Source organism: Nonomuraea sp. NPDC050202, from assembly GCF_040656115.1.
Lineage (GTDB): Bacteria > Actinomycetota > Actinomycetes > Streptosporangiales > Streptosporangiaceae > Nonomuraea.
Window position 1 is genome coordinate 1 of sequence record NZ_JBFALF010000035.1, and the last position, 107,940, is coordinate 107,940.

At 72.3% G+C, this 107,940-nt stretch carries 121 protein-coding genes, 7 tRNA genes and 2 pseudogenes; 74 read left to right on the forward strand and 56 right to left on the reverse strand.

Translation table 11 applies throughout. The features are described 5' to 3' along the window. Positions 1 to 88: 88 nt before the first annotated feature. The gene (locus AB0I79_RS49430) at positions 89 to 463 is read right to left on the reverse strand and encodes an STAS domain-containing protein (RefSeq protein ID WP_357889460.1); all 375 of its coding nucleotides are present in this window, start codon (positions 461 to 463) and stop codon (positions 89 to 91) included. Between the two features lie 207 nt (positions 464 to 670). Here AB0I79_RS49430 and AB0I79_RS49435 point away from each other — a divergent pair, with 207 nt between their 5' ends. After that, entirely contained in the window at positions 671 to 1,012 is a 342-nt protein-coding gene (locus AB0I79_RS49435) for a helix-turn-helix domain-containing protein (RefSeq protein ID WP_357889463.1), read from the forward strand. 205 nt (positions 1,013 to 1,217) lie between these two features. Here the strand turns inward: AB0I79_RS49435 and AB0I79_RS49440 are convergent, their stop codons facing one another. Beyond that, positions 1,218 to 1,520 carry a hypothetical protein gene (locus AB0I79_RS49440; RefSeq protein WP_357889466.1) on the reverse strand — a complete coding sequence of 101 codons (303 nt, stop codon included), beginning with the start codon at positions 1,518 to 1,520 and terminating at the stop codon, positions 1,218 to 1,220. Between the two features lie 111 nt (positions 1,521 to 1,631). Continuing rightward, on the reverse strand, positions 1,632 to 2,261 hold the full coding sequence (locus AB0I79_RS49445; RefSeq protein ID WP_357889469.1) for a helix-turn-helix domain-containing protein: 630 nt from the start codon (positions 2,259 to 2,261) through the stop codon (positions 1,632 to 1,634). A 182-nt stretch (positions 2,262 to 2,443) separates the two neighbouring features. Between AB0I79_RS49445 and AB0I79_RS49450 the strand changes: the two genes are divergently transcribed. From AB0I79_RS49450 to AB0I79_RS49495, 10 genes are all read left to right on the forward strand, one after another. After that, positions 2,444 to 2,641, forward strand: a complete 198-nt coding sequence (locus AB0I79_RS49450) for a ferredoxin (RefSeq protein WP_357889472.1) — start codon at positions 2,444 to 2,446, stop codon at positions 2,639 to 2,641. Then, positions 2,638 to 3,837: an FAD-dependent oxidoreductase gene (locus AB0I79_RS49455; protein ID WP_357889475.1), complete on the forward strand. Its 1,200-nt coding sequence runs from the start codon at positions 2,638 to 2,640 to the stop codon at positions 3,835 to 3,837. Before AB0I79_RS49450 ends, AB0I79_RS49455 begins: the two co-directional genes overlap by 4 nt. Positions 3,838 to 3,924: 87 nt before the next feature. Further along, positions 3,925 to 5,148 (forward strand): cytochrome P450, encoded by a 1,224-nt coding sequence (locus tag AB0I79_RS49460; RefSeq protein WP_357889478.1) that lies wholly within the window; start codon positions 3,925 to 3,927, stop codon positions 5,146 to 5,148. Positions 5,149 to 5,161: 13 nt separating this feature from the next. After that, positions 5,162 to 5,929 carry an SDR family NAD(P)-dependent oxidoreductase gene (locus tag AB0I79_RS49465; RefSeq protein WP_357889481.1) on the forward strand — a complete coding sequence of 256 codons (768 nt, stop codon included), beginning with the start codon at positions 5,162 to 5,164 and terminating at the stop codon, positions 5,927 to 5,929. Positions 5,930 to 6,107: 178 nt separating this feature from the next. Continuing rightward, positions 6,108 to 6,626, forward strand: coding sequence for a hypothetical protein (locus AB0I79_RS49470; RefSeq protein ID WP_357889484.1), 519 nt, complete (start codon positions 6,108 to 6,110; stop codon positions 6,624 to 6,626). A gap of 78 nt (positions 6,627 to 6,704) precedes the next feature. Further along, positions 6,705 to 7,043: a hypothetical protein gene (locus tag AB0I79_RS49475; protein WP_357889486.1), complete on the forward strand. Its 339-nt coding sequence runs from the start codon at positions 6,705 to 6,707 to the stop codon at positions 7,041 to 7,043. A gap of 223 nt (positions 7,044 to 7,266) precedes the next feature. Continuing rightward, on the forward strand, positions 7,267 to 8,199 hold the full coding sequence (locus AB0I79_RS49480) for an alpha/beta hydrolase fold domain-containing protein (protein WP_357889489.1): 933 nt from the start codon (positions 7,267 to 7,269) through the stop codon (positions 8,197 to 8,199). Between the two features lie 179 nt (positions 8,200 to 8,378). Next, positions 8,379 to 9,188 (forward strand): SDR family NAD(P)-dependent oxidoreductase, encoded by an 810-nt coding sequence (locus tag AB0I79_RS49485; protein ID WP_357889492.1) that lies wholly within the window; start codon positions 8,379 to 8,381, stop codon positions 9,186 to 9,188. Positions 9,189 to 9,271: 83 nt separating this feature from the next. Then, entirely contained in the window at positions 9,272 to 9,658 is a 387-nt protein-coding gene (locus tag AB0I79_RS49490) for a hypothetical protein (protein WP_357889495.1), read from the forward strand. A gap of 8 nt (positions 9,659 to 9,666) precedes the next feature. Further along, positions 9,667 to 9,996 carry an alpha/beta hydrolase fold domain-containing protein gene (locus tag AB0I79_RS49495; RefSeq protein WP_357889498.1) on the forward strand — a complete coding sequence of 110 codons (330 nt, stop codon included), beginning with the start codon at positions 9,667 to 9,669 and terminating at the stop codon, positions 9,994 to 9,996. 302 nt (positions 9,997 to 10,298) lie between these two features. Here the strand turns inward: AB0I79_RS49495 and AB0I79_RS49500 are convergent, their stop codons facing one another. The 5 genes from AB0I79_RS49500 to AB0I79_RS49520 form a co-directional block, all read right to left on the reverse strand. Next, on the reverse strand, positions 10,299 to 11,546 hold the full coding sequence (locus AB0I79_RS49500; RefSeq protein ID WP_357889501.1) for a multidrug effflux MFS transporter: 1,248 nt from the start codon (positions 11,544 to 11,546) through the stop codon (positions 10,299 to 10,301). An 800-nt stretch (positions 11,547 to 12,346) separates the two neighbouring features. Continuing rightward, positions 12,347 to 13,189, reverse strand: a complete 843-nt coding sequence (locus AB0I79_RS49505) for an SDR family oxidoreductase (RefSeq protein WP_357889504.1) — start codon at positions 13,187 to 13,189, stop codon at positions 12,347 to 12,349. A 103-nt stretch (positions 13,190 to 13,292) separates the two neighbouring features. Next, positions 13,293 to 14,054 (reverse strand): SDR family NAD(P)-dependent oxidoreductase, encoded by a 762-nt coding sequence (locus AB0I79_RS49510; protein WP_357889507.1) that lies wholly within the window; start codon positions 14,052 to 14,054, stop codon positions 13,293 to 13,295. 79 nt (positions 14,055 to 14,133) lie between these two features. Further along, complete coding sequence (locus AB0I79_RS49515) at positions 14,134 to 14,265, reverse strand: hypothetical protein (protein ID WP_357889510.1); 132 nt, start codon at positions 14,263 to 14,265, stop codon at positions 14,134 to 14,136. Between the two features lie 109 nt (positions 14,266 to 14,374). Then, entirely contained in the window at positions 14,375 to 15,334 is a 960-nt protein-coding gene (locus AB0I79_RS49520; protein ID WP_357889514.1) for an alpha/beta hydrolase, read from the reverse strand. Positions 15,335 to 15,804: 470 nt separating this feature from the next. Here AB0I79_RS49520 and AB0I79_RS49525 point away from each other — a divergent pair, with 470 nt between their 5' ends. Beyond that, entirely contained in the window at positions 15,805 to 16,692 is an 888-nt protein-coding gene (locus AB0I79_RS49525) for a helix-turn-helix transcriptional regulator (RefSeq protein WP_357889517.1), read from the forward strand. Positions 16,693 to 17,202: 510 nt separating this feature from the next. Here the strand turns inward: AB0I79_RS49525 and AB0I79_RS49530 are convergent. The 3 genes and pseudogenes from AB0I79_RS49530 to AB0I79_RS49540 all read right to left on the reverse strand — a co-directional run bounded on the left by AB0I79_RS49530 (position 17,203) and on the right by AB0I79_RS49540 (position 19,095). Beyond that, positions 17,203 to 17,673 carry a DUF6245 family protein gene (locus tag AB0I79_RS49530; protein WP_357889520.1) on the reverse strand — a complete coding sequence of 157 codons (471 nt, stop codon included), beginning with the start codon at positions 17,671 to 17,673 and terminating at the stop codon, positions 17,203 to 17,205. Beyond that, positions 17,582 to 17,776, reverse strand: a pseudogene (locus AB0I79_RS49535) (DUF6245 family protein); the annotation flags it as partial. The pseudogene AB0I79_RS49535 and the gene AB0I79_RS49530, both read right to left, overlap by 92 nt. Before the next feature lie 75 nt (positions 17,777 to 17,851). Beyond that, positions 17,852 to 19,095 (reverse strand): annotated as a pseudogene (locus AB0I79_RS49540) (transposase). A gap of 305 nt (positions 19,096 to 19,400) precedes the next feature. Here AB0I79_RS49540 and AB0I79_RS49545 point away from each other — a divergent pair. Further along, on the forward strand, positions 19,401 to 19,526 hold the full coding sequence (locus AB0I79_RS49545) for a hypothetical protein (protein WP_357889522.1): 126 nt from the start codon (positions 19,401 to 19,403) through the stop codon (positions 19,524 to 19,526). 100 nt (positions 19,527 to 19,626) lie between these two features. On the opposite strand, the gene AB0I79_RS49550 is transcribed toward AB0I79_RS49545, so the two are convergent. After that, the gene (locus AB0I79_RS49550) at positions 19,627 to 20,661 is read right to left on the reverse strand and encodes a DUF4158 domain-containing protein (protein ID WP_357889525.1); all 1,035 of its coding nucleotides are present in this window, start codon (positions 20,659 to 20,661) and stop codon (positions 19,627 to 19,629) included. A 193-nt stretch (positions 20,662 to 20,854) separates the two neighbouring features. Then, entirely contained in the window at positions 20,855 to 21,439 is a 585-nt protein-coding gene (locus AB0I79_RS49555; protein ID WP_357889528.1) for a hypothetical protein, read from the reverse strand. A gap of 139 nt (positions 21,440 to 21,578) precedes the next feature. Here AB0I79_RS49555 and AB0I79_RS49560 point away from each other — a divergent pair, with 139 nt between their 5' ends. From AB0I79_RS49560 to AB0I79_RS49575, 4 genes are all read left to right on the forward strand, one after another. Next, positions 21,579 to 22,778 carry a hypothetical protein gene (locus AB0I79_RS49560; RefSeq protein WP_357889531.1) on the forward strand — a complete coding sequence of 400 codons (1,200 nt, stop codon included), beginning with the start codon at positions 21,579 to 21,581 and terminating at the stop codon, positions 22,776 to 22,778. An 18-nt stretch (positions 22,779 to 22,796) separates the two neighbouring features. Continuing rightward, the gene (locus AB0I79_RS49565) at positions 22,797 to 23,039 is read left to right on the forward strand and encodes an ATP-binding protein (RefSeq protein ID WP_357889534.1); all 243 of its coding nucleotides are present in this window, start codon (positions 22,797 to 22,799) and stop codon (positions 23,037 to 23,039) included. 81 nt (positions 23,040 to 23,120) lie between these two features. Further along, entirely contained in the window at positions 23,121 to 23,990 is an 870-nt protein-coding gene (locus AB0I79_RS49570; RefSeq protein WP_357889537.1) for an alpha/beta hydrolase, read from the forward strand. Positions 23,991 to 24,165: 175 nt separating this feature from the next. After that, a complete protein-coding gene (locus AB0I79_RS49575) occupies positions 24,166 to 24,912 on the forward strand; it encodes a class I SAM-dependent methyltransferase (RefSeq protein ID WP_357889540.1) in 747 nt (248 codons plus the stop codon). Positions 24,913 to 24,958: 46 nt separating this feature from the next. Here the strand turns inward: AB0I79_RS49575 and AB0I79_RS49580 are convergent, their stop codons facing one another. From AB0I79_RS49580 to trpB, 4 genes are all read right to left on the reverse strand, one after another. After that, positions 24,959 to 25,762 carry a GNAT family N-acetyltransferase gene (locus AB0I79_RS49580; protein WP_357889543.1) on the reverse strand — a complete coding sequence of 268 codons (804 nt, stop codon included), beginning with the start codon at positions 25,760 to 25,762 and terminating at the stop codon, positions 24,959 to 24,961. 121 nt (positions 25,763 to 25,883) lie between these two features. After that, the gene (locus AB0I79_RS49585) at positions 25,884 to 26,639 is read right to left on the reverse strand and encodes a GntR family transcriptional regulator (RefSeq protein WP_357889545.1); all 756 of its coding nucleotides are present in this window, start codon (positions 26,637 to 26,639) and stop codon (positions 25,884 to 25,886) included. Next, on the reverse strand, positions 26,636 to 27,451 hold the full coding sequence (gene trpA / locus AB0I79_RS49590; RefSeq protein WP_357889548.1) for a tryptophan synthase subunit alpha: 816 nt from the start codon (positions 27,449 to 27,451) through the stop codon (positions 26,636 to 26,638). Before trpA ends, AB0I79_RS49585 begins: the two co-directional genes overlap by 4 nt. Then, the gene (gene trpB, locus AB0I79_RS49595; RefSeq protein WP_357889551.1) at positions 27,448 to 28,653 is read right to left on the reverse strand and encodes a tryptophan synthase subunit beta; all 1,206 of its coding nucleotides are present in this window, start codon (positions 28,651 to 28,653) and stop codon (positions 27,448 to 27,450) included. The genes trpA and trpB overlap by 4 nt, the downstream gene beginning before the upstream one ends. Before the next feature lie 51 nt (positions 28,654 to 28,704). Here trpB and AB0I79_RS49600 point away from each other — a divergent pair, with 51 nt between their 5' ends. Beyond that, positions 28,705 to 28,878 (forward strand): hypothetical protein, encoded by a 174-nt coding sequence (locus AB0I79_RS49600; RefSeq protein WP_357889554.1) that lies wholly within the window; start codon positions 28,705 to 28,707, stop codon positions 28,876 to 28,878. Positions 28,879 to 28,956: 78 nt separating this feature from the next. On the opposite strand, the gene AB0I79_RS49605 is transcribed toward AB0I79_RS49600, so the two are convergent. Beyond that, positions 28,957 to 29,679, reverse strand: a complete 723-nt coding sequence (locus AB0I79_RS49605) for a helix-turn-helix domain-containing protein (RefSeq protein WP_357889557.1) — start codon at positions 29,677 to 29,679, stop codon at positions 28,957 to 28,959. 159 nt (positions 29,680 to 29,838) lie between these two features. Between AB0I79_RS49605 and AB0I79_RS49610 the strand changes: the two genes are divergently transcribed. Then, positions 29,839 to 30,660: an oxidoreductase gene (locus AB0I79_RS49610; protein ID WP_357889560.1), complete on the forward strand. Its 822-nt coding sequence runs from the start codon at positions 29,839 to 29,841 to the stop codon at positions 30,658 to 30,660. Positions 30,661 to 30,723: 63 nt separating this feature from the next. On the opposite strand, the gene AB0I79_RS49615 is transcribed toward AB0I79_RS49610, so the two are convergent. The 4 genes from AB0I79_RS49615 to AB0I79_RS49630 form a co-directional block, all read right to left on the reverse strand. Then, positions 30,724 to 31,599 (reverse strand): alpha/beta fold hydrolase, encoded by an 876-nt coding sequence (locus tag AB0I79_RS49615; protein WP_357889563.1) that lies wholly within the window; start codon positions 31,597 to 31,599, stop codon positions 30,724 to 30,726. Next, positions 31,596 to 32,090, reverse strand: a complete 495-nt coding sequence (locus AB0I79_RS49620) for a nuclear transport factor 2 family protein (RefSeq protein ID WP_357889566.1) — start codon at positions 32,088 to 32,090, stop codon at positions 31,596 to 31,598. The genes AB0I79_RS49615 and AB0I79_RS49620 overlap by 4 nt, the downstream gene beginning before the upstream one ends. Further along, a complete protein-coding gene (locus AB0I79_RS49625) occupies positions 32,087 to 32,491 on the reverse strand; it encodes a nuclear transport factor 2 family protein (protein WP_357889569.1) in 405 nt (134 codons plus the stop codon). Before AB0I79_RS49625 ends, AB0I79_RS49620 begins: the two co-directional genes overlap by 4 nt. Positions 32,492 to 32,572: 81 nt before the next feature. After that, positions 32,573 to 33,478: a hypothetical protein gene (locus AB0I79_RS49630; RefSeq protein WP_357889572.1), complete on the reverse strand. Its 906-nt coding sequence runs from the start codon at positions 33,476 to 33,478 to the stop codon at positions 32,573 to 32,575. 68 nt (positions 33,479 to 33,546) lie between these two features. On the opposite strand from AB0I79_RS49630, the gene AB0I79_RS49635 reads away from it, so the two are divergent. Beyond that, positions 33,547 to 34,299, forward strand: a complete 753-nt coding sequence (locus AB0I79_RS49635) for a TetR/AcrR family transcriptional regulator (RefSeq protein WP_357889575.1) — start codon at positions 33,547 to 33,549, stop codon at positions 34,297 to 34,299. A 108-nt stretch (positions 34,300 to 34,407) separates the two neighbouring features. Here AB0I79_RS49635 and AB0I79_RS49640 read toward each other — a convergent pair whose 3' ends face one another. Both AB0I79_RS49640 and AB0I79_RS49645 read right to left on the reverse strand, forming a co-directional pair. After that, a complete protein-coding gene (locus AB0I79_RS49640; protein ID WP_357889578.1) occupies positions 34,408 to 35,379 on the reverse strand; it encodes an EamA family transporter in 972 nt (323 codons plus the stop codon). Between the two features lie 153 nt (positions 35,380 to 35,532). Then, the gene (locus tag AB0I79_RS49645) at positions 35,533 to 36,501 is read right to left on the reverse strand and encodes a WYL domain-containing protein (protein ID WP_357889581.1); all 969 of its coding nucleotides are present in this window, start codon (positions 36,499 to 36,501) and stop codon (positions 35,533 to 35,535) included. Positions 36,502 to 36,599: 98 nt separating this feature from the next. Between AB0I79_RS49645 and AB0I79_RS49650 the strand changes: the two genes are divergently transcribed. From AB0I79_RS49650 to AB0I79_RS49675, 6 genes are all read left to right on the forward strand, one after another. Further along, positions 36,600 to 37,022, forward strand: a complete 423-nt coding sequence (locus tag AB0I79_RS49650) for a VOC family protein (RefSeq protein ID WP_357889584.1) — start codon at positions 36,600 to 36,602, stop codon at positions 37,020 to 37,022. Positions 37,023 to 37,088: 66 nt separating this feature from the next. Next, positions 37,089 to 37,391 (forward strand): aldo/keto reductase, encoded by a 303-nt coding sequence (locus AB0I79_RS49655; RefSeq protein ID WP_357889587.1) that lies wholly within the window; start codon positions 37,089 to 37,091, stop codon positions 37,389 to 37,391. A gap of 4 nt (positions 37,392 to 37,395) precedes the next feature. Beyond that, on the forward strand, positions 37,396 to 38,517 hold the full coding sequence (locus tag AB0I79_RS49660; RefSeq protein ID WP_357889590.1) for a winged helix DNA-binding domain-containing protein: 1,122 nt from the start codon (positions 37,396 to 37,398) through the stop codon (positions 38,515 to 38,517). 140 nt (positions 38,518 to 38,657) lie between these two features. Then, positions 38,658 to 39,710, forward strand: a complete 1,053-nt coding sequence (locus tag AB0I79_RS49665) for an NAD(P)-dependent alcohol dehydrogenase (RefSeq protein WP_357889593.1) — start codon at positions 38,658 to 38,660, stop codon at positions 39,708 to 39,710. Positions 39,711 to 39,731: 21 nt separating this feature from the next. Beyond that, positions 39,732 to 41,561, forward strand: a complete 1,830-nt coding sequence (locus tag AB0I79_RS49670; protein ID WP_357889596.1) for a glycoside hydrolase family 15 protein — start codon at positions 39,732 to 39,734, stop codon at positions 41,559 to 41,561. 216 nt (positions 41,562 to 41,777) lie between these two features. Continuing rightward, the gene (locus AB0I79_RS49675) at positions 41,778 to 42,266 is read left to right on the forward strand and encodes a DUF6463 family protein (protein WP_357889599.1); all 489 of its coding nucleotides are present in this window, start codon (positions 41,778 to 41,780) and stop codon (positions 42,264 to 42,266) included. A 63-nt stretch (positions 42,267 to 42,329) separates the two neighbouring features. Here the strand turns inward: AB0I79_RS49675 and AB0I79_RS49680 are convergent, their stop codons facing one another. Then, entirely contained in the window at positions 42,330 to 43,241 is a 912-nt protein-coding gene (locus AB0I79_RS49680; RefSeq protein WP_357889602.1) for a nitrilase family protein, read from the reverse strand. A 195-nt stretch (positions 43,242 to 43,436) separates the two neighbouring features. Between AB0I79_RS49680 and AB0I79_RS49685 the strand changes: the two genes are divergently transcribed. Beyond that, the gene (locus tag AB0I79_RS49685) at positions 43,437 to 43,823 is read left to right on the forward strand and encodes a helix-turn-helix domain-containing protein (RefSeq protein WP_357889605.1); all 387 of its coding nucleotides are present in this window, start codon (positions 43,437 to 43,439) and stop codon (positions 43,821 to 43,823) included. 65 nt (positions 43,824 to 43,888) lie between these two features. Here AB0I79_RS49685 and AB0I79_RS49690 read toward each other — a convergent pair whose 3' ends face one another. The 5 genes from AB0I79_RS49690 to AB0I79_RS49710 all read right to left on the reverse strand — a co-directional run bounded on the left by AB0I79_RS49690 (position 43,889) and on the right by AB0I79_RS49710 (position 48,694). After that, positions 43,889 to 45,577 (reverse strand): alpha/beta fold hydrolase, encoded by a 1,689-nt coding sequence (locus tag AB0I79_RS49690; protein ID WP_357889608.1) that lies wholly within the window; start codon positions 45,575 to 45,577, stop codon positions 43,889 to 43,891. Positions 45,578 to 45,641: 64 nt separating this feature from the next. After that, positions 45,642 to 46,208 carry a TetR/AcrR family transcriptional regulator gene (locus tag AB0I79_RS49695; protein ID WP_357889611.1) on the reverse strand — a complete coding sequence of 189 codons (567 nt, stop codon included), beginning with the start codon at positions 46,206 to 46,208 and terminating at the stop codon, positions 45,642 to 45,644. A 20-nt stretch (positions 46,209 to 46,228) separates the two neighbouring features. Beyond that, complete coding sequence (locus tag AB0I79_RS49700; protein ID WP_357889613.1) at positions 46,229 to 46,699, reverse strand: hypothetical protein; 471 nt, start codon at positions 46,697 to 46,699, stop codon at positions 46,229 to 46,231. Positions 46,700 to 46,843: 144 nt separating this feature from the next. Next, positions 46,844 to 47,434, reverse strand: a complete 591-nt coding sequence (locus tag AB0I79_RS49705; RefSeq protein WP_357889616.1) for a TetR/AcrR family transcriptional regulator — start codon at positions 47,432 to 47,434, stop codon at positions 46,844 to 46,846. 9 nt (positions 47,435 to 47,443) lie between these two features. Continuing rightward, positions 47,444 to 48,694, reverse strand: a complete 1,251-nt coding sequence (locus AB0I79_RS49710; protein WP_357889619.1) for a cytochrome P450 — start codon at positions 48,692 to 48,694, stop codon at positions 47,444 to 47,446. A gap of 223 nt (positions 48,695 to 48,917) precedes the next feature. Between AB0I79_RS49710 and AB0I79_RS49715 the strand changes: the two genes are divergently transcribed. Then, positions 48,918 to 49,817: an aldo/keto reductase gene (locus AB0I79_RS49715; protein ID WP_357889622.1), complete on the forward strand. Its 900-nt coding sequence runs from the start codon at positions 48,918 to 48,920 to the stop codon at positions 49,815 to 49,817. Positions 49,818 to 50,111: 294 nt separating this feature from the next. Here the strand turns inward: AB0I79_RS49715 and AB0I79_RS49720 are convergent, their stop codons facing one another. Continuing rightward, on the reverse strand, positions 50,112 to 50,603 hold the full coding sequence (locus AB0I79_RS49720) for a MarR family transcriptional regulator (RefSeq protein WP_357889826.1): 492 nt from the start codon (positions 50,601 to 50,603) through the stop codon (positions 50,112 to 50,114). Between the two features lie 285 nt (positions 50,604 to 50,888). Between AB0I79_RS49720 and AB0I79_RS49725 the strand changes: the two genes are divergently transcribed. The 4 genes from AB0I79_RS49725 to AB0I79_RS49740 all read left to right on the forward strand — a co-directional run bounded on the left by AB0I79_RS49725 (position 50,889) and on the right by AB0I79_RS49740 (position 54,309). After that, on the forward strand, positions 50,889 to 52,031 hold the full coding sequence (locus AB0I79_RS49725; protein ID WP_357889625.1) for an MFS transporter: 1,143 nt from the start codon (positions 50,889 to 50,891) through the stop codon (positions 52,029 to 52,031). 41 nt (positions 52,032 to 52,072) lie between these two features. Further along, positions 52,073 to 52,432, forward strand: a complete 360-nt coding sequence (locus AB0I79_RS49730) for a hypothetical protein (protein WP_357889628.1) — start codon at positions 52,073 to 52,075, stop codon at positions 52,430 to 52,432. Between the two features lie 374 nt (positions 52,433 to 52,806). After that, positions 52,807 to 53,196: a cupin gene (locus AB0I79_RS49735; RefSeq protein WP_357889631.1), complete on the forward strand. Its 390-nt coding sequence runs from the start codon at positions 52,807 to 52,809 to the stop codon at positions 53,194 to 53,196. Between the two features lie 264 nt (positions 53,197 to 53,460). Beyond that, on the forward strand, positions 53,461 to 54,309 hold the full coding sequence (locus AB0I79_RS49740) for a hypothetical protein (protein ID WP_357889633.1): 849 nt from the start codon (positions 53,461 to 53,463) through the stop codon (positions 54,307 to 54,309). A gap of 245 nt (positions 54,310 to 54,554) precedes the next feature. Here AB0I79_RS49740 and AB0I79_RS49745 read toward each other — a convergent pair whose 3' ends face one another. Further along, the gene (locus AB0I79_RS49745; RefSeq protein WP_357889636.1) at positions 54,555 to 55,100 is read right to left on the reverse strand and encodes a GNAT family N-acetyltransferase; all 546 of its coding nucleotides are present in this window, start codon (positions 55,098 to 55,100) and stop codon (positions 54,555 to 54,557) included. A gap of 60 nt (positions 55,101 to 55,160) precedes the next feature. Here AB0I79_RS49745 and AB0I79_RS49750 point away from each other — a divergent pair, with 60 nt between their 5' ends. Together AB0I79_RS49750 and AB0I79_RS49755 are read left to right on the forward strand one after the other, a co-directional pair. Next, entirely contained in the window at positions 55,161 to 55,631 is a 471-nt protein-coding gene (locus AB0I79_RS49750) for a MarR family transcriptional regulator (protein ID WP_357889639.1), read from the forward strand. A 349-nt stretch (positions 55,632 to 55,980) separates the two neighbouring features. Beyond that, positions 55,981 to 56,151: a hypothetical protein gene (locus tag AB0I79_RS49755; protein ID WP_357889642.1), complete on the forward strand. Its 171-nt coding sequence runs from the start codon at positions 55,981 to 55,983 to the stop codon at positions 56,149 to 56,151. A 399-nt stretch (positions 56,152 to 56,550) separates the two neighbouring features. On the opposite strand, the gene AB0I79_RS49760 is transcribed toward AB0I79_RS49755, so the two are convergent. Further along, positions 56,551 to 56,946 carry a RidA family protein gene (locus AB0I79_RS49760; RefSeq protein ID WP_357889829.1) on the reverse strand — a complete coding sequence of 132 codons (396 nt, stop codon included), beginning with the start codon at positions 56,944 to 56,946 and terminating at the stop codon, positions 56,551 to 56,553. A 135-nt stretch (positions 56,947 to 57,081) separates the two neighbouring features. Here AB0I79_RS49760 and AB0I79_RS49765 point away from each other — a divergent pair, with 135 nt between their 5' ends. Beyond that, positions 57,082 to 58,056 carry a WYL domain-containing protein gene (locus tag AB0I79_RS49765; protein WP_357889645.1) on the forward strand — a complete coding sequence of 325 codons (975 nt, stop codon included), beginning with the start codon at positions 57,082 to 57,084 and terminating at the stop codon, positions 58,054 to 58,056. Positions 58,057 to 58,284: 228 nt separating this feature from the next. Here the strand turns inward: AB0I79_RS49765 and AB0I79_RS49770 are convergent, their stop codons facing one another. The 9 genes from AB0I79_RS49770 to AB0I79_RS49810 all read right to left on the reverse strand — a co-directional run bounded on the left by AB0I79_RS49770 (position 58,285) and on the right by AB0I79_RS49810 (position 61,112). After that, positions 58,285 to 59,103: a nitroreductase/quinone reductase family protein gene (locus AB0I79_RS49770; protein ID WP_357889648.1), complete on the reverse strand. Its 819-nt coding sequence runs from the start codon at positions 59,101 to 59,103 to the stop codon at positions 58,285 to 58,287. Positions 59,104 to 59,392: 289 nt separating this feature from the next. Further along, a tRNA-Cys gene (locus AB0I79_RS49775) sits at positions 59,393 to 59,465 on the reverse strand. A gap of 21 nt (positions 59,466 to 59,486) precedes the next feature. After that, positions 59,487 to 59,567 (reverse strand) — tRNA-Tyr (locus AB0I79_RS49780). 15 nt (positions 59,568 to 59,582) lie between these two features. Then, a tRNA-Arg gene (locus AB0I79_RS49785) sits at positions 59,583 to 59,658 on the reverse strand. Position 59,659: 1 nt separating this feature from the next. Next, positions 59,660 to 59,732 (reverse strand) — tRNA-Glu (locus AB0I79_RS49790). 1 nt (position 59,733) lies between these two features. Beyond that, a tRNA-Leu gene (locus AB0I79_RS49795) sits at positions 59,734 to 59,809 on the reverse strand. Between the two features lie 6 nt (positions 59,810 to 59,815). After that, positions 59,816 to 59,887: transfer RNA gene (locus AB0I79_RS49800), tRNA-Gly, on the reverse strand. 1 nt (position 59,888) lies between these two features. Next, positions 59,889 to 59,962, reverse strand: a tRNA-Ala gene (locus AB0I79_RS49805). Between the two features lie 343 nt (positions 59,963 to 60,305). Beyond that, a complete protein-coding gene (locus AB0I79_RS49810; protein WP_357889832.1) occupies positions 60,306 to 61,112 on the reverse strand; it encodes an SDR family NAD(P)-dependent oxidoreductase in 807 nt (268 codons plus the stop codon). 137 nt (positions 61,113 to 61,249) lie between these two features. On the opposite strand from AB0I79_RS49810, the gene AB0I79_RS49815 reads away from it, so the two are divergent. From AB0I79_RS49815 to AB0I79_RS49860, 10 genes are all read left to right on the forward strand, one after another. Further along, a complete protein-coding gene (locus tag AB0I79_RS49815) occupies positions 61,250 to 61,843 on the forward strand; it encodes a TetR/AcrR family transcriptional regulator (RefSeq protein WP_357889651.1) in 594 nt (197 codons plus the stop codon). Between the two features lie 33 nt (positions 61,844 to 61,876). Further along, positions 61,877 to 62,659: a MerR family transcriptional regulator gene (locus tag AB0I79_RS49820; RefSeq protein WP_357889654.1), complete on the forward strand. Its 783-nt coding sequence runs from the start codon at positions 61,877 to 61,879 to the stop codon at positions 62,657 to 62,659. A 23-nt stretch (positions 62,660 to 62,682) separates the two neighbouring features. Beyond that, positions 62,683 to 63,321, forward strand: coding sequence for a TetR/AcrR family transcriptional regulator (locus tag AB0I79_RS49825; protein ID WP_357889657.1), 639 nt, complete (start codon positions 62,683 to 62,685; stop codon positions 63,319 to 63,321). A gap of 2 nt (positions 63,322 to 63,323) precedes the next feature. Continuing rightward, positions 63,324 to 63,617 (forward strand): DUF6204 family protein, encoded by a 294-nt coding sequence (locus AB0I79_RS49830; RefSeq protein ID WP_357889660.1) that lies wholly within the window; start codon positions 63,324 to 63,326, stop codon positions 63,615 to 63,617. A 61-nt stretch (positions 63,618 to 63,678) separates the two neighbouring features. Then, positions 63,679 to 64,233 carry an RNA polymerase sigma factor gene (locus tag AB0I79_RS49835; RefSeq protein WP_357889663.1) on the forward strand — a complete coding sequence of 185 codons (555 nt, stop codon included), beginning with the start codon at positions 63,679 to 63,681 and terminating at the stop codon, positions 64,231 to 64,233. Then, positions 64,233 to 65,054, forward strand: coding sequence for a hypothetical protein (locus AB0I79_RS49840; protein ID WP_357889666.1), 822 nt, complete (start codon positions 64,233 to 64,235; stop codon positions 65,052 to 65,054). The genes AB0I79_RS49835 and AB0I79_RS49840 overlap by 1 nt, the downstream gene beginning before the upstream one ends. Positions 65,055 to 65,166: 112 nt before the next feature. Continuing rightward, entirely contained in the window at positions 65,167 to 66,543 is a 1,377-nt protein-coding gene (locus tag AB0I79_RS49845; protein ID WP_357889669.1) for a hypothetical protein, read from the forward strand. Further along, the gene (locus tag AB0I79_RS49850; RefSeq protein ID WP_357889672.1) at positions 66,540 to 67,106 is read left to right on the forward strand and encodes an XRE family transcriptional regulator; all 567 of its coding nucleotides are present in this window, start codon (positions 66,540 to 66,542) and stop codon (positions 67,104 to 67,106) included. The genes AB0I79_RS49845 and AB0I79_RS49850 overlap by 4 nt, the downstream gene beginning before the upstream one ends. A gap of 16 nt (positions 67,107 to 67,122) precedes the next feature. Beyond that, complete coding sequence (locus AB0I79_RS49855; protein ID WP_357889675.1) at positions 67,123 to 67,650, forward strand: GNAT family N-acetyltransferase; 528 nt, start codon at positions 67,123 to 67,125, stop codon at positions 67,648 to 67,650. 85 nt (positions 67,651 to 67,735) lie between these two features. Further along, entirely contained in the window at positions 67,736 to 69,292 is a 1,557-nt protein-coding gene (locus AB0I79_RS49860; RefSeq protein WP_357889678.1) for a carboxylesterase family protein, read from the forward strand. On the opposite strand, the gene AB0I79_RS49865 is transcribed toward AB0I79_RS49860, so the two are convergent. After that, a complete protein-coding gene (locus tag AB0I79_RS49865) occupies positions 69,273 to 70,088 on the reverse strand; it encodes a MurR/RpiR family transcriptional regulator (protein WP_357889680.1) in 816 nt (271 codons plus the stop codon). The two genes, AB0I79_RS49860 and AB0I79_RS49865, sit on opposite strands and share 20 nt — an antisense overlap. Before the next feature lie 64 nt (positions 70,089 to 70,152). On the opposite strand from AB0I79_RS49865, the gene thrC reads away from it, so the two are divergent. The 10 genes from thrC to AB0I79_RS49915 all read left to right on the forward strand — a co-directional run bounded on the left by thrC (position 70,153) and on the right by AB0I79_RS49915 (position 77,855). Then, positions 70,153 to 71,217: a threonine synthase gene (gene thrC, locus AB0I79_RS49870; protein WP_357889683.1), complete on the forward strand. Its 1,065-nt coding sequence runs from the start codon at positions 70,153 to 70,155 to the stop codon at positions 71,215 to 71,217. Positions 71,218 to 71,377: 160 nt separating this feature from the next. Next, positions 71,378 to 72,040: a DNA/RNA non-specific endonuclease gene (locus AB0I79_RS49875; protein WP_357889686.1), complete on the forward strand. Its 663-nt coding sequence runs from the start codon at positions 71,378 to 71,380 to the stop codon at positions 72,038 to 72,040. A gap of 24 nt (positions 72,041 to 72,064) precedes the next feature. Next, complete coding sequence (locus tag AB0I79_RS49880) at positions 72,065 to 72,664, forward strand: biotin transporter BioY (protein WP_357889689.1); 600 nt, start codon at positions 72,065 to 72,067, stop codon at positions 72,662 to 72,664. 7 nt (positions 72,665 to 72,671) lie between these two features. Next, the gene (locus AB0I79_RS49885) at positions 72,672 to 74,036 is read left to right on the forward strand and encodes a class I adenylate-forming enzyme family protein (protein WP_357889692.1); all 1,365 of its coding nucleotides are present in this window, start codon (positions 72,672 to 72,674) and stop codon (positions 74,034 to 74,036) included. 1 nt (position 74,037) lies between these two features. Further along, complete coding sequence (locus AB0I79_RS49890; protein WP_357889695.1) at positions 74,038 to 75,168, forward strand: thiolase family protein; 1,131 nt, start codon at positions 74,038 to 74,040, stop codon at positions 75,166 to 75,168. Further along, positions 75,168 to 75,845, forward strand: coding sequence for an ABC transporter ATP-binding protein (locus AB0I79_RS49895; protein WP_357889698.1), 678 nt, complete (start codon positions 75,168 to 75,170; stop codon positions 75,843 to 75,845). The genes AB0I79_RS49890 and AB0I79_RS49895 overlap by 1 nt, the downstream gene beginning before the upstream one ends. Further along, positions 75,842 to 76,447: an energy-coupling factor transporter transmembrane protein EcfT gene (locus tag AB0I79_RS49900; RefSeq protein ID WP_357889701.1), complete on the forward strand. Its 606-nt coding sequence runs from the start codon at positions 75,842 to 75,844 to the stop codon at positions 76,445 to 76,447. Before AB0I79_RS49895 ends, AB0I79_RS49900 begins: the two co-directional genes overlap by 4 nt. A gap of 51 nt (positions 76,448 to 76,498) precedes the next feature. Beyond that, positions 76,499 to 76,852 (forward strand): metalloregulator ArsR/SmtB family transcription factor, encoded by a 354-nt coding sequence (locus AB0I79_RS49905; protein WP_357889704.1) that lies wholly within the window; start codon positions 76,499 to 76,501, stop codon positions 76,850 to 76,852. Beyond that, on the forward strand, positions 76,849 to 77,463 hold the full coding sequence (locus tag AB0I79_RS49910) for an SRPBCC family protein (protein WP_357889707.1): 615 nt from the start codon (positions 76,849 to 76,851) through the stop codon (positions 77,461 to 77,463). The genes AB0I79_RS49905 and AB0I79_RS49910 overlap by 4 nt, the downstream gene beginning before the upstream one ends. Next, positions 77,463 to 77,855, forward strand: a complete 393-nt coding sequence (locus AB0I79_RS49915; protein WP_357889710.1) for a VOC family protein — start codon at positions 77,463 to 77,465, stop codon at positions 77,853 to 77,855. The genes AB0I79_RS49910 and AB0I79_RS49915 overlap by 1 nt, the downstream gene beginning before the upstream one ends. A 155-nt stretch (positions 77,856 to 78,010) precedes the next feature. Here AB0I79_RS49915 and AB0I79_RS49920 read toward each other — a convergent pair whose 3' ends face one another. Further along, positions 78,011 to 78,790: an SDR family oxidoreductase gene (locus AB0I79_RS49920; protein WP_357889712.1), complete on the reverse strand. Its 780-nt coding sequence runs from the start codon at positions 78,788 to 78,790 to the stop codon at positions 78,011 to 78,013. A 106-nt stretch (positions 78,791 to 78,896) separates the two neighbouring features. Here AB0I79_RS49920 and AB0I79_RS49925 point away from each other — a divergent pair, with 106 nt between their 5' ends. Together AB0I79_RS49925 and AB0I79_RS49930 are read left to right on the forward strand one after the other, a co-directional pair. Next, entirely contained in the window at positions 78,897 to 79,538 is a 642-nt protein-coding gene (locus AB0I79_RS49925) for a TetR family transcriptional regulator (RefSeq protein WP_357889715.1), read from the forward strand. 176 nt (positions 79,539 to 79,714) lie between these two features. Further along, positions 79,715 to 80,671 (forward strand): cyclase family protein, encoded by a 957-nt coding sequence (locus AB0I79_RS49930; protein ID WP_357889718.1) that lies wholly within the window; start codon positions 79,715 to 79,717, stop codon positions 80,669 to 80,671. Between the two features lie 88 nt (positions 80,672 to 80,759). Here the strand turns inward: AB0I79_RS49930 and AB0I79_RS49935 are convergent, their stop codons facing one another. Together AB0I79_RS49935 and AB0I79_RS49940 are read right to left on the reverse strand one after the other, a co-directional pair. Beyond that, positions 80,760 to 81,851: a hypothetical protein gene (locus tag AB0I79_RS49935; RefSeq protein WP_357889721.1), complete on the reverse strand. Its 1,092-nt coding sequence runs from the start codon at positions 81,849 to 81,851 to the stop codon at positions 80,760 to 80,762. 2 nt (positions 81,852 to 81,853) lie between these two features. Beyond that, on the reverse strand, positions 81,854 to 82,090 hold the full coding sequence (locus AB0I79_RS49940) for a hypothetical protein (RefSeq protein WP_357889724.1): 237 nt from the start codon (positions 82,088 to 82,090) through the stop codon (positions 81,854 to 81,856). A gap of 87 nt (positions 82,091 to 82,177) precedes the next feature. Here AB0I79_RS49940 and AB0I79_RS49945 point away from each other — a divergent pair, with 87 nt between their 5' ends. From AB0I79_RS49945 to AB0I79_RS49955, 3 genes are all read left to right on the forward strand, one after another. Continuing rightward, a complete protein-coding gene (locus AB0I79_RS49945; RefSeq protein ID WP_357889727.1) occupies positions 82,178 to 83,260 on the forward strand; it encodes a histidine kinase in 1,083 nt (360 codons plus the stop codon). Further along, complete coding sequence (locus tag AB0I79_RS49950; RefSeq protein WP_357889730.1) at positions 83,257 to 83,901, forward strand: response regulator transcription factor; 645 nt, start codon at positions 83,257 to 83,259, stop codon at positions 83,899 to 83,901. The genes AB0I79_RS49945 and AB0I79_RS49950 overlap by 4 nt, the downstream gene beginning before the upstream one ends. A 161-nt stretch (positions 83,902 to 84,062) precedes the next feature. Next, positions 84,063 to 84,701 carry an SDR family oxidoreductase gene (locus AB0I79_RS49955; RefSeq protein ID WP_357889733.1) on the forward strand — a complete coding sequence of 213 codons (639 nt, stop codon included), beginning with the start codon at positions 84,063 to 84,065 and terminating at the stop codon, positions 84,699 to 84,701. 35 nt (positions 84,702 to 84,736) lie between these two features. Here the strand turns inward: AB0I79_RS49955 and AB0I79_RS49960 are convergent, their stop codons facing one another. Then, positions 84,737 to 85,678: a LysR family transcriptional regulator gene (locus tag AB0I79_RS49960; protein ID WP_357889736.1), complete on the reverse strand. Its 942-nt coding sequence runs from the start codon at positions 85,676 to 85,678 to the stop codon at positions 84,737 to 84,739. Between the two features lie 88 nt (positions 85,679 to 85,766). Here AB0I79_RS49960 and AB0I79_RS49965 point away from each other — a divergent pair, with 88 nt between their 5' ends. Together AB0I79_RS49965 and AB0I79_RS49970 are read left to right on the forward strand one after the other, a co-directional pair. Beyond that, a complete protein-coding gene (locus AB0I79_RS49965) occupies positions 85,767 to 86,690 on the forward strand; it encodes a zinc-binding dehydrogenase (protein WP_357889739.1) in 924 nt (307 codons plus the stop codon). Then, positions 86,687 to 87,820: an alpha/beta fold hydrolase gene (locus AB0I79_RS49970; RefSeq protein WP_357889742.1), complete on the forward strand. Its 1,134-nt coding sequence runs from the start codon at positions 86,687 to 86,689 to the stop codon at positions 87,818 to 87,820. The genes AB0I79_RS49965 and AB0I79_RS49970 overlap by 4 nt, the downstream gene beginning before the upstream one ends. On the opposite strand, the gene AB0I79_RS49975 is transcribed toward AB0I79_RS49970, so the two are convergent. Both AB0I79_RS49975 and AB0I79_RS49980 read right to left on the reverse strand, forming a co-directional pair. Next, entirely contained in the window at positions 87,750 to 88,856 is a 1,107-nt protein-coding gene (locus tag AB0I79_RS49975) for an SWIM zinc finger family protein (protein WP_357889746.1), read from the reverse strand. The two genes, AB0I79_RS49970 and AB0I79_RS49975, sit on opposite strands and share 71 nt — an antisense overlap. After that, positions 88,853 to 91,585 carry a DEAD/DEAH box helicase gene (locus AB0I79_RS49980; protein ID WP_357889749.1) on the reverse strand — a complete coding sequence of 911 codons (2,733 nt, stop codon included), beginning with the start codon at positions 91,583 to 91,585 and terminating at the stop codon, positions 88,853 to 88,855. The genes AB0I79_RS49975 and AB0I79_RS49980 overlap by 4 nt, the downstream gene beginning before the upstream one ends. A gap of 102 nt (positions 91,586 to 91,687) precedes the next feature. Here AB0I79_RS49980 and AB0I79_RS49985 point away from each other — a divergent pair, with 102 nt between their 5' ends. From AB0I79_RS49985 to AB0I79_RS49995, 3 genes are read left to right on the forward strand one after another with little or no spacing between them, the layout of a single operon-like run. Continuing rightward, positions 91,688 to 92,305, forward strand: a complete 618-nt coding sequence (locus AB0I79_RS49985; RefSeq protein ID WP_357889752.1) for a DedA family protein — start codon at positions 91,688 to 91,690, stop codon at positions 92,303 to 92,305. After that, on the forward strand, positions 92,289 to 93,392 hold the full coding sequence (locus AB0I79_RS49990; protein WP_357889755.1) for a histidine kinase: 1,104 nt from the start codon (positions 92,289 to 92,291) through the stop codon (positions 93,390 to 93,392). The genes AB0I79_RS49985 and AB0I79_RS49990 overlap by 17 nt, the downstream gene beginning before the upstream one ends. Next, on the forward strand, positions 93,383 to 94,027 hold the full coding sequence (locus AB0I79_RS49995) for a response regulator transcription factor (RefSeq protein ID WP_357889758.1): 645 nt from the start codon (positions 93,383 to 93,385) through the stop codon (positions 94,025 to 94,027). Before AB0I79_RS49990 ends, AB0I79_RS49995 begins: the two co-directional genes overlap by 10 nt. An 8-nt stretch (positions 94,028 to 94,035) precedes the next feature. On the opposite strand, the gene AB0I79_RS50000 is transcribed toward AB0I79_RS49995, so the two are convergent. After that, entirely contained in the window at positions 94,036 to 95,019 is a 984-nt protein-coding gene (locus AB0I79_RS50000; RefSeq protein WP_357889761.1) for a S66 peptidase family protein, read from the reverse strand. 131 nt (positions 95,020 to 95,150) lie between these two features. Here AB0I79_RS50000 and AB0I79_RS50005 point away from each other — a divergent pair, with 131 nt between their 5' ends. The 4 genes from AB0I79_RS50005 to AB0I79_RS50020 all read left to right on the forward strand — a co-directional run bounded on the left by AB0I79_RS50005 (position 95,151) and on the right by AB0I79_RS50020 (position 98,147). Then, a complete protein-coding gene (locus AB0I79_RS50005) occupies positions 95,151 to 95,696 on the forward strand; it encodes a dihydrofolate reductase family protein (protein WP_357889764.1) in 546 nt (181 codons plus the stop codon). A gap of 2 nt (positions 95,697 to 95,698) precedes the next feature. Further along, positions 95,699 to 96,100, forward strand: coding sequence for a hypothetical protein (locus AB0I79_RS50010; protein ID WP_357889767.1), 402 nt, complete (start codon positions 95,699 to 95,701; stop codon positions 96,098 to 96,100). 94 nt (positions 96,101 to 96,194) lie between these two features. Continuing rightward, positions 96,195 to 97,013: a methyltransferase domain-containing protein gene (locus AB0I79_RS50015; RefSeq protein WP_357889770.1), complete on the forward strand. Its 819-nt coding sequence runs from the start codon at positions 96,195 to 96,197 to the stop codon at positions 97,011 to 97,013. Positions 97,014 to 97,163: 150 nt separating this feature from the next. Next, a complete protein-coding gene (locus tag AB0I79_RS50020; RefSeq protein ID WP_357889773.1) occupies positions 97,164 to 98,147 on the forward strand; it encodes a BtrH N-terminal domain-containing protein in 984 nt (327 codons plus the stop codon). 77 nt (positions 98,148 to 98,224) lie between these two features. Here the strand turns inward: AB0I79_RS50020 and AB0I79_RS50025 are convergent, their stop codons facing one another. Further along, the gene (locus tag AB0I79_RS50025) at positions 98,225 to 98,950 is read right to left on the reverse strand and encodes an SDR family NAD(P)-dependent oxidoreductase (protein ID WP_357889776.1); all 726 of its coding nucleotides are present in this window, start codon (positions 98,948 to 98,950) and stop codon (positions 98,225 to 98,227) included. Positions 98,951 to 99,336: 386 nt separating this feature from the next. Here AB0I79_RS50025 and AB0I79_RS50030 point away from each other — a divergent pair, with 386 nt between their 5' ends. From AB0I79_RS50030 to AB0I79_RS50040, 3 genes are all read left to right on the forward strand, one after another. Beyond that, entirely contained in the window at positions 99,337 to 99,762 is a 426-nt protein-coding gene (locus AB0I79_RS50030; protein ID WP_357889779.1) for an SRPBCC family protein, read from the forward strand. Positions 99,763 to 99,854: 92 nt separating this feature from the next. Continuing rightward, positions 99,855 to 100,376, forward strand: coding sequence for a sigma-70 family RNA polymerase sigma factor (locus AB0I79_RS50035; RefSeq protein WP_357889782.1), 522 nt, complete (start codon positions 99,855 to 99,857; stop codon positions 100,374 to 100,376). After that, positions 100,373 to 100,864, forward strand: a complete 492-nt coding sequence (locus AB0I79_RS50040; RefSeq protein ID WP_357889785.1) for a hypothetical protein — start codon at positions 100,373 to 100,375, stop codon at positions 100,862 to 100,864. Before AB0I79_RS50035 ends, AB0I79_RS50040 begins: the two co-directional genes overlap by 4 nt. 25 nt (positions 100,865 to 100,889) lie before the next feature. On the opposite strand, the gene AB0I79_RS50045 is transcribed toward AB0I79_RS50040, so the two are convergent. Beyond that, positions 100,890 to 101,597, reverse strand: coding sequence for a hypothetical protein (locus AB0I79_RS50045; RefSeq protein WP_357889788.1), 708 nt, complete (start codon positions 101,595 to 101,597; stop codon positions 100,890 to 100,892). Between the two features lie 69 nt (positions 101,598 to 101,666). On the opposite strand from AB0I79_RS50045, the gene AB0I79_RS50050 reads away from it, so the two are divergent. Both AB0I79_RS50050 and AB0I79_RS50055 read left to right on the forward strand, forming a co-directional pair. After that, complete coding sequence (locus AB0I79_RS50050) at positions 101,667 to 102,539, forward strand: LysR family transcriptional regulator (protein WP_357889791.1); 873 nt, start codon at positions 101,667 to 101,669, stop codon at positions 102,537 to 102,539. Positions 102,540 to 102,663: 124 nt separating this feature from the next. Beyond that, positions 102,664 to 103,626, forward strand: a complete 963-nt coding sequence (locus AB0I79_RS50055; RefSeq protein ID WP_357889794.1) for a peptidoglycan DD-metalloendopeptidase family protein — start codon at positions 102,664 to 102,666, stop codon at positions 103,624 to 103,626. A gap of 28 nt (positions 103,627 to 103,654) precedes the next feature. Here the strand turns inward: AB0I79_RS50055 and AB0I79_RS50060 are convergent, their stop codons facing one another. The 4 genes from AB0I79_RS50060 to AB0I79_RS50075 all read right to left on the reverse strand — a co-directional run bounded on the left by AB0I79_RS50060 (position 103,655) and on the right by AB0I79_RS50075 (position 107,919). Then, a complete protein-coding gene (locus AB0I79_RS50060; protein ID WP_357889798.1) occupies positions 103,655 to 104,986 on the reverse strand; it encodes a serine hydrolase domain-containing protein in 1,332 nt (443 codons plus the stop codon). Positions 104,987 to 105,004: 18 nt separating this feature from the next. After that, positions 105,005 to 106,558, reverse strand: coding sequence for a hypothetical protein (locus AB0I79_RS50065; RefSeq protein ID WP_357889800.1), 1,554 nt, complete (start codon positions 106,556 to 106,558; stop codon positions 105,005 to 105,007). A gap of 20 nt (positions 106,559 to 106,578) precedes the next feature. Further along, positions 106,579 to 107,574, reverse strand: a complete 996-nt coding sequence (locus AB0I79_RS50070) for a hypothetical protein (RefSeq protein WP_357889802.1) — start codon at positions 107,572 to 107,574, stop codon at positions 106,579 to 106,581. A gap of 159 nt (positions 107,575 to 107,733) precedes the next feature. Continuing rightward, complete coding sequence (locus AB0I79_RS50075) at positions 107,734 to 107,919, reverse strand: DUF4236 domain-containing protein (protein WP_357889804.1); 186 nt, start codon at positions 107,917 to 107,919, stop codon at positions 107,734 to 107,736. Between the last annotated feature and the right edge of the window lie 21 nt (positions 107,920 to 107,940).

Genomic DNA, 107,940 nt, shown 5'->3' on the forward strand with positions numbered 1-107,940 from the left:
CAGGTCTCCAGGTGGGCGGAGGTGTTGATGTCAACCTCGCCATCCAGGGTGAACAGCATGGCGCGCGGCAGCTGGCGGACGGTCAGGTTCACGACGGCTCCCGCTGGCGATGCGCCTGCTCATCTTCGGCGGCCTGTATGGCTTCCTCGACGCCGGGGTGGATGTCCAGGGCGTCCCAGATGCCGGTGATCTGCAGTAGCCGGGCGGGCCAGTCGTGCACCGCGGCCAGGCTCAGCCTCGCCTGCTGCGTGCGCACGGCGCCGTGCAGGCGCAGCAGCACGTGCAGGCCGCGGCTGTCCATGAAGGTCAGCCCGCTCAGGTCCAGGATCACGTTCTGGCCGGGGGCGCGGGCCTCGGTCAGGTACGCCTCCAGCCGGTCGGCGTTGGTGGCGTCGACCTCGCCGGTCACGGTGACCAGCACGCCGCCGGCCACGTTCTGGTGGGTCAGGCTCAGGGGCGTCATGGCAGGCCTGGCCGGGCGGCTCAGGCGGTCGGTGGTGATGGGGCGGCGAACATGATGCTCCTCGCAGACGGCCCGGTGACGGTGGGCATACCGTCGCTGTCGAGCGTAAACCGGAAGCCTGTTGCAGGAAAGAGGTTTCGTTATAGGATCTTCTGGAAGGCACCTGTGCCCGCCCCTGCCGACCCTGGGGGCGGAGGAGATCCAGCCATGACCGCGAACCATCCCACCGATGACCGCCCGTCTGACCGCCCGTCCACCTGGACCTTCCTCACCCACCACGCCCGCGTCCTGGTCGAGGTCGCCCGCAACCCCCAGGCGCGGCTGCGCGACATCGCCGCCCGCATCGGCATTACCGAACGAGGCGTGCAGAACATCGTCACCGACCTGCACCAGGCCGGCTATCTCGCCCGCGAGCGCGTCGGCCGCCGCAACCACTACCACCTCAACCTCGACAAGCGCTTCCGCTACCCGACCGAGGCCGGCCTGCCGATCCGGCTGCTGGTCGACATCTTCATCGACCGGGACACGCGCGGCCCTTCACAGAGGTGACCTGCCGCCGCACCCCCGGACACCCCTTCCCGTACTGCGAAGCGGGCGAGCGGGCGGCCAGCCCAGGTGAACTCCTCTTCCAGCCAGGTGTCCAGCAGGTCGCCGGCATGCCGCTGCCAGCCGGCGACGTCGAAGACGTCGGGATGGCGCCGCGGGCCGGTGTCGGGAGGGAGTGGCGTCATGCGTCGCTCTGTGCCGTCGGCGGTCATGATCGGGTCTGCCCGGGCTCGCTGGGCGGGATACCAGGATTGTCCGCACGCGGCGTGCTGACCGTGGCCTTGGGCTGCGCGAGTGCGGCCAGCTTGCGGTTGAGCTCGGCGATCGCCCGGACGGCCTCGAGGCTCGGCGCATCAAGGTCGGCCAGATCGAGGTAGCGCTCGGTCCAGGCGGTGAGGCTGTCGTCGGCCGGATCGAGGCCTTCTGTGAGGCCCACTACCTTTCGTGAAGTGGTTTCGGCGCGATCCTGCGCCACCGGGCCAGAGGCCGAGCTGGGGCTGGGGGACGACATGCGGCCAGATTACTTCACGGAAGGGCCGTTTCCTGAAGAGAATCGGGAGGACGGCCGTGGAGGGATTCGTGCCTCCTGATCAGCGGAGACTGGTGAGCGTGGGCGGGCACATCAGAGGGGCCAGTCCCCCTCCTGCTGTGCCTCAAGCAAAGGAACCGGTGGTGGAAGGAGGCTGGCTCCCTCAGGTGACAGGGCATCCAGGACGAGCACCACGTAGCGTCGCCAGCCGTCGCTGCGGGCGTCCATGGTCCACAGCACGCTGACGAGCATGGCCATCCATCGGATGAGGTCGTCGGGGACGATGTCGGCGCGGATGAGGCCGGCCTGCTGACCGCGGCGGGTGAGCAGGGCCAGCGATTCGTGGAAGGGGGCGGTGACCTCCGCGCTGATGGCGCCGGTTCTCCTCGCAGCGGCCAGGGTGTTGCGTTCGCGCGCCGCCAGGCAGAGCGCGGCTTCGAGCAGGATGGCCAGGCCATGCTTGGGGTCGTCATCGTTCAGTGCCTGCTCGATGGCAGGAGATATCTCCTCGGCGATGGCTTGGTCGAGGGCTGCCCGGACGAGTTCGCCCTTGTTGGGGAAGCGGCGATACAGCGTCGCGATGCCCACGCCGGCGTGGCGGGCGATGTCTTCGAGCATCGCATCCGGGCCCTGTTCGGCGTAGATCTCCCGCGCGGCTCGCAGGATCTTCTCAGAGTTGCGCGCCGCGTCGGCGCGAAGTCGTCGCGAGGCATCGGTGGTCATGACATCACCATAGCAACCGATATTTGACTATCGGTTCTTGATGTGGGTAGCTTTCGACTCAAGCGATAGCCAGATATCGCTTGTAGTTGTCACGTCGTCTGACCATGGACGGAACCTTCCTGATGCGTTGCCCGTCCAGGGACGCCGGGGGTGGTGTGGACGCCGTTCGAAGGAGAAGCAAGGTGAAAGTTGACGTTGACGCTGACAAGTGCGTCGCCGCCGGACAGTGCGTGCTGATCGCGCCGGAAGTGTTCGACCAGCGCGAGGAGGACGGCATCGTGGTCCTGCTGGAGGAGAGGCCCGTGCCGGGCCTGCACGACGCCGTCCGGGAATCGGCCATGGTCTGCCCGGCCGCCGCCATCCACCTGGCGGGGTCATGAACCGGGTGATGATCGTCGGGGCGTCGGCGGGCGGGCTGGCCACCGCGGAGGCTCTGCGCAGGATGGGGTACGAGGGCGCGATCACGCTCGTCGGTGACGAACCGTGTCTGCCCTACGATCGTCCGCCGTTGTCGAAGCAGATTCTGACCGGCCAGTGGGAGCCGGACCGGCTTGCCCTGCGGGAGCAGGTGGAGATCGACGCTTTGGGCCTGGACCTGCGTCTGGGTGTCGCCGCGACCGGCCTGGATGCGGCCGGACGGACGGTGGAGCTGGCCGATGGCAGCCACGTTGAGTATGAGGGCTTGGTCGTCGCGACCGGGGTCCGTCCCCGCCACCTGCCGAATTGCGAGGGCATCGCCGGGGTGCACACCCTGCGCACCCTGGCCGATGCGCTGGCGCTGAAGGCACGGCTACTGCCCGGGCGGCGGCTGGTGATCGTCGGTGCTGGGTTCGTCGGCGCGGAGGTGGCCGCCGTCGCCCGAGGGCTCGGGGTCAAGGTGACGATGCTGGAAGCGGCCTCGGTCCCGCTGGCCGCGGCCATCGGTGAGCAGGCCGGGCTCTTCCTGGCCCAGGCCCACCACGAGCGCGGTGTCCAGTTGCGCACGGGAGTCTCGGTCGCCGCCATCGTCAGTGCGGCCGGTGTCGTCAAGGGCGTGAAACTGGCTGACGGCACGATGATCGCGGCGGACGCCGTGCTGGTGGCCATCGGCTCGCTGCCGAACACCGAATGGCTGGACAGCAGCGGCTTGACCGTGACCAACGGGGTGGTCTGCGACGAGTACAGCGCCGCCGCCCCCGGCGTGTACGGGGTCGGAGACGTGGCCCGCTGGCACAACCCTCTGTTCGACACCGCGATGCGCATCGAACACCGCACCAACGCCGCAGAGCACGGCATGGCCGTGGCCCGCAACCTGCTCAACCCCGACCAGCGACGACCCTTCGCCCCGGTGCCGTACTTCTGGTCCGACCAGTACGAGATGAAGATCCAGGCCTACGGGCACCTGCGCGACCACGACGAAGCGACCCTCGCGGACGGGGATCCGGCGCAGGGCCGGTTCGTCATCGCCTACCGCACGGGCACCCGGCTGGCCGGAGCGCTGGCCGTCGGTATGCCACCGAAGACTCTGCGCACCTGGCGGGCCCTCATCGCGGCCGGCAGCACCTGGGACGCGGCCATGACCGGCGCAGCCGCCTGACCGTCACAACCTCCCCACCTCTCCGCACCAGCTCTTGGCAGGCACCGCTGCCTCGGGTGCGGTGCTGACACGACCACAGGAGTATCCATGAGCACGACGAACATCCCGAACGACCCGGCCGATCTTCCTCCCTTCCCCGGCGCGCGGGATGCGCGCTGCCCCTTCGATCCGCCTCCGGAGCACGCCGACTGGCGCCAGGGTGACGGTCTGGCGCGGGCCGTGTGGAACGGCTCGCCGGTGTGGGCGGTGACCCGGTATGAGGACATCCGGGCGGTGCTGAGCGATCAGCGGATCAGCGCCGACTTCCGCCGTCCGGAGTTTCCGGGCTGGAGCCCGGCCGCCGAGAACGAGCCGCCTATTTTCGTGCGGATGGACGACCCCGAGCACGCCCGGCTGCGCCGCATGCTCACCAAGGATTTCACGGTCAAGCGGGTGGAGCAGAAGCGCCCGGAGATCCAGAAGTTGGTGGACGACCACCTCGACCAGATGGTCGGCAAGGGGGCTCCGGCGGATCTGGTGCACGATTTCGCGCTGCCCATCCCGTCGCTGGTGATCTCGCTGATGCTGGGCGTGCCGTACTCCGACCACGCGTTCTTCCAGCAGCACAGCCACACCGTGAACAACTCGGCCGCCACGGCCGAGGACAAGAGAGCCGCCCAGGGCGCGCTGTTCGGCTACCTGCTCGATCTGGTGGGGCGCAAAGAGCAGGAGCCGGGAGACGATCTGATCAGCCGCCTGCTCACCGAGCAGGTCGCCACCGGGGAGCTCACCCGCGAGGCGGTGGCGATGACCGGCATGATCCTGCTGATCGCCGGGCACGAGACCACCGCCAACATGATCGGCCTGGGCACCCTGGCCCTGCTGGAGAATCCCGAGCAGGCGGCCCGGATCCGCGACACCGACGACCCGAAGGTGATCGCGAACGCGGTGGAGGAACTGCTGCGCTACCTGACGATCGTCCAGGACATGGTGGCGCGGGTGGCCCTGGAGAACGTCACCATCGGCGGGCAGCTCGTCCGCGCCGGCGAAGGGCTGATCGTCAGCCTGCCCGCCGGCAACCGTGACGCGGCCTCCTTCGCCCAGGCCGACGCCTTCGACATCGACCGCGCCAACGCCCGCATGCACGTCGCCTTCGGCTACGGCATCCACCAGTGCCTGGGGCAGGCGCTGGCCCGGGTGGAGCTGCAGGTGGCGCTGCCCGCACTGCTGCGCCGCCTGCCGAATCTGCGGCTGGCGGTGCCGATCGAGCAGATCAGGTTCCGGCACGGCCTTACCACCTACGGCGTCCACGAACTGCCCGTCGCCTGGTAGAGCAGCACCCGACATGAGCACCACTGTGAGCAGCAGCAAGAGCCGGGTGGCCGTCGTCACCGGCGCCGCATCAGGCATGGGCCTGGCCATCGCCCGGCGCTTGGCCGAGCGGGAAGACCGCGTCGCCCTGTTCGACGTACAAGGCGAGGCGGCGCGCAAGGCCGCCCACCAGCTGAGCACCGACCTGGCCGCCGGCGCGATGGGGTGCGAGGTCGATGTCACCGATCGCGACGCGATCGACGCGGCGGTGCGCGCCGTCCACGAGAAGTTCGGCCCCGTCGAGATCCTGGTCGCCTCCGCCGGCATCGAGGGCTACACGCCGGTCACCGACATCACCCTGTCCGAGTGGGAGCGCATCCTCGCCGTCAACCTCACCGGCACCTTCCAGTGCATCCAGGCGGTCGTTCCCGACATGCAGGCCGCGGGCTGGGGCAGGATCGTCACGATCTCCTCGGCCAGCGCGCAGTCCGGCGCGCCCAACCGGGCGCACTACGCGGCGGCCAAGGGCGGCGTCATCTCGCTGACCAAGGCGCTGGCATTCGAACTCGGCCCGGCAGGGATCACCGTCAACACCATCCCGCCCGGGATCATCGACACCCCAATGGCCCGGGATTCGGAGAAAGCCGGCAACCTCAACGTGCAAGCCGCCGGAGCCCGGATGCCGCTGCGCCGGGCCGGCACCGTCGAGGAGATCGCGGGCACCTGCGCGTTCCTGTGCTCCGACGACGCCGGCTACATCACCGGCCAGACCATCGGCGTCAACGGCGGCTACTACATGTAAGGGACGTAACCAGGGCACCGGAGGCGGGCACAGCCCGATACGGGCTCAACCCGGCGTTCGCACCGATTGGCCTGCGCGGGGGCCACGACCAGGCCCTGCGCAGGCCGTCAGGTATCAGGTGAGATACGCCCGATCGGCGGGCGTGGCGGCAAGCGGAATCCCCTCAAGGCAGCACATGGTGACCAAGCCAGTTGACCACAGCACCCACCCTCCCGACCTTACGCGGATCGCCGAGCGCCTCAAGGAACGGATCTACGCCGAGCTGACGATCATCGCGGTGACGCTCGGGCTGGCCTTGTCCGGCTCGGCCACCCACCTGGCGGTCACGCTATCGGTGATCGGGACCTGTCTCGGGCTGTGGCTGGCGACGCTCGCCGCGGAAGTGCAGGCGCACCGGATCGCCCACGGTCGCATGATGAACGGCGCTGAGCTGCGCCACCTGCTGTTCGTCACCAGCCCGCTGATGACAGCAGGCGTGGGCCCGCTGATCCTCGTGAGCCTGTCCGCACTGCAGGTGCTCGCTCTCACGCCTGCGCTCTACCTCTCCGTCGCCGTGGACAGCGCGGCGATGTTCATCTGGGGTTGCGTGTCCGGCAGACGCATGGGAGGCGGCGCGTGGGCGGCGGTGGCCAGCGGCCTGGTCAACCTGCTCATCGGCGGGATCGTCATCGCCGTCAAACTCACCGCCGGGCATTGACCCCGGGGCAGTTCCCAGCGTCGACGACGAGCGCGCCGCCGACGAACAAGGAAGGGAAGCGTTCACATGACGCGGAATGTGGTAATGATCACCGGCGTCGGTGGGACGGGGCAGGCCATCGCCCGCCGCCAGGGGACGGGCACCCATATGCTGGCCGCCGACTTCAACCCCCACTGGCTGGAGGCCGTAACCGGCCGGCTCGGCGGCGAGGGCTATGGCGTAACCCCCGCAGTGGTCGACGCCCCCTCACGCGAGTCGGTCGCGGCGCTCGCCGAGCACGCCGCCTCACTGGGCGAGGTGCGAGCGAGCTGGATATCTTCCGCGACGAGAGCATCGCCTACGCCCGTCGTGGCAGCCGCCGGCATCTCCGCCGAGTTGCACGTCCACCGGGTTGCCCGCACGGATTCGACCGCCTAGCGTCCCAAGCCGACGTCGTCCGGCGTTCTCGGGCCGACCGGCTGCGGGCTCTGACCAGCTTCTGACGTAGCGACCACCAACCGAAGTCATCGCCACCCCTGGGTGACGCCCCAGTCCACGTTGAGCGAAGGAATCCCGTGGTCGTCGAAGATGATGCGGCGCGCTGGCGCGACTGTGTCATCGGCGGGCGGCCGCTCGGTACCAGACAGAGCCAGAGGAACCTATGAGTGCCTTCCATCCCGATCTCGCGCCAGGACGATTCATCCCCAAGATGTCCTACGGCCCCGTGTCGGCGCGCATCATGCGCAGCGTGAAGCCGCGACCGGCCGATCCCGGGACAGATGTCACGGTTGGCGAGATGGTCGTGCCCGGGCCGCAGGGCGCACCGCCGGTCTCGCTGCGTGTCTTTCAACCGACTGGTTTGCGGGCGGCAGCTCCGGCGCTGCTGTGGATACACGGCGGCGGGCTCATCTTCGGAGCCCCCGAGCAGGACGACCGGACGAACATCGCCTTCGTCCGCCAACTCGGCATCACCGTCGCCGCGGTCCGCTATCGCCTGGCGCCGGACAGTCCTGCGCCCGCCGCGGTCGAGGACGCCTACGCCGCCCTGCAGGGCTTGATCGCCCGTGCCGGCGAGCTCCGCATCGACATCGGCCGCATCGCGATCGGCGGTGCCAGCGCAGGTGGCGGAATCGCCGCGGCCCTCGCGCTGCTCGCCCATGACCGCGCCGAGATCCGGCCCGCGTTCCAACTGCTGGTCTACCCGATGCTGGACGACCGCACGACGACGCGAACGGACCTGGACACCCGCAACGTTCGCCTGTGGACGGCCAAGAGCAACCGCTACGCCTGGTCGTCCTACCTCGGCGACGCCGTCGCCGGCCCGGATGTTTCCCCGTACGCGGCTGCGGCCCGCCGCGAGGATCTGTCCGGCCTTCCGCCGGCCTGGATCGGCGTCGGCACCCTCGATCTGTTCCACGACGAAGACATCGACTACGCGCGCCGGCTCAACGACAGCCACGTTCCTTGCCAACTCCACCTCGTCCCCGGCGCCTTCCACGGCTTCGACGCGGTATTCCCCAAGGCCGAGGTCTCGCGGCAGTTCTGGCGCCGGCAGGCGCAGGCGCTGGCAGGCGCGCTGTCCGGCGCGCCGTGAGGCCGGCGGTGAGGCAGACACGTAGCGGCCCGGGCGAGCAGGCGCTACGAGCACGCCAAAGCCCGCAGCCGGCGTTGTCCCCGAACTGTCCCCGAATTGTCCCCAGCCTGGCTGCACCCCGGCGGGTCGTGACCGGGGTCACGGCGCCATGCCACCACCGACAGAGAAGGTAAGTCCACATGCAGATCGCGAACAAGGTTTTCGTCGTCACAGGCGGCGGCAACGGCATTGGACGGGACGTGGTGCTCGGGCTCATCGCCCGCGGCGCGCGCGTGGCCGCCGTCGACCTCAGCGACAGCGCCTTGGCCGAGACTGCCCGGCTCGCAGCCGCAGCGCCGGGTCGCCTCACCACCCATGTGGTGAACGTGACCGATCGTGCGGCGGTGGAGAAGCTGCCCGACCAGGTCGCCGCGGCTCACGGCCACGTCGACGGCGTGCTCAACGTCGCCGGCATCATTCACCGCTTCGCCCACGTCCAGGACTTGACTTTCGAGGAGATCGAGCGGGTGATGGCGGTCAACTTCTGGGGCGTCGTGGCCATGACCAAGGCGTTCCTGCCCGTACTCCTCGGGCGCCCCCAAGCCGGCCTGGTCAACGTCGCCAGCATGGGCGCTCTGGTACCGGTGCCGGGGCAGAGCGTGTACGGCGCGAGCAAGGCCGCGGTCAAGCTCCTCACCGAGGGGCTGTACGCGGAACTGCGCGACACCCCGGTCGCCGTGACCATCGTGTTCCCCGGCGGCATCGCCACCGACATGGTGAGCAACTCGGGGGTCAGCCTGCCAGCTCGCGCTGCGGAGTTGCGCAGTAAGGGATCGGGGCACACCAGCCCCGCGGCCGCCGCCAAGCAGATCATCGAAGCGGTCGAGAAGGGCAGCTACCGGGTGCGCATTGGCCGCGACGCCCGCCTGCTGGATCGGCTCTCCCGGCTGATGCCCCAGCGGGCCACCGCCCTGATCGCCAACCGCATGAAGGCGCTGCTCAGCCCCTGATCGGCCACGCCGTCGGCATCGGCCGGGCAGACGAAGGCGATGAGCGCCGTGCCGACACCCACGACATCCCCGACACTCGCTGTGTGATCCACATCGAGGCCTCGACCGAACGGAGCGGCATGTCCCTTCTCGCCGAACCGCCGGTGACCGCCCTGGCCGCCAAGGCGATCCAACGCCTGATCACCATCATGGACGCAACCGGCGGACCGGGGAGCGCCGCCTCCTTGCAACCGCTTTGCCGATCTTCCGCGACACACGCGCGAGCTGACGGTGCCGACAACGGTCGCCCCGGCGCGGGTGGCGGTGTACCGCCCACGACGGCCACACACTCAACGGACAGCGCGGCTCCGCCCGTCCACGTCAACTTCCACGGCGGTGGCTCGATCGCGCTCCAGGTGCTTCACTACCCGCCGCTCGACCTCACGACCAACGCCCGGGACAACGCTCCCTCATCGCCAAGCCGATGCTGAAGCCGTGGATGGCCGACATCTTCGACAACGCCTACGTGCCGGACCCGCACGACCGCCGCGACCGCCTGGTCTCACCCGCCAGCCCGGCCGACACCACCGACCTCACCGGGATCGCTCCCGCACTCGTCCTCACCGCGGAGTTCGATCTGCTGCGCGCGGAGGGAAAACGCTACGCCGAGCGACTCCGCAAAGCGGGCGCACTGGTCGAACACCACGACATACCCGGAGCCGATCACGGTTACGACAACCAGGACGCCGACAAGGCCCGGCAGAGCTACGCCCGGATCGCACGCCACGTACGGCAAGCAACAGATCCCAAGACGGCCGAGGCCGGCTGAGCCGAGCAGAGCGACGATCCCCAGATATCACCCTGAACAGGGCAGGCCCTGCGGCAAGATTCTGATCTGCGAGATCACCTCCGGTCACACAGGTGCGGGTGCGGTGGCCGAGGAGCCGGTGGGCGGCGGACCCCACTGGGTTGAGCGGCGCCGCGGACCCGGAGGTCGTCGGCCCTTGCCGCGGTGGTCGGCCACGTCCGGCGGCCGTCATGCCCGCAGAGATCGTCGCGTGCCCAGGTGGGGTGGGGGCGCCGTTGATCTGGGGATGCCTCATAGGCGCTTGTGGCCGATGTAAAGCGAAGTCACTTGACAAGACCGCAGGCCGATGGTGTTTCCTCCACGGCGATGGTGTCGGACGCCTGCGAGCCATTCGTGAGATGGTGCGAGGGAGTGCCGATACGGCGTCGGATCGACACGAGGTAGACGATCGCGGCGAGCGCGGCGGAGGTGAGGGTGACGAGCCCGAGCGGGACGGGGTTGTCGGCGCCGCCGAGGCCGACGAGGGGTGCGGCGAGGCCGCCGAACGCGAATTGGGCCAGTCCGAGGAGCGAGGACGCTGTGCCGGCGATGTCGGGGTAGCCGGCCAGGGCAAGGGAGGTGGTCGGCGGGGTCGTGGCGGCCACGCCGCTGACCATGGTGAACAGTGAGAGGATCACGGCGATCAGGGGCAGGTGGAGGGTAGCGGTGGCGAGCAGGGCGCCGGCGCCGAGCAGGCACATCACGAGCCCGATCACCAGGGCCCCCTTCTCCGACCACCGCTCCGACAGGCGGGCCGAGGCGAAGCCGAACACCATGAACCCCAGAGAGTTCAGACCGAACGCGAAGGAGTATCCCTGTGGGGAGAGCCCGTAGATTTCCTGCAGGACGTACGTGGCGCCGCTGAGATAGGCGAACAGGGCGGCAAAGGAGAAGCCCATGATGAGCACGGCGCCGAGGAAGACGCGGTCGCGGATCAACCGGCGGAAGTCGCGCCCGGTCTGCGTGAGCCGACCGGCGATGTGGTGCTGCTGAGGCAGCGTCTCGCGGAAGAAAGCAAAGCAGGCGAGAAGGATCGCCGCGCCGATTACGGACAGGAAGCCGAAGATGCCTCGCCAGTCGGTGACGGAGGCGAGTTGCCCGCCGATCACCGGGCCGATGATGGCGGCGAGTCCGCCGAGCACGGTGAGGCGACCGTAGTACCGGACGAGTTTGCCGCCGGAGTACAGGTCACGCCCCGCGGCCTGAGCGATCACGATGCCCACCCCGCCGGCGAGGCCTTGGACGAAGCGTGCGGCGATGAGGGTCTCGATGGCCGGGCTGAGGGCGCACAGTGTGGAGGTGAGGATGTAGGCGACGACGCCGGTCAGGAGGGGACGGCGGCGGCCGAACCGGTCGGACACCGGTCCGGCGACGACCTGGCCGACGGCCAGGCCGAGAAGGCACGCTGTGACGGTCAGTTGCGCGGCCGAGGTCGCGGACCGCAGCTCGGCGGTGAGCGCGGGCAGCACGGGCAGGTAGAGGTCCATGGAGATCGGACCGAAGACCGTCAGCAGGCCCAGGACGATTGCCAAAGGGCGGCCAATGGCCTGTTCGCGTGTGGGTATCGCGGCTTGAGGGGCGTTCACGCTGCCTCCTGTCGAGGGTTGATCCGGGGCGGTCGCGGTGAGGCGGCGGCGAGCATCCAGTGAGGTAGGGGCTGCAGTCGTTCTTTCGCGCAGGAGGCCGCGTCCAGTGGTCGGCGGCGGAAAAGGTCCACCTCGACGGCGCGGGCGCCGGGAGGACTGCGGCCTATCTCCGTAGGTCATGGCCGTCCGATACCGGCGTGAGGTGGTCTCGTCGCATGCGGGCGAGGAGTCGTGCTTTGCCTGCTCCAGCGGGTCACGCTGAGTCCTTCCGAGTCATCGGAGGTCCCGCTCACCTCCGACGGGCACTGAGCGAGTCGGGGCGAGCGACTGCAGGCTGGTCCGCTGGCTGGACTACGGGCGCAGGAGCACCTTGGGCAGCCGGCCAGCGCTGCGGTCAGGGGCGGCGATGCACCCGTTCACGTACGCGTTTCCCCGGCGATTTCATGGCCCGGTGCCGGGGCAGCGGCTCACGGCTGGCACCCTGCTGGCGGCGGTCTGCCACTGCCGTGATCAGAGCAGTGGCGCAAGCCCCTCTCCTTCAGGCAACCACCCGCCGACCTGTCTCGGGCCCCCGTATGGGGCACGGCTCTTCCGGGGGACCGCCAGTACCCCCCTCCCGGGGAGTAGGCGGTTGATGGCGGGGCATGAGAGCCCGCCTGCCTTCGGGGTGCTCGTGTGGATGCTGACGGCCGGGCGGGCGGAGTGGAGACCGCCCGCGGGAGGGGGCCAGAGCCGGTAGCTGGCCGTTAGGCGGTGGGGTCGTAGGCCAGGTTCCCGCCGAGCTCGCGGGAGGCTTCGGCCTGCGCGAGCAGTTCCCTTGCCTTGGCCGAGACGCCCTCGATGGCGTCCGCGCCGGCGACGAAACGCAGCGGCGGCTGCTCCTGGCCGGCGATGGCCAGCAGGGCCCCGGCGAGCTTGGCAGGGTCGCCGGGCTGCCGGCCGTTGACGCTCTTCCAGGCTTTGATCGTGGAGGCGGTGCGCTCGGCGTAGTCGTCGATGGTCGGCTCGGGCCAGGTGGTGGAGGCGTCGACGAGCAGTTCGGTGCGGAAGTAGCCGGGCTCCACCACGGTGGTGCGGATGTGGTACGGCTTGACGTCGAAGTGGAGGGATTCCATCCAGCCCTCGAGGCCGAACTTGGAGGCGGCGTAGGCGGCGGTGAACTCGCCGCCGACCACCCCGGCCAGCGAGGAGATCGTGATGACGTGACCGTCGCGCTGCCGGCGCATCACCGGCAGCACGGCGCGGGTGACGTTCATCGGGCCGAACAGGTTCGTCTCGATCTGCCGGCGCATGTTCTCCGGGGTGATCTCCTCGAAGAAACCGGCGACGAAGTTCCCGGCGTTGTTGATCAGGACGTCGATGCGGCCGAACCGGTCGACGGCGGCCTGCGCGGCGGCCTGCGCGTCGTCCAGGCTGGTGACGTCCAGTTTGACGGCCAGCAGGCTGTCCTGCGGCCCACCCAGCGCCTGCTCGACCTGCTCGGGGCGGCGGCCGGTGGCGACGACCCGGTGACCGGCCGCGAGAGCCTGGCGAGCGATGTCGGTGCCCAGACCGCGTCCAGCGCCGGTAACCAGAATGACCTTGCTCATGTATGACTCCGTTTTCGAAAAACTGCCCGCGACGTCCAGCATGTGGTGTCGCTGAACGGCGTTAGCCGATGATCAGGCTGTGGTGATCAGGTGGTGGATGAGGTCAGGCCTGGTCGGTGGGCATGATCCACAGCTCGCTGATCGAGGCACGACGGCACCGGGTGACCATGTAGCCGACGCCGTCAGCGATGTCCTCAGGCGTGAGCATCTCCTTGTCGGAGGGGAAGGCAGCAAGACCGCTTTGGATCTCTTCGGTGTTGTGCGACTGGAGTTCGGTGTCCACGGCGCCGGGCTCGATGACGCCCACGCGCACGTGGCTCTGCGTGACCTCCTGGCGCAGGGCCTCGGTGAACCCGTTCACGCCGAACTTGGTCATGTTGTAGGCACCGAAACCTGCCCAGGAGACGCGGCCGGCGATGGAGGAGATGTTGACGATGTCGGCGACATCGCGGGGTCCCTGCTCGGCGGCCTGGTGCAGGTGCGGGAGGGCGGCCTTGGTCATGTAGAGCAGGCCCTGCTGGTTGATCGCGATCATGCGGTCGAAGTCGTCGACGTCGGCATCCGCGAAGTTCCCCAGGATCATGAGCCCGGCGTTGTTGACAAGGATGTCCAGGCGTCCGAAGTGCTCGACGGTCGTGGTGACGGCGGTTTCGGCCTGGGCCCGGTCGGTGATGTCGGCCGGGACGGCCAGGGCGGCGCCACCAGCCTTTTCGATCTCGGCGACCAGCGCCTCCAGGCGGTCCTGGCGGCGGGCGAGCAGGGCGACGGACGCGCCCTGTGCCGCGAGTTCCAGAGCGGTGGCGTACCCGATGCCGCTGCTGGCGCCGGTCACGATCGCGACGGTACCGGTGAGCTTGGAAGTCATGGAGCTTTCCTTCTTGTCAGTCGAGTGATGCAGGTCGGTGGTCCCGCAGCCAAGGTGAGACCACGGGAGGCAGGCCGGTTCAGGCTTCTTCGGTGGGCATGATCCACAGCTCGCCGACGGCGGCGTGACGCGGGCGGGTGACCATGTAGCCGACGCCGCCGGCGATGTCCTCGGGGCGCGAGGAACTCGATCCGCCCGAGGACGGGGTCACCAGCTCGCCGCGGACGAAAGGGGATCACCGAACAGGTCACGGAACACCTCGACGAAACACCAGGCGATCACGATCGGAATCGTCTCGCCGTGGTGTTTCGTGGCTGAGGTTAGTTTGCGGAGCGCTTGAGCTGCTTGCCGAAGAACTCAACCAGCTTGGGCATCGCCTTGTTCACGTCCTTGTCGTACATGCTCATGTGCGTACCGCCCGGGACGACGAAGAGTTCCTTGGCGCTCTTCGCCTCCTTGTACGCCCGATCGCTGTGCCACTTTGAGCCGGCCTCGCTACCAGCGATCAAGAGAAGCGGCTGAGTCAGCAGGGTATCGATACCGTCGAAGGCGTCGAACGCGTAGATCTTGTCCGTGCTGCTCTTCAGGAAACGGTTCGGCGAGTTTTCATGCCGCCACCTGTCCGCTTGCCTGTAGTACTCGCTGGCTTCCACCATGTCGGGCTCGGTGACACCCTCAACGGAGTCGGGGACGTACGGAAGCATCGTGGGCTTGGCGCCGTTGGCCACCGCTGTGCGCTCCTCAGCGAGATCCTCAAGAGCGGCGCGCTGTTCCTCGGCAGTTCCCGTTCCCCTCCAGCCCTGACGGATACCGTCACCGTAATTGAACGTGGCCACGCCGGCGACAGCCTTGATGCGGTGGTCGGTCATCGTGGCGTTGATGGCGTATCCGCCGCCGGCGCAAATGCCGAGAGCAGCAATCTTCTCACGATCAACGGTGGGAAGCGTAGTGAGGTAGTCGACCGCGCTGCGTACGTCTTCCACCCGGTTGGCGGGGTCTTCGAGCAGACGTGGCTGCCCCTCGCTCTGCCCCTGATGGGAGGCATCGTAGGCCAGCGCGATGTAGCCCTGCTGCGCAAGTCGATAAGCGTAAAGACTTGCGGTTTGTTCCTTGATCCCGCCGGCTGGATGCACGACGACGATCGCCGGGTACTTCTTGCCTGACTTCATCTTGGCCGGCGCAAACTGCACGCCGGCCATGTCGAGTTCCCCGTTCTTGAACGTGACCTTCTTGCGGGTGATGGTGCGGTCTTCGCTGACCGCCCTTTCGAAGTCCGCCAAGCTGGTGATCGTAGCCTGGTTTGTGGTAGCGCGCGCATTGGCATTTGTGGTAGCGCCCATATTGGCAACCGTTACGCCCGCTTTGGAGCTCTCGCTGCTGGCGAATGCCGTGGGGGTTGCGAGGCTCGTTAGGGCGGCGCCAAGGACCAAGACCCTCCTGGCCGCCGATGTCCGTGTGCTGCGGGTCAGCCTGTTTGCCATCGTGTAACTCCTCAATCACTGGTTTGGTCGTCTTGGCCACGTCCAAGAAAGACCGCAGGCAGATGTGCGACGGTCCGTGATGGCGGGATTGCGTTTCCGGGACGGGACTTGCTTTTGTCCTCGTAAGCCGTCCCCGCAACCTGCTCGCTTTCGAGTCAAGCAGCCGCAGACCCGGTGTGGGCCGCTGGAGGGGGCACCCTTCGTCCGGGGGTCTGTCAGTACCCCTTAGCGGCACGCTGACGTGCGCGGACACGTCGTACGGTGGAGGTATGGACCGTAGCAAGGAGATCCGCGAGTTTCTGCGCACTCGCCGGGCTCGCATCACCCCCGAGCAGGCCGGCCTCGCCCCGGACCGGAGCGCTCGCCGGGTTCCGGGGTTGCGCCGCGAGGAAGTCGCCCAGCTCGCCGGGGTCAGCGTCGACTACTACGTCCGCCTCGAACGTGGCCGGGCCCAGGGCGTCTCCGAAGCCGTCCTGGATGCGGTCGCCCGCGCCCTGCAGCTCGACGAGGTCGAACGTGCCCACCTGTTCGACCTCGCCCAACCCACCGCTGCCCGATCTCGTCCCAAACGGCCGCTGGCCGTCCAGCGGGTCCGCCCGGTTCTGTACCGGGTCCTGGACTCACTCAGCGTCCCGGCGTTCGTCGAAGGCCGCCGCCTGGACGTCCTGGCCGCCAACCGACTCCACCATGCCCTGTTCACCGACTTCGAGGCCCGGCCCCGCCGTGAGCGCAACTTCGCCCGCTACGTCTTCCTCGACGAGGCCGCCCACACCCTGTACACCGATTGGGAGCAAGTTGCCGGCAACGTTGTGTCCGCGCTACGCCTGTATGCCGGCCGCCATCCCGACGACCCGCAACTGAGCGAGTTGATCGGGGACCTGTCCGTGCACAGCGAGGTCTTCCGCCGCATGTGGGCCGACCGCAACGTCGTCGCTCACACCACCGGCACCAAACGCTTCCACCACCCGCTGGTCGGCGATCTGACCCTCGACTACGCAGTCCTGGCCGTCGAAGGCGACGCCGAACAGACCCTCGTCATCTATACCCCCGAACCCGCCTCTCCCTCCGCCGAAGCCCTCAACATCCTCGCCAGCTGGAGCGGTACTTCCACCGCCGGCCGGCGCGCTGCCACAGAGACACACAACCCAGCCGGCTGACACCACCACACCGGTGCCGCACAGGTCCACCTCCCGAAATTTCGTTGGCTGGCCGAGGTGTATTCGCCCCGACTCGAGGCGGGCATATCGGCGCCGCTGTCGACCACACCGTCAGCATCGACGCTTTGAATCGGACTAACGGGCTAATTTCGCTGTTCCCGCGGCGGCGCGCGTGCCGACGCTGGGCGGCACGGCGGTCGCCGACCCGCAGCACCTGCGCGAGTTCCTCCCAGGTAATCCTGGCCCGGCGGGCGGCGTCGATGAGATCCGGCTCGACGTCGGTCAGCCAGTCCCGTAGATCGGCGAGCAGGGTCAGGACGGCCAGGACCTCATCGCCGGAGAGCTGGTAGGCACCTGAGAACGATACGGGCGGGTCAGATCAAGGACGTTGGTGACCGCGCGCGTCCTGCACCGCGCACCCCGTCGGCACGAATTGAGTGTTCGAGCTTTCGCCCCTGAGAAAGCGGCGGGCGTCATCAGGGTTGGTGAAGTCGTAGGCAGGCCGCCGGATCAGTCGTCGCCCAGCAGGGTGTGCAGACCGCCGAGCATGTCGAGCAAGATATCGATGTTGCCGATCGCGTGGACGAGACATTCGCCGGCGGCCTCGATCTGGGCCACGTGCTCCTTGACCTGCTCCACGCTGGGCACCTGACCGGCGGCCACGACACCGAGCAGCCGCTGCAGGCCGTCGGCGGCGTGCGCGGCCGGCAGCGGGATGGGACCGGTGCTGGCGTCCTGAGCGACCAGGCGCAGCGGTCCAGCCACGCGCAGGAACTGCCACTGCAAGAATCCGGTCAGCTTGACCGGGTCGTCGCTGACGCCCGCGGTGACCAGCTGCTGGTCGTGCGCCTCGCCCCAGGTCCACGTCCCCCTCAGCGAGAGTCTCGGCGAGCATCGCCTCGATCTGGGCGGCGCCCAACAGCGCGTTGGCCAAGCGGATCTGGTAGCGCCGCTCACCCAGGCGTTCGGCTTCGGCGTCATGCTCGGCCTGGCTGCCCTCGCCCGTGTAGACGCCCAGCGCCATCAGGGCGGACACCAACTGCTGCACCGAAGCCGGCTGCTCCGAGCGAGGCACCCTGGTCATGGCGTTCACCGTGGCCGGTGCGCGCCTGCGGTACGGGCATAACCGGCGAAGGCAGGGCCGTGAGCAGCGATCGGATCAGGCCGGGCCGGCAGGGAACAGCACCCGCGGCTCCAGATCCAAGCGGGTGGTCGGCGCCTGGTCCGGCGGCGTCAGGTTGATCACCCAGTTGCCGAACCGGCGCACCGTATGGGTGATGTAAGGAGAGATCGTGGCCAGGTCGTCGACGTCGACCGGCCGGCCTTCGGCGGCCAGTTGGTTGGCCGCGTCCGTGATATCGCAGGCGGTCGAGTAAATCACGCAGTTCGCGATCAGCTCGTTAAATTTGATCACCTTCTCCTGGTAGCCCGGGTCGTTGTGGCCGATCAGCATGCCGCCGAACATCAGCCAGTCAGCGAAGCCGTGGAAGGCCTCAGTCTTGTTGGTGATCGCGGTGATCTGCTCGCGCAGCTCCGGCTGCGACAGGTACCGCAATGGTGTGATCGTGCGGATCGCCCGTCCCAGCTCGCGGAAGGCCCGATACAGCCGGTTCTTGCGCGAGTGGTTGCCCAGCTGGCGTAGCAGCGTCACCGACGACAGCCGGCTCTCCCGGATGGAGATCGCCGTACGCAGCAGGTCCGTCCAGTGGGTCTCGATCAGCTTCCAGTCGATCACCTCCTCCCCGAACAACGGCTCGATGTGGGTGTAGCGGGTGCGCTCGTCCGCCCGGTGGAAGATCAGATCCTGCCAATTGCGGATGCGCGGCAGCAGGTCAAAGCCCAGCAGCGCGGCCAGCCCGAACACCGGCAACGACTGGCCTTGCGTATCGGCGTGCACGGTATCGGGCTGGATGTCGGAGGTGTTGCGCAGCAGCCCCTCAATGATGTACACCGCCTCCCACACCCCACACGGGATGAAATGACTGAACAAGGCGATATAGGTATTCGAGATATGTCTGTACGCAATTCCCCCATATCCCCCATACCGGACTGAAGTCTCCGCTAGGAGATTGTTCTCCCGCGTCTCCACCTGCGAGCCGTCGGCGGCCGCGGTCTTGCCGTCGCCCCACATGCCCGCCACGTCCAGCTTGTTGAAGGCGTTGATGACCACCGCGGACGCCTTGTCGATCTTGCCTGCGGTGGCGTGCTGTTGCCCGCCAGCGACAACTCGTGCACGCTGACCTGGCCACGCATGTGCGCGGCCACCTGGCGGGCGCCCAGCAGGGTGCCATGCGCGAACGCGGTCAGCACATACCGAGCCATCGCGTCGCGGATCTTCGGATCCGACCCGGACGCGGGCCCAAAGTGGTGGTGCCAGCCCAGCAGGTAGGCGGTCCGGGTCAAGATGTCCAGCGCAAAAGGCCGCTACGTGCGGCTCGCACTCCTCCCAGGACATCAGCTGGACGTGCAGGTTGGCGTAGGAGTCCGAGCCGATCACCGCGATGTCACCGCTTCGCAGTTCGGCCGCCAGGTAGGAGAACACGCACACCTCCAGGTGGCGGCGCACCAGCAGCCCGGGACGCTCGGTATCACGGAGAATCTTGCGCCAGGCCCGCGAGGCGAACGCCTCCACCTCGATGGACAGGGTGCGTTCGCGGACCTGGCCGTCCGGGCCGGTCTCCTCGACGGTGACCGTCTCTGCCAGGTAGGTGGCGCGGGAGTTGCGGTGGGCGCGCAGGAACTCCACCGCGTCCAGCACGCTGCGCTCGGCGCTGATCGCCTCCAGCTCGATCGAGTCCACCAGTGTGAACAGCGCCGGCCGGTGCGAGCGGTAGTGCCGCTCCAGCAGCGGCAGGTAGTTGTTGCCGTGATGCGCCGAGACCGCCTCGTGCGCGCTGGCCAGCGCCTCCAGCCCGCCGGCCTGCTCCAGTTTCTTCAGCACCAGCCGCCCGGCCCGTTCGGCCACCACCGACCCCGGCTCGACGTCACCGCCGCCGCCGGTGCCACCAGCGTCGCCAGCGTCCTGCGCCGTCGTGTCGCCCTGGCGGTACTCGGCCGCCGCCTGTGGCCCGTGCCCGGCGGTGCCGGGCGGGGACGTGCTGGGCGGGGACATCGCCTCGCGTACCGCCGACAGCACCTCGCCGAACACTCCCAGCAGTCGTTCGGACTCGGCCCGGTGTGCCTCGCGTAACGCCTCCAGCTGGTGCGGCCCTTCTTGTGGGTGGCGGCCATGCGCTTGCAGAACATGGTCACCACCTCGTCGCGGGTGCTGGTCTTCACGGTGTGCAGCAGACTGATGATCAGCGTCAGCCGCTTGTCCTCGGCCAGCACCTTGCGCAGGTCGGCCACATCGGTGACCTTCGCCTCCCCAGCAAAGTGCGCGACCTTGCCCGACGGCACATCTTCCAGCCACTGCTCGGTCGGGCCCAGCGCATCCAGCTCGCGCAGGAACTCCAGCCGCGTCTTGAACTTGGTCAGCGAGGCGGCCTGGGCCACGTCCTTCAGCTTGTCCAACTCGCTGCGCCGGCTGACCGGATCCACCAGCAGCAGCCGGGCCAGCCGCGCCCGCGCCACCACGTCCAGCTGGCCCGCGACCATGGCGAACAGGCCGGTGTTGATCTGAGTGCGGATCGTCGCGGTCATCGCGTCCAAGGTGGTGTAGCCCGGTAACTCACACCGGGCCCGCACCAGCTCCTCCAGCGCCACATTGATCAGGTCCGCCGGGTTGTCTTTCGTCTGGGCTGCCTTGCGGATCGCCTTCTCCGCGATCTCCCGCACCCGGGCAGGCTCGTAGACCACGCCCAGCCGCTCGCGTACGAACTGCCGGTGCCGCTTGGCCGACCGCTCCGCGGCCTGCTCCAACTCGACCGATCCGGGTAACCCCAGCACGCCGCACACGTGCGCGGCCGCGGCGGGCGGCACTTGATCCAGCTTCGGGAAGTGGCCAGCCGCTGGTAGGACTTCAACCACACCAGCAGAGCGAGCAGATGCTGCTCATCCTGCGTACGACCCCGGGCCCAGTCCACCTCGTCATCGGTGGGGGTGAACGTCTCGGCCAACTCACGGGCCGACATCATGCGCGCGAATCGTGGATACGCCGTCCGATCGATCGACGTCATCCATAAACCCCCGGAGAGATCATCGAGCAGACGGCGCTCCTACCTTAGCGATCAACCTGTCTGCCCACCGCGTGGCCGACACTCCCCGCTGCCCCGTCCAGACCCACAGCGGGAGGTGATGTGTCAGGTTGGTCCTGGCCGTTGAGGTAAATCCGCAGATCAGACCTCGCAGTGAAGTCTCCGCGGCCCATTTCCGGCGTATTCCGGCCGCACCCCTGGGAGACGGTCCTGCCGACGGCCACCATCTGCCTGTCACGGCAGGCGATGATGGCCGCGTCGCGCAGCCCGGCGCCGGTGATGTCCCCGGCGGGGGAGCGGTCGGCGTCGCAGGCGGCGATGAGGGCGCCGATGACGGTGTCGGGGACGTGCTGGCCGGCCGGTTCGCGGTGGCCGCCGAACGGGGCCAGCGCGACGGCCCGCTGGTGGTCGTCGGTGCTGAGCAGGCCGAGTTTCCAGGCCTCCTTGAGCACGCCGCGCAGCGCGGCCAGGTGCTTGTTGCGGTAGGCGGGCGACCAGTCCATCTGGTCGATCTGCTCGCGGATCCAGGCGGTGTGCTCGTAGCGCAGGTGGTGCCAGGGCTGGCCGCGTCCGGTGACGGTGGCGTCGTCGAGCCGGTCGCCGGTGAGCATCCGGGCGATGTGGTCCTCCCTTACCAGTTACTTGCGGGAATCTCTCCTTCTCGCAAGCTACGTGCCATCTAGCGACACGCAACGGATCGGATTTTCTGGTTTCTAATTTCTAGAAAATCGAAAATGATACACTGCCGTCGTGACAGCAGAGACCACCCTGGTGACGCCTTGTAAGCACTGCGGTGCGCCGATCGAGCAGCGGCGGGGGAGAGGACGGCCGAAGGCGTACTGTCCCGAAAAGGATTGCCAGGCTGCGGCCAAACGGGAGCGGGAGTTGCGGCGCGCCACCCCCGGGCTGGAAGGGGCGTTGGCCAGGGCCGAGCAACTGTACGACCGGATGGAGAGCGGGCTGGCCGCGGCGATCGAGCCGCTGGCGCGGGCGCTCGCCGAGGAGCTGAGTCCCGCCGGTGTCGAGGCCAAGCTGAGCGCTGTGCAGGCTGAGGCGCACACGCGGGTGGCGATCGCGCGTACCGAGCGGGAGCAGGCCTTCGAGCAGGTACGGATCGCGCGCGAGGCCACCGAGCACGCCCGCAGGCAGACGGCCGAGATGCGGGTGCGGCTCGAAGAGGCCGAGCAGGAACGCGAGACCGCGCTGGGTGACGCCGAGCGGGCACGGGAGCAGGCGCTGGCCGCGTTGCGCGAGGCCGCGAGCACCGAGCGGCAGGCGTTGCAGGCGGCCGAGGAGGCCAAGCGGCGCGCCGAGCTGGCCGAGCGCCGGGCCGAGGAGGCGGCCCGGCGGGCGGAGCTGGCCGAGCAGGCCAGGGATCAGGCCGTGCAGGAGCTGACCGAACGGGTCCAGCTGGCCGGCCGGCAGGTGGAGGAGGCGCGGGCCGCGGCCGTACAGGCGCAGGAGGATGCTGCGCTGGCCCGCGAGGAACGGGAGCGCGCCCGGGAAGAGACGGCGGCGGCCGTGCGGGCGCGGGAGCAGGCCGAACGTGACGTGATCGCGGCCCGGGCACGCGAGGAGGCGGCGGCGCAGGAACGGGAGCGGGCCGTGGAGCGGGCCGTCAAGGCCGACCGGGCCGTGGCTGAGGCCGAGCGGGACCGCGCGGTGGCGCTCAAGGACGCCGCGCAGGCGGCGGAGGAGGCGGAACGGCTGGCCGGGAGGGTGGCGGCGCTGGAAGAGGAGGGGGCCGCGGCCGTGGCTCGGGAGCGCAAGGCGGTCGCGCGGGAGAAGTCGCGGGCCGATGCCGCGGTCAAGGAACGTGATCGGGTCCAGGGGGAGTTGCGGCTGGAGCGGATCCGACTGGAGGATCTGCGGGCGGAGCTGGAGTCCGCACGGGCGGAGGCGGCGCAACTGCGGGAACGCGCGGTGGCGGCGGAGCTGCGTTCGTCGTGATGCCCGACTCCCGCGCTGGTGGTGGACCGGCTGCCACGGATCAAGCGGATCAAGCGGGCCGAACCCCACCAGGTCGGCGATGGAGATCTGGTGGGGCTGCCGACCTGGTGCCGGCGGCTGCATACGACCCCTGGGCAGGGTGCCGGGCTCGGGTTGTCGATCGTCGCGGCGATCGCGAAGGCGCACGGGGCCGACGTGCGGGCGAGCCCCCATCCGGGTGGCGGGCTGGAGCTCGTCGTGGTTTTCGCGCGATCCGGGTGAAGTGCCCGCGCGGGGGTGATACAGGTGATTCGGCGTGCGGATCGCGGCGCTTCCGGAAGAAGGCGGGCAAGAAGGCATCGCATGACACTCACGACCGTGATCGAGATGGACGACGGCGCACGGCTGCGGACGTGGACGGCGGGCTCGGCTGTCCCGGAGAGATGCCCCGTGGTCATGGTGCACGGCGGTCCAGGAGTCCCCGACTATCTCGCGCCGGTCGCCGGCATCATCGACGACCTGTGCCTGGTCCACCGCTACGACCAGCGCGGCACCGGCGGATCGGCCTGGGAGGGGGAGCACACGATCGCCCGCCACGTTCGCGACCTGGCGTCGCTGCTCGACGCGTGGGGACACGACCGGGCCGTTCTGCTGGGACATTCGTTCGGGACCAATCTGACCGGCTACTTCCTGCTGGCCCATCCCGCGCGGGTGGCCGGCCTGGTGCAGGTCGCCGGGCCGTTCCTGGAGCCCTGGCGGGAGGCCGACCGAGCAGCACAGCGGGCGCGGCGCACTGACGAGCAGCAGGCCAGGCTCGATGAGCTCGACGCGATCGGGGCGCGCACGGACGCCGAGGAGATCGAGTACCTCACGCTGTCGTGGTTCACCGACCACGCCGACCGAACGCGGGCATGGGAGTGGGCGCTGGCCTCGGCCCGTACGCTGCGGCCGGTCAACTACACGATGAACGCCCAGCTCAACGCGGCCGCGAAGGCCGACCCGCTCGCATCACACGTGGACGAGCTGCGCGAGTGCCTGCCGCCCGGCGCGGTGATCATCGGCGGGGCGGGTGACAGCCGCCCCGCCGATGCCCTGCGACGTCTCGGAACGCGCCTCGGCCGCGAGGTCGTCATCGTCCCGGACGCGGGGCACTTTCCGTGGCTGGAAGCGCGGGACCAGTTCGGTACGGTGCTCCGCGCCGCGGTGGAGAGGCAGACCCGAAGGGCCGGCTGACACGGGCGGGGCACGCGGGCGTCCTGGCATCGCCGCGGGCGTGGCAGGGGACGAACGATCTTGACCGGGGGACGGGCAGCGGCGATCATCACAAGGCCGGAGGCAGAACACCGGGCACCCGTGACACCGGCCCGCCGGTGTGGCGCGGGATGGCCCCGGCCGGAGAGGCGGCGACATGTCCAGCGCGCAGTTGTACGACACCATCGGAGCCACCTACACCGTGACGCGGCGCACCGAGCCGCGGATCGCCGCGAGGATCTGGGCCGCGCTCGGCGATGCGCGGACGGTGCTGAACGTCGGGGCCGGCACCGGCTCCTACGAGCCTCCCGACCGCGACGTCATCGCGGTGGAGCCGTCGGCGCTCATGCGGGCGCAGCGTCCCGCCGGCGCGGCGCCGTGCGTGGCCGCCACCGCGGAGAGCCTCCCGTTCGAGGATCGGTCGTTCGACGCCGCGATGGCTGTCAGCACCGTTCATCACTGGCGGGACCCGATCGCCGGGCTGCGCGAGATGCGGCGCGTGGCTCGCCGGGTGGTGGTGTTCACCTTCGACGGCAACGACCCCGAATGGCTGCACCGGTTCTGGCTCACCCGCGACTACCTGCCCGAGGTCGCCCGCCTGCTGGCCGGCTGGCCCCCGCTGGCCGGCCTGACCGGCGCGATCGGAGCCCGCGCGGAGCCGGTGCCCGTCCCGTGGGACTGCGCTGACGGCTTCTTCGAGGCCCACTGGCGCCGGCCCGAGGCGTACCTGGATGAGCGGGTACGTCGCGGGATGTCGGCGTGGGCCGGAGTCGGGCCGGAGGCCGAGCGGCGGGCAGTGCGCGGCCTCCGTGACGACCTCGGCTCAGGCCGGTGGGCCGAACGCAACCGCGACCTCCTCACGCTCGACGCGGCGGAGCTAGGTCTGCGCCTGCTCGTCGCCTGACCGCGCCGCGGAGGTGTACGCACTGCCCGTCGGGTGGGTGCGCTGTTCAGGCTGGCCGAGCGCGTACCCGATCGTGATGCTCGCGTACGACGGTGAACCCGGCCGATCGATAGAGCGCCACAGCGGCCTCGTTCGTGGCCGGTGTCACGACGGCGACCGCGCTCGCACCCCGGCGGGCGAGGGCCGCGCACGCGCCCAGCACGGCATCGCGCCCATGGCCGTGCCCGCGATGGTCGGGATGGGTGCCGACGGGTTCGAGCAGCCCGCACCTGCCCACGCCCGCGAACCAGCCGGTCGCGGCGGCCGCCGGCTCCCCGGAGGGTGTGCGGACGAGCGTCTCCACGGCCAGCCCGCCCGCCGGTGACCGCTTCATCGTGCGCCAGCGCTCGACGGTGAACGTGGATCCCGCGAAGGCGGACCGCTGCACCAGCACCCGGTCGGCCGCATCGCCGGCACCGACGGGCTCGGCGCGGCTCGACACCGGCCGCGGGGTCCACGACATGACGAGCCAGGGCTGCTCCCGATCGAGCTCCCAGCCGGGCACGGGCAGGCCGTCGCACCGGTCGTTGCCGGGTTCGAGCAGTTCCTCGGCATCGGCCGCGATCGCCCCGAGATCGGCGCCGGGCGCGGCGGTCACGCGCAGCACGGGGCCGTCGAGGAAGCCGGCCGCCACCGGTGTCTCCTCGTGCGTCCAGACAAGGATGTCCGCGTCGTCGAACCGCAGCTGCCAGCCCACGTCTCCGGGATGGAGGCCGCCGCCGGGGGCATCGGCCGGTGTCCACTCGCACAGTGCGCGCAGGGCCGGGCCGGTCTCCGCAGGGGTCAGGCGGTGCCGCGCGAGGGAGATCATGGACGGCAGACTAGCCAGCGCGCCACGGATGTCTCAAAGGGTTTTCATCCGGCGCACGCCAGCCGCGCCAGCCCTCTGAGCTGCGGGAACGCCGCCGCTGGGGGATCTCGCGGGCACGTTCTCAGCTCGTGGCGCCCCAGGTGAGGGAGAGGCCGGTGGCGGCGCGTTCGGTGCGGATCTCCATCATGCTGCCGAGGATGGTGGCGTGGTCGGCCACCACGGGCGTGGCGTCGAGCGTGTAGGTGATCCGGGTGCTGACGAGCACCGGGCTGCCCTGCGGCTCACGGAGGTGGCGGGCGGCGGCGGCGTCCAGCAGACCGGGCCGGACCACCTCGGACGCCCGGGCGACCGTCACTCCCGCGTCGGCGAGGGCCGTGTAGAGGGAGACGGCGGTGAAGTCACGGTCGCGGATCTGATCGGCCACCGGCCGCCGGACCCAGGACACCTGGTGCACGGCGGGACGCCCGGCGAACTCACGGACCCGCTCCAGCCGCAGGGCGGTGTCGCCGGGACGCAGCCGCAGCTGCGCGGCGATCCCGGCGGGGGCCCGGCGCACCGCCCGCCCGGCCACCGCGGTGCGCACGTCGTGGCCCTGCTTACGCAGGTCGTCGACCAGGCTGCGGAGCGAGTCGAGCTGGTACGCCAGGTGGGGCGGGGCGACGAACGTGCCCCTGCCGGGCTGCTGCACGATCAGCCTCTCGTCGCTGAGCTCCCGCAACGCCTGGCGCAGCGTCATGAGAGTCACCCCGTAGGAGGCGCTCAGCTCCCGTTGCGGCGGCAGGGCCTCACCGGGGGCGTAGTGTCCCGACCGGATCTTCGCGGCGAGGTCGGCGGCGATGGCGCGGTATCTCGCCTCGTGCCCGGCGTCGGTGGTCATCGTGGTCGGTCACACTCCTGGTCGAGGGCTTGCCGCAGGGTTGCGAGGAAGACCCGCAGGTCGTCCGGCCCGGCCCCGTCGAGCACCCGCCGCATGACCGCGGCGCCTACCACCACGCCGTCGGCGTGCCGGCGGGCTTCGCGTGCCTGGTCCGGGGTGGAAATGCCAAATCCTAGCAAGATCGGCCGGTCGGTGACGCGCCTGATCCGCTCGGTGAGCTCCGCCGCCGAGGCGGCGAGGGCGGTCCGCTCGCCGGTGGTGCCCATCACCGACACCGCGTAGACGAATCCGCGGCTGCGTTCCGCGATCTCCGCCAGCCTCGGCTGCGGCGTCGCCGGCGAGGCCAGCAGGGCGGGCTCGATCCCGGCGGCGGCGGCCACGTCTGTCAGCTCGTCCGCCTCGTGCACCGGCAGGTCGGGCACGATCAGGCCGTCGACGCCGGCCCGGCGCAGCGCGGTGCAGAACGCCTCGGGGCCGTCGTGCAGCACCAGGTTGTAGTAGGTGCTGGCGACCAGCGGGATGCCCAGGTCCGGCAGGCCGGACAGGTCGGCGAGGATCCGGCGGGTGCTCGCGCCCCTGGCCAGTGCCGCCTGGCTGGCCTGCTGGATGGTGAGGCCGTCCAGCGTGGGGTCGGAGAAGGGCAGGCCGATCTCGATCGCGTCCGCCCCGGCGGCGGCGAACGCCCGCAGGTAGTCCGTCCAGCCGGGCGTGATCCCCCCGGTGACGTACGGCATGAGCAGGCCGCGGCCGGTGTCCCGGCGGGCACGAAGGTGGCGTTCGACCGCGCCCGCGGCCAGGGTCGGGTTCGTCACAGCAGCTCCTTGTAGGTCGAGACGTCCTTGTCGCCCCGTCCGGACAACGTCATCAGCACCGTCGTTCCCGCGGGCAGGTCGCCGTCGCCCGCCGCGCGGATCACCCAGGCGAGGGCGTGCGCCGATTCGAGTGCCGGGACGATGCCTTCGGTGCGGGCCAGCCGTACGGCCGCGGCGACCGCCTCGTCGTCGGTCACCGTGACGTAGCGGGCCCGGCCCAGGTCGCGCAGGTGGGCGTGCTCCGGGCCGACTCCGGGGTAGTCGAGCCCGGCGGCGATGGAGTGCGCCTCGGTGATCTGCCCGTCGTCGTCCTGCAGGAACAGCGAGCGGCAGCCGTGCAGGACGCCGAGCCGGCCGCGGGCCGCCCCGGCGCCGCCCTCCGCCTCGACCCCGACCAGGCGCGCGGGGGTGTCGGCGAACCCGGCGAAGGTGCCGGCCGCGTTGGAGCCGCCGCCGACGCACGCGACCACGTGGTCCGGCACGCCGGTCCGCAGCTCGGCGGCGCACTGCGCGCGGGCCTCGTCGCCGATGACCCGCTGGAACTCCCTGACCATCCACGGGTACGGATCCGGCCCGACGACCGAGCCGATGCAGTAGTGGGAGTCACCGGTCGCGCCCACCCAGTGCCGCATGGCCTCGCTGGTCGCGTCCTTGAGGGTACGGCTGCCCGAGGTCACCGGGACCACCTCGGCGCCCAGCATGCGCATCCGGAAGACGTTCAGCGCCTGCCGCTCGATGTCGCGCTCGCCCATGAACACCGTGGCCTCCAGCCCGAGCAGCGCGGCGGCCGTCGCGGTGGCCACCCCGTGCTGGCCCGCTCCGGTCTCGGCGATCAGCCTGCGCCGTCCCATCCGGGTGGCCAGCAGGGCCTGGCCCAGCACGTTGTTGATCTTGTGGGAGCCGGTGTGGGTGAGATCCTCGCGCTTGAGGTACAGCTGCACGCCCAGGGACTCCGACAGCCGCCGGGCCGGGGTGAGCGGGGTCGGCCGGCCGGCGTGCACGGCGAGCAGGCGTGCCAGGGCGCCGCGGAATCCCGGATCCGCCCAGGCGTCGCGGAACGCCTCGTCCACCTCGCGGCACGCCTCCACCAGGGACTCCGGTGCGTACCGTCCGCCGTACTCGCCGAACCGGCCCCGCGCGCGGGGCTCGCCCATGGTCCCGTCCAGCGGGACCGGCTCACGCCACGGCAACACGTTTCGCATGCCATGCTCCAATCGTTCTATAACTCCGCGAAGAGTTCTATAACAGTGAGTGTGGCACGGGCGGCGCCGAAGCGCCACCGCGTCAAGATCGAGAAGACCTCCGAGCGCCGTCCCCGGACCGTCGTCAGTCTCACCGGGCCCGGCCGCACCACCGTCGCCGAACACTGGGACCGGCTGATCCGCCTGCACGAGGCCGCTCGCAGCTGGGTTCCCTCCGAGCCCTGACGGCCTGGCGCCGGGCCCCGGTCAGGTGACTCGGCTCACGGGCCGTGACCGGCACCTCGTGCGCCGCGATGCCGCGACTCACCCCCCGCGGCGCAGGGAGAGGGCCTGGCGCCAGTGTGCGGCCGCCTGACCCATGTCGTGGCCGAGGAGTTCGAAGAACTGGCTGGTGGTGCGGAGCCGGTCGCCGGTGGGCGTGTCGGCGCCGAAGAGCTCGGCGCCGCGCCGGGTGGTGTCGGCCCAGGCGGCCATCGCCCTCGCGCTGGCCGCCCAGGTGCGGTACCAGACATCGACGTCGACGAAGTACCGCATCCGGCGCGCCTCGCGTTCCCTGGCGACCATCTGCCTGCCCTCCAGCCACCTGATCGCGTTGGAGATCGTCGCCGGGCTGACCTGGAGACGCTGGACCAGCTCCGCGGCGGTCAGGCTGCCGCTCTCGCTGATGATCAGCGCGGCGAACACCCTGGCCGTCATGGGCGACATCCCGGTCTCGATCATCATGGCGGCGAACTGCTCCTCGAACTCCCCGGCCGTATGGGTGTCCCGGCTCTCCGCGGTGCCCGGGGCGCCGGTGTGGGGGACGCCGGCGTGCGGGACGCGCTTACGGCGGCGGGCGCGCCAGCTCGTCGCATGCTGCGCACGGGCCGCCCGGTAGCCGTGCGGGCCGCCGTTCCTGGCGATCTCGCGGGTGACGGTGGACCGGGAGCGCCCCAGCCGGCGGGCGATCTCCGCGTACGTCAGGCCGGCGGTCAGGCCCTCGGCGATCCGGCGGCGATCCTCGGCGGTCAACCGGCTTCCCGGCATGGGTTCCCTCCTCGCACGAGCCAGCGAGCGGTGCTGTTGCACTCAGCTACAAGCTCATTGCACCAATCCAGTGGCCGCCACCTGCGCACACGAGTTCTGCGAGTTGTCTTGCCACGGAACACGACCCTAGCGTCTACCTCGAAAGAAGAGGAGATCATCATGGAGAAGGTCGTTCTCGTCACAGGTGCCTCCGCCGGCATCGGCAAGGCCACCGCACTCGAGCTCATCCGCGCGGGCCACATCGTCTACGGTGCCGCCCGGCGCGTGCCCAAGATGGCCGACATCCGCGAGGCGGGCGGCCACGTCCTGGAGCTGGACGCGCGCCGCCCGGAAGACCTGGAACGGGTCGTCGCCACCGTGGTCGAGGAGCAGGGCCGCATCGACGTCCTGATCAACAACGCCGGCACCGTCCTGCACGGCGCGGCCGAGGACATCCCCCTCGACCTGGCACGCGACCAGTTCGAGGTCAACGTCTTCGCGCCGGCCCGGCTGATCCAGCTCGCCCTGCCGCACATGCGCGAGCAGGGATCCGGCACGATCGTCAACGTCTCCTCCATCGGAGGCGAGATCGCGCTGCCGCTCGGCTGCTGGTACTACGCGACCAAGCACGCCCTGGAGGCCTACTCCGACTCGCTGCGCATGGAGGTCGAGCCGTTCGGCATCGACGTCGTGATCATCCAGCCGGGCATCATCAAGACCGAGTTCGAGGACCGTACGGCGCAGGAGCTGCGGGAGATCTCCGGCACGACCGCGTACGGGGCGATGGCCGAGGCCATGGCCAGGCGCGCCGAGACGCAGCTCGGCGACGACTCCCAGGGCAGCGACCCGGGCGTCGTCGCCGCCGCCATCCGCCAGGCCGTCGAGGCCGGCAAGCCCGAGACGCGCTACGCGGTCGGCTGGCTGGCCGACCGGCTGCTGGAGCTCAACAGGACGCTGCCGGACCGCGAGTTCGACAAGCTCGCCACGAACACCTCGAAGTAGGCCCCGATGGCAGGCTCCGGTCTGCCGCGCGGACGAGCGGGTGCGCGGCCGCGGTGACGTGGATCACCGCAGCGTCCTGCCGAAGTGCGCGGCCACGGTGTCGACTGCCAGGGTCACGTGTGGTTCCTGGTCGTAGAAGTCGAACTGGGTGCCCTGGGTCCAGAAGATGTCCTTGGGCCCGGCCAGTCCGGCGTGGAAGCGGCGCGCGCCGTCGGGGATGGCGGCGTCCTCGCTGTGCACGAGCAGCGTGGGCTGCGTGATTTGCGGGGCCAGGGCGATGGAGTCGTAGGTGAGCCAGTCGGGCCAGGCCATCACGGCGAAGCGGTTGGGCCAGGCGGGGATGCCGCCGCGGGCCGGGTTGAGGTAGAAGTCGATCTCGTACGGCATGGCCGCCGCCGGATCGGTGGCGCTCACCACCGGGACGTAGTCGACCTCGCCCGTCTCGTCATACCGCGACCTCGCCTCCCGCCCCATCTTGATCTTCTCGGCCACCGCCTCCGCACCCCCGTAGGCGGCCTCGCAGATGGCGGCGTCGTGCAGCCACGGCGCCACCAGCGCCAGCGACTTGACCCGGGGGTCGCGGGCGGCGTTCCCGGACATGTACATCGCCGCCGCGCAGATGCCGAGGGCTCCCAGCCGGTCACCGTCCACCGCCGGGTGGGCGGCCAGGAAGCCGAGAGCGTGGTGGATGTCGCGGACCTTGCGCTCCGGGTTCTCCACGTCCCGCGGCTCGCCGCCCGACTCGCCGAAGCCGGCGAAGTCGAAGGACAGGGCGGCGTAGCCGCGTTCGGCCAGGCGCTGGGCGTAACGGTCGGCCATCAGCTCCTTGACGCTGGTCCAGGTGCCCGCGACCACCACGCCGGGCGCCCGTTCCACGCCGTCCGGCAGGTAGAGGTTGCCGGCGAGGGTGGCGCCGTCGCTGTCGAAACTCACGTTCACGCGTACTCCAAGGTGGCCATGGTGATCAATCCGTCGGAGATGTCGAAGTGGTAGGCGGCGCGGAAGCCGCCCGTGCCGCCGGGCTGGAAGCGCACCAGCAGGGTGACGCCGCCCGTGCGCGGCGTGTGCTCGAGCAGGGTGTAGACGCCGCCGATGACCTCGGCCGCGGCCCAGCGGCGGATGGCGTCCCGGCCGCGGATCTCCCGCCCGACGTCGATGACCAGGCCGTCGGGGGCGAAGGCGGCGGCGAGCGCGTCGGCGTCCTTCGCCGCCACCGCGTCGAGGTAACGCTGGGCGGCGGGGTCAAGGGGACCCCGCGAGGCGGCCCGCGAGGGCGGTGGCGAGAACGGGGCCGGCGAGGGCGGGAGCGCGGACGGGGGCGGCGCGGTGCCGGTGGCGGCCGTGCTCGGGAAGCCGCTGGTGGTCACCGCGACCACCCCGCCCACGACCAGAACGGCCGTCGCCACCCCGGCGACGATCGGCCATCTCATGGCCGGCCGTCGCTCCAGACCGCGGTCATCACCACGCCGCCGATCCGCCACCCGGCGGCGGTTCTGACCAGGTCGAAGCGGTAGGTGCCGCCCAGCGTCCACAAGGTGTCGTCGGTCTTGCGGTGGGTGGCCTGGAAGGAGGCGGTGCACACCGCGCTGTCGCCGTCGAGGGTGACCAGGTGGTTGCCGAGCAGGTGCTGGGTGGCCTGGAAGGCACCGAGCGCGTCCTTCCACGCCGCCACGATCTGGCCGGGGGCGAGGGTGGCGGGCTCGCCTCCGTTGAGGCTGGTGTAGTCCAGGGTCACCTCATCGGCGAACACCTCGGCCAGCCTGCTCCACTCCCGCTGGTCGGCGTGCCAGGCCATGCGGGTGCAGGTGTCGATGACATCGAGTCGGTCCATGCGGCCCAGCATGTCCGTGCCGCCGCCGGCGCGGGAGACGGAGAGGTTGCACGACCGGGTGCAGGAACCTGCACCCGGGGCTCACAGCCAGCCGCGCTCCTTGGCCAGGAGCGCGGCCTGGAAGCGGGTGGCGGCGCCGAGGCGGGCCATCAGGTCGGCGACGTGGGCGCGGAGCTTGCGTACCGAGACGTGCAGCGCGCGGGCCGCGGCCTCGTCGGTGTCGTGGCAGGTCAGGGCGTGCAGGACCTGCTGCTCGATCGGGGTCAGGGGCATCTCGTCCAGGTCGCGGGCGCGGTCCCACATGCCGTCGAAGACGTCGGCGAGCATGGCGACCATGCCGGGCTGGCGGATCTGCAGCGCGCCGGCCATCGGGTCGGCGGGATCGGCCTGGACGAAGGCGACGGCGCGGTTGACGACGGCCAGGTGCCGGATCGGCTCGGTGGTGACCCGGTGCAGGTCACCCAGGGCGTGCTGGACGCGGGCGTGGGGCCCCTGCTCGGGGTCCCGCAGGGCGCGGGCGGAGAAGAGAGTACGGCTGCGCAGGCCGCGCGCCAGCAAGCGGTTGAAGGGGGCGAGGGCGTAGCCGGTTTCCTGGTAGTAGGCCCGTTCCTTCAAGTGGGCGAACTCGCCGGGATCGTCGTTCATCAGCATGCGCATGCGCAGGGTGACGGCCCGCCCGTCCGGCAGGTGCTCGACCATCTGCACCGTCCGCCCGCTGCGGTGCTCCTCGGTCAGTTCGGTGAGCACGTCCCACGCCAGGCTGAGCTCGGCCAGGCGGCGCTGGGTGTGCTCGATGCGCCGCCGTACCAGCAGATCGACCGCGACGGCGGGGGCGGCCGCGTTCAGCGCCTCGTCCACCAGGCCCAGCGCCCGTAACTCGGTGAGAGCGGGAAGGCTGGGGTCGAGGTCCGTGCCGGGGTTCCGCAGCAGACGGCGGTAGAGGTTTTCCTGCTCGGCGGTCAGCCCCAGGCTGGCGAGACCCGTCATCGTTCCCCCAAGACGCAGCACTCCGTACGAGATACAGTGTATAGCGTACGGAGTTTCGAGGGGGAGTCATGGGATCAGGGGACGAGCTGCCCACGGTGGTGGCACGCATGTGGGGCCTGGAGTCGGCGTCGCGCCGGGGCCCCCGCCCCGGGCTGACCCTGGAGCGGATCACCGACGCCGCGATCGAGCTCGCGGACGCCGAGGGGCTGGCCGGAGTGCGGATGAGCAGCGTGGCCGCCCGGCTGGGAGTGTCCACGATGTCGCTGTACGGCTACGTGCCCAGCAAGGACGACCTGCTCACCGCGATGGTGGACGCGGCGGCTCCCGACCCGCCGGAGCCGGGCCGGCTCACCTGGCGCGAGTACCTGGCCCGCTGGACCCGCGCCAACCGCGACTTCCTGGCCGGCCACCCGTGGCTGCTGGCGGTCTCGCCCCTCACCCCGCCCATCGGGCCGCGCACCCTGCGCTGGCTGGACCGGGCGCTGACCTCGCTGGCCGGTGCGGGCCTGGCCGGGGTGGAGGCCGTCAACATCGCCTCCACACTGTCCGCCTACGCCGTCAGCTCCGCCACCCTCCAGACCGCCATGACGGGAACGGTCGACGAGGCGGGGCCGGAAGGGCCGGCCGGGTACACCGCGCTGCTCACCCGGCTGGTCGACGGCCGTGGCTATCCGGGGCTGGCGGCGGCGCTCGAGTCCGGGGCGTTCGGCGCCGCGCCCGACTGGGTCGAGGACGACGACTTCGCCTTCGGCCTCACCCTGCTCCTCGACGGCATCGAGGCGCTCATCGCCCGGCGAAGGGAAGGCCGAACCGAACCCTGATCGAAGTCGGGCGCGGCCACCGAGCCGGGAAGCGGTTCATGGCGTCGTTCTCGCGGCGGCCGGCGATCTCACGGCGCGGACGTCGTCGCGCGGGACCGGGCGGGCAGATCACGGCCGACCGGCGGCACGCCCTCCCGGGGAGACCGGTGTGAGAGCCGGCTCGCGGCCGGCCTTCCCGCCGGACCCGGTGGCGGTCTGGGCGAGGAGCGCGCCGGACAGCACGATCAGCCCGCCCACGATCTGGAACCCGCCGAGCGTCTCCCCGACCAGCCCCCACGCCACCACCCCCCCGCCGATGACCTCCAGCGACGCCACGGTGACGCCGACGGCGGCCGACAGCCGCCGTACGGCGCTCACCCCCAGGATGTACGCCACTACGGTCGCGACCACCACCATCCACAGGTACGCCACCACCACAGGCAGCGTCAGGCCGTCCGCGGAAGGCGTGACGGACACCGTGAACGCCTCCCACGGCAGGTCCCAGGGCCGCGCGAACGGGGTCAGCACCACGACCGCCCCCGCCATCCCCCAGGCGATGAGCCCGAGGGGGTCCAGGTCGTCGCCGAAGCTATCGTTCATCAGGAAATATCCGGCGGAGCACGCCGCGGCCAGCATCCCCAGCGCCAGGCCCAGCACGTCCAGCCGGATCTCCTGCCACGCCTCGACGACCAGCACGAGCCCGGCGACCGCGACGACGGCCCCGACGTACGCGGCCCGGGCGAGCCGGACCTTCCGTACGAGCCGCACCCAGGCCACCACCATCACCGGCGCCAGGTAGACCAGCAGCAACGCGATCCCGACCGGCAGCCGCGTGATCGCGGCGAAGTACAGCGACTGCACCCCGGCCACCGCCACGACCGCGTACAGCCCGACGAACGGCACCCTGGAGCGGGGGATCCGCAACGCCCGCGGCCTGACCGCGGCCAGCACCGCCACCAGCAGCAGCCCGGCGCCCGCCATCCGCGTCCACACGGCCTCGATCGGCGTCAGCCCGGCGGCGTCGAGGTATTTCGCCATCGGCCCCGAGAACGCGAAGCACCACGAGGCCCCGAACGCGAGCGCGAGCCCCGCGTACCTCATCCCACCCTCTCCCGCCTGCGCTGTCATGACCGGTCAGCAGGACAGTCACATGTCCGGCATCCCGCGCGCAACGGAATAAACCCCCTCACCGGGCGGCCGGCGGCGCCGGCAGCAGCGTCTGGACCAGGCCGGGCCGGGTGCCCGTCACGGAGGTCAGCGGGCCGGGCGCGCGGCCTCGGCGTAGCGGCCGGCCAGCTGGGCGAAGGCGGCCCTGAGCTCGGGCGGGCCGACGACCTCGATGTCGGCGTCGAACCTGCCGACGGTGGCGGCCAGGCCGGTCCACGACCACGAGCCCAGCACGAGCCGGCAACGGCCGGGTCCGAGCTCCTCGACCACCCCGTCGCGGACGAAGGGGGACACGGCGGCGGCGGGCAGGGCGAGGATCACCTCGCCGCGGCAGGGCCACTCGCCGGAGCCGTCGGAGCCGAGGAACCTGCCGGCCACGAAGGCGGCCACCGTGCCTCCTGGCAGCTCGCGCGGGGTGAAGCGGGGCCCGGTCGGGGTGCGCGGGGCGATGCGGTCGGCGCGGAAGGTGCGCCAGTCCTCGCGGTCGAGGTCCCAGGCGACGAGGTACCAGCGCCCGCCCCAGGTGACGAGGTGGTGGGGCTCCACCCGGCGCGGCGGGGCCTCCTGCGAGCCGTCGTAGTCGAGGCGCAGCACCTCGCGGGCGTGGACGGCGGCGCTGAGCGCCACGAGCACGCCGCTGCCCACCTGCGGCCCGGGCCGGAGCGCGGGCCGCTCGACGGTGGTGACCCGCAGGGTGTCGATGCGGTGGCGCAGCCGGGCGGGCATCACCTGGCGGACGGTGCTCAGCGCGCGGGCCGCGGCCTCCTCGATGCCGGCGCCGCTGGTGGTGGCGACCTGCAGCGCGATGGCCAGGGCGACGGCCTGCTCGTCGTCGAACAGCAACGGCGGCAGCTCCGAGCCGGCGTCCAGCCGGTACCCGCCCTCCGGCCCCTTGAAGGCGACGATGGGGTAGCCGAGCTCGCGCAGCCGGTCGACGTCGCGGCGCACGGTGCGCGGGCTGACGTCCAGCCGGTCGGCGAGCAGCGCCCCCGGCCAGTCGCGGCGCGTCTGGAGCAACGAGAGCAGCGCCAGCAGCCGGGCTGAAGTCTTCGGCATGTTCCCCATTCTGCCCGGAGTAGAGGCCACACCCTGTCCGCTACCCCTGCGACCGTGGTTCTCGCAACGACCTCCTTCGCCATGAACAGGAGCCACATATGTCTGTCACGACCACCACTCATCTGAACTTCAGGGGCGACGCCCGCGCGGCGCTCGAGTTCTACCAGTCCGTGTTCGGCGGGCACGTCGCCGTCGTCACCTACAAGGACGTCGGGAACGTGCAGGACCCCGCCGACGCGGACCGGGTGACGTGGGGCCAGGTGCTCGCCGGGAACGGCTTCCACGTGATGGCCTACGACGTTCCCTCGGGGATGCCGTGGGACCGGGGTGAGAACGCGTTCTTCGTCTCCGTCCGCGGCGAGGATCCGGAGGAGATCACCGCGTACTGGGAGAAGCTCTCCGACGGAGCGACCGTCGCCCAGCCGCTGGGGCCCGCGCAGTGGGCCCCGCTCTACGGGATGCTCACCGACCGCTTCGGGGTCGTCTGGGTCCTGGACGTCGTGAGCGAGTACAACGCCTGAGCCTCCAGCGTGGTGCGGGACCTGCCCGCACCACGCCCCTCCTCCTGCCGAAGGGAACGACCACAGATGAGAACGCGCCCCCTCGGGCGGACCGGGATCCAGGTGAGCCCCTACTGCCTGGGCACGATGATGTTCGGCCGGGTCGGCAACCCCGGCCACGACAACTGCGTCCGCATCGTCCACCGGGCCCTCGACGCCGGGATCAACGTCATCGACACCGCCGACGTCTACTCCTGCGGCGAGGCCGAGGAGATCGTCGGCAAGGCGCTAGGAGCCGACATCGGGCCGCTCGACGTCTCCTACGACCCGCCGGCCATCACCCAGGCGGCGCTGCGCAGGCGGCCGTCCGGCGAGCGTGCCGCGGCGTGAGGCGATGACCGTGCTCAGCACCCGGGCGCTGAACCGCGCGACGCTCGCCCGGCAACTGCTGCTCGACCGCGCGGACCTGCCGGTGTCCGGCGCGGTGGCGCACCTGTGCGGCCTGCAGGCGCAGGAGCCGCAGGAGCCGTTCGTCGGGCTCTGGTCGCGGCTGCGCGCCTTCGACCCGGCGGCGCTCTCGGAGCTGCTGGCCGGGCGCGGTGTGGTGCGTACGCACCTCATGCGGCGCACCGTGCACCTGCTCACCGCCGCCGACGCCCTGGCTTGGCGGGCCCGCCACGACGCCATGCTGCGCCAGCGCGTCCTCGGCACCTACCGGCGCGAGCTGGCCGGGGTGGACCTCGACGAGCTCGCGGCGGCGGGCCGGGCGGTGGTGGCCGACGGCGAGCCGCGCTCGATGAGCGAGCTCGCGCGGGCGGTGGCCGCGCGCTGGCCGGAGCCGGGGCCGCGGGCGCTGGGCGAGATGCTGGTCGCCGCGCTCATCCCGATGGCTCAGCTGCCGCCGCGCGGGATGTGGCGGAGGAAGGCGGGGGTGCGCAACGTCCCGCTCTCCTCCTGGCTGGGGCGGGAGATCGACCCGCCGTCCGCGGACGGCTCCGATCCGGTGGGGCAGGCGCTGGTGCGGCGGTATCTCGCCGCGTTCGGCCCGGCCGCCGCGGCCGACCTGCGGGCCTGGTGCGGTCTCGCCGGGCTGCCCGCCGCGGTGGCCGCGGTCCGCGAGGAGCTGGTCGACTTCCGGGACGAGCGGGGCCGGATGCTGCTCGACCTGCCCGACGCGCCGCGCCCCGACCCCGGCGTCCCGGCCCCGGTACGGTTCCTGCCGGCGTTCGACAACGCGATACTCGGCTACCACGACCGCAGCAGGATCATCGACGACGCCCACCGCGGCCTGTCGGTCGCCGGTGCCCGCGTGGTCCTGGTGGACGGCCGGGTCGGCGCGACCTGGACCGTCGAGGACGGTGCCGTGACCGTCGTCCCGCTGCGTCCCCTCTCCCGGGCCGACCGCGAGGCCGTGGCCGAGGAGGGGCGGGCGCTGGCGTCGTTCCTGTCCGACGGCGACAGCGATCGCGTACGGCTCGACCCTCACGTGGGGTCAGGTGACGCAGTGAAGGCATGACCAGGCGAGAGCGCCGTCCGCGACGCCGTCATGGCCGGCTCCGATCGCCGCGACCGGGCGGAGGTTAAACGCCGAGGTCAGCCGGGTAGGCCTGGGCATGTTCGCGGCGTTTACGGGGGGCGCCGAAAGTGGGGGGCACGATGCGAGCGTTCGTGATGAGGGAGATCGGCCAGGTCGGGTTCATGGACAAGCCCGTCCCTCGGCCAGGCCCGCTCGACGCCGTCGTCAAGACCACCGCCGCCCTCATCTGCACCTCCGACTCCCACACCGTCAAGGGCGGCATCGGACCGCGGGAGAACCTCACGCTCGGCCACGAGGGCGTCGGCGTGGTGCACGAGGTGGGCGACGAGGTGAAAACCTTCCGGCCGGGCGACCGGGTCCTGGTGGGCGCCATCACGCCCGACTGGGGCGACCTCGCCTCGCAGAACGGCCACCCGTCGCAGTCCGGCGGGCCGCTCGGCGGGTTCAAGTTCGCCAACTCCAAGGACGGGGTCTTCGCCGAGTACTTCCACGTGAACGAGGCCGACGCCAACCTGGCGAAGATCCCCGACGGCGTCCCCGACGAGATGGCCGTCTACTGCGCCGACATGCTCTCGACCGGCTTCATGGGCGCGGAGAACGGCAACATCCCCATCGGCGGGACGGTGGCCGTGCTCGCCCAGGGACCGGTGGGGCTCATGGCCACCGCCGGCGCCAAGCTGCGCGGCGCCGGCCTGGTCATCGGGGTCGAATCGGTGTCCAGCCGGCAGCGGCTCGCCCGCGAGTACGGCGCCGACGAGATCGTCGACTTCACCAAGGAGGACGTCGTGGAGCGCGTCCTCGACCTGACCCAGGGGCAGGGCGTGGACACCGCCATCGAAGCCCTCGGCGCGGACGCCACCTTCCAGACCGCTATCAAGATCACAAAGCCGGGCGGGACGGTGTCCAACACCGGTTACTACGGGGAAGGCGAGTTCGTGCGCATCCCCCGCATCGAGTGGGGCGTCGGGATGGCCGACAAGACGATCACGACCGGCCTGTGCCCCGGCGGCCGGCTGCGCATGGAGCGGCTGCTGCGCGTCCTGCAGGGAAAGCGGCTCGATCCCACGCCCCTGACCACCCACACGTTCCGCTTCGAGGAGATGGAGCGGGCCTTTGAGGTCTCGGACAAGAAGCTCGAGGACATGGTGAAGGTGCTGATCACCTTCCCGTGACAGTGACGGAGAACGCCGGCCATGCTCGATCCCGATCCGCCCTTCCGTCCGGTCCGCCGGCACGCGGGCTACCTGCCGCTGGAGGACCTGGGCCTCATCGGCGACGGCACGACGGCGGCGCTCGTCGGCCTCGACGGCTCGATCCCGTGGCTGTGCCTGCCCCGCTTCGACAGCGACCCCCTCCTGTGCGGCCTGCTGGACCACGAGCGCGGCGGCCACTTCACGCTGACCGTGGATGACCTGCGCGAGGCCAGGCAGTTCTACGAGCCGGACACCGCGGTGCTGGTCACCGAGCTGCGCGGCCCGGCCGGCCTGGTCCGCATCACCGACGCGCTGGCGCTGCGCCCCGGCGCCGACCTCAGCGACGACGCGGGCGGCGGCCGGTCCGAGCTGGTCCGGTCCGCGACCGTCCTTTCCGGGACCGCGCGCCTGCGGGCCGAGCTGGAGCCGCGCGGCGGCGCGCAGGCCCGGCTCCTCTACAGCGGCCTGGAGGTGGGCGCCTCCCGGCGGCCCGACCTGCGGCTGCATCTGCGTGCCAACCGCCCGCTGGCCGGCCTGCGCAGCGCGTACGACCTTCAGGAGGGCGACCGGCTCGACCTGGTGCTGTCCTGGGGACGCGTGCACCGCCACCACCGGTTCGACCCCGAGGCGATGTTGCGGCAGACCGCCGAGGCCTGGCGGCGCTGGATGCGCAAGTGCAGCTACAGCGGCCCCGAGGAAGCGCTGGTCCGGCGCTCGGTGATCACGCTGAAGCTGTGCGACGACTGGGGCAACGGCTCGCTGGTCGCGGCGCCCACGTCCTCGTTGCCGGCGCCGATCGGCGGGGTGCGCAACTGGGACTACCGCTACACCTGGATCCGCGACGCCGCCTACGCCGTGTTCGCGCTGCGCCGCGTCGGCTTCGAGGAGGAGGCCGACGCCTTCCTCGGCTGGGTTCTCGACGCCTTCGAGCAGAGCCGCCATCCGCGCATCATGTACACCCTGGGCGGTGGCCCCGTACCGGAGGAGATCCACGACGCCGATCTGGAGGGCTATCGGCGCTCGGCCCCGGTGCGATGGGGCAACGGCGCCGCCGACCAGCGCCAGCACGACGTCTACGGCGAGGTGCTGGACTGTGCCGACCAGTGGCTGCTCCCCGGCCGCGAGCTCCAGCCGGCCCTGTGGTCCGGCCTGGCGGAGCTGGCCGAGTCCGCCGCGTACGCCTGGCAGCAGCCCGACCAGGGCATCTGGGAGGTACGCAGCGAAGGCCGGGTCTTCACCTACTCGGCCGGGATGTGCCAGGTGGCCCTGGACCGGGCGGCGGCGATCGGTGAGCGGCTCGGCATGTCCGGGCCGATCGCGACGTGGCGGGCCGCCGCGGAGAAGCTGCGCCGGCTCATCCTGGACCAGGCGTGGGACGAGGGCGCGCGGTGCCTGAGCGAGCACCTCGACGGCGGCGGCTCCCTGGACGCCAGCCTGCTGGCGCTGCCGCTGCGCAAGGTCGTCCCGGCCCGCCATCCGCGCATGGCGGCCACCACCGCCGCCATCGCCGAGCGCCTGTCGGCCGGCGACGGCCTGCTCTACCGCTACCTGCACGATCACTCACCCGACGGCCTGTCAGGCGACGAGGGCGCCTTCGTGCTGTGCAGCTTCTGGCTGGTCGACAACCTGATCCTGCTGGGGCACCTGGATCGGGCCGAGGACCTGTACGCGTCGCTGTGCGCCCGGGCCAGCCCGGTCGGGCTGCTGCCCGAACAGATCGACCCCGCCACGGGCGCCTTCATGGGCAACTTCCCGCAGGCTTTCAGCCACATCGGGATCATCGCCAGCGGCGTCAACCTGGCACGGGCGAGAGCAGGGATCACCGCATGATCGAGGCGGTCAGGACGGGCGTCCGGATCGGGGCCCGGCGATCACCCCGGCCCACCCCCTACGGCTGGTGGTACTCCGACCGTGCTGGACGTTCTCGGCGGTGCTGGCCACCCAGGCCGGAGCGACCGGCGGGCCGCGGGCGATCCCTGGAGCGGGGGATCGGCATCCCTCCGGCGGGGGAGTTCATGAGGCCGTGCCCCCGAGAAGCTGACACTCATGAGCACTCGACCCGCGGCCCACCTGCCGGCCACGTCCGGATCCCCAAGCCGGCTCACCATCTGGGCCGGACGCAGCATGGTCCTGATCGCCGTTCTGCACACGGCCGTTTTCGCCCGCCTCGCCCCTTGGGCGAGCTGGTTCAGCGGAGATCTTCGCAACGATGCCGCGGACGGCCACTCGCTGGCGACGTTCTGGGCGCTGCCCGGTGGATTCGTCGTCACACTGATCCTGCTGGGGCTGCTCGTGGCACGAGCAGGACGGCGGGGACAACCCGTTCCCGCGTATGTCGGCTGGGTGATCCTCGGCTGGGCGGCGCTGGCCGTCAGCCTGATCGGAGCGAGCGGTTTCCTCTTCGCCGCGATTCCGGCTGGACTGCTCATCACGGCGAGCCTCACCGCCGGACGACGCCACCGCGGCCGGGACCGGGTCACGGGCCGGTCAGGCGGCGGCCGGCCGGAGCGCGAAGCAGGTGCCGCCGAGGGGTGAACCTTCGGCGTGGAGGGTCCCTGATGCGCCCGCGACATGTCGCGGGCGATCGTCAGGCCGACGTCACCGGGGCAGCGGAGCGCCGCCACGGTAGCCGAGCATCTGGTCGTACAGGTCGGTCCGCCGATCGCGGTGCAGGTCGTTGAGCTGGTTCCAGATCGGGGCCGTCCGCGCCGCGGTGAGGTCGACGTCGGCGTAGATGATGGTGTCCTCGTCCGGGCCGGCGATGCGATCGATGGGCCAGCCGTTCGTGCCCGCGATGAGGGAGTTGCCCATGAATCCGGCGCCGCGCTCCTGGCCGATCCGGTCCGCGGTGGCGATGAACACGTTGTTCGCGTGCGCCGCCGTGATCGTCAGGTAGGCGGCCATGCAGACGCCGCTCTGGTCGTACAGCGGCGGCGGGGTCCAGACCCAGCCGGTGGGGACGCAGATGATGTCCGCGCCGAGCTGCGCCACGATGCGGGCCGTCTCGGGGAACCAGATGTCCCAGCACACCAGCAGCCCGATCCGCCCGATGCGGGTGTCGAACACCGAGTATCCCTCGTCACCGGGCGTGAACCACAGCTTCTCGGTGTTCCACAGGTGTGTCTTGCGGTAGCGACCGATGTACCCCTCGGGGCCGACGAGGACCGCGGTGTCGAACAACCTGTCGCGGTCCTGCTCGGCGACGCAGGCCACGATGTACACGTTGCGCTCGGCCGCGAACCGCGCGAACCGCTGCACTGTGGGGCCGTCCGGTACCGCCTCGGCGTGCGCGAAGGCTTCCTCGCGGGTCTCGAAGACGTAGCCCGTGGTGGCCAGTTCGGGCAGGACGATGAGGCCGGCGCCGGCCTCCGCCGCGGCCGTCAGCCGCTGCTCCACCGCCACCGCGTTGGCCTTCAGGTTCTCGACGCCCACGCGGGGCTCGAACTGCACCACCGCAACCCGGACCGGGCTGACCCTGGTGTCCTTGCCGGTGTCCTGTCGTTCCGTCATGACCTCTCCTCGGGCCGCACTTTTCGTCCAGCGGTTTCATTTTGAAACCATTCATGGCGACCCTAGAGGAAGCTGGTTTAAACTTGCAACCACTCGCGTGAGCTGTCTCCAGGCAGCCGGACGGACAGGGGTGGCATGCAGGGACGGGGTGTCAGTCATCGGCAGGCGGAATGTCCTGTCGCCAGGACGGTGGACGTGATCGGGGATCGATGGTCCCTGCTCATCGTCCGGGACGTCTTCGACGGGATCCGCCGATTCAGCGAGCTGCAGCGGAACCTGGGGCTGGCCAAGAACATCCTGGCGTCCCGCCTCCGTGAGCTCGTGGCCCAGGGCATCCTGGAGATGGTCCCGGCGACCGACGGGTCCGCCTACCAGGAGTATGCGCTCACCGCGAAGGGCCGCGAGCTGTTCGCCGTGATCGTGGCCCTCAGGAAATGGGGAGAGGCGCACCTCTTCGAGGAGGACGAGCCCCGCTCGGCGCTGGTCGACATCGAGAACGAGCTTCCCGTCCGGCTCCAGGTCACGGACGCCACGGGCCGTCCGATCAGTTCCGGCGAGGCGTTCGTGCGCAAGGTGTCCTGAACGCCACCGGCGGGCGACACGGCCTCGGCGCGACGGAACGCCTGACCCCCGGCCGCTGGGCGGGTTCACCGGATGGCGGCGGCGACCTCAGCGGGATGGGTGAGCTGCGGATAGTGCCCCGCCCCCTTGATCGTGGTCACGGGCCGGTCCACCGCCGCGGTCAGCGGATCGGCCGACCCCGTGACGATCTCCACGGGCACGCTCACCCGGGCCAGGAGCTGCCGCAGCTCGTCACGGGCGGCATGCGCGGCCCGCAGCGCCGCCACCACCCGGCGGGCCTGGCCGGGGCGAGCCAGGCCGGCCGCGGCGGCGGTGACGGCCGGCCCTTCGGGCACGCCCAGGGTGGCGGCCAGGCGGGAGGCGGACATCCGCCGCAGCAGGAGCGCCGCGGGCGGCGTACGCGTCAGCCAGGGCGACGGCGCCTGCAGGAAGGCCGGAGCGACCAGCACCAGCCGCGAGACCCGCTCCGGGTGCGCCGCCGCGTAGCGCAGGGCCGGGACGCAGGCCAGCGAGTGCGCCACGATCTCCGGCCTGGTCCCCGCCAGGAGCTCGGCGAGCCATTCCGCGACGGGCCCGCGGGCCCGACCCGACCTGCCCAGCCCGGGCAGATCGGCCGCCAGCACGGGCCCGTCGAGCCGGTCGGCGACCTCCTGCCACGAGCCGGAGTCCAGCGGCAGCCCGTGCAGCAGCACGTGAGCCGGCCGTTCGCGCTCGCCGCTGATCCAGGTGGCGGTGCCCGCCACCTGCTGGTAGCCGTACGGGCCGCGCGGCGTCCCCGCGGCGCCGAAGCGGGCCGCCACCAGATCGTCGGCCCATGCCCTGAGTGCCGCCTCGACCGGCGGCATGCGCAGCCCCGCCCGTTCGGCGAAGGCCCGGGCGGACGCGGTGTCGTACCGGTCGGTGGACAGGAACGACAACGTCTCGGGATCGGCCCTGGTCAGGGCGCGGGGGAGGATCCGCAGCAACCCGACCGGGATCGCACGCCGGGGCGCCCGCACCCCCATGTGCGCGGCGAGCAGCCCGATGAGTTCCGGCAGGACGGGCGTGCGGTCGTCCAGGATCCAGTACGCCTCATCCCGGCCCCGGTCGTGCTCCGGCAGGCCGGCCAGGAAGGCCGCGAGATAGGCGGCGTCCACCACCGGCACGAACACCTCGCGGCCACCGGGCAGGACGGGCAGCCGCCCGTGCCAAAGGTCGGACACCAGGGACGCCAGGCCGACGAACTGGCCGGGGCCGATCACGCTGGCGGGGTTGGCGATGCTCAGCGGGACACCCCGCTCCCGGGCACGCGCCCGCACGGCCGCGTCCGCCTCCACCTTGGACGCCTCGTACGCCCCCAACCGGCCGTAGTCGGGCGGCCCCTCCACCCCGCCCACCCGGTAACCGCTGACGTGCACCACGCGGCGGAGCCCGGCCCGGGTCGCGGCCCAGTCGAGCACGTGCACCGCTCCGGTGACGTTCGTGGCGCGCGCCTGCTCGGCCGTGAGCCCGAACGCGTACCGGCCGGCGCAGTTGTAGACGTCGCGGACCGCCGTCAGATCGCCCGGCGGCAGGCCGAGATCGGGCCGGGTGATGTCGGCCCGGACGACGGCCAGCCCGTCCAGCGGAACGCCGCGGTCCGTCAGCCAGGCGGTGAGGCCGTCACCGCTGCCCCGGGCCGCCGCGGCGACGGTGTGACCGCGGCGCAGGAGCTCCGCGACCAGGAAGCGCCCGATGAGGCCGGACGCGCCGAAGACGAGTGAATCGGGTTGCATGAGTCTCCCTATAGACCGATCTACATATTTTTAGGGCATGCGGAGACGGGGCCCCGCCCGGCCCTCAGCCGCCGAGCAGGGCCGCGACGCTCCTGGCCGCCCGGTCGAGCGGATCCCGGCTCCGCCGCGCCCGCGCCAGCAGCAGCGCCCCCTCGACCAGGGCCAGCACGCTCGTGGCGACGTCGTCGGCATCGGGGTGCCCGTCGGCGATCAGCCGCTCCCGCAGCGCGCCCTCCCACGCGTCGTACACCTCGGCGCAGACCTGCTGCAGCGCGTCGTTGCCCGCCGCCATCTCCAGCGCGACGGTCGCCACCGGGCAGCCCTTGCGCCACGCCGAGCCCTCCAGCCGGTCACCGAGCAGCTTGATCACCCCGGTCACCAGGGCGGTCGCGTCCGGCGCCGCGTCGGCGAGGTCGCGCATCGCCTGGCCGAGCTCCAGGCCCGCCCGCCGCAGCGCCTCGGCGACCAGTTGATCCTTGCCGCCGGGGAAGTGAAAGTAGAGGGAGCCCCGGGGCATCCCGCTGGCCGCGATCACCTGGTTGAGCCCGGCGCCGAAGTATCCGCCGGCCTCGATCAGGTCCTGTGTGGCGTCGAGCAGCCGCCCGCGCGTCTCGTCCCCCTTGCGCCCCATGCTGGCAAAAATAGACCGATCTACCTATTACCGCAACCGGGCGGGGCGTTCACGCCGCCGGGCGGCGGGCAGGAGATCGGCCGGTCGAAGGAGAGGATCACCATGCCGGAAGGAATCCCCCCGATCAGCTTCACCACCCCCTCGCCCCGCGGATATCTGTACGCCTGCGCGAGCGTCGATCCGCCCGGCCGTGCCCCCTTCGTCCGCAGGAGCGCGCGCCGCGAGCAGGTGCTCGCCCAGTGGCGGGCACTGGCGCAGAACCTGACCGAGCTGGACGAGGTGGCCTGCGCCACCGTCTTCGAGGCCGTGCTCATCCCGCCGATCGAGGGCGGCCCGCGCCACGACGTGCTCATGCTCGTCCAGACCACCTCCCCGGCGGAGCTCGCGGCCGTGCCGGTCGAGAAGCTGCGGGCCGACCTGGTCATGCCGGCCCGCAACACCAGGCGCATCGGCGACACCGACGCGACGGCGCAGGGCACGTTCCTGTTCAACCACTTCACCGCACCGGACCCGGAGGCGGGCGTGGCGGCCTGGGAAGGGCTGGCGGCCTGGTCGCCATGCCGATCCTCTGCCGCCCCGCCTGACGCCTCACCTGAGGGCCCGTTTGACGCCTCACCTGAGGCCTCGTTGCCGCCTCACTGCTGGTTCGCCGGCGCGAGCCACTGGCGGGCGAGGTCGCGTACGGCCTCCAACCAGCTCTGCCGCTCCTCGCCGACGGCGATCGCATCCGCGGCGCCGTGCAGCACCGTGAACAGGATCGTGGCCGCGATGTGCGGATCGACCGGGCGGAACGCGCCGTCGGCCATGCCCCGTCGCAACGCCGCGGCGATCGCGTCGACGACGTCGAGCCGCCCCCCGTCCGTGAGCTCGGGCGCGGAGTGGAAGACGGCGGCGTGCAGCCCGCCCGGCCGGGAGATGTCCTCGATGGCCGCGGCGCACTCGGTGTCGAGGGTGGCCCACCAGTCGATCGGCTCGGTGGACTCGGCGAGCCGGTGGAAGCGGGTCACGTAGTCGCGCAGCACGTGGTCACGCACCGCGGCGAGCATGTCCTCCCAGGAGGAGAAGTAGACGTAGAAGGTGCCCTTGGCGGCGTCGGCCTCGGCGGTGACGGCCTGGACCCAGTTGGTCACCTCCTGGCCGGAGCGCAGGAGCCGGATGGCGGCGTCGATGAGTTCGCCGCGCCTGGCCTCGGGAGAGAGGCGACGGCGGCTCCTGGAGGTGACCACCGGACCAGGCTAGCGACCGCGCGTGCCGTGCCCAACCAGGAGCTCGCTGACGCCGCGGAGGTTGATGTGCTCCCGGTACGGCGGCGGGTCGGCGACGAGCCGAGGTTCCTGGACGCGCCGGGCGAACGCGGCCAGCGCCACCCGCCCTTCGAGCCTGGCCAGCGGCGCGCCGAGGCAGAAGTGCGCGCCCGCGCTGAAGCCCAGATGCCGCACCTGCCCGCGTCCCGGGTCGAACCGGTCCGGGTCCGGGTTCGCCTCCGGGTCCCGGTGGGCCGCGGCCAGCAGGAGGATGATCAGGCCGCCCGCGGGCACCTTCGCGGTCCCGACCCGCAGGTCCTCGCGCGCGACCCGGGCGGTGAGCTGGACGGGAGGGTCGTAGCGCAGGACCTCCTCGACGACCGCGGGCGCCCTGCCGGGGTCGGCCCGCAGGGCGGCGAGGTGGCCGGGGTGGCGCAGCAGGGCGAGCACGCCGTTGGCGATCAGGTTGACCGTCGTCTCGTGCCCCGCCACCAGCAGCAGCACGATCGTGGAGACCAGCTCGTCATGGCTGAGCACGTCGCCGCCGTCCTCGGCGGCGAGTAACTCGGAGATCAGGTCGTCGCGGCGCGGGCTCCCGCGCCGGTCGGCGACGAGCTCGTTGATGTACCGGTGCATTCCCAGCGTGCCGCCGGCCCACTGTTCCTCGTCGTCGTCCGGGCCGGAGAAGCCGTCGAGCTGCCGGGTGAGCTGGGCTGACCAGTCACGGAACAGCCGCTCGTCCGCCGCGGGGACGCCGAGCAGGTGGCAGATGACCGTCACGGGCAGCGAGTAGGCGAGCCCGGACACCACGTCGAACGGGTCCCGCTCGCACGCCCGGTCGAGCAGGTCGTCGACCAGCCGCGCCACGTAGGGCTCCATGCGGGCGATCGTGCGGGCGGTGAACGCGCTGCTGACCAGGCGCCGCAGCCGGGTGTGGTCCGGCGGGTCCATGGACAGGAACCACGGCTGCCGCACGGAGGACGGCGCGTCAGCGGGATACGGGTCGGCTTCCCGGCCGGCGTCGAAGTGACGCCAGCGCTCGGCGCTGAGCCGCGGGTCGCGCAGCAGCGTCTCGCAGTCGCGGTAACCCGTCACCACCAGCGCGGAGATCTCGTCGATCCAGACCGGGCCGAGGGCTCGGAAGCCGGCGTAGACCGGGTACGGGTCGGCTCTCGACGCGGGATCGAGCAGCTTGCCGACCAGGTCGAGGCCGGACGTCTCGCTGTCCGTCGCCAGGGACATGTGCACTCCTTGGGAGAGTTATTGACCTGAGGTCAGTATTGATGACCTCAGGTCAATACGTCAACGGGCCAGGACTGGTAGAATCGGGGGCATCGCCTAGCCTTCTCGGCCGGATCCTCATCCGCCCCGGGGAGGCTTTTTTCATGCCCGGATCCGGTCTCGCCCGGATGGCCGTGGCACTTTCCCACCCCACCCACACCGGCCACTGCCGTGAGGATCGATCATGACTGCACGTACGAACACCGCGGCCTCCGCGGGCACCTGGAAGCTGGGCGACCTGACCGTCAACCGGATCGGGTTCGGCGCCATGAGGCTGACCGGACGCGCCGCCTTCACCGCCGGCGCCGGCGCCGACCGCGAACGCTCGATCAGCGTCCTGCGTCGCGCGGTGGAGCTCGGGGTCAACCACATCGACACAGCCGCGTACTACTTCTCGCCACGCCTGTCGGCCAACGAGCTGATCAACCGGGCCCTGGCGCCGTACCCCGACGACCTCGTCATCGCCACCAAGGTCTGGCCGGCCAGGAACCCGTCGGGGGAGTGGTGGTGGGCCGAACCCGAGCAGCTCCGCGGCCAGGTGGAGGAGAACCTGCGCCAGCTCGGCCGCGACCATCTCGACGTCGTGAACCTGCGCGTCCCGCCCAGCGGGAAGGCAGGCTCGATCGCCGACCACTTCGGCGCGCTGGCCGACCTGCGCGACGCCGGGCTCCTCCGCCACCTGGGGGTCTCCAACGTCACGCCGGCCCAGCTCGCCGAGGCCCGGGCCATCGCGCCGGTGGTGTGCGTGCAGAACCCCTTCGGCGTCGGCTCGACGGCCGGCCAGCGAGAGCTGCTGCGGAGCTGCGGCGAGCAGGGCATCGCCTTCGTGCCGTTCTTCGCGATTGCCGGCGCGGGGCGCGAGGCCGGTCTCGCGGGTGACGGCGAGCACGAGAGCGTCCTCGCCGTCGCCCGCGCCCACGGGGCCACGCCCGCCCAGGTCCGGCTGGCCTGGACGTTGCGGCAGGGGCCGCACGTGCTGGCCATCCCGGGCACCGGCGACCCCGGCCACCTCGCGGAGAACGTGGCCGCGGGCACGCTGACGCTGTCCGACGACGAGCTGTACCGCCTCCAGTCCCTCGGCTGACCGCCCCCGCACGTCCACACCACTCGAAGGCGCGCCCCGTCGTGCGGCCCCAGCACTCTGCCACGCGGCGTGTCCCCCGGCGGCCGGCCGCGCCGCCACCGGCCACCAGGGGACGACGGCGCACGAACGCTGGCCGGGCGCCGTGCGCCCATGCCACCACGCCACACGAGAGCACGGGCCGCCGTACGGCGGGAGCGGCGGCGCGGACACCTGCCGTGGGGCCTATGGCCCCACGGACGCTGTGCGCGAAGGTGCCGGGTGGCGGCGGGTGCTGCCGTGCCGCAGGCCGCGCGCCTACCCCTGGGGAGTGTCGCCGAGCGACTCGAGCAGGCCGCGCAGCAGGCCCGCGAGCTGGTCGCGTTCCCGCGGGCCCAGCTCCGCCAGCAGGCGGGCCTCGTTCTCCACGTGCGGGCCGACGAGCTCGTCGATCTTGGCCAGCCCCTGCGCCGTCAGCCGGACGCGGATCGAGCGCCGGTCCTCCTCGTCCGGCAACCGTTCGACCAGACCCTTGGCCGCGAGCCTGTCGATCCGGTTGGTGATCGCCCCGGAGGTCACCATGGCGGCCCGGTTGAGGGTCCCGGCCGTCAGCTCGTACGGGGAGCCGGACCGGCGCAGGGTGGCCAGCACGTCGAACTCCCACCGCTCCAGCCCGTGTGCGGCGAAGAACTCCCTCAGCTCGCGATCCAGCACCCGCGACAGCCTGCTCACCCGCCCGATGATCCCCATGGGCCAGACGTCCACGTCGGGCCGCTCGCGCTGCCACTGGCTCAGGATCAGGTCCACCACATCAGCCAACGGGGCCTCCCTCCGCCTGCTCGGCGACCTGCCATGCCGCCCACCAGGCCTCTCTCAACGCTAACTATCTCAACGTTCATTTATTTGACGTTGAGCTTCCATTCATGGTGTTATCTCAACGTTGAGATTATCAACGCGGAGGGACTGGGATCGCCGTCCCGCGCGTCCCCGGCCGTCCTCCGCCTGAACGATCAGAGGAAATCAGTGGCCACACACCATGGACACCCGCACTCGGCCCTGAGGGCATGGCTGGGTGTCGCCGCCATCACAGCCAGTTTGTTCGTCTTTCTCACGACCGAGCTCATGCCGGTCGGCCTGCTCACTCCCGTCAGCGCCAGCCTGCACATCTCGGTGGGCGTCGCCGGGCTGATGGTCACCCTGTACGGCGTTTCAGCCGGGCTGGGGGTGCCCTTCATCGTGGCCTGGACCAGGCGCGTCAACCGCCGTGTGCTCCTGTCGACGCTCCTGGCCATCCTGACCGTGGGAAACTGTGTCACCGCCGTCGCGCCCAGCTATCCATGGGTCCTGACGACCCGGCTGGTCATGGGATTCGCCAGCGGCGTGTTCTGGGCCATCGGCGTGAGCATGGCGATGCGCCTGGTCCCCGAGCGTCAGGCCAGCAGGGCGGCCGCGGTCGTGATGTCGGGCATCTCGATCGCTGCCGTCGTCGGCATCCCGCTGGGAACCGTGCTGGAAAGCCTCACCGACTGGCGGACCACGTTCCTCATCTGGAGCGGCCTCAGCGCACTGGTGTTCCTCGCCGTGGCGATCGTCGTCCCGTCGCTGCCGTCGGCGAACGCGGTCCCGGTCAGGGAAGTCTTCGCGCTCCCGTTCAGGAACGTGCCGCTGCGCCTGGTGCTCGGCACGGTCGTGCTCTTCGTGCTCGGCCACTTCGGGGCGTACACCTTCGTACGGCCCTTCCTGGAGGGCAGCACCTCCGCCGCACCCGCCTTCATCACCGTCGTGCTGATGATCTACGGCGTGGGCGGCGCCATCGGGAACTTCGTCGCCGGCTACACGGTGAACAGAAGCCTGCGGGGCAGCTTCATCGTCGGCTGCGCGGGACTCGTGGTGTCGATGCTGTTGCTGCTCACGATCGGCCACGGGCAGGCCGGGTCGATCGTCGCGCTCGTGCTCTGGGGGGTTTCCTTCGGCGTCGTGCAGTTGTGCCAGGTCAACATGACGCAGGCGGCCGCGCCCGACACCTTCGAAGCCGCCATGTCGCTCAACACCATGGCCTACAACACCTCCATCGCGCTCGGAGCGCTCTTCGGCGGGCTGTTCGCCGATCACCTGGGGGTCACGAGTGTGGTCTGGTTCGGCGTGGTGCTGACGGCGGCCTCGCTGCTCCTCACGCTCGGCACCGGCCGGCGGACCTCGCGCGCCGCCTCCGACGAGGAGCTGGTCGCCAGCCGGTGAGCCCATCCTGGTGGGACGCACATCCCGCCAGGGTCATGGCCATGCGACCATCCGGCTGGGGCGTGCAGCTCGCCATGACCACGGTCACGCGACCATCCGGCTGGGGCGTGCAGCTCGCCATGACCACGGTCACGCGACCATCCGGCTGGGGCGTGCGTCCCGCCACGACCACGGTCACGCGACGGCCCTGCCCGGGCGCACATCCCGCCACGACCACGGTCACGCGACGATCGGCGCGCGACCGTGGCGGGATCTCCGACGCCTGGCGGATGATCCAGGCAGCGGCGGCCGGGAGGATGGCCGACATGGATCCCCAGCTTGAGGCCCGCATCCCGGGCGCCCGAGCCGCGTTCCCCACCCCGGACGCCCGAGTCTCGTCCCCCGCCCCGAGGGCGCGATGATCGCCACCGACCTCGCCCAGACCAGGGAGCGGACCGTTTCCCCCCGGAGCCGGACCACCCAGGGCGGAGCTCCTGCGCCCGTGTGGCTGGAGTGTCGTCGCCGTCGTCATCCTGCGGTCGATCGGCGGCATCGCGGGTCCGGCTCCGCTGCTGGCGGCGGTCGGGCTGCCGCGCACGCTGCTGGCGGCGGGTCGGGCTGGGGCGCACGCTGCTGGAGCCCGGGCCGAACGATCAGCGTCATGTCTGGATGGTCGTGATGAGCGGGTACGGCCGGCCTGCTCGTCCGGCTGCTGTTCACGGGTGCGTCACCCGGGCCGGGCGGCTGCTCGACGATCACGCGCAGACGATAACCGCCGCAGGAAGGACGTCCCGGCATGACTGTCACCCCGATCGACCTCTTCGCATTCCCCCTCCACCTCAGCCGAGGCGGCAGCATCCACGCCGAGAAACGCACGGCGGACTGCGACCAGGACGGCTGGCAGCTGACGGCCCTCCACGCGAAGACCGGCGCCGACGTCCACGCCGACCACTGGGAGGTCCACCCCGAGGCCGAGGAGATCATCTCCTGCCTCATCGGGAAGATCCGCCTCTACCTCCGCCCCGAGCAGCCGGGGCAGCAGGAGGAGGAGATCAGGCTGACGGCCGGAACCGCCGCCATCGTGCCGCGCGGGCGGTGGCACCGCATCGAGCTGGACATCCCCAGCACCATCATGGCCGTCACCCTGCCCCGTGGCAGCCGCCGGGAAAGGCGCACCGAACCTTAGTGGTGCGGCCCGGAAGTCTCTCGGGGGGTTGACGTTTCGGTCGCAGGTGAAGCTGTCGGTGCTCGTGTCGGCGTTCAGGTTGAGTTGTCGGATTCCACCTTCGGCTCCGATCTTGGTGGGGCAGAATGCCTGCCATGACGGCTTGCGCGCGTCGGCCGGCGGGACGAATGATCCGCCCCGTTGGCGGGGTCTCGGGGTGAGGGCGTGAGGTGCCGGCTGGCAGCCTCAACCGCTTGCGCGCTGGTCGCTGCAGCTCTGGCCGCCGTGCAGGTCCTCGCCGCGGATCGCTTCGGCATCAATCAGTGGACGACCGAAGCGGGCCCGTACGGCGAGTACATCGACTGGGACCACGCGGTGACCCGTTCCACGTGGTATCCGGCCGCCTCCACACTGGTCGCCTCCGCGATCACTTACCGCGGGTTCCAGCGTGCGCCGGGGTCGTGGATGTGGCTGCCGCCGGCGGCCTGGCTCGGCTCCTGTCTGATCGCCGCCCCGCTTCTGTACGGCCTGGCATCCGCGGCACCGCAAGACGCCATCAACTCCAGCCCATCCGAGGTGGCCTGGGCGACGATCATCGGCGGAGCCATCGGTGTCGCCGCGGCGATGGCGGCACTCCGGCATCGAGAGGTCGGGGTTGGCCTGGTGGCCTACACACTGTGGATCTCCTTTCTGGAATTCACCAGACCCTGGTGGTGGGATAGCCCGCCGACCTTCGATCCCATGCTCACGGAACGCGTGTTGAGCGGCGGCGCCGGCGAGTACGTGGTGAAGGCGATATTCGTCGAGGCCGGCGGGGTCACCGCCGGGCTGATCGGACCGGTCGTGATCAGCGGCATCGTCGCGGCATGGGCAGCTGCGCAGCAGGGCCGGTGGAAGAGCGGCGCCCTCGCAGGCACGGCTGGTCCTCTCCTGCTCTGCTCCGTCTATTTCACGATCGACCCAGGCCTGAGCGATCAGGAGAGCATTCAGGACACTCTGTGGGGGTATGCCGTCTTTGCGGTGCCGGTCGGGCTGTGCGTCAGCACCATCACCGCCACCGTCGCCGCCCAGATCGTCGCGAAACGGAAGCAGCCGGGTGCTGACCAGCTCCGGCAACCCAGATTCGAGTCGTGAAGAAACATCTGCGTCGTCCCAGTTTCGAGTATCTCGATCCTGGCCTGGCTCTCCGCGGCCGATCACCGGCCTCGCCGGAACGGGTTCATGACGTTGTGCCGTCACCGGCCGGCCTCGCCGGTACGGGCTCACGTTGCTGTGCCGTCCGCCACGATGCGTGGCCGGTGCCTCCTGGTGAGCCTTCGGCTTCCGACCGATCCGCCCGACACCGCGGCCCCGGGGCAGCGCGCCCCCGCAGCCGCGCCTCAGCTGGGTAAGAGGTGGCGGGCCCGCACGGTGTTGAGCGTGGTGGTCGGGCCGGCCTTGCCGCCCTCGCATTCGCCGGCCTTGACGAAACCGTGCTTGTCGTAGATCTGGTCCAGCTCGGCGCTTCCGGCCCAGTGGTCCAGGCCCAGGGCCGGTGCTCCGTGCGCCCTGGCCTGGCGGGCGGCCTCCGCCAGGAGGGCGCGGCCCACGCCCCGCCCGGTCGGGCCCCGGGCGGACATGATGGTGTGGATGAACAGGGCGCCTTCGGGGATCAGCCCCGGCGGGATGCGCGGCGGGGGTGCGGGAGCCAGGGCCAGGAGGCCCACGCAGGGGCCGCCTCGTTCGGCCGTGGTGATGGCGCCCTGCGACGTCCAGCCCGTGAAAAGCTCGGGGAAGCCGGGGAGGCGCGAGAACGGCACGGTGCCCCACTGCTCCGTGCGGCCTCGTGCGACGAGCCAGGTCAGGACCGAGTCCATGAGTGCGAGCAGGGCAGGGATGTCCTGCGTCGTGGCTGGGCGCAGAGTGAGGTGCTGGTCGTCCGACATGCTCGTCTCCCTGGGGAGTAGGATGCTGGCGAGAGAAACTTTAGTTTTCTAAGGATTAGATTGTCAAAGCAGAGCGTGATCGATGCCGTCACCAAGGCCGTGCAGGATCTGCAGGACGCCACCGACGTGCTGGATGAGCGGGCCGCGCGCCGCCTCGCCATCAACCGCACGGACCTGCGCTGTCTGAGCCGGTTGAGCACGCGCGGGCCGCTGACGGCCAGCGAGCTGGCGACCGCAGCCGGGCTCACCGGCGGCGCCATGACCACCGTGATCGACCGGCTCGAGCGGGCGGGGCTGGCCGAGCGGCGCCGCGATGCCGCCGACCGCCGCCGCGTCCTCGTCCACCTGACGGAGCACGCGGAGCGGATGAGCGCCGAGATCTGGGGGCCCGTGCTGACAGATGCACAGGTCGAGCTGGGGAAGTTCAGCCTGGCCGAGCTCGCCGTGATCGAGAGGTTCCTGTCGCTGGCGTTGAAGAACCAGCAGGATCACGCCGAGCGCCTGCGGGGGCCTGTTCCGGAAGCCGGGTGAGGAGTCTCGATCGAGGGGCCGCGTGTGCTCGCGGAGAGGCGTTCCTCGCCGTTGGCGGGCTTCGCCCGAGTGGAGGGCGGGGGCGTGGGCTTCCAGCGGTTCGTGCGGAACGAGGGTGGGCGAGGGCTTCCAGGAAGTCTCGCAGATCGCGGGCTTCCAGAGGCCTGTGCAGATCGCGGTGCACCGGGGACCTGCGCCACGCGGCAGGGCGCGACAGCCATGTCTGTCAGATGTTCCGCTCCGGCGACCTGGCCGCCCTCATCCGGGCTGCCGGCGGGGAGGTCGTGGCGCTCGGCGCCAGCAACTGGGCCTCCCTCGGCGATGCGGACACGCTGGCCGGACTCGAAGGATGCGGACACGCTGGCCGGACTCGAAGGATGCGGACACGCTGGCCGGACTCGAAGCCGATCCGGGCCGTTGGGCCCGCTTCCTGGAGCACGAGATCAACGCATGCCGGGAGCCCGGCGCCGTGGACGGTGGCACCCACATCCTGTTCGCCGCCCGCCACCAGAGCGCCTGAGGTCAGGCGGGCCGGCCAGTGACGGCGAGCGGCCACACGGCGGGGTCGGACGGGCGAGTGCTCGCGGGCACCCACACGGCCGAGCGGGCGGGTGAGTGATGGCGAGCGGCCACACCGCCGGGCAGGCCGACCGGCGGTGGCGGGCGACACACGGCCGAGCGGGCGGGTCAGCGATCGCGGGCGGCCACACGTACCCGGCGAGGCGTTCACGCGGCCTGGCAGAGGCGTTCTTACGGCCTGACGGAGGCGTCCCTTGCGTTCTGGCGGAGGCGTTCCCTTGCGCCCTGGCAGCGGCGCGAGCGCCTGCCGCCCCCTTCGGCGGTCTTCCCCAGCGTGCTCGACGAGCGGCCCGCGCCTGTGCCGCCTCCCGCGGCCCTGCGGGAGACGGCACAGGCCGCATCACGCGACGGCGGTCCCCTCCAGCTCGACCATCAGGTCAGGGATCGCCAGCCGTGTCACCCCGAGCATCGTGGTGGACGGCGCCACCCCGGCCGCGCCCAACCGCGACGCCAGCACGCCGTAGTGCTCGAAGAGCCGATCGACGTCGGTGGTGTACACGTTGAGCCGGACCAGGTTCGCCAGGGACATTCCGGCCTCGCCGAGCACGGCCTCCAGGTTGTCGAGGCTCAGCGCCAGCTGCGCCGCCATGTCATCGGCATGCTGGGGCTTGCCGTCGCCGCTCATCGCGGTCTGCCCGGACAAGTACAGGGTCCGGGTGTGCCCGGAGACGATCTCACCCTGGTTGTACCCGAGCTCCACCGACCACGCCCACGGGTTGACCGCCGTTCGCTCCATCGCCACATCAGCTCCATTCGATTTCGTCGACTTCACGCAGGGCCGCCGGCCCGGTGGCCGCCGCCTTTCGTGACGTCGAAGAGCCTCCCAGCGAATCACGACATCCTTTGTCGTGTATTTCGGTAATGTCCTCGCATGCGCGCTGACCGGCTGGTTTCCCTGGTGTTGCTGCTGCGGCAGCACGGCCGGATGTCCGCGACCGCGCTGGCCCGCGAGCTGGAGGTGTCCACCCGCACCGTGCTGCGCGACATCGAGGCGCTGTCCGCGGCCGGCGTCCCGGTCTACGCCGAACGCGGCCGGCACGGCGGGTTCGCGTTGTTGCCCGGTTTCCGCACCGAGCTCACCGGGCTGAACCACGACGAGGCCCTCGCCCTGCTGGTCGCCGGCTCGCGGCGCGGCGCGCAGGCGTTCGGCCTCGGCTCGGCGCTGGCTTCGGCGATGCTCAAGGTGGTCGACGCGCTGCCCGAGAGCTACCGGCACACCGCGGCCGGCGCGGCCGAGCGCTTGCTCATCGACCCGGAGACCGACCTCCTCTCGCGCCGCCTGGTCGACGAGGAGGTGCCCGACGTCATCGTGGCCACGGTCCTGCGCGCGGTGTTCACCGGGCGCAGGCTGCGCATCCACTACGCGGCTGTGGGCCAGAGCCCGCAGTGGCGCACGGTGGACCCGATCGGCCTGGTCACCGTGCGCGACAGGGGCTACTTGCTGGCCACGCGGTCCGGCGCGGACCGCACCTACCGGCTGTCCCGGGTCCTGGCCGCCGAGGAACTCGCCGAACCCGCGCAGCGCCCGGACCGGGTTGATCTGGACCGGGCCTGGCAGGAACGCAGCACGCGGTTCCGGACCGGCGGTGACCAGGTCGCCGTGCGGGTCCGGCTGAACCCGGCGCGGCGGGAGGACCTGGTGGGCACCGCGCTGGCCGTCCTGGCCGAAGAAACCGACCCGGACGGCTGGCTGCGGCTGGAGGTGACCTTCCAGGACTCCCGGCACGCCGAGTGGGCGCTGTGGCAGCTCAGCACGAACGCCGAAGCCCTGTCCCCGCAGTGGTTGCGCGACTCCCTGCGCAACCGCGCAGCCGCGATCGCCACCCGCTACGCAGCGCCGTCCTGACCCGCGTCCCCGGCCTGCGACCGTCCTGACCTGCGACCGTCCTGACCTGCGACCGTCCTGACCTGCGACCGTCCTGACCTGCGGCCGTCCTGACCTGCGGCCGTCAGCATGACCGGCGCCGCGCACGCCGCCGTCCTCAGGATTCCACGTGCTCTTTGGCGCCGGGCCTGGACGCGATGCCAGGATACGTTCCCGCCTGTCCTTCTGCCACAACGACACCATGGAAGATCAATTCAGCAGCGGGACGAGCTGCTCCTCCTCGTAGTCCAGATGGGCCTCCAGCTCCCGGGTGAGCCGCTCAACCTCCGCGAGCAGCTCGGCCGGTTCGACGTCCTCGGCACGCAGCAGCGCCTGCAGCTCCCCGAGCAGCCGCGCGACGACCGCGTGCTCGTCCCGCAGCCGCGCCATCACCGGCGCCAGCTCCGGATACCGATCCTCCAGCGCGGGGAACATGTACTCGTCCTCGCGCGAGTGGTGCACGTGCAGCCCCTGGCACATGGTCAGGCAGTTGACCCGGAGCTGGGCGGCCAGGCGCGGCCCGGAGGCGGCCACCTCCCGGCGGATCAGGGCCAGCTCGCGGCGGAAGTTGTCGTGCATGGAGATCAGCGCGTCGCCCATCCGGCCGGCGGGCGGTCCGAAGTCGGTCGGCACCAGCGCCACCACGGGCAGCGTCCGCCCGGACCTGTCCTCGTACGCGCCCCAGCCCGGGTCCAGCTCGACGGCGCGGGCGAACATGCGGTCACGCTCCTCGCCGTCGAGCACCACCGCCTTGGCCGTGTACGTGAACAGGCCGGTCTCCACCGTGACCTGCGGATCGGCCCGCAGGTTGTGGTACCAGGCCGGGTGCTTGGGCGAGCCGCCGGCGGAGGCGATGACGAGGAGGCGTTCGCCGTCGGGCAGGTAGCCGAGCGGCGTGGTGTGCGGGGCGCCCGATCTGGCGCCGGTGGTGGTCAGCAGGAGCAGCCTGGCTCCTTCGAAGGGGCCGCCGACCTGGCCCTTGTTCGCGCGGAACTCGTCGATGATCTGCTGGTTGAAGTCCATGGGCATGCTTTTTCTGGCTCCTGGCGGGTGAGATGTCGAAAAGGACGGAAAACCCGCGCGGGCATGCCGACACGCAGCGGGCTTCTACGACACCGCCGAGGGCATGGGATGACGCGCGGGCGCAGTGCGCTCAGGCACGACCGACAGTGTGAGTGGTCACGGCGTCATCCCCTTTGATTCGGCGCCTCCATGCCTCGACCGTCCTCCCGGCCGGCGACACGCGACGCGACGGTTATTACGCACACATCCCGGCAGAACTGTCAAGCCGTACGGATCTCCGCAGCGGAAGCACCCTTGGAGACGCAGGCGAGAGTCGAACTCGCACGGGCCGGTTTTGCAGACCGGCCTCCGCACCGGCGAACTGCGCCGCGATGGACCAGGCAGGGGAGTGCGCGAGGACGGAGTCGAACCGCCACAGCCGAAGCGTCCGGTTTACAGCCGGGTGGGCTCCCCACGTGCCCAGCTCGCGCAGAAGGGGAAATCAGTGGCCCCAGCAGGATTCGAACCTGCGACGGACCCGGCTTCGTAGGCCGGCGCTCTGTCCCATTGAGCTATGGGGCCGTACCCCGTACCGGATTCGAACCGGCGATCTCCCGGGTGAAAGCCGGGTGTCCTGACCACTGGACGAACGGGGCCTGGTACGTCCGGCGGGATTCGAACCCGCACCGTCCGGCTCCTAAGGCCGGTGCCTCTCCCCTTGGGCTACGGACGCGTGCAGAGCCGCAGCGGGGACTCGAACCCCGTCCTGCTGGGTGGAAGCCAGCTGCCTTACCAGTTCGGCCTCTGCGGCGTGGTGGACCGACGGGATCTCGAAACCCGAACTCCTGCTTGCAAGGCAGGTGTGATGCCTTTTCACCATCAGCCCATGGTGCTCCGCTGTGGAGTTGTCAAAATGCGCGGCCCGTATTCCGGGCAGGGGGAAAAGAAAAGGCCGCCTGGTGGTCACCTGGCGGCCTCCGGAATACTCCTCTTCGGGGTTTATCCAGAAGCCGTCCCGAGCAGGGCGCAGCCGAGCGCCGCAGGTCGGCGATAGCAACACCGTTCCTGCCCGAGTGCGGCGGCTGCGAGGAGCATGACTGGCCTTTCCTTGTCTGATCGGCGGAGGGGGGCGGATCGGCGCCGCCCCGTGTTCCGTTGTCTTTGACATTAATGGCGGGCCCGGCGGCCGTGCCACTTATTTATGTGACGTGTGAGCGCGCGGAAAGGTTTCATCCCGGCGCCAGCCGGCTGAGCCGTTCCCAGGCACGGTATTGCTCGGCGCGGGCCTGCTCCATGTGCAGCACGATGTCGTAGGAGGCGCTGCCGACGATCAGCCGCACCGGCGGCTCCGGCAGGTCGACCAGCTCCATGATGACGGGCGCGGCGGTGCTCGGGTCGGGGCCGGCGTCGTCGCCCCACATCTCGGCCAGCTTGGCGCGCAGTTCCGCGTAGCCGGGGTCGGGTTCGGTCGCGGTGGTGCCCACCGTGAACAGGCCGGTGTCGTAGCCGCCCATCTGGAGGATGGTGACCTTGACGCCGAACGGCTCGACCTCCATGGCCAGCGCCTCGCTCACGGAGTCGAGCGCCGCCTTGCTCGCCGCGTACATGCCGGTTGAGGCGAATCCGCCGCCCGCGCCCATCGAGGTGACCTGGAGGATGTGGCCTGAGCCCTGGGCCCGCAGGTGCGGCACGACGGCCTGGGTGACCCAGACGGCGCCGAAGAAGTTCACGTCGAAATGGGCTCTGAGCTGCTCCTCCGTGGCCTCCTCCAGCATGCCGAAAAGCATGCCGCCGGCGTTGTTGAGCACGATGTCGAGCCTGCCGAACGCGGCCACGGCCCGGTCCACGCCCTCGAACACGGCCGCGCGGTCGGACACGTCGAGCGGCAGCCGTACGAGAGTGCCGGGGTGTTCGCGGGCCAGTTCCGCCAGCGGCTCCACGTTCCGCGCCGCCGCGACGACCCGGTCGCCGGCGGCCAGCGCCGCTTCCGTGAACGCCCGTCCGAGGCCGCGCGACGCACCGGTGATGAACCACACTCGGGTCAAGATTCTCTCCTCAGTGAACAGGTGCGAGACGATACGAACCGTCTCGCTGAATGCCTCTACTGTGAGGCGTGCGTCCCGTCGTGTCAAGACGGACCGTCTCGTCTCGTCAAGCTGCTATGCTGCCTCGCATGCCGAAGCACCCCGACCCCTCCCGCCGCAGCGAGCGTTCTCGCCAGGCCATCCTCGCCGCCGCCCGCGAGCTGGTCTCCGAGGTGGGTTACGCCAAGGTCTCCATCGAGGCCATCGCCGCCCGGGCCGGCGTGGGCAAGCAGACGATCTACCGCTGGTGGCGGTCCAAGGGGGCGGTGGTCTTCGACGCGTTCCTGGCGCTCAGCGAGGCGGAAGAGGGCGGTATGGCGCTGCCCGACACCGGCGACATCGAGGCCGACCTGAAGCTCGTGATGCGGGCCACGGCGGCGGAGTTCGCCGATCCGGCGTTCGAGGGGCCGATCAGGGCGCTCAACACGGAGATCATCAACGACCCCGACCTCGCCGCGCAGTACCGCGAACGGCTGGCCGCGCCGGTGGACGAGGCCAAGAAGGCGCGCCTTCGCAGCGCGCAGCGGGCCGGCCAGATCGCCGCCGACGCCGACCTCGACCTGGCCCTGGAGCTGCTGTACGCGCCCCTGTTCCAGCGCTGGCTGCACCGCTCGGGCCCGCTGACCCCCGAGTACGCCGACGCTCTGGTGGATCTGTTCCTCAAGGCCGTGCGCCCGACTTGACGTTGACGCCACGTCAACGTCTTAACTGGAGGCATGCGGATCGGAGAGCTGGCCGCGTTGCTCGGGGTGTCCACCCGGACGGTGCGCTACTACCACCACCAGGGCGTGCTGCCGGAGCCGCCGCGCCTGGCCAACGGCTACCGCGAGTACGGCATGCGCGACGCCGTCGCCCTGGCCCGCGTCCGCCGCCTGGTCGAGCTGGGGCTGAGCCTGGACGAGGCCCGCGACGTCATCGCGGAAGACCGTTCCAGGGAGCTGCCCGAGATCCTCGCCGAGATCGATGCCGACCTCGCGGCGCAGGAGCGGGAGATCCACCTGCGGCGGGCCCGCCTGGCGGAGGTGCTGGCACGCGCCGAGGACGGCACGCTCGGCCCCGACGACACCGCCTCGCCCGACCTGGTGGCCTTCCTGCGCGTGGTGGACGTGCCCGCGTCGAAGAGCGCTGCCTGGGACCGCGACCTGCTCGTGCTGGTGGACAGCATGTCGGCGGCGCCCGACCGGCAGCGGACGCTGGCGATGCTCGACACGCTGGCCGTCGACCCCGCCACGGCGGAGCGCGGGCAGGAGTTCTACCGCAGGCTGGACGAGCTCGCCGATGCCGAGCCCGACGACCCCCGGGTGGCGCCGCTGGCCGCGACCCTGGCGGACTACAGCGTCGAGCACGTGCTGCACGATCTGCGGCCGGGCCCCGGCTGGGACCCGCAGCAGCTCGAGCCGTTCCTCGAAGCGCTGGCCCCTGCGCAGGCGGAGGTCATCCGGCAGGCGACCCGCCTCATCGCGGCTCAGCTGAACGACCCAAAAATGCAATCGACTTAAAGTTTGCAGTACGCTTCAGTTTTATGACCGAAGGACTGCGCGAGCGCAAGAAGCGGCAGACCAGGCAGCGCATCTCCGAGGTGGCCATCGGCCTGTTCGTCGAGCGCGGCTTCGACAACGTCACCATCGCCGAGGTCGCCGCCGCCGCCGAGGTGTCGGTGAACACCGTCTACAACTACTTCCCGGCCAAGGAGGACCTGGTCCTGCCGCCCGAGGAGGCCTCGCCGCAGCGGCTGGCCGGCATCGTGCGCGAGCGGGCCCCCGGCGAGTCGGCGGCGGGCGCGGTGCTGGCGCGGCTGCGCCAGGAGGTGCGCGGGCGCGAGCGCCAGGTGGGCCTGACGGCCGGGTTCGGGCGGGTGCTGGAGATGATGCGGGCCGCGCCCACGCTCACCGCCCGGCTGGAGGCGCTCGGCCACCAGATGACCGACGCGCTGGCCGAGCTGCTGGCCGAGGAGAGCGGCGCCGCGAAGGACGATCCGCTGCCGCGCGTCATCGCCTGGCACCTCGGCAGCCTGCACGCGCTGGTGCTGTCGGAGATCGGCCGGCGCACGGCGGCGGGCGAGCGGCCCGACACGATCGCGCAAGCCGTGCTGGAGCTGCTGGACGCGGCGGAGAGCGTGCTGGGCGAGCGGGTCCTGGCCTACGCCGTACGAGGGGAGTGACCGTGTTCAGGGTGACGATCAGGGGCAAGTTCAAGGGGCTCGGCGACGCGGGCAGGGCCGCCGTGCTGGCGGCGGCGGGCGCCGGGTACACCGAGGCCGGCACGTTCACGCATGACGCGAGCGTGTCGGTGTTCACGTTCCGCTGCCAGGTGCCCGCCGAGGGCCCGGACGACGGCGAGGACGACGCGGCGCTGGGAGCGATGGCGGCGCTGGAGTCGTACGGGGTCCCGCACGAGATCCTGAAGATCGCGGTGACCGACATGCGGGACATCAAAATTCGCCGGAAATCGGGGTGAAACTATCCGGTAGGTGCGGACAGGTACGGGGTGTCGGACCTATCGGATGAGAGAAGGCAGCGTGACCCGCCATGACCGCAAGCAGCGCTTCGAGGTGATTTACGTTGCCAACTACGCCGACATCCTTGCCTACATCCGGCGGCGTACCGACTCCCACGAGGACGCCGCCGACACCCTCGCCGAGACGTTCGCCACGGCCTGGCGCCGCCTGGACGACATCCCGGAAGGGCGGGACGCGCGGCTGTGGCTGTTCGGCGTGGCCCGCCGGGTGCTGGCCAACGGCCGCCGTGCCGAGTCGCGCCGCAGCGAGCTGGTGGAGCGGCTCGGCCGGGAGCTCGCCGTGTGGGCGGAGCGGGTCGAGGCCGGCGAGAGCCTGGCGGGCGTGCAGGAGGCGTTCGCGCGGCTGAGCGCCGACGACCGGGAGATCCTCGCGCTGGCAGGCTGGGAGGGGCTGGGCTCCGACGAGATCGCCACCGTCCTGGGCTGCTCGCGGGCCAACGCCCGGCTGCGGCTGCACCGGGCCCGCAAACGGCTGGCCACGCATTTGGACGCGGCCGGCATCGACCTGGCCCGCATCGGCCTGCGCGCCATCGCCATGACGAAGGGGGCCATGTGATGCACGAGATCGACCGCCTGGTGGCCGGCATCGCACCCGACCCCGGCCCCGGCACCACGCCGATCGCCAGGGAACTGCTGGAGGAGATCACTTCCGCTCCCGTCGCCGAGTCCCGCGACCGCAGGTGGCCGCGCAGGTGGGCGGCCGTGCCGGTGCTGGCCACGCTGGCGGCCCTGCTCTCCTTCGGCCTCGCCCAGGCGCCCGCCTCCGCCGCGCTGGACATCGAGGTGGTGGACGACCACTACGTGATCACGGTCAAGGACCTGATGGCCGACCCCGAGGTGTACCAGCGCGAGCTCCGGGCCAGGGGCCTGGACATCACGCTCGACCTGGCGCCGACCTCCGCCAGCCTGACGGGCCAGATGTTCGTGATCAACGACATGGACCGGCTCAGGTCCGGCGAGCCGGTGCCCGCCGAAGGCCCGATCACCACGATCGACTCCCCGGGCCCGTGCGAGCGGTTCCTGGGTTGCCCCATAGGGGTGAAGGTGCCGATCGACTTCGACAAGAAGGCCGAGATCACGCTCGGCAGGCGGGCCCTGCCCGGCGAGCGGTACAAGATGCCGCCCGGCATCGCCAGGCCCGGCGAGCCCCTGCACTGCGTGGACTACGTCAACAAGACCGTCGCCGAGATCTCGGCCCTGCTGCGCGAGCGGGGCGTCACGCCGTCGTACATCTCCCACGGCCGCCCCTCGGGCCCCTCGGCGCCCGGCGACTGGTACGTGCACGACGGCGTCATGTCCGCCGACGGCCAGGCGCTCCTGCTGGTCGGCGCCGAGCCCAGCACCCGGCGCGGCGTCGTGCCCGAGTCTCGCTGCTGAGCTTCCCCTGAGCCTCCTGGGCGCGCGCGGCTGAGCGCGCGCCCACTTTCACCGCCATGCGTCGTCCTCGGCATGCGCGGACCTCAGTCATGCCCCCACGATCGGATTTCGCGTGCTCACCGACACCCGCCCCGCGCTGCCCGCGCAGCGCCGCCTCGCCGCACTCGCCGGCCACCGCGTCTTCGCCACGCTGCTGGCCCTGGCCGCCGCGCTGCGGGTGGTGACGATGCTCGGCTACCGCCCCGTCACCCTCTACTGGTACGACTCCTTCACCTACCTCGACACCGCCGTGCACCCGGCCCCGTCGGCGACCTTCCACCCGATCGGCTACCCGCTGCTGCTGCGGGCGCTGCTGCCGTTCCACAGCGTGGAGCTGGTCGCGGCCGTCCAGCACGCCGCCGGCCTGGGCACCGGGATGCTGCTCTACGCGGTGCTTCGCCGAAGGTCGGCGCCCGGCTGGGTGGCGGCGTCGGCGGCGGTGCCGCTGCTCTTCGACGCCTCCTTCCTGCGGCTGGAGCACGGCGTGCTGTCCGACACGCAGTTCATCTTCCTCATCGTGGCCGGGCTGGCCGTGCTGATGTGGTCGCCGAATTTGTCCGCGCGCGCCGCCGCCGGGGCCGGCCTGCTGTTCGCCGCGGCCGCGCTGACCAGGACGATCGCGCTGCCACTGCTCCTGCTCGTCGTGCTCGTCCTGGCCGTGCGGCGGGTGGGGTGGCGGCCGCTGGCCGCGCTGGTCCTGGCCGGCGCGCTGCCCCTGGCCGGCTACGCCGCCTGGTACGCCCAGCACCACGGCCGGTTCGCCATCAGTGGCGCCGACGGCGTCGCCCTGTGGGCGCGCACGATGACGTTCGCCGACTGCGCCCGCATCCAGCCGCCACCCGATCTGGCCCGCCTGTGCCCCAACGGGACGAAGGTGGACGCGGCCTCGGAGTACGTGTGGGCGCCCGGGGCCTCGCTCAACCTGCTGCCCGGCGACCGCTTCACGCACAACGACCTGGCCCGCTCGTTCGCGATCGGCGCCATCCTCGCCCAGCCCCTGGACTACCTGGGCCACGTCGCACGCGACACCGCCATCGCCTTCTCCTGGACCCCGATCCCGCACCCCGACCGCACCACGCCCGCGTTCGGCTTCAGGAGCGGCCACTGGGAGCTGCCCGACCAACCCTTGATCGACAAGGTCAAGCGCGAGTACGACCCGGACATCCGCGGCCTGTCGTCGGTCTCCCCGTACGCGGACTTCCTCATCGCCTACCAGTACGCCGCCTACCTGCGCGGCCCGTTCCTGGGCCTGATCCTCCTGCTGGGCGCGGTCGCCGCGGTGCGGCGGCCCCGCGTGGCGCTGCTGCCGTGGGCGGTGGCGATGGGTCTGCTGATCGGCCCGGTGGCGGTCCTGGACTTCGACCACCGGTACGTGCTGCCCGTCATCCCGGTCGCGTGCCTGGCCGCCGGCCTCGTACATCCCACATGTGGGATAAGATCCCACATGTGAGAAATCTGGAGGACGTGGACGCCCGGCTCGCCGACCGCCTGGCCGAGCTGCGCGTCGAGCGGGGCTGGCCGCTGGAGGAGCTGGCGCACCGGTCCGGCATCAGCCGCTCGACACTGTCGAGGCTGGAACGGGGCGAGATCAGCCCCACGGCGGCCCTGCTCGGCAAGTTGTGCGAGGTGTACGGGCGGACGATGTCCCGGCTGCTGGCCGAGGTCGAGGACGAGCCGCCACAGGTCCTGACGGCCGCGGCGCAGCCGGTGTGGCGGGACGAGGAGTCGGGGTTCGTGCGCCGCTCGATCTCCCCGCCCCATCCGGGGCTGCGCGGCGAGGTGGTCGAGTCGACGCTGCGGCCGGGGGCCGACATCTCCTACGACGCGCCGCCCGTACCGGGGCTGGAGCAGCACATCTGGGCCCTGGAGGGAGCGGTGGAGATCACCGCCAACGGCCGCACGCACCTCGTGGAGGCGGGCGACTGCCTGCGCTTCCGCCTGTGGGGCGGCTCCCGCTTCCGCTGCCCCGGCCCGGGCCCGTCCCGATACGCGATCTTCGTCGTCCTGCCCTGATCAGAAGAAGGATCACATGCGCACCATCGCCCGCCTGTCCGCCGGGGAGTTCGAGCACTGCGTCAAGGAACTGGCCGCCCTGCTGGTCGACGCCGTGGACGACGGCGCCTCGCTGGGGTTCGTGACACCGTTCGACCACGAGGCCGCGGCCGCGTGGTGGCGGGCTCAGGCCCCGGCGGTGGCCTCCGGCGGCCAGATCGTGTGGGCCTGCCGCCTCGACGGCGTCATGGCCGGCACCGTCAGCCTGATCCCGGCCGCCAAGGCCAACGCCCGCCACCGCGCCGAGGTCGTCAAGCTGATGGTCCACCGCGACGCCCGCGGCCAGGGCCTGGCGCGCGCCCTGCTGGCCGTGGCCGAGCAGGCCGCCCTGGACGCCGGAGCCACCCTGCTGCTGCTCGACACCGAGACCGGGAGCACCGCCGAGCACGTCTACCTGTCCGGCGGCTGGACCCGCTACGGCATCGTCCCCGACTACGCCGCCTCCCCTGACGGCACCCTGCGCGACTGCAGCTTCTTCTACAAACGCCTGACGCCGTCCGGCTGAGAGCTAGGCGATCGCCGGGCTCCCGTATACGGTCATGGCGCCCGCATGTGTACGGTCAGGGCGCTCCCGCCGGAAGGAGATTTCCGTGCGACTCATTCCCGCAGCAGCGATTCTGCTCCTCACCACCCTCGTCGCCACCCCCGCCGCCGCCGACGCCGGGCCCCCGGGCCAGGTCCGGACGGACAAGGGGGTGGTGCGGGGCGAGGTCCTGAAGGACCGCCGGGAGTTCAAGGGCATCCCGTACGCCGCGCCGCCGGTCGGCGAGCTGCGCTGGAAGGCGCCCCGGCCGGCCGGCGCATGGCGGGGCGTGCGCGACGCCACGGCGTTCGCCGGCCAGTGCGCGCAACCCGCGACCCCCTTGGGCAGCCCCCAGGCCACCTACGACGAGGACTGCCTCTACCTCAACGTCACCACCCCGCGCCGCACCGGGCGGCTGCCCGTCATGGTCTGGCTGCACGGCGGCGGCAACCTCAACGGCAACAGCGCGATGTACGACGGCGCCAAGCTGGCGGTGGACGGCGGCGTCGTGGTCGTCACCGTCAACTACCGGCTGGGCGTGCTGGGCTGGCTGGCCCACCCCTCGCTGGAGGCCGGCGAGCGGTACCAGAGCGGCAACTACGGCCTGCTCGACCAGCAGGCGGCGCTGCGGTGGGTCCGCCGCAACATCGCGGCCTTCGGTGGCGACCCCGGCAACGTGACCCTGTTCGGCGAGTCGGCCGGCGCCGCCGACACCTGCGCCAACCTGGCCTCGCCGACCGCGGCGGGGCTGTTCCACCGCGCGATCCCGCAGAGCTACAGCTGCGCCTGGCCCACCAGGACCGAGCAGGAGGCCGAGACGGCCGGCGCCGCCTTCGCCGAGGCCGTGGGCTGCTCCGACGCCGCCTGCCTGCGCGCGCTGCCTGCCAGGACGCTGCTGGAGGCCTACCAGGAGCAGAACCCGTACGCCGTGGCAGGAGCCGACGGCGTGCTGCCCGCGCAGCCCCGCGACGCCATCGCCTCGGGACGCTACAACCGCATGCCGATCATCCACGGCAACACCCTGGACGAGATGCGGCTGTTCATGTCGCTGCAGTTCCCGCAGCCGATCACGGTGGAACAGTACGAGGGGTTCGTGCGCGAGGCGTACGGGCCGGCCGCCCCCGCGGTCCTGGCCCGCTACCCGGCCGCGGCCTACCCCGACCTGCGGATCGCGATCGCGACCCTGCTGACCGACTCCGGCTCGCCCCTGTCCACCTGCGGGCACCTGGACGCGCTCGGGCTGTTCGCGCGCTCCGGCGTGCCCGTCCACGGCTACCAGTTCGCCGACCGGACGGCGCCGCCGCTGATCGACGTGCCGGGATTCGAGGAGGGCGCGTACCACGCCTCGGAGCTGGAGTACCTGTTCCCCGGCCTGGTGCCCGGCGCCGAGCTCAACGCCGAACAGGAGCGGCTGTCGGACGCCATGGTGCGTTTGTGGACGTCGTTCGCCGCCACCGGCCGCCCCGAGGCGGCGGGCTGGCCGCGCTTCCGCTCCCCGGGCGACGTGCTGAGCCTGGCGCCCGGACCGGGCGGCATCCGCACGGTGAACCCGGCCGAGGCGAGCAACTGCGCGTTCTGGGAGTCGCTGGGGACCACGCCGCGCGTCAGGACAGGGATCGGGTGAGCGCGTCGAGGTCGGCCAGGCGCCGGGCCGGCGCGAGCCGGGCGGCCGTGGCGACGAGCAGCAGCTCGGTGACCGCGATCTCGTGCGCGAGCGGCGCGATCGGCCCGCTCGCCTCGCGCGGCAGGCTGATCAGCACCTCCGCGTGCGCGGCGAGCGGCGACCCCCAGGCGTCGGTGACGAGCACCAGGCGCGTCCCCCGCTCGTGCGCGGCGCGCACGAAGCGGGCGGTGTCGGGGGAGTAGCGCCGGAAGTCGTAGGCCACGACCACGTCGGACGGCCCCAGGTCCAGCACCGTACGGGCCCGGGCGGGCACCGGGTCGGGCACCCGGTGCGCGCCCGGGCGCAGGCTGGCGAGCTGGCGGATCAGGTATTCGGCCGCCAGCTCGCTCAGCGGCCCGCCGAGCGCCCACACGGTGCGCGCCTCGGCCAGCAGCCCGGCGACCTGGTGGCAGAGCGGCTCGGGAACGGCGCTCAGGGTGCCGTCGAGCCCGGCGCGCAGGTCCTCCGCCGCCTGTCCCAGCCCCGCGGCCCCCGAGACGTGCTCCAGGAGCTGTGAGCGATCGCGGACCCCGTCGCGCACGGCCGCCTGGAAGGCGGCGAACCCCTCGAACCCGAGCCGGTCGAACAGCCGCGAGGCCGTCGGCGGGCTCACCCCCGCCCGCTCGGCCAGGGCGCGCAGCGAGCCCAGCGCCGCGAACGGATAGTCGTCGAGCAGCACGCGCACGACGGCGCGCTCCCCGGGCGGCAGCTCGGGATAGACGGCGCCGAGGCGGGCCGCGATCGGATCGTTCTCCACAATGACAAATGTTACACCAGAACCAATTTGGCGAAATGTACGAAACAAGTGTTACGGTGCCGCCATGACTACCTGGCACGGCCTGATCGACAGCCCCTACCGGCGCTGGCTGCCGGTCACCGCCGACACCCCGTCCGTCTCGCTCAACGAGGGCAACACCCCGCTGCTGCGCTCGGAGCACCTGTCCCGGCTCACCGGCTGCGAGGTCTGGCTCAAGGTCGAGGGCGCGAACCCGACGGGCTCGTTCAAGGACCGCGGCATGACGGTGGCGATCAGCCGGGCCGCCGAAGCCGGCGCCGAGGCCGTCATCTGCGCCTCCACCGGCAACACCAGCGCCTCGGCCGCCGCCTACGCCGCCCGTGCCGGGCTGACCGCCGCCGTGCTGGTGCCCAGGAGCGGGGTCGCGCTGGGCAAGCTGAGCCAGGCCGTACGGTACGGCGCCGAGATCGTCGAGATCGACGGCACCTTCGACGACTGCCTGCGCGTGGCCCGTGAGCTGGCCGCCCACCACCCGATCGCGCTGGTCAACTCGGTGGGCAACGAGCTGCGCCTGGCCGGGCAGCGCACCGTGGCCTACGAGATCGCCGACGCCCTCGGCGACGCGCCCGACGTGCACTGCCTGCCCGTGGGCAACGGCGGCAACATCACCGCCACCTGGGGCGGTTACCGCAACTACCGCGAGGCCGGGCTGACGTCGCGGCTGCCGCGCATGTGGGGCTTCCAGGCGGCCGGCGCGGCCCCGCTCGTGCGCGGCGAGCCCGTCGCCGAGCCCCGCACGGCGGCCACCGCGATCAACATCGGTCACCCGGCCACCTGGGACGGCGCCCTGGCGGCCCGCGACGAGTCCGGCGGGCTGATCGCCGCGGTGACCGACGAGCAGATCTTCGCGGCGTACCGGCTGGTGGCCCGCCGCGACGGCGTCTTCGCCGAGCCCGCCTCGGCGGCCGGCGTGGCGGGCCTGCTCGACCTGCACGCCAGGGGCGAGCTGGAGCAGGGCCTGCGCATCGTGATCACGCTCAGCGGCAATGGTCTGAAGGACCTCGACGCCTCCCTGCGTGACGGTTACACCGCGACGGAGACCTCGGCCGCCACCGCGGACGTGGCCCGCGCCCTGCGCCTGGCCGCCTGAAACAACCAACAGTAACTAATTGGTAACGTTATGTGACTCTGGTCACGGGCATGGATGTCGCGACAAAGCCGACGAGGCGGCCGATAAGGCCATTTGCCTGCCCCTCCATCGGCCTACTGCGCCTGGCCGGCGAACTCCCCTTTCACGAGAGGAACGCCCCGTGCCCGCACTTCTCCCTGCCCTGCGCCGCGCGAGCGCCGCCGCCCTGCTGCTCACCGCCGGAGCGGCGGCCCCCGCGTACGCGCCCGACAGCGCTCCCTGCGAGCGCCATCTCAAGCCGGCCCACACCTACCACGCCCACCGCCAGACCTTCACCACCGACGACGCGGGACGTCCCGTCGAAGCGCTGGCCAGGAAGCTCGTGGACAGGTCCGCCACGCGCACCGCGTGCCAGAGCACGGTGGGCGACTGGGGCGGGCGCGGCGACTGGAACGGCGGTCACCTCATCGCCGCCTCCTTCGACGGCGTCGGCCTGCGCTACAACCTGGTCCCCATGCGCGGCCGGCAGATCAACCAGGGCCTGATGAAACGCGTCGAGGACGGCGCCCGCTCCTGCCTGGAGGGCGACCACGCCGTGACCGACTACCGGGTCCGCCTGCGCTACCCCGGCCGCACGGCCCTGGCGCCCGACCAGATCCGGATCACCCTGTCGTCCTCCGGGAAAGTGGAGTTCACGCTGCCGAACCGCGAGCTCACCGCCAAGGAACTGCGTACCCGGCAGGAGGAGATCACCAGGACGTTCGAGAAGCTCTGTGCGAACGGTATCGGTCGCCAGCAGATGATGCCCGGCAATGTTGTGGGATCCCTCCATGCCCGTTCGTGACCGTCGTGGTGTGAGATCGACCCCATGAAGAAACAGCGCGGGTTCGCGATGCAGACCCTGGCGAGGGTGGCCGTGTTCGCGGCGCTCATCGCCGTCCTCGGCGTGCCCGGCACGCTGAACGTCTTCGGTGCCGCCGTTCCCATCACGCTGCAGACGATGGGCGTGATGCTGGCGGGGGTGATCCTGGGCTCCTGGCGGGCCGCGCTGGCCGTCCTGGTGCTGCTCGTACTGATCGCCGCCGGTCTGCCGCTGGCGGCCGGCGGGCGGGGCGGGCTCGGGGTGTTCACCGGGCCGTCGGCCGGGTTCCTGATCGGCTGGCTGCCGGGGGCGGCGGTGACCGGCTGGCTGGTGGAGCGGGCGGGCCGCAGCCCGAGCACCCTGCGGCTGTTCCTGGCCTGCTTGGTAGGTTGCGTCGGCGTGATCTATCTGTTCGGGATTCCCGTATGGGCGCTCGTGGGCGGGATGTCGCTCGGCGCGGCGGCGTGGAGCACCCTCATCTTCCTGCCCGGCGACCTGATCAAGGCGGGGCTGACCGCGGTCGTGGCCCGGGGCACGCAGCGGGCCTACCCCGACGCGGTGCCCGCCGTGCACCAGGAACGCGTGCGCTCGGGCGGGGGGCGTTGACCCTTCGATGCCCGTAGCTCGACACGTCCTGTCGCACGCCGCCGGGCGCCCGTCCCGGCTCGCGGTGTGCGGCCCCCAGGGCGAGCTCACCTACGCCGAGCTCGCCGACAAGATCAGCGGTGCCGCCCGTCACCTGCGCGGCCGGGGCGTCGGCCCCGGCGCGCTGGTCGCCGTCGCCCTGGCCGACCCCGTGGAACTGCTCACCGCCGTGCTGGCGGCCGACCTCATCGGGGCCACGCCGCTGGTGGGCGACCACGCCTGGGACCGCGAGCGGTGGGACCAGGTCACCGGCGAGGACCTCGCCGCCCGCATCGGCGCGCCGCTCCCGTACGCGGCGGGCGCGCCCGTGCGCGTCGAGGCCGGCCCGCACGATCCGGCCTGGGCGTGCTTCAGCTCCGGCAGCACCGGCCGCCCCCGCGCCGTCGTGCGCACCCGTGCCTCGTGGACCGGCTCCTACCCGCATCTCGACGAGCTGACCGGGATCGGCCCCGACGACGTCGTGCTGGTGCCGGGCCCGCTCGTCTCCTCCCTGTACGCCTTCGCCGCCCTGCACACCCTGGCCACCGGCGCGACGGCCGTCGTGACCGGCCGCTGGCCGGGCCGCTCCCTGGCCGCCCACCTGGCCGGGGCGACCGTCGTGCACGTGGTGCCGCACCGGCTGCCCGACGTGCTCCAGTGGCCCGGTTCGGTCCGCGTGGCCGTGGTCGGCGGCGCGGCGCTGATCCCCGGCGTGCGGGCGGACGCCGCCGCGGCCGGCGTGCGCGTCGTGTCGTACTACGGGGCCACCGAGCTGTCGTTCGTGGCCGTGGACGCCGACGGGGGCGGGCTGCGCCCCTTTCCCGGCGTGGAGATCGAGGTCCGCACCGGTGCCCACGGGCCGCTCGGCGAGGTGTGGGCCCGCTCGCCCTGGCTGGCCGAGGGATACCTGGCGGGCGCGGCCGGGCCGCTGCGCCGCGACGGCGACGGCTGGGTGACCGTCGGGGACCTCGCCGAGCCGTACCGGGCAGGACAGGTGCTGCGGCTGCGCGGGCGCGGCGACGGCGCGATCCAGACCGGCGGCGCCACCGTCGTGCCCGAGGACGTCGAGGAGGTGCTCAGGAAGGTGCCCGGCGTGGACGACATCGTGGTGGTCGGCCTGCCGCACCCGTCCCTGGGCTCGGTGGTGACGGCCGTCGTCGAGGCCGGGCGGGCGTCCACGCCGCCGCGCGCCCTGCTGGAGGCCACGGCCAGGGGCGGGCTGGACGCCGCGCAGCGGCCGCGCCGCTGGTTCGTGGTGCCGAGCCTGCCGCGCAACCCGACGGGCAAGCCCGCCCGGGGCCTCGTCGCGGCCCGGCTGGCCGGGGGCGACCCCGAGATCCGGCGGCTGGCCTGACATGGGCGACACCCCTGTGGTGGTGGCGGCCCGGCGCACGCCCATCGGCACGGCCGGGCACGCGTACAAGGAGCTGGCCGTCGACCGGCTGGCCGCCCCCGTGATCGCCGCCGTCGCCGCCGACGTGCCCGGGCGGCGGGTCGACGACGTGGTGCTGGGCAACTGCATGGGGCCCGGCGGGAACGTGGCACGGGTGTCGGCGCTGGCCGCCGGGCTGGGGCACGAGGTGCCCGGGCTGACGGTGGACCGGCAGTGCGGCAGCGGGCTGGCCGCGATCCTGGTGGCCGGGCAGGCGGTCCGCGCGGGGGAGTCGGGCCTGGTGATCGCCGGCGGGGCCGAGAGCGCCTCGACGGCGCCGCTGCGCACGTTCAGGGGGGCGGCGCAGCCGTACGAGCGGGCGCCGTTCACCCCGGAGGGCCATCCCGACCCCGACATGGGACCGGCCGCGGAGGCGCTGGCGGCGGCGTACGGCATCGGCCGCGACCGCCAGGACGCCTACGCCTGCCGCAGCCACGCCCGCGCCCTGGCGGCCAGGCAGGCGGGACGCTTCGAGCAGGAGATCGTCCCCGTCGGCGAGCGCCGCGACGACCAGCGCCCGCGCCCGCTGCGCGCGGCGTCGCTGGCCCGCCTGCCTGCGGCGTTCGTCGCGGGAGGTACAGTGACGGCCGGTAATGCCTCCCCCGTCAGCGACGGCGCGGCGGCCGTGGCCATCGTGCCGGAGCGGCTGCGCGCGGGCCTGCCGGGGATGCGGCTGGTGGCCGGGGCCGTCGTCGGGTGCGATCCCGGGCTGCCCGGATGGGGGCCGGTGCCGGCGATCCGCCGGGTGCTGGCGCGGACGGGGGTGGACGTGGAGCGGGTCGCGGCGGTGGAGATCGTGGAGGCGTTCGCGGTGCAGGTGCTGGCCGTGACCGACGCGCTCGGGCTCGACCCGCTGGGCGCCGACGCCGAGCGGGTGTGCCCCGACGGCGGGGCCCTGGCGCTGGGCCATCCGTGGGGGGCTACCGGGGCTGTGGTGGTGACCAGGCTCTTCAGCAGGCTCGTGCGCGCCGCCGCCCCGCCGGGGACGCTGGGCCTGGCGGCGGCCGCGGTCGGGGGCGGGCTGGGCGTGGCCGCGCTGTTCGAGGTGGTGTGATGGCGATCGAGTTCGCCGACGTGCACGTCCGCCTCGGGCAGCGCGACGTGCTGCGCGGTGTCACCGCCTCCCTGACCGAGCGGCGCGTCGGCGTGGTCGGCGCCAACGGCTCGGGCAAGAGCACGCTGGCCCGCCTGGTCAACGGCCTGGCGCTGCCCACCTCGGGCAGCGTCACCGTGCTCGGCCTGGACACCCGCCGCCACGCCGCCAGGATCAGGCGCGGCGTCGGCTTCCTGTTCACCGACCCCGACGCGCAGATCGTGATGCCCACGGTGGCCGAGGACGTGGCCTTCTCGCTGCGCCGCAAGGGCCTGTCGCGCGAGGAGATCGACCGGCGCGTCACGGAGGTCCTGACCCGCTACGGCCTGGCCGATCACGCCGACCACCCCGCCCACCACCTGTCCGGCGGCCAGAAGCAGCTCCTGGCGCTCTGCTCGATCATGGTCCTGGAGCCCGAGATCCTGGTCATGGACGAGCCGACCACGCTGCTGGACCTGCGCCACTCCCGCCAGGTCGCCGGCCTGCTGCGCGACCTGCCCCAGCAGGTGCTGGTGATCACCCACGACCTGCCGCTGCTGGACGGCTTCGACCGCGTGCTGGTGCTCGACGAGGGGCGCGTCGTCGCCGACGGCTCCCCCGAGGAGGCCATCGGCCACTACAGGAAGCTCATGGCGTGAACGGCCTGACCGGCGCCTACGTCCCCGGCTCGTCCGTCCTGCACCGCCTGCCCGCCGGCGCCAAGCTGGCCGGTCTCGCCGCGGCCTGCACCGTGCTGGTGCTGCTGCGCGCGCCGGTGGCCCTGGCCGCGGCGGGGGTGCTGGTCGCGGCCCTGTACGCGCTGTCGCGGGTGGGGGTGGCGGCGGCGTGGGCGCAGGTCAGGCCGGTGCGCTGGTTCGCGGTGGCGCTGTTCGGGATGCAGGTCGTCTTCGCCGATCTGGACGGGGCGATCTCGACGACGCTGCGGGTGGTGCTGGCCGTGGCGCTGGCCGGGCTGGTCACGCTCACCACCCGCACGGCGGCCATGATGCGGACGCTGGAGCGGTGCCTGTCGCCGGCCAGGTTCGTGGGGCTGGACCCGTTCCGGCTGTCGTTGCTGCTGTCGCTGACCGTGCGGAGCGTGCCGGTGGTGGCCTCGCTGGCCGGCCGGGTGCGGGAGGCGCAGCGGGCCCGGGGCGTCGAGCGCAGCCTGCGGGCGTTCGCGGTGCCGCTGGTGGTCAGCTCGCTGCGGCACGCCGACGCGCTGGGGGAGGCGCTGAGCGCCCGCGGCCTCGACGACTGACGATTACCCCAGGCTTGACTTATATAAGCCTTCACTGAAACACTGCAGGCCGTGCACGCATTCGACGTCCTCGGCGATCCGGTCCGCCGCCGGATCCTGGAGCTGCTCGCAGGCGGTGAGCGCAGCTCCGGAGAGGTCACCACCGTCATCCAGGACGAGTTCGGCATCTCCCAGCCGGCCGTCTCCCAGCACCTGCGGGTGCTGCGGGACAACGGGTTCGCCAGCGTACGGGCCGAAGGCACCCGGCGGCTGTACGCCGTCGAGCCGGGGCCGCTGCAGGAAGTCGACCTCTGGCTGGAACGCTTCCGGGGTTTCTGGGACCAGCGCCTGGACGCGCTGGCCACGGAGCTGGCCCGGGGCAAGCGCGAACGCCGTCTGAACACCGACAAGGAAGACAACCCATGAAGATGATCGACCACCTCACACAGACACACCGCGAACTGATCGACGGCGCCCGCAAGACCGTGGTGCTGCGCCGCCACTACGACGCCGAGGTGGAGGACGTCTGGCAGGCCTGCACCGACGCCGACCGGCTCAGCCGCTGGTTCCTGCCCATCAGCGGAGACCTCCGGCTGGGCGGCAAGTACCAGCTCGAAGGCAACGCGGGCGGGGAGATCCTGCGCTGCGAGCCGCCGAGCCTGCTCAAGGTCTCCTGGCTGTTCGGCCCCGACCCGGGCTTCTCCGAGGTCGAGGTGCGCCTGGCCGCCAAGGACGGAGGCACGCTGTTCGAGCTGACCCACACGGCGGAGCCGCCGGAGGAGTTCTGGTCGCAGTACGGCCCCGGCGCCGTGGGCGTGGGCTGGGACCTGGCCCTGCTCGGCCTGGGCCTGCACCTGTCGGGCGGCGAGAAGGTCGACGAGGCCTCCTTCCACCTCACCGAGGAGGGCCGCGCCTACATCACGGGCAGCGCCCAGGCGTGGGGCGAGGCCTACCGGGCCGCGGGCGCCCCGGACGACGTGGTGGCCGCCATGGTCGCCGCACTCACCGCGTTCTACGCCCCTGAGGAGGGCTCCTGATGAAGGTCACCACGTTTCTCATGTTCCAGAACGGCGACGCCGAGGAGGCGATGAACTTCTACATGTCGCTGTTCGACGACGGCAAGGTGGTCGCCGTCGAACGCTACGGCCCGGGAGAGCCCGGTCCGGAGGGCACGGTCAAGCACGCCCTCTTCACGCTGGCGGGGCGCGAGTACATGTGCATCGACAGCGTTCCCAAGCACGACTTCACCTTCACGCCGTCGATGTCGCTGTTCGTCGACTGCGACAGCGAGGAGCAGATCCAGCGCCTGTACGACGCGCTGGGCGAGGGCAGGCAGGCGCTCATGCCGCTCGGCTCGTACGGGTTCAGCACGAAGTTCGGCTGGGTCAACGACCGCTTCGGCGTCTCCTGGCAGCTCAGCCTGGCCTGAAACTCCACCGGGCCAGGGCCCGACGACGCACCTGGGCCCTGGCGCACAGGGGCCTGGCGCGCCGCCGTCCGAGGCTGCGATCCCGCCCGGCCCCGCCCGCTCCGCCGGGCCCTGCCCGGCGCTCCGGGGCCGCAGGGCCGGGCGGGGCAGCAGCGTCAGACCAGGGCCTGCCCGCCGTCGACCGTGACCACCGTCCCGGTCATGAAGTTGTTGGCCATGAGGAACAGCGCCGCCGAGGCCGCCTCCTCCGCCGTGGCGAAGCGCCCCAGCGGCGTGCCCTGCCCGGCCGCCGCCATGGCCGCGTCGTCGGCCAGCCCCAGCGCGCCACGCGCGAGGGGGGTGTCCACGACGCCGAACCTGATCGCGTTGACCCGCTGCCTCCGTGGCGCCAGCTCCACCGCCAGGGCGCGGGTGAGCCCCTCGATGGCGCCGATGCTGGCGATGGCCGCGGAGGCGCCGGGGACGGGGCGGGTCAGGTAGTGGCCGGAGCTGAAGGTGATCGAGCCGCCGGCGGGCAGGCGCCGGGCGGCGGCCCTGGCCGTGCCGTACGCGCCCCAGATCCGGCCCTCCACGGCCTCGCGCACCTGGTCGCGCGGGGTGTCCAGCAGTGCTCCGGTGCCGAGGACGCCGGCCGTCACCAGGACGTGGTCGACTGGGCCCGCCTGGTCGAGGGCCTGGTCCAGGACGTCCTCCGCCGTGCCGTCGCCGGCGATGCCCGTCACGGAGGCGCCGGGCGTCGTGCGGAGCCGGTCCACCGCGGCCGCCAGGCGGGCGGGGTCGCGGGCCAGGAGGGCGACGCGGGCGCCCACGGAGGTCAGCAGGGCGCCGGCGGCCAGGCCGATGCCGGAGCTGCCTCCGACGATCAGCACCGTGCGGCCCTCCAGGGCGGTGGGCAGGGGCGAGGTGACGGGCATCGGGGCAAGGGTCGTGGACATGGGGACACACTCCTCAATGAAATAAACCATCTGGTTGGTTTAGCTCGTGGGCATCACCATGGCGCATGGTCGGCGAATAAGTCAACTGGATGGTTTAATCAGTGGCATGACGTACGACGCGGAGGCCACCCGGCAGCGGATCTTCCAGGCCGCCACGGCCGAGTTCGCCGAGCACGGGCTGGCCGGCGCCAGGATCGACCGCATCGCCGCCGCCGCCCGCGCCAACAAGCAGGCCATCTACCTGTACTTCGGCGGCAAGGAGAAGCTGTTCGGCGCGGTCGTGCGAGCCAAGATGGACGAGATCTGCCACACGCTGAGCCTCGACCCGCGCACCCTGCCCGAGGCGGTGGGGCAGCTCTACGACTGGTACGAGGAGCATCCCGAGCTGATCCGCCTGCTGCTGTGGGAGGCCCTGGAGGCCGGCCGCCAGGTCGAGGGCGAGGAGGAGCGCAGGGAGTCCTACCGCGGCCACGTGGACGGCCTGCTGGCCGCCGGCCTGCCGGACAGGGCGAGGGCGCAGGACTGGCTGTTCACCATCCTGGGCCTGGTGGCGTGGAACTTCGCGGTGCCGCAGGTGCGCCGCCTCATCCTGGACGAGCCCGACACCGAGCGCGCCGTCGCCCGCCGCCGCGAGGTCGTGGTGGAGCTGGCCGGCGTGCTGGCCGAGCGGATGACCGCTGCCACGTCCCGTGGGCCGGAGAGATTCGGAACGGAATCCGGCGTCAACGGGGTTCTCCCAGGTCAGTAACCCCCTGCCGTTGCGGCTGATCCGCTGGAGGTGCCGAACGAGGCCCCGCACGTCGTCGCCGCGCAGCGCTGACCTTGTATCATGCCGGCTCAGCGGGCCTTGGCATGTCAAAGGAGAGGGCGGGACACCTCGCCTTCGGTGCCCCGAGCCGCGTGACCGGAGGAGCCGATGCTGGGATGACGGCAGAGCGACCGATGCCCACACAGGACGACGTGCTCGGGTACTTCAACACGCTGTCGAACTGGGGACGGTGGGGCGACGACGACGAGCTCGGCACTCTGAACCACATCACCGACGACGTCCGGCTGGCGGCGGCGCGGGCCGTGCGCCACGGCAGGAGTGTGTCGTGCGCATGGGAGGTCGCCGTACCGCAAGACATGGAGCGGTCGACGACGACGTGCCCCTGCGCCGCCGACATGCCGGGCGCCGAGAACATGCCGGTGGCCGCATTCCACGCCGACCGGCGCTGGGGCTTCTCGTCCGAACGGCTCGGCATCACGTTCCACGGCAACACCCTCACCCACATCGACTCGCCGTGCCACATCTTCTGGGACGGCACGATGTACAACGGGCGGTCGCACTCGCTGGTCGACCCCGCAACGGGATCGGCGTGGGCGGCCGTCACGGCGGCGGCGAACGGGATCGTCACGCGTGGTGTCCTGCTGGACATCGCGAGGGTCCGCGAGGTGCCGTGGTTGGAACCGGGGCAGGGCGTGTTTCCCGAGGATCTCGACGAGGCCGAGCGCCGCCAGGGTGTGCGGGTGCGATCCGGCGATGCGGTACTCCTGCGGACCGGCCATGGCCGCGTCCGGCACGAGAACGGTGAGGCCGGCGGTCTCACGCAGGCCGGCTGGCACGCGTCCTGCCTGCCGTGGCTGCACGAACGGGAGGTCGCGCTGATCGGCGCCGACACCCCCCAGGACGTTCAGCCGTCGGGGTACGAAAGCGTGTTGATGCCGGTTCACGCCGTGAGCCTCGTCGCCATGGGGCTGTGGATGCTCGACAACTGCGACCTGGAGGCGTGCGCGACGACGGCTGCCGAGCTCGGCCAGTGGGACTTCCAGCTCGCGGTCGCGCCGGTCCGCTTCGCCGGTACGTCCGGCAGCCCGGTCAACCCGATCGCCACGTTCTGACCGCGGTTCACGAGGGGGCGCGACGCCATGAAGAGCCCGGCCCGCACCCGGAACGCGGTTCACCTCCTGACCTCTGGACGACAGCGATTCAAGCGACGGCACCTCCGGCACTCCTCGATGGCTCAGCGGTTCTGCGGCGCGCCCAGTAGGCGAGCACCGCGGCCCCCAGCAACGGACCCCACACCGGGCACGGGAACATCAGGACGAACAGGACGCCGTCCACCCACGAGCCCATCTGGACGGCCCCGGCCAGCACGCCGGGGGCCGAGACGCACAGCGCCACCGCGCCGAACGCCCCCGGCCCGACGGCCAGCATCACCGGGACCGGCCGCCCGCCCACCCGGGGCACCCATCGCGGCACGACCTCACCCCAGCGGCTGATCAGGCCGAGGGTCAGCACGACGGCCAGGACCGCGCTCAGGCCGATCAGGAACCCCTGCATCCGAGTGGCCGCGTCGCCGCCCTCCACGGCGATCAGCGTGATGTGGCCGGTCCGCGGGTCGAAGCCGCCGAGCGGCCACGGCGTCACCCACGTCAGCCGCGCCAGCGCGTACGGCACGGGACAGAGGGCGGCCGCGATCGTGACGGCCCTCGCCCGCCGCGGGACCGTCACCCTGCGCCCACGCGCGAACGATCCGTACGCGAGCCACGCCCACCCGACCGCGGCGATCGCCATCGCCCACGACCAGGCGATCCGCCCGCCGTACACGCCGAACCCTGAGGCCACGTTGACCAGGTAGCGGGAGACCGCGTCGGTCATGGTCAGCGACGCGATCAGCCCGGCCGGGAGCAGCACCGCCAGCACGTACGCGACGGGCTGCCGCCGTACGCACCCCACCGCCACCGACCCGGCGACCCCCAGCAGGACGGCAGGAACGAGCGCGTACCCGATGGACGACAGCACGGAGGCGTCCGACATCACCAGCAGGAAGAAGGCGCTCTCGGCCACGGCGACCACGCCGGCGGCTCTCGGCCGGGACCGGACGCCGAGCGCCGCCAGCACCCCCAGCACGCCGGAGGCCACCATCAGGCCCACGCCCGGCCCGCGCTCGATCCAGTGGTTGACGCCCACCGTGACCTTGGCGGCCGCACCGTACGGGTAGCTGCCGGGGACGAACCACCACAGGGCCGCCACCGCCAGCGTCGCCACGGAGATCGTCGATGCCGTCAGGCGGCGCATGCTCACTTCCCCCCGATCCCGAGTCCGCCAGCCGAGTCCGGCCACCGGCCGGACCTGGCGGATCCTCCCCCTGGGGGATCTGTCCGGTCGCCGGTGCGGCGCCGGTCGTAGTGCACCGTGACCGCGGCCGGCAGCGGCGCGCAGGTGACGTGGAAGACAGGCGGCGTGCCGCGCTCGGCCAGCGGCACCCCGGAGTTCATCGCCATCATGATGGTCGTGGTGGCGGTTGCGCTGTTCATGGCTGTAAGGCTCACAGCCCGGCGGTGGGCGAACATCCCCCAGGTGGGGGAAGGGGCGGCCCGGCGTCCCCGGCTAACATCACCGACGTGAGCGGACATATCGGACGTGCCGTACGGGCGGTCCTCTACCAGGTGCTGGGCGCGGCGCTGCTGACCCCGGTCGCCGTGGTGCTCGGCCTGGCCATCCTGAGCGAGCCGGCGCCGGCGCGCGTCCTGGTGCTGTGGGCGGCGTGCCTGCCCGCCTCGGTGCTGCTCGCCCTGGCGCCGCTGGTGCGGCGCATCGAGATCGCCGCGCTGGCCGAACTGCTCGACGTGCAGGTCTCCGACCGGGCCGACCGGGTCTACCTGGTGGCGCTGACGAGCCTGCACCTGTACGGCGGCGCGACGCTGGGCGCGGGCGTGCTCATGCTGTCACCGGGGCTGGTCCGGCTGGGCGATGTGACGCTGTGGCGCGACAGCCCCGCTGTCCAGGCCGAACCGCTGGCCGCCGTGCTCGTGCTGGCGGCCGCCATGGTCGCGGCCGGGTTCGGGCAGCGGTGGGCGGCGCGCCGCCTGCTCCGCGCCGAACCGTCCCGCATGCTGGAGGAGCTCGGCCGCCGCCAGACCCTCGCGCTGGAGCTGCACGACGCGGTCGGGCACGCGCTCAGCGTCGTCCTGGTGCAGGGCATGGCCGCGCAGGCCGCGCTCCAGCGCCCCGCCCCCCGTCCCGAGCACGCCACGCGCTCGCTGGAGCACCTGCTCGACACCGCCCGCGCCGCCCAGGAGGACCTCGACGTGCTGCTGGGCGTCCTCGACGACGGCGAGGCGGCACGCACGCCCACGCTCGACTCGCTCCACACCCTCACCCGCGGGCTCGACGTCCACGTGAACGCCGGCCCCCTCGGCCGCATCTCCCCGGCCACCTCCCGCACCGCCTACGCCATCGCCCGCGAGGCGCTCACCAACGCCGTGCGCCACGGATCCGGCCCCGTCAGGCTCGACGTCGACACGGATGCCCCCGGCGAGCTGGTGCTGACCGTCGAGAACGCCACCGCCGGCGCCCCCGCCCCGCCGGCCGGGCACCGGCGCGGCCTGACGGGCATGCGCATGCGAGCCCGCCTCGCCGGCGGAACGTGCACCACCCGGCAGGCCGGGACGACCTGGCGCGTCGAAGCGAGGCTGCCGCTGTGATCCGCGTCGTCCTGGCCGACGACGAGCCGCTCATCCGCGAGGGATGGGCCGCCATGCTCTCCCTCCACGACGACCTCACGGTCGTCGGCCAGGCCGCCGACGGCAGGGAAGCCGTCGAGGCCGGCACGGGCGCCGACGTCGTGCTGATGGACATCCGCATGCCCCGCATGGACGGCCTCGCCGCAACCGTCGAACTGACCCGCGGCTCCCCGTCCACCCGCGTCATCGTCGTCACCACCTTCGAGAACGACCAGCTGGTGTGGGCCGCCCTGCGCGCCGGAGCCGCCGGGTACGTGCTCAAACGCGCCCCGGCCGGCGAGCTGGTGGAAGCCGTCCGGCTGGTGCACTCCCGCCGCGCGGTGCTCTTCCCCGACGCGCTGCGCCGCATCGCCTCCCCGCACCACGGCAGCGCCCGGCCGCGCCGCCCGGTCACGCTCACGCCCCGCGAACTCGAGGTGCTGCGGCACATCACGCTCGGACAGGCCAACCCGGAGATCGCCGCGGCCCTGCACGTGTCCCGGGAGACGATCAAGACGCACGTGACCAACGTCCTGGACAAACTCGGCGCCCGCGACCGCACCCACGCCGCCGTCCTGGCCTACGAACTCGGCCTGATCCTCCACGGCATCGAACCCGGCTGAACCCGGCCGCACTGGCAAGGGGCCATTGACCTGGGAGAATCCCGTGAGCGCCGGACTGCCTTCCACATCTCTCTGCCCCCTGAGGCCCGGCACCCCGACCGGCGCCTCCTCCGGCTATCGTGGTGAGTAAATACTTACACACCACCGAGGAGCGAACCCACGTGAAGATCACCGTCTTCGGAGCCACCGGCGGCACCGGTCTGGAGCTCCTGCGTCAGGGCCTGGAGCGGGCCCACGACATCACCGCCGTCGTCCGCGACGCGAGCCGCCTCCCGGCCGACCTGCGCGACCGCCTCGACGTCGTGGAGGCCGACATCATGAACCCCGCCGCCATCGCCCCCGCCGTCAAGGGCCGCGACGCCGTGCTGAGCGCGATGGGCTCGCGCGAGCGCGGCCCGACCACCGTCCAGACCGGCAGCATCACCTCCATCGTCGCCGCCATGGGCCGGGAAGGCGCCCGCCGCCTGCTCATGGTCAGCGCCGCCGGTCTGGAGGCCGACGCCGGCGACGGCCTCTTCACCCGGTACGTGCTCAAGCCCCTCGTCATCCAGCGCTTGTTCCGCCACTCCTACGCCGACCTGGCCAGGGCGGAACGCCTGCTGCGGGCCGCCGACCTGGACTGGACGATCGTCCGCCCCGCCCGCCTGACCGACGACGGCCGCACGAACGCCTACCGCACGGCCTGGGACCTCAGCATCCGCGGCGGACTCAAGACCACCCGCGCCGACGTGGCTGACTGCATGCTGCAACTGATCGGCGAGCGCGCCTCGATCGGTCACGTCATCTCGGTGGCCTCCTGACGGGCTGCGCCTGAGCCGATGCGTGTGCGGGGCCCTCAGGCCGGCGTCGAGGCGTGGGCGTCGTGGCGCTCGGGCAGCCAGTCGCGCAGGGGATCGTGCTCCAGCCACCGGCTGCGCTCCGCCTCCGCCACGAAGGCGCTCACCAGGGCCTCCAGCAGGGGATGGCCGCCCTGGCCGCGCCACAGCAGCGACCAGGCGTACAGGGGTGTGGGGTCCACCAGCGGGATCGAGCGGATGGCGGGGCCGGGAGGGAGGGGCACGTCGGCGGGAAGCAGGCTGAAGCGGCGGGTGTCGGCCGCGAGGTCGGTCAGGAAGTGCTCCAGTCCCAGGTTCGTGCCCTCGGCGCGGTCGCGGACGCCGAAGGAGTCGGCGAAGCGGCGCAGGAAGTCCAGGCGGTGCAGCGCTCCCGGGGCCCACAGCACGCCGTCGCGCAGCTGTGCCGGCCGGATAGCCGGCGCGTCCGCCAGCGGGTGGTCGGCGCCGAGGATCGCGTCCACCGGCTCCAGTCGTACCAGGCGATGGGTCAGGCCGGCGGGCAGCGGCGCGTGGACGCGGCCGAAGGCGGCGTCGATGTCGCCGTGCAGCAGCGCGGCGATCACCGAGGGCAGGTCGCGGCCGTGGCCCAGCTCCAGCCGGGGCGCGTCGGCCGCGACCTGGGCCAGCGTACGCATGGGCGCGTACAGGTGGCCCCACATGTCGACGCGCAGGGGGCGGTGCGCGTCCAGGACCGCCGCCACGGCCAGGTCGGCGGCGGCCAGCGCCTGGCGGGCGGGCTCCAGGAAACGCCGCCCGGCCTCGGTGAGACGCACGCCCTGGCCACCACGGTCGAGCAGGCGCCTGCCGAGCGTGGACTCCAGACGGGCGATGCGCTTGGACAGCGCCTGCTGGGAGATCGACAGCTCCTCGGCCGCGTGCCCGAAGTGCAGCTCCTCGGCCGCCAGCACGAACGCGCGCACCTGCGCCAGGTCCAGATCCACGCCTGTCACCATAGGCGACAACCAACGGTTGTCGGCCTGCCGCGTCTGTTGTTGGAGCCCCCGAGCAGGATGTCGGTTTCATTGCCGCATGCGTAGATTGATCCCTACGGGGGATGGTTCGCGGCCGGTGGAGTTCGCCCAGGCCGCTCAGCCCGTGCCCGCTCCGGACGAGGTGCTGGTCAAGGTCGAGGCGTTCGCGCCGAATCGCGGGGAGACGTTCCTGCTGGAAGCGCCGGAGCCCGGGCTGCTGCCCGGCAAGGACGTCGCCGGCCTGGTCGTGCAGGCGGCGGCCGACGGCTCCGGGCCACCGGTCGGCACGCGGGTGGTGGGCCATCCGCCGAGGGGCGGCTGGGCCGAGTACGCGAGCGTGGCCACCGGCTCGATCGCCGTCCTGCCCGACGAGCTGACCACCGTCCAGGCGGCCGCCCTGCCGCTGGCCGGGATCACCGCGCTCCGGCTGCTGCGCGCGGCGGGCACCGTGACGGGCAGGCGGGTGTTGCTGACCGGCGCCTCGGGCGGGGTCGGGCACTACGTGACCGAGCTCGCCGCGGCGGCCGGGGCGGAGGTGACCGCGGTGACCGCCACGGCCGAGCGCGGCTCGCGGCTGCGCGAGCTGGGCGCCGCGGCGGTCGTGCACGGCGTGGACGAGGCGGAGGGGCCGTTCGACGTGGTCCTGGAGTCCACCGGCGGCAGTGCCCTGGGGGCCGCGCTGGCCAGGCTGGTGCCGGGCGGCACGCTGGTGTGGTTCGGGCAGGCCAGCCGTACCCCGGCGACGGTGGACTTCTTCGACCTGCTCGCGGGGCCGGAGAACGCCGTGATCCGGCACTTCCACTACGCGGGCGCCCCCTACGGCCGCGACCTGGTCACCCTGGTGCGCCTGGCGGCCGGCGGGCGGCTGCATCCGGAGATCGGCCGCACCGCCGACTGGAGCCGGACCGCCGAGGTACTGGTCGATCTGCGGGAACGCCGGATCCGCGGCAAGGCCGTCCTGACGATCGGAGCGGCACGATGAGCAAGACGACGAGCGACGCGACGGGCATGACGATGAGCGACGCGACGAGCGCCGCCGGGTTCGCTGCCGAGTTCGCCGCCGCCACGTTCTCCCGCGCGACCGGAGCCGGGCTGGACCCGCACGAGTACCTGCGCGTCACCGGGGAGCTGGCAGGCCTGGAGCAGTGGGGCGAGGCGTTCATGCGCACCGCGCGCGAGCACCTGGCCCGCGCCGAACGGGCGGACACGCCGATCTCCGCGGCCGGGCACCTCCAGGTGGCGGCGCGCTGGTTCCACGTCGCCACGCTGGGCCCGAACCCGGACAGCGCGCCGGCGGCCGGCGAGGCCGACGCCGCCATGGGCCGCGCCCTGCACCTGCTGGAGCCGCAGGCGCGGCGGATCGAAGGGCCGGGCTTCGCCGGCTGGCTGCGCGGCCCTGCCGACGCCGCGGCGGTGGCCGTGGTGGTGCCGGGGCTGGACTCCGGCAAGGAGGAGTTCCACGACCTCGCCGAAGCTCTGCTGCGCCGGGGCGCGGCCGTGTTCGCCATGGACGGGCCCGGGCAGGGCGTGCTCGCCGCCACCAGCACCGTCCGCGCCGACTACCACCGCGTGATCGGCGCGGTCGCCGACGCCCTCGGCGCGCGGCGGGTGGGGCTCGTCGGGCTGAGCCTCGGCGGCTACTACGCCGCCGAGAGCGCCGCCAGGGAACCCCGCGTCACGGCCGCCGTCACCGTCAGCGGCCCGTTCCGGCTGGACTGGGACGCCCTGCCCGCTCCCGTGCGGGACCTGCTCAGCCGGCGCGCCGGCGGCGAGGAGGCGGCCCGCCGCTTCGCCGGTGAGGTGGACCTGTCCGCCCTCGCCCCGCGGATCACCTGCCCCCTGCTGGTGATCGACGGCGGCCAGGACGTCATCCCCGGCGTGACCGGCGGCGAGCCGCTGGCCCGCCTGGCGCCTCACGGGCGGTACCTGCGCGTTCCGCACGGCGACCACCTGCTCGGCAACGCCCGCCCTGACTGGCTGGCGGGCGCCGCCGACTGGCTGTCCGGTGCGCTTGCGGGGGATGCCGGGAGCGTTGAGCCGATCAGCCGAGCAGGGCGGACGGGTCGCGTTCCGGCGGGCCGGCGGGCCACCACTCGTCCTCCCGCCGGGTGAAGGGGTACCAGCGCCCGTCGCGGCCGTAGCGCAGCTGCACCGGGCCGACGGTCCAGCGGTTGCGCCACGCCTCCACCTGGGGCGGGTGCTCGCCCTCCCAGCCGGACTCCAGCAGCGCCTGGGCCCTGGCCAGCTCCCGCCGGGGGGGCGTCCACGTGCTGTCCAGGACGTCCAGCCCGTCGGCGCCGCCGTACCGCCACGCCTGGACGGCCGCGCCGAGCCCGAGGTCGAGGTCGTGCTCGGCGGCCAGCCGGACGCGGTCCTGGTACTCGCTCAGCTCCGGCAGCCGGCCGCGCCGCAGCAGCTCGCGGGCCCGCCCGGCGGCCGAGGCGGCCAGCACCCGCAGCGCGGCCACGTCCACGCCGGGGGCCGGCTCCAGGGCGGGCGGGGTGTAGGCCACGTCGTACGGCGGCGGCTCCGGCAACGGCGGCACCCCCGCCGCGTACGCCAGCGCCGCCGGCACGCCGGACGGCTCCTGGACGGGCGCCTCGCGCTCCTGCAACGCCTCGATGAGGTCGCGCTCGCCGCGCCCGCGCATCAGCAGCAGCATGAACGGGTCGGCGTCCAGCAGCCAGGACACCTGGTAGCACAGGGCGGCGGCGTGCTTGCAGGGGTGCCCCCAGTCGGGGCAGGAACATTCGGGTTCCAGGTCGCCGACGGCCGGCAGCAGCGGCACGGCGGCGTCCTCGGCGGCCTCCACCAGGTCGTGCGGCATGTCGCGGTCGAGCAGCGCCGCGATGTGCCCCGCCTTGGCGGCGACCTGGTCGAGGAAGCGCTCCCAGGCGGCGTCGGTGAGCTGCTCGACGCGGACGACGACGTCGTACTCGCTCTCGGCGACGGCGGCGATCCTGCCGGGGCTGACGGTGATGGGGCCGAGCCGGCCGTGCTTGGCGTACGCGCGGCCCTTGCGCAGCAGGACGTGGTCCAGGGAGGTGTCCTCCATGGCCTGGATCCAGGCGCGTCCCCACCAGGAGGTGGCGAAGCGGGCGCCGGCGCGCTGCGGGGGGAAGGCGGCGAATCCGCGGGCGGCGGTCATCTCAGCTCCACGAGGGCGGCGAGTTCGGCGTCGGTCAGCTCGGTGAAGGCGGCCTCGCCGGAGGCCAGGACGGCGTCGGCGAGCGAGCGCTTGGCGGTGAGCATCTGGGCGATGCGGTCCTCGATCGTGCCTTCGGCGATGAGGCGGTGCACCTGGACGGGCCTGGTCTGGCCGATGCGGTAGGCGCGGTCGGTGGCCTGGTCCTCGACGGCGGGGTTCCACCAGCGGTCGTAGTGGATGACGTGGTCGGCGCGGGTGAGGTTCAGGCCGGTGCCGGCGGCCTTGAGCGAGAGCAGGAAGACCGGGGCGCTGCCGTCCTGGAAGCGCTGGACCATCTCCTCGCGGCGGGCGACGGGGGTGCCGCCGTGCAGGAGCTGGGTGGGCACGCCGCGGCCGGACAGGTGGCGTTCCAGCAGGCGGGCCATGGCGACGTACTGGGTGAAGACCAGCACGGCGCCGTCCTCGGCGACGATGGTGTCGACGAGCTCGTCGAGCAGCTCCAGCTTGCCGGAGCGGCCGGGCAGGCGCGGGCTTGCCTCGTGCAGGTACTGCGCGGGATGGTTGCAGATCTGCTTGAGCCCGGTGAGCAGCTTGACGATGAGGCCGCGCCTGGCCATGCCCTGGGCGTCGGCGATCTGGGCCATGATCTCGCGCACGACGGCCTCGTACAGGCCGGCCTGCTCGACGGTGAGCGCCACGGGGCGGTCGGTCTCGGTCTTGGGCGGCAGCTCGGGCGCGATGCCGGGGTCGCTCTTGCGGCGGCGCAGCAGGAACGCCCCGACGAGCCTGGACAGCCGCTCGGCCGCCTCGGTGTCGCCGGACTCGACGGGTCTGGCCCAGCGTGCCCTGAACCTGCCGAGCGGGCCGAGCAGCCCGGGCGTGGTCCAGTCGAGGATGGCCCACAGCTCCGACAGGTTGTTCTCGACGGGGGTGCCGGTGAGCGCGACGCGGGCGGCGGCGGGGATCTCGCGCAGGGCCTTGGCGGTGCCCGAGGCGGGGTTCTTGACGTGCTGGGCCTCGTCGGCGACGACCAGGCCCCAGCGGTGGCCGGCGAGCCGGGCCGCGTCCAGGCGCATGGTGGCGTACGTGGTCAGCACGAACCCCTCGTCGGCCAGGGAGCGGTTGCTGCCGTGGTAGCGGCGTACGGGCACGCCGGGCGCGAACCTGGTGATCTCGCGCTCCCAGTTGCCCAGCAGCGAGGCGGGGCAGACCACGAGCGTGGGGCCGGCGTCCTCGGCGGCGCGGTGCAGGTGCAGCGCGATGAGCGTGATCGTCTTGCCCAGGCCCATGTCGTCGGCCAGGCAGGCGCCGAGGCCGAGCGAGGTCATCCTGGCCAGCCAGCGCAGCCCGGCGAGCTGGTAGTCGCGCAGGGTGGCGGCCAGGCCGTGCGGCGGGTCGACGGCGGCGGGCTCGGCCAGGCGCTCGCGCAGCTCGTTCAGCCAGGCGGTGGGCTCGACGGGCACCTGCTCGCCGTCGACCTCGACGGTTCCCGTCAGCGCGGCGCCGAGCGCCTCGATGCCGGTCAGCGGCTTGAGGTCGCGCTGGCGGGCCTTGCGGGCCAGGTCGGGGTCGATGAGCACCCACTGGTCGCGCAGGCGTACGACGGGGCGGTGGGCCTCGGCGAGCCGGTCCATCTCGGCGGCGGTCAGGCGCTCGCCGCCGAGGGCCAGCTGCCAGTCGAAGCTGGTCAGGTGCTGCCCGCCGAGGAAGGAGGGCAGGTCGGAGGGGGCGGCGTCGCGGTCGCCGAGGGCGGCGCGGGCGCTGAGGCCGCGCACGAGCGACTTGGGCCAGTGCACGTCCACGCCGGCGGCTGCCAGCCGGTCGGCGGCTCCGGCCAGGAGGTCCTCGACGTCGCCGTCGGAGAGCGTGAGCTCGTCGGGGACGGCGCTGTCCAGCAGGCGTTCCAGGCGGGGCCAGGCGCGGGCGGCGCGGCGCACGGCGAGCGTGGCCTCGATCCTGGCGCGGGCGCCGAAGCCGGGGTCGCGGCCCTGCCACAGGTCGGCGGCGTCCACGACGAGCGAGGGGTCGGCCAGGCTGTGGAGCTGGACGACGGCGCGGAACTCGGCGGTGGCCGGGTCGTCGGACTCGATGCGCAGCGACAGCCGCACACCGGCGTCCAGGCCGGCCGAGATCTCCTCGGACCAGCGGCGCAGGTGGGGGACCTTGACGGGCCTGGCGGCGGCGAAGGGGGTGGTGCCGGTGGCGCGTACGGCGCCGGGCGAGCGCGGCATGGCGTCGGCGACCGCGTCGAGGAAGGCCCGCACGAGAGGTTCGGCGTCCGGCAGCAGCGGGCCCTGCGGGTGCGGCGGGGCGTCGAGGGGGATGGCGCGGGCGGCGGCGGGCATCGCGGCGGCCAGCTCGCGTACGCGCCGCAGGTCCTCGGCGTCCAGGGGCCCGGCACGCCAGGAGTCGTGCTCTCCGGACGTCACACCGGGCAGGACGCGGCCCCGGGTGACGAGCTGCAGCGCGACGAGCGCGGCGGCGCCCCAGAAGCGGGCGGCCGGGTGGGCGTGCGGGTCCATGCGGGCCCGGGCCAGCGCCGCCACCGCCTCCCCGACGGGCACAAGAGTAGCAGCGGCGGACCTGGTCGTGACCTGGCCGTCGTGCTCGTCCGCCACGGTGACCAGGCCGTCGCCGCCGGGGTCGAGGAAGGCGACCTGGCCGGACCTGGGCGGGTCGCCGGGTTGGAAGACTGCCGAGTGCCGGACCAGATCCGTGGAAGAGCTCACGGCCGTACAGTGTACGGTACGCGGAGGGTGCGGTTTACCGCAGTCAGGATCGGGCAGGCTCCCCATTCCGCGTTTTTCCAGATCTTCCATAGCCTTGATCTCATGACTGACTGGCTGATCGGACTGATGGAGAGCCTTGGTGCCGTGGGGGCGGGGCTGGCCATCGCACTGGAGAACTTGTTCCCGCCCCTACCCAGCGAGGTGATCCTGCCGCTGGCCGGTTTCACCGCGAGCAAGGGGAACATGGACCTGATCGATGTCCTGGTGTGCACGACGCTGGGCTCGGTGGTCGGCGCGCTGGCGCTGTACGCGGTGGGGGCCCTGCTGGGCCGCGAGCGGACACTGGCCATCGCGGCCAAGCTCCCCCTGGTCAAGATCGCCGACATCGAGAAGACCGAGGCGTTCTTCCAGCGCCACGGCCGCAAGGCCGTGTTCTTCGGCCGGATGATCCCCATCTTCCGGAGCCTCATCTCCGTCCCCGCCGGCGTGGAGCGGATGCCGCTGCCGACGTTCACGCTGCTCACCACGGCCGGCAGCCTCATCTGGAACTCCGTCTTCGTGCTGGCCGGCTATCGCCTGGGCGAGAGCTGGCACCTGGTGGAGACCTACGCCGGCATCGGCAGCAAGGTCGTGCTCGGCCTGGTCGGCCTCGCGGTCGTCATCTTCGTCGTGGTCCGGCTGACCGAGCGCGCCAAGGGCAGGCATGCGAGCGGCCGCTGAGGGTTTGCGCCTGGGCGGCGCGGTGGTCCTGGGCGCCGTCACGGCGCTCGCCGAGCTGGTGTTCCTGCTGCTCACGCTGCCGTTCCTGGGCAATCCCAACGTGCGGGCCGCCGCCCGGCGGCTGGCCCGGCTGGAGGCCCGCCGCCTGCGCCTGGACCTGAGCGAGCTGGACGCGCTGGCGGACGGGCGGGGCAGGCGGGCGAGCAGGTACCTGGCCACGCGGGTGCCGGTCGGCATTCTGGGCGGCCTGGTGATCCTGCTGCTGGGGTTCGGGCTGTCGATCACGGTGCAGCTCGCGGCCGCTTGGGGGCGGGGCGAGCCGTTCGACAAGATGGTGCCCTCGGTGCCGCTGGTGACCTACCTCGGTGTCACCGGGTTCGTGGCGCTGTTCCTGGTGCTGTCGGGCCTGGTCGGCGTGCACGCGCTGGAGCGCATGCTGGCCAGGCGGATGCTCGGCCCCGACCCCACGCAGGCGCTGCAGCGCCGGATCGCCGAGCTGGCCGAGAGCCGGGCCGGCATCGTGGCAGCGGTCGACTCCGAGCGGCGCAGGATCGAGCGTGACCTGCACGACGGGCTGCAGCAGCGGCTGGTCGCGCTGTCGATGCTGATCGGCCGGTCCCTGCGCGGCCGGACCGAGCTGATGCAGCAGGCGCACCAGGAGGCTCAGCAGGCGCTCGCGGAGCTGCGCGAGGTGGCCTGGCGGGTCTACCCGAGCGGGCTGGACTCGCTCGGGCTGGGCGAGGCGCTGGCGGGGGTGGCGGAACGCTCCAGCGTCCCGGTCAAGGTAGATTGCCGGCTGCGGGAGCGGCCGCCGATGGCGGTGGAGACGGCGGCGTACTTCGTGGTCTGCGAGGCGGTGACGAACGCGGCCAAGCACGCCGGCGCCACGCTCATCACGGTCGAGGTGCAGGAGGAGGAGTCGGCGGTGGTCGTACGGGTGCGCGACGACGGCTCGGGAGGCGCGCAGGCGTCTGGAGGCGGCCTTTCGGGGCTGGCCAGGCGGGTGGCGGCGCTCGACGGCCGGTTCGAGGTGACCAGCCCGGCGGGCGGGCCCACGACGATCACGGCGGTGCTGCCGTGCGGGTGATCCTCGCCGAGGACTCCACGCTGCTGCGCGAGGGCCTGGTGCGCCTGCTCCTGGAGGAGGGTCACGAGGTGCCCGCGGCCGTCAGCGACGGCCAGGCGCTCGTGGCCGCCGTGGACGAGCACCGCCCCGACATCGTCGTGGTGGACGTCCGCATGCCGCCCACCCACACCGACGAGGGGCTGCGGGCTGCGCTGGAGATCCGGCGCCGCTGGCCGGACATCAAGGTGCTGGTCCTGTCGCAGTACGTGGAGAAGCGCTACGCCACCGAGCTGATGAGCTCCGACGTCGAAGGCGTCGGTTACCTGCTGAAGGACCGCGTCGGGCAGGTCGGCGACTTCCTCGACGCGCTGGAGCGGGTCGCCGCGGGCGGCGCGGCGTTCGACCCCGAGGTGGTGCGGCAGCTCCTGGCCCGCACCACGCAGGTGGACCCGCTGGCCCGGCTGACGGCGCGCGAGCGCGAGGTGCTGGAGCGGATGGCGCAGGGGCTGACCAACGCCTCGATCGCCCAGGAGCTGCACGTGTCGCAGAGCGCCGTGGAGAAGCACGTCAACTCCCTGTTCGACAAGCTGAACCTGTCGCACACCACCGGATACAGCCGCCGCGTGCTGGCAGTGCTGCACTTCCTGGAGTCCTGACCCGGGCGTCAGTGGCGGCGCAGGGTGAGGCTCGCCTCGCCGCCACCGACCGCGAGCCCGGCCAGGCCGCCGATCGGGACGGTCGCCAGGGGATAGGTGTGGCCGACGTCGAGGTTGGCCAGCACCGGCACCCCCTCCAGCGACGGCTGGGTGGCGATGATCTGCTCCAGCAGCGGGCGCGTCATGCGGGTCGCCTTCTGGAAACGCCCGACGACCAGCCCGCGTACCCCGGCGGCGTCGGGCTGTTGCAGCAGCGACGTCAGGTTGCGGGCGAAGATCGCCGGGTGCGACTCGAAGTCGTCCTCCAGCAGGAGGATCGCGCCGTCGAGTGACGGCATGTAGGCGGTGCCCTGGAGCAGGTTCAGGGTGGAGAGGTTGCCGCCGACGAGGCGCCCCTCGGCGGCGCCGGGCCGCAGCCGCCACCAGCCCTCGTTGGGGATGAGCTCGCGCTTGTCCTGGTCGAGGAACCACAGGTCGTCGCTCCAGGCGTCGGCGGGCGCGAGGGCGAGCGGAGCCGAGCCGAACATGACGTCGGTGAACCAGTGCAGCGTCTGCTCGAAGTGATCGCGCATCCCGAACGTCGACCAGTGCGGCCCCGAGTAGGTCACCAGCCCGGTGCGGGCGAGGATCGCGTTCTGCAGGGCGCTGATGTCGGAGTAGCCGCACAGGATCTTGGGGTTGGCGCGGATCAGCTCCCAGTCCAGGTACGGCAGGAGCTCGTTGCTGTTGTAACCCCCGATGACCGTGAGGATCGCCGCGACCGACGGGTCGGCGAAGGCGTCGTGCAGGTCGGCGACCCGGGAGGCGACGGAGGAGGAGTCGAGGGCGTCGCGCTCGTCGACGTGGCGGCCGTAGGTGAGCGTGAGGCCGAGCTCGGCGAAGCGGGCTTCGATGAGGCCGGTGTGGTCGTGCTCGGTCACCATCGCGCGCGATCGCGCCGGGGCCACGACGCGGACCGCATCGCCCCTGGTCAGCTTGCGGGGAAAGGTCATGCCCACGGACCCTATCGAGCCTTCGGCCCGCTTCTCACCCGCATTTCGCCACCGACCAACTCACTTGCCTTGACAATTCTTTTTGTCGGTGGAACGCTGGAGCCACCTCGGAGAACAAGGAGCCGAAACTCATGAGAAAGATCGTCGCGGGGCTGTTCATCTCGCTCGACGGCGTCGTCGAGGCGCCCGAGACCTGGCACTTCCCGTACCTCAACGACGAGATGGGCCAGGCGGTCGCCGCCCAGATGCAGGCCGCGGACGCCCTGCTGCTCGGCCGGCACACCTACGACGCCTTCGCCGCCCACTGGCCGCACCAGGACGCCACCAAGGACCCCATGGCCGCCACCCTGAACGCGGCACCCAAGTACGTCGTCTCCACCACCCTGACCACCCCCACCTGGGCGAACACCACCGTCATCGCCGGCGAGCCGCGCAAGGAGCTGATCCGGCTCAAGGAGGCCCCCGGCAAGGACATCGGCATGAGCGGCAGCCCTACCCTGGTGACGTGGCTGTTGCGCGAGGGCCTGCTCGACGAGCTCAACCTGCTGGTGCACCCCATCGTGCTCGGCCGCGGCCGCCGCCTGTTCGACGAGGGCATCGGGCAGATCCCCCTGACGCTCACCAGATCCGCCACCTTCAGCACCGGCGTGCTGAACCTGACCTACACGAGGGCCTGACCATGCCTGCCAAGACCGTCGCCGAGAAACTGCTCGTCAAGCCGGGCACCGCCGTGTGGACCTCCGAGGACACCCACTGCCCGCTGGTGGAGCCGCTGCCCGACAGCGCCCGCCACGCCGGCCACCTGAAAGAGGCGGACGTGGCAGTCTTCTTCGCCGCCGACGCGGCCGCCGCCCGCCGGCTCCTCGACGAGCACCGCGCCCTGCTCACCGAGCCCGCCATCGTCTGGGTGGCCTACCCCAAGGGCAACAAGTCGGACATCAACCGCGACACGCTCTGGCCGATCGTCGGCGAGTACGGCCTGCGCCCCAACGGCCAGGTGGCGGTGGACGAGACTTGGTCGGCACTGCGCTTCCGGCCGCTGAAGGAGGGCGAGCCCCCGTTCACCGGCGGGCGCGGCTGAGCCGCCCCGGGACGTCTTGCCCCTCCCGCCCAGACCTGCGACACTCCGGCCAGATCCGGCCGTCACCGCCGGAGCACGCCAGCGAGGAGGGCCGATGAACGCGGCCACTGGGCACACCCACGACCCGGCCACCCCGTACGCCTTCGACAACGACGCGCCTCACGCCGACGAGCTGCTCGGCTCGCTGGGCGAGATGTGCGACGAGTTCACCACGGCCAGGCTCGAACGCCTCGGCGTCGCCGAGGGCGCCCGCTGTCTGGAGGTGGGCGCCGGCGCGGGCACGATCGCCGCCTGGCTCGCCGACCGCGTCGGCCCGCAGGGCGAGGTGATCGCCACCGACGTCAAACCCCAGCACGTACGCCCCCACCCCCGGCTCACGGTCATGCGCCACAACGTGGCCGTCGATGCGATGCCGGCGGGCAGCTTCGACCTCATCCACGCGCGGGCCGTGCTGCAGCACCTGCCGCAGCGCCGCGAGGTGCTGGCCCGGCTGGCGGGCTCACTCGCCCCCGGCGGGGTGCTGCTGGTGGAGGAGCTGGAGGCGCGCTGGGCCGCTGCCGTGCTCGACACCCCCGACCCGCGCGCCCACGAGGTGTTCGCCGCCTACGAGCGCGGCATCCGCGCCGTCCTGCGGGCCAACGGCAACGACCCCTCCTGGGGCCGCCAGGTGCACGCCGCCATGGCCGCGTCCGGCCTGACGCGGGTCGAGACCGAGGCGTGGCAGCGTTCCTGGCGCGGCGGCACCGGCGTCGGCCTGCTGGCGCACTTCGGCAGCAGGGAGCTGGCACCCCAGCTCGTCCAGGCCGGCATGGCCGCCGAGGACCTGCGGCTCATCGCCGAGCTCTCCCTCGATCCGCGCCTGGTGATGCTCGGCATCCCGCTGCTGTCCACCTCCGGCGTGCGCGCGGAGTGAGCGGCTGCCGCGCACCTCCCTCCCGGCTCGAGCGCGCCCAGGCGAGGAAGGCCGGGCCCGGACGGGAGAGCGTTCCCCTGGACTCTCCCCCCGGGGGAGGCCTCATGCTGGTCCATCATGAAAGTGCCAGGGACAGGGGAGAGCGGACGCATGACCATCGTGCAGGGCATCGAGGCCCGCGGCATGCAGCACTGCGAGACGACGGCGCTGGGCGTGTTGTTGCGGCACGAGGGCCTCGATCTGTCCGAGCCCCTGCTGTTCGGGCTCGGCTCGGGGCTGTCGTTCGTCTACTGGGACAGCAAGGGCATGCCGTTCCCCTTCCTGGGCGGCCGCGTCAAGCCTTTCGAGCTCACCAGGAACCTGGCCGGCAGGCTGGGGCTGACGCTGGCGGTCGCGGAGACCACCTCACCGCGCAAGGCGTGGCAGAACGTGGCCACCCCCCTCGACGCGGGCCGGCCGGTCGGCCTGCAGCTCGACTCCTTCCACCTGGACTATTTCCGGTCCAAGGTGCACTTCGGCGGTCACGTCGTGGCCATGTACGGCTACGACGAGCACCACGCCTACCTGGTGGACACCGACCAGCAGGGAGGCACGGTGCGCACCAGCCGGGAAGGCCTGGCCAGGGCGCGGGCCGAACGAGGCCCGATGACCGCCAGGAACCGATCCTTCACCCTCACCCTGCCGGCGCGCCCGCCCGCCTGGCAGGACCAGCTCATCCCCGCCATCAGGGACTGCGCCGAGGCCTTCCTGTCCGCCCCCATCGCGAACCTGGGCCACCGCGGCATCGCCAAGGCCGGCAAGCAGGTGCCCGGCTGGCTGCGGCGCGCCGGCGAGCCGGGGCAGGACCTGCCGCAGGCCGCCCTCCTGATGGAACGGGGCGGCACCGGCGGCGCCCTGTTCCGGGCCCTGTACCGCGACTTCCTCGACGAGTGCGCCCGGCTGATCGACGACGACGGCCTGCGCACAGGTCACCGGCTGTACGCCGAGGCCGCCGTCCTGTGGACGGAGGTGTCCACCCTGATCGCCAAGGCCGGCGAGAGCGGCGACGCGGACTGCCTGGAGCGGGCCGGCGCCGTCCTCAACGAGCTGTCGCGCATCGAGCACGACGCCATGCAGGTGCTGCGCACGCTGTAGCCCGGACGACGGCCGACACCGAGCCGGCCGGGGATCGACGCGGGGACGGCCGGGGCCCGGCCGGGGCCGCTTCACCTTCACAGCGCGGTGCCGGTCTCCTCGGCCAGCGTCTGCAGGAGGCGGTCCTGGAAGGCCTCGTCGTGGACGGCGCGGTGCGGCTGCAGCCGCCGGCGGTGGTACCAGTACCCGCCGCTGGTCAGAGCCTCGGGTTCGTCGCTGGAGGCGAGCCATTCCTGCGTCTGGTGGCCGAGTTCGAGATCGTCAGGCGCGTCGGGTCCGCCCATCCTGGTCGGCACCCAGCCCGGATCGACGGCGTTGCTCAGCAGCCCGGGCCGCAGCCGCGCCACCGCGGCCGCGAGTGTGGTGACGAACAGCTTGCTGTCGGCGTACGAGCCCGCGCTGCGGCCCCGCCAGTCGACCCCGGCGAGCGAGGGACGGCCCTCGAAATGCGAGCTGCTGCTCAGGTACACCAGCCGGCGTGGCCCCCGCAGCAGGGCCGTGAGCAGGTACGGTGCGACGATGTTGACCGGCATGACCGCCCGTCCGCTCCACACGCCGGCGTTGTGGACGACCGCGTCCAGCGGCTGGGTGTCGTTCAGCTCCGTGGCGATGCGCCGTACGGCATCACGCTCGGTGAAGTCGCCCACCACGACGTGCGCCCCTCGCCCGGCCAGCGCGTCCAGGCCCGCTGCGCGCTCCCGGTTGCGGGCGTGCACCACCACGTCGTGCCCCGCGGACAACAACGCATCCGCCGCGGCACGCCCCAGGCCGTCCGCGGAACCCGTCACCAGAATCCGGCTCACTTTCACACCGTCCTGTCCCTCGTTCGCGGGACCCGGCCGCAATACCCGCTGCTCCACACCGGCTCTGACCGCCGCCGAAGGCGACCCCCGTACCCGACCCCCGTGCCCGACCGGCGAAGCCGGACGTGTCGCGGCCGACGAGGGCGGCACGCTGCCGGAACCACCCCCCGGCACAGGCAGCCTGTGCTCAGGGTCGTGCCCCCTCCTGCCTCCACCACGCGCCATCAACACCCTTCCGGTGCCTGGAGCGGGCGAGCTCGTCGGGCACGCCGGGTTCGTCCAGCCCGATCACGAGCAGGTACTTCGTGGGAGCCGGGGACAGCCAGCGGGTCCGGCCGTTCCCGGGCGAAGATGTCGGTGAGGGATCTGACGAGGGGAGCATCCTGGTGAAACCCGTGTACGCGGCCGCCGCCGTGCACGTGCCGGCGCCGCCGGAGCAGGTGTTCGCGGTGATGACCGACTGGCCCCGGCATCAGGAGTGGATGCTCCTGACCACCGCCCGGAGGGTGGGCGAGGACGGGCTGGAGGCGTACACGGGGGTGCAGCCGTTCGGCATCCTCGACACGATGACGATCACCCACTGGGAGCCGCCGGCGCTGGTGCGCGTCACGCACACCGGCCGCGTCGTGCGCGGCCGCGGCGCCTTCAGCGTCCGCCCGGAGCGGGGCGGCAGCCGGGTGATCTGGGCCGAGGAGCTGGAGCTGCCGTTCGGCGCGCTGGGCAGGGCCGCCTGGCCGCTGGCCCGCCCGTTCGCCGTCGCGCTGGCCCGCCACTGCCTGCGCCGGCTCGCCAGGCTCGTGCCGCCTGCCTGAACGCGTGAACCCGTGAACCCGTGGAGTCTGGCGTCCGGACCGTGAACCCGAGGGGCCTGCCGCCCGACTGTGCAGGGTGACGGGAGGACGAGATGACCGATGAGCTGCTGGTGGTCCGCGCCCAGCTGGGCGAGCGGGCGGCACTGGCCGAGCTGGTGGCCCGCTGGCGGGTGCCGGTGTGGACGTACGTGCGGCGCATGCTGGACGCCGAGCGGGCCGACGACGTGAGCCAGGAGATCTGGCTGGCGGTGGTGCGCGGCCTGCCCCGGCTGCGGGAGCCGGACCGGTTCGCGCCCTGGCTGTTCACCATCGCGCGCCGCTCGGTCACCGACCGGCTGCGCGGCCAGTACGCCCGCGAGCCCGAGACGCTCACAGCCGGCGAGGCCGCCGCCGGGGACCCGGTGGAGGCCATGGTGGACCGCGCCGAGCTGATCAGCGCTCTGGCGCGGCTGCCGGTGCCGGAGCGGGAGGTGCTCGTCCTGTACTACCTGGAGGACCTTTCGGTGGAGGACTGCGCGCAGATCTGCCAGGTCCCGGCCGGGACGATCAAGTCGCGGCTCAGCCGGGCCCGCCGTCTGCTGCGGGCCCATCTGGAGGAGGGAGATCGGTCATGAACGAACGTGAGGAGCCGCGCCTGTCCGCGCGGGAGATGATCGAGCGGCTGGAGCCGTCGCTGGGGGTCGGCCGGCGGGTGCGGGCGGTGGCGGCGCTGGTGGCCGGGCTGGCGGGGGCGATGTTCGTGGCCGCGCTGTGGTGGAGCGAGCCCGGCCCGCTGCCGGGCCGCACGCAGGCGGCCTTCGCGCTGTTCACCGTGTTCTGCCTGGCCTGGGCGGGTTACGGGGGCTGGCTGGTGCGGCGGCGGGTGCCGCTGTTCGCCACGGACCGGGTGATCGCCGCCTGGATCGGCCTGGCCGCCTCCGCCGCCACCACCGTCCTGGCGGTCGTGGCCGCCGTCCAGCGCGGCGCCGCCGTTCCCTGGCCGGTTCTGGCGGTCGGCGGGTTGTTCGTCGCGGCGGCGCTGGCGCTGGTCGTCCGCGCCCACGGCCGGCGGGCGGCGCTGCTGCGGCGGCTGCGCGAGCTGGGCGGCGAGCGGGAACGGTGACGGCGAGAGGGCCGGCACACAAGGGTCAGCCCACGGGCGCGGGCAGGTCGCGGCCCGTCTGGCGGCGGGCGACGGCCGAGGCGAACGCCGAGATCACCGGATGCGGCCGCCGCCCGTCCCCGGCCAGCTCGGGCTGGAACAACGTGCCCAGGAAGAACGGATGCCCGGGCAGCTCGGCCACCCGCGCCGTCCCGTCGTCGGCGTGCCCGGAGAAGACCATCCCGTGCCCGGCCAGCGTCTGCTTGTAGTCCTCGTTGAGCCCGTAGGAGCAGATGTAGGACTCCATCGTCGAAGGCGCCCCGACGATCTGCTCGATCCGGGTGCCGGGCACCAGCCGCACCCGCCCTTCGTGCCCGGCCAGCGAGCACGCCAGCGGCGTCAGCAGGAGGTCCGCCGCGCCCGGCTCGTTCTCGGCGTGCGCGACGGGCAGCCCGCACACGTGCCGGGCGAACTCCAGCAGCATGTGCTGGAACCCCGCGCACGTGCCCAGGAACGGGATCTCCCGCTCCCGCGCCACCCGCACGGCCTCCACCGCGCCCGCCTCGTCACGGTACGGGCTGCCGGGCACCAGCCAGATCCCGTCGAACCCGGCCACCCCGCTCACGTCGTCGGTGGGCATCCAGTACGCGTCCAGCACGATCCCGTCCCGCTCGCGCAGCGCCTCCATCAGCAGCGGGATCCGGGCGTGGGAACGGACACCGGGGGAGCGATCCCCCACAAGAGCGATTCTCATGGCACCATCGTGACCGGCGCCCCCGTTAAGCGCCAACGATGATTCCTGCTCACCAGATAAGCAACGCTGATGGACCCGCACCTGCTGACCACGTTCGTGACCGTCGCCCGGCACGGCTCGTTCTCCGCCGCCGCCTCCGAGCTCGGCTACACCCAGTCGGCGATCTCCCAGCAGATCGCCGCCCTCGAGGCCGACCTGGGGCTGCCGCTGCTGCGCCGCCGCCCGGTCGAGCCCACTCCGGCGGGGCGCCGGCTGCTGGAGCACGCCGAGCCGCTGCTGCTGCGCCTGCGCGCCGCCCGCGCCGACGTGCTGCGCGCCGCCGCCGAGCCCCGCCACCTGCTGCGCCTGGCCGCCACCCCGCTGGCCGTCAACCCGGCCGTGGCCGCCCGCCTGGCCGGGGCCCGCGCCCGCCTGCCGCGCCTGGAGGTGGCCCTGAGCACCTGCCGGCCCGACCGGCTGGCGGCCCTGGTCGCCGAGGGCCACGCCGACCTGGGCCTGGCCGGGGGGATCGCCGCCCCGAGCGACCCGCTGCGGCTGCCCGACGCCGGCCCCATGACGACGGCGGGCGTGACGGAGGAGAGCCTGGTCGTGGTGCTGCCGCCCGGCCATCCCCTGGCGGGGCGGGCGTCGCTGCGGCTGGCGGACCTGGTCGACGCCCGCTGGCTGCAGACCCCGCTGTGCCCGCTGGCCCGGCTGCGGGACCTGGTGGGCGACGGGTTCCCGGCGGGCCTGGAGTACGAGGGGGACGACGTGCACACCGTCCTCACCCTGGCGGCGGCCGGCCACGGCCTGACCCTCCTGCCCGCCTCGGCCGTGCCCGCCGGCGGCGGGGTGCACGCGGTGCCGGTGGCGGCGCCCCGGCTGGTGCACCGGGTGGAGCTGCTGCACGCCGCCCTGCCCCCGGGCGCGGCCGCCGACCTGGCCGCCGCCCTCACCGGCTGACCGCAGGAAAGGCCTGGAGCGTTACATAAAAGACTGATCTATGTAGATATCTTTCATTCGCGCCGTCGCGTTGGTTGACTACTTTCACCTCTGCTTCCCCTCAACCCCCCGGAGGGAACAGCTCGTGAAAATCATCACTCGCTTATCGGCCACCGTCGTGGCGGCCTGCCTGGCCCTGCTCGGGCCCGTCACCCCCGCGGCGGCCGCGACCATCACGGTCGACAACGCCACCGCCGGGCAGTTCACCGCCAGTGCCGGCTGGGGCACCTCGGCCTGGTCCGCGCAACGGTACGGCGCCGACTACCGGTTCGCGACCCCCGACACCACCGCCAGCGACGTCGCCTGGTTCAAGGCGTCGATCCCCGCGGCCGGCCCCCACCTGGTCGAGATCTGGTATCCGGCCGACCCCGGCTACAACAGCGCAGCCCCGTTCATGGTCGCCACCGCCGACGGGACCCGCAGCGTCCTCGTCGACCAGCGCACCAACGGCGGCCGCTGGGTCAGCCTCGGCACGTTCACCCTGGCCGCGGGCGACTACAACGTCGTCGGCGTCAGCCGCTGGACCAGCCAGCCCGGCTACGTCGTCGCCGACGCCGTCCGGATCACCACCTCCACCGGAACCCCGTCCTTCTCCCTGCCCCTGCCGCGCACCGCACTGCCGCGCAGCGAGTACGACGACCCCCACCACGACTACCCCGCGATCGACCTCCCGGTCGGCACCGGCACCCCCGCGTACGCGGTGCGCGCCGGCACGGTGACGGTCATCGACGACAGCCTGTGCGGCCGCGGCATCAACCTGACCGGGACCGACGGCGCCATCTACACCTACTGCCACTTCTCCTCGTGGTCGGTCTCCAACGGCGCGTCGGTCGGCGCCGGGCAGCAGATCGGGCTGACCGGCAACACCGGCAACTCGACCGGCCCGCACCTGCACTTCGGCATCCGCACCGGCAGCACCCGCCGCTGCCCGCAGAACTTCCTGCTGGCCCTCTACGACGGCGTCACGCCGCCGGCGGCGAGCAGCCTGCCCACCACGGGCTGCTCCTACGCCACCCGCTCGGCGGAGCCGGTCATCCCGCTCGGCTGAGACCCGGCGGCCCGGCCGGGCAGGGCTTTCAGGCGTGCCAGTCGCCTGCCCCGCCCGGCACGGGCGCGTCCGGGTCGTAGGGCGTGCGGGTGAAGATGAAGGTGTTGAGGTCGAGATGGTCGGCCGCCACGCGCAGCGTCTCCCCGGCGTAGTAGCCGTCCAGCCCCAGCCACGTCCCGTCGTCCTGCGGCACGAACCGCGAGGCCCGACCGGCCCCGCCGACCGGCTCCAGCGACAGCCCGCGCTCGGGCAGCAGCCGCAGCGTGTACGCCTTGGGCCCCCAGTGCCACAGCCCGGTCAGCGCGAGCAGGTCCGGGTCGGCGGCGACGGGCCGCCACTCGTCGGGCAGGCGCGGCTCGTACCGGTCGAGGATGTCGAGCAGGTCGGTCAGCAGGGTGCCGCTCATGCCGCTGGTGGTGTTGGCCAGGAACAGCGCCCCGACGCCGTCGGCGGCGTCGGTCCACACGGTGGCCAGGAAGCCGGGCATCGAGCCGGTGTGGCCGGCCAGGCGGCGCCCGCCGATCCTGGCCAGCTGCAGCCCCAGGCCGAAGCCGCCGGTCCAGGCGTCGCCGTCGTCGACGCCGATCGGCTCGCGCATCTCGGCGAGGGTGCCGGGGCACAGCACGCCGCCGGTCTCGCCGCCCAGGAACGCCGCCCAGCGGGCCAGGTCGTGCGCGGTGGACCACAGTTGCCCGGCCGGGCCCATGGCGTCGGCGTCGTGCTCGGGCTCGGCCAGCACCACGTCGGCCCACGGGTGCACGGCGTAGCCGGTGGCGTGCGGGGCGCGGGGGCGGGCGGTGGTGGCGTGCATGCCGAGCGGGTCGAGCACCTCGGCGCGCAGCGCCTTGAGCCAGGTGGTGCCGCGCAGGCGGGCCACCAGCTCGCCGAGCACGGCGAAGCCGACGTTGGAGTAGTGGAAGCGCCGGCCGGGCCGGTGCTTGAGCTCGCCGGGCCCGAGCCGCTCCAGCAGGTCGCCGGCGGGGATGCCGGGGGTGCGCTCCCACCAGGCGGTGGGCGGCTCGGCGGTCAGGCCGGCGGTGTGCGACAGCAGCTGGGCGATGGTCAGGTGGCCCAGCCGGGTGCCCGGCAGGTGCCGTTCGAGCGGGTCGGTCAGGTCGAGCGCGCCCTCGTCGCGCAGCCGCATCACCACGACCGCGACCATGCTCTTGGTGATCGAGCCGATGCGGTACTGCGTGGCGGCGGTCGGCGCGGCGCCGTCCACGCTGCCGCGCCCGGCGAACCACGCCGGCCGCCCGTCGCGGACGATGGCCGCCGTCAGCGACGGGATCCTGCATTCGGCCTGCTCGACGGCGAGCCTGCGCAGCAGTGCGCGCGCCGCCTCATGTCCCACCTGCGTCATGGGCGACAAGGGTAGCGCTCAGATCGGGATCAGCCGTGGCCCGATGAGCTCGCCCTGGTGGGGCTGGGGGTGATCCTGGTCGTGGAAGTAGTGGCCGGCGTACCAGACGACGACGTTGGCGCCGTTGATGTTCTCGCCGTCGAGGAAGCGGTTGATCGCGGCGCGGTTGCGCGGGCCGGGGTTGCCGTCGTCCAGCTCGCGCGGGTGGTGGCGCAGGAACCACAGGTCGGACACGCCGTAGGCGTCGGCGGTGCCGTCGAACGGGCCGGGGTGGATCTGCAGGCCGCGGCCGGAGGCCTTGTCGCGTACCTGCCAGTAGCGGGCGGGCGGGCGGCGCCGCCTGGAGGTCTCGCGGATGATCGTGACCGGCTCGGGGATGAGGGAGCCGGTGTCGTCGATCTGCTCGACGACGTCGTTGCCGGCGCCCTCGACGTCGAAGTCGAGCCGCCAGTAGCAGTGGTGGCGGTGCACCAGGCACGTCATCGGGTTGCGGGTGGCGGCGAACCCGAAGCGCGGCAGGATCTCGCCGTCGTCGGCCAGCCGCCAGTCGCTGGCGTAGCGGTACCAGCCGGCCTCCAGCTCGCTGACGATGCGCAGCTGCTCGCCGTCGTGGTGGAAGGCGACGCCCTGGAAGTTGCCGGCGTCGGTGGAGGGTCGTTCCAGGATCGTGCGGGGCGGGCGGGTGCACAGCCGCCATCCCCAGCCGACGGGGTCGCTGCCGGTGGCGCTGAAGCGGGTCTCGAGGTTGACGTCGTCGCGGAAGGTGGTGCCCTCGTCGTACTCGACGTTGAGGATGGGCACGTGCGCCTGCCGCAGGACGAGCCGGCCGCGGTGGCGGACCTGGCGCAGCTCCACGCCACCGCCCAGGCCGGGGCTGCGGGGCGCCGAGGCGCGCGGGCGGACCACCAGCAGGTTCCACAGCTCGGTGCCGCCGCGGTGGACGCGCACCCGCACCTGGTCGGGGCCGCCGCGGTCGGCCAGCGCGTCCACGCCGACCGGGACGCTGTCCTCGCAGTCGTGGTGCATGCGCACGTTGACGCCGGCGGGCGTCCAGTCGACCGAGCGGGCCGCCAGGTCGACGGCCACGACGCGGTGCCGCAGCCCGGTGGGCTCGCCCGGCGTGTACAGGCCGAGGGTGGGGCGGCGCACGGTGGTGCCGTCGGGGTTCTCGGCGTCGGCCAGGGACGGCATGGGCCGGTAGACGACGACGTCGTCCCCGGCGGGGAAGCGGGGGTCGGCGCGCAGGATCGCCGCGGCGGCGACGAGCTCCTCGCGGCTGGGCGGCGGGCGGTAGGAGCTGGGCCGCAGCTCGGCGCGTTCGGGACGGTCGAGGGTGCCGCGCAGTTCGACGGCGCGGTTGCCGACCGGGTCGAACACGGTGGCCTGGAACGGGGCGTTGTCGCCCGGGTCGTGGCCCAGCGCGGGCGCGAAGGCGACGGTGAGGCGATCGGGGTCGGCGACCTCCAGCACGGCCAGCGCCTCGGGGTGCTCGGCCACGGCCTGGCGCAGCCGCTGCTCGCTGAGCCCGGTGCGGGGGACGGCCTCGAGCGTGACGCGTACGTCGTCGGTCATGCTGGACTCCTTTGCGGGGGTCAGCGGGAGGGGGCGCGGTCGAAGGCGTCGAGGATGAGCCGGGTGGCGTCCAGGTCGCGGGCGGTGGCCCCGAGCCAGGGCACCTCGATGGGGCCGGGCCAGGTGTGCCCGCCTCCGTCGATCGTGTACAGGCGCAGTGTGGTGCCACCCGGGCAGGATTTCCAGTCACGCACCCGTATCCGCGCCGACAGGGTGTCCGGCGGGGTGTCCGGCAGGGTGGTGGTGGTGCGGCCGGAGCAGCCGAGCAGCCTCGCCCAGCCGGCCGCCGCGTCCTCGACGGGGTCGAGCACGACCAGGTCGGCGAGCGTGCGCAGCTCGCCGGTGGCGTCCTGGAAGGGGTGTCCGCCGCGGTAGGGGACGATGCGGTCGGCGGTGCCGTGGAAGGCCACGACGGTGGTGGGGGGCGGCCGCTGCTCGCAGGGGCGCACGATGTTGAGCCCGGCGACGGCGGCCACGCCGCTCAGGCGGCCGTCCAGCGCGCAGGCCAGCGCGGTGGCCATCGCGGCGCCGTAGGACAGGCCGGCGGCGAACTCGCGCCGGTCGTCGGCGCACAGGCCCCGCTCGAGGTGGTCGAGCAGGGCGGTCAGGAAGGCGGTGTCGTCGGGTCCGGCGGTGTGCGGCAGCGTCCAGCCCATGCGGCCCTCGGCGGCCTGCGGGGTGGCGACGATGTAGCCGCGGCGCGAGCCCTCTTCCGGCAGGCGGCTGTAGGCGGCCTGCTGGGCGGCGGTGGAGCCGAGGCCGTGCAGGTCGAGCAGGACGGGGTGGGGGCCGTCGCCGTCGGGCAGCGACAGCAGGAAGCGGCGTTCGAGCTCGCCGGAGCGCAGCCGGTGGGTGCCGGGTTCCAGGGGGTGCGCGGCCTGGCAGCCGCTGGAGCCCGCCTGCGCCGCGGAGGTCCGCGCGGCGGGGTCCTGGGGGCCTTCGGGCGGGGGCGGGGCGCCGCCGCAGCGGGCGGCCAGCAGCAGGGCCGCCAGGAGCAGGGTCGCGCGTGTGGGCATCGCCGTCGTGCCTCCCGCCGCCGCAGGAACTGTAGGCAGTGTCTGTAGGCAGTGTGCTGGACGGCGGGGCCGCGCGCGAGCCCCCGTGCCGCGCGACGGGGCACGGGGGCTGGGCTCGCGGGGTGGGCTCGCGGGGTGGGCTCGCGGGCTGGATGTGCCTCAGCGGCGGGCGCGGGTCTTGCGCCAGGTGAAGCCGCCGGGCAGGTTGACCGACACCGTACGGCGGCCGTCGGCGCCGCGCGTCACCCGGAACAGCCGGTTGCCCCAGCTGTGGCCGACGCCGCGGTTGGACAGGTTCAGCCGGAACGGCCCGATCTTGATCGACTTCCGGTAGCTCACGCCCATATCGCTTTCCTCCGTTGAGTT

Bases quoted from the DNA above. Each gene is read 5' to 3' on its own strand.
- AB0I79_RS49650 (WP_357889584.1), top strand. From the start codon at position 36,600: ATGTCTGTCACGACCACCACTCATCTGAACTTCAGGGGCGACGCCCGC.
- AB0I79_RS49855 (WP_357889675.1), top strand. From the start codon at position 67,123: ATGCGCACCATCGCCCGCCTGTCCGCCGGGGAGTTCGAGCACTGCGTC.
- AB0I79_RS49435 (WP_357889463.1), top strand. From the start codon at position 671: ATGACCGCGAACCATCCCACCGATGACCGCCCGTCTGACCGCCCGTCC.
- AB0I79_RS49580 (WP_357889543.1), bottom strand. From the start codon at position 25,762: ATGATCTCCCTCGCGCGGCACCGCCTGACCCCTGCGGAGACCGGCCCG.
- AB0I79_RS49745 (WP_357889636.1), bottom strand. From the start codon at position 55,100: ATGTCGGACGACCAGCACCTCACTCTGCGCCCAGCCACGACGCAGGAC.
- AB0I79_RS49765 (WP_357889645.1), top strand. From the start codon at position 57,082: ATGCGCGCTGACCGGCTGGTTTCCCTGGTGTTGCTGCTGCGGCAGCAC.
- AB0I79_RS49620 (WP_357889566.1), bottom strand. From the start codon at position 32,090: ATGAGATGGCCGATCGTCGCCGGGGTGGCGACGGCCGTTCTGGTCGTG.
- AB0I79_RS50040 (WP_357889785.1), top strand. From the start codon at position 100,373: ATGAACGAACGTGAGGAGCCGCGCCTGTCCGCGCGGGAGATGATCGAG.
- AB0I79_RS49885 (WP_357889692.1), top strand. From the start codon at position 72,672: ATGCCCGTAGCTCGACACGTCCTGTCGCACGCCGCCGGGCGCCCGTCC.
- AB0I79_RS49645 (WP_357889581.1), bottom strand. From the start codon at position 36,501: ATGCCGAAGACTTCAGCCCGGCTGCTGGCGCTGCTCTCGTTGCTCCAG.
- AB0I79_RS50075 (WP_357889804.1), bottom strand. From the start codon at position 107,919: ATGGGCGTGAGCTACCGGAAGTCGATCAAGATCGGGCCGTTCCGGCTG.
- AB0I79_RS49675 (WP_357889599.1), top strand. From the start codon at position 41,778: ATGAGCACTCGACCCGCGGCCCACCTGCCGGCCACGTCCGGATCCCCA.
- AB0I79_RS49695 (WP_357889611.1), bottom strand. From the start codon at position 46,208: ATGGGGCGCAAGGGGGACGAGACGCGCGGGCGGCTGCTCGACGCCACA.
- AB0I79_RS50035 (WP_357889782.1), top strand. From the start codon at position 99,855: ATGACCGATGAGCTGCTGGTGGTCCGCGCCCAGCTGGGCGAGCGGGCG.
- AB0I79_RS49680 (WP_357889602.1), bottom strand. From the start codon at position 43,241: ATGACGGAACGACAGGACACCGGCAAGGACACCAGGGTCAGCCCGGTC.
- AB0I79_RS49920 (WP_357889712.1), bottom strand. From the start codon at position 78,790: ATGTCCACGACCCTTGCCCCGATGCCCGTCACCTCGCCCCTGCCCACC.
- thrC (WP_357889683.1), top strand. From the start codon at position 70,153: ATGACTACCTGGCACGGCCTGATCGACAGCCCCTACCGGCGCTGGCTG.
- AB0I79_RS49820 (WP_357889654.1), top strand. From the start codon at position 61,877: ATGCGGATCGGAGAGCTGGCCGCGTTGCTCGGGGTGTCCACCCGGACG.
- AB0I79_RS49735 (WP_357889631.1), top strand. From the start codon at position 52,807: ATGACTGTCACCCCGATCGACCTCTTCGCATTCCCCCTCCACCTCAGC.
- AB0I79_RS49895 (WP_357889698.1), top strand. From the start codon at position 75,168: ATGGCGATCGAGTTCGCCGACGTGCACGTCCGCCTCGGGCAGCGCGAC.
- AB0I79_RS49660 (WP_357889590.1), top strand. From the start codon at position 37,396: ATGACCGTGCTCAGCACCCGGGCGCTGAACCGCGCGACGCTCGCCCGG.
- AB0I79_RS49480 (WP_357889489.1), top strand. From the start codon at position 7,267: ATGAGTGCCTTCCATCCCGATCTCGCGCCAGGACGATTCATCCCCAAG.
- AB0I79_RS50010 (WP_357889767.1), top strand. From the start codon at position 95,699: ATGCCTGCCAAGACCGTCGCCGAGAAACTGCTCGTCAAGCCGGGCACC.
- AB0I79_RS49440 (WP_357889466.1), bottom strand. From the start codon at position 1,520: ATGTCGTCCCCCAGCCCCAGCTCGGCCTCTGGCCCGGTGGCGCAGGAT.
- AB0I79_RS49485 (WP_357889492.1), top strand. From the start codon at position 8,379: ATGCAGATCGCGAACAAGGTTTTCGTCGTCACAGGCGGCGGCAACGGC.
- AB0I79_RS49940 (WP_357889724.1), bottom strand. From the start codon at position 82,090: ATGAACAGCGCAACCGCCACCACGACCATCATGATGGCGATGAACTCC.
- AB0I79_RS49935 (WP_357889721.1), bottom strand. From the start codon at position 81,851: ATGCGCCGCCTGACGGCATCGACGATCTCCGTGGCGACGCTGGCGGTG.
- AB0I79_RS50065 (WP_357889800.1), bottom strand. From the start codon at position 106,558: ATGACCGACGACGTACGCGTCACGCTCGAGGCCGTCCCCCGCACCGGG.
- AB0I79_RS49925 (WP_357889715.1), top strand. From the start codon at position 78,897: ATGACGTACGACGCGGAGGCCACCCGGCAGCGGATCTTCCAGGCCGCC.
- AB0I79_RS50070 (WP_357889802.1), bottom strand. From the start codon at position 107,574: ATGCCCACACGCGCGACCCTGCTCCTGGCGGCCCTGCTGCTGGCCGCC.
- AB0I79_RS49465 (WP_357889481.1), top strand. From the start codon at position 5,162: ATGAGCACCACTGTGAGCAGCAGCAAGAGCCGGGTGGCCGTCGTCACC.
- AB0I79_RS49965 (WP_357889739.1), top strand. From the start codon at position 85,767: ATGCGTAGATTGATCCCTACGGGGGATGGTTCGCGGCCGGTGGAGTTC.
- AB0I79_RS49625 (WP_357889569.1), bottom strand. From the start codon at position 32,491: ATGGACCGACTCGATGTCATCGACACCTGCACCCGCATGGCCTGGCAC.
- AB0I79_RS49510 (WP_357889507.1), bottom strand. From the start codon at position 14,054: ATGACTTCCAAGCTCACCGGTACCGTCGCGATCGTGACCGGCGCCAGC.
- AB0I79_RS49710 (WP_357889619.1), bottom strand. From the start codon at position 48,694: ATGTCCCTGGCGACGGACAGCGAGACGTCCGGCCTCGACCTGGTCGGC.
- AB0I79_RS49915 (WP_357889710.1), top strand. From the start codon at position 77,463: ATGAAGGTCACCACGTTTCTCATGTTCCAGAACGGCGACGCCGAGGAG.
- AB0I79_RS49585 (WP_357889545.1), bottom strand. From the start codon at position 26,639: ATGACCACCGACGCCGGGCACGAGGCGAGATACCGCGCCATCGCCGCC.
- AB0I79_RS50060 (WP_357889798.1), bottom strand. From the start codon at position 104,986: ATGACGCAGGTGGGACATGAGGCGGCGCGCGCACTGCTGCGCAGGCTC.
- AB0I79_RS49635 (WP_357889575.1), top strand. From the start codon at position 33,547: ATGGGATCAGGGGACGAGCTGCCCACGGTGGTGGCACGCATGTGGGGC.
- AB0I79_RS49630 (WP_357889572.1), bottom strand. From the start codon at position 33,478: ATGACGGGTCTCGCCAGCCTGGGGCTGACCGCCGAGCAGGAAAACCTC.
- AB0I79_RS49460 (WP_357889478.1), top strand. From the start codon at position 3,925: ATGAGCACGACGAACATCCCGAACGACCCGGCCGATCTTCCTCCCTTC.
- AB0I79_RS49665 (WP_357889593.1), top strand. From the start codon at position 38,658: ATGCGAGCGTTCGTGATGAGGGAGATCGGCCAGGTCGGGTTCATGGAC.
- AB0I79_RS50015 (WP_357889770.1), top strand. From the start codon at position 96,195: ATGAACGCGGCCACTGGGCACACCCACGACCCGGCCACCCCGTACGCC.
- AB0I79_RS49655 (WP_357889587.1), top strand. From the start codon at position 37,089: ATGAGAACGCGCCCCCTCGGGCGGACCGGGATCCAGGTGAGCCCCTAC.
- AB0I79_RS49890 (WP_357889695.1), top strand. From the start codon at position 74,038: ATGGGCGACACCCCTGTGGTGGTGGCGGCCCGGCGCACGCCCATCGGC.
- AB0I79_RS49840 (WP_357889666.1), top strand. From the start codon at position 64,233: ATGCACGAGATCGACCGCCTGGTGGCCGGCATCGCACCCGACCCCGGC.
- AB0I79_RS49495 (WP_357889498.1), top strand. From the start codon at position 9,667: ATGGCCGACATCTTCGACAACGCCTACGTGCCGGACCCGCACGACCGC.
- AB0I79_RS49430 (WP_357889460.1), bottom strand. From the start codon at position 463: ATGACGCCCCTGAGCCTGACCCACCAGAACGTGGCCGGCGGCGTGCTG.
- AB0I79_RS50045 (WP_357889788.1), bottom strand. From the start codon at position 101,597: ATGAGAATCGCTCTTGTGGGGGATCGCTCCCCCGGTGTCCGTTCCCAC.
- AB0I79_RS49930 (WP_357889718.1), top strand. From the start codon at position 79,715: ATGACGGCAGAGCGACCGATGCCCACACAGGACGACGTGCTCGGGTAC.
- AB0I79_RS49445 (WP_357889469.1), bottom strand. From the start codon at position 2,261: ATGACCACCGATGCCTCGCGACGACTTCGCGCCGACGCGGCGCGCAAC.
- AB0I79_RS49770 (WP_357889648.1), bottom strand. From the start codon at position 59,103: ATGCCCATGGACTTCAACCAGCAGATCATCGACGAGTTCCGCGCGAAC.
- AB0I79_RS49755 (WP_357889642.1), top strand. From the start codon at position 55,981: ATGCGGACACGCTGGCCGGACTCGAAGGATGCGGACACGCTGGCCGGA.
- AB0I79_RS49575 (WP_357889540.1), top strand. From the start codon at position 24,166: ATGTCCAGCGCGCAGTTGTACGACACCATCGGAGCCACCTACACCGTG.
- AB0I79_RS49970 (WP_357889742.1), top strand. From the start codon at position 86,687: ATGAGCAAGACGACGAGCGACGCGACGGGCATGACGATGAGCGACGCG.
- AB0I79_RS49985 (WP_357889752.1), top strand. From the start codon at position 91,688: ATGACTGACTGGCTGATCGGACTGATGGAGAGCCTTGGTGCCGTGGGG.
- AB0I79_RS49990 (WP_357889755.1), top strand. From the start codon at position 92,289: ATGCGAGCGGCCGCTGAGGGTTTGCGCCTGGGCGGCGCGGTGGTCCTG.
- AB0I79_RS49815 (WP_357889651.1), top strand. From the start codon at position 61,250: ATGCCGAAGCACCCCGACCCCTCCCGCCGCAGCGAGCGTTCTCGCCAG.
- trpB (WP_357889551.1), bottom strand. From the start codon at position 28,653: ATGCGAAACGTGTTGCCGTGGCGTGAGCCGGTCCCGCTGGACGGGACC.
- AB0I79_RS50000 (WP_357889761.1), bottom strand. From the start codon at position 95,019: ATGACCTTTCCCCGCAAGCTGACCAGGGGCGATGCGGTCCGCGTCGTG.
- AB0I79_RS49505 (WP_357889504.1), bottom strand. From the start codon at position 13,189: ATGAGCAAGGTCATTCTGGTTACCGGCGCTGGACGCGGTCTGGGCACC.
- AB0I79_RS49610 (WP_357889560.1), top strand. From the start codon at position 29,839: ATGGAGAAGGTCGTTCTCGTCACAGGTGCCTCCGCCGGCATCGGCAAG.
- AB0I79_RS49730 (WP_357889628.1), top strand. From the start codon at position 52,073: ATGCGACCATCCGGCTGGGGCGTGCAGCTCGCCATGACCACGGTCACG.
- AB0I79_RS49555 (WP_357889528.1), bottom strand. From the start codon at position 21,439: ATGCTCACCGGCGACCGGCTCGACGACGCCACCGTCACCGGACGCGGC.
- AB0I79_RS49670 (WP_357889596.1), top strand. From the start codon at position 39,732: ATGCTCGATCCCGATCCGCCCTTCCGTCCGGTCCGCCGGCACGCGGGC.
- AB0I79_RS49760 (WP_357889829.1), bottom strand. From the start codon at position 56,946: ATGGAGCGAACGGCGGTCAACCCGTGGGCGTGGTCGGTGGAGCTCGGG.
- AB0I79_RS49975 (WP_357889746.1), bottom strand. From the start codon at position 88,856: ATGACCGCCGCCCGCGGATTCGCCGCCTTCCCCCCGCAGCGCGCCGGC.
- AB0I79_RS49910 (WP_357889707.1), top strand. From the start codon at position 76,849: ATGAAGATGATCGACCACCTCACACAGACACACCGCGAACTGATCGAC.
- AB0I79_RS49880 (WP_357889689.1), top strand. From the start codon at position 72,065: ATGAAGAAACAGCGCGGGTTCGCGATGCAGACCCTGGCGAGGGTGGCC.
- AB0I79_RS50005 (WP_357889764.1), top strand. From the start codon at position 95,151: ATGAGAAAGATCGTCGCGGGGCTGTTCATCTCGCTCGACGGCGTCGTC.
- AB0I79_RS49715 (WP_357889622.1), top strand. From the start codon at position 48,918: ATGACTGCACGTACGAACACCGCGGCCTCCGCGGGCACCTGGAAGCTG.
- AB0I79_RS49605 (WP_357889557.1), bottom strand. From the start codon at position 29,679: ATGCCGGGAAGCCGGTTGACCGCCGAGGATCGCCGCCGGATCGCCGAG.
- AB0I79_RS49455 (WP_357889475.1), top strand. From the start codon at position 2,638: ATGAACCGGGTGATGATCGTCGGGGCGTCGGCGGGCGGGCTGGCCACC.
- AB0I79_RS50020 (WP_357889773.1), top strand. From the start codon at position 97,164: ATGACCATCGTGCAGGGCATCGAGGCCCGCGGCATGCAGCACTGCGAG.
- AB0I79_RS49525 (WP_357889517.1), top strand. From the start codon at position 15,805: ATGGACCGTAGCAAGGAGATCCGCGAGTTTCTGCGCACTCGCCGGGCT.
- AB0I79_RS49690 (WP_357889608.1), bottom strand. From the start codon at position 45,577: ATGCAACCCGATTCACTCGTCTTCGGCGCGTCCGGCCTCATCGGGCGC.
- AB0I79_RS49570 (WP_357889537.1), top strand. From the start codon at position 23,121: ATGACACTCACGACCGTGATCGAGATGGACGACGGCGCACGGCTGCGG.
- AB0I79_RS49825 (WP_357889657.1), top strand. From the start codon at position 62,683: ATGACCGAAGGACTGCGCGAGCGCAAGAAGCGGCAGACCAGGCAGCGC.
- AB0I79_RS49640 (WP_357889578.1), bottom strand. From the start codon at position 35,379: ATGAGGTACGCGGGGCTCGCGCTCGCGTTCGGGGCCTCGTGGTGCTTC.
- AB0I79_RS50050 (WP_357889791.1), top strand. From the start codon at position 101,667: ATGGACCCGCACCTGCTGACCACGTTCGTGACCGTCGCCCGGCACGGC.
- AB0I79_RS49530 (WP_357889520.1), bottom strand. From the start codon at position 17,673: ATGACGCCGAAGCCGAACGCCTGGGTGAGCGGCGCTACCAGATCCGCT.